Origin of the sequence: Hallella multisaccharivorax DSM 17128, assembly GCF_000218235.1 — a bacterium.
GTDB classification, from domain to species: Bacteria; Bacteroidota; Bacteroidia; order Bacteroidales; family Bacteroidaceae; genus Prevotella; species Prevotella multisaccharivorax.
Genome location: NZ_GL945017.1, coordinates 1,198,040 through 1,300,981, shown reverse-complemented (window position 1 = coordinate 1,300,981; position 102,942 = coordinate 1,198,040). Strand labels below are relative to the sequence as shown.

General features: G+C 49.5%; 89 protein-coding genes, 1 tRNA gene and 2 pseudogenes (1 of these 92 running past the window's edge). 50 read left to right on the top strand and 42 right to left on the bottom strand.

What is annotated here, in order from left to right:
* Positions 1–192: pseudogene (locus PREMU_RS15375) on the top strand (hypothetical protein); the annotation flags it as partial.
* Positions 193–563: 371 nt separating this feature from the next.
* On the opposite strand, the gene spt reads toward PREMU_RS15375, so the two are convergent.
* Entirely contained in the window at positions 564–1,751 is a 1,188-nt protein-coding gene (gene spt / locus PREMU_RS05645) for a serine palmitoyltransferase (RefSeq protein ID WP_007573794.1), read from the bottom strand.
* A 177-nt stretch (positions 1,752–1,928) separates the two neighbouring features.
* Between spt and PREMU_RS05640 the strand changes: the two genes are divergently transcribed.
* The 3 genes from PREMU_RS05640 to PREMU_RS05630 all read left to right on the top strand — a co-directional run bounded on the left by PREMU_RS05640 (position 1,929) and on the right by PREMU_RS05630 (position 5,194).
* Positions 1,929–2,969 (top strand): diacylglycerol/lipid kinase family protein, encoded by a 1,041-nt coding sequence (locus tag PREMU_RS05640; protein WP_007573792.1) that lies wholly within the window; start codon positions 1,929–1,931, stop codon positions 2,967–2,969.
* Between the two features lie 123 nt (positions 2,970–3,092).
* Positions 3,093–3,380 carry an HU family DNA-binding protein gene (locus PREMU_RS05635; RefSeq protein ID WP_007573790.1) on the top strand — a complete coding sequence of 96 codons (288 nt, stop codon included), beginning with the start codon at positions 3,093–3,095 and terminating at the stop codon, positions 3,378–3,380.
* A 239-nt stretch (positions 3,381–3,619) separates the two neighbouring features.
* The gene (locus tag PREMU_RS05630; protein ID WP_007573789.1) at positions 3,620–5,194 is read left to right on the top strand and encodes an Rne/Rng family ribonuclease; all 1,575 of its coding nucleotides are present in this window, start codon (positions 3,620–3,622) and stop codon (positions 5,192–5,194) included.
* Between the two features lie 66 nt (positions 5,195–5,260).
* On the opposite strand, the gene PREMU_RS05625 is transcribed toward PREMU_RS05630, so the two are convergent.
* Genes PREMU_RS05625 through PREMU_RS05605 form a run of 5 tightly spaced genes read right to left on the bottom strand, consistent with a single transcriptional unit; the run spans position 5,261 to position 11,133 of the window.
* Positions 5,261–6,376, bottom strand: coding sequence for an ABC transporter permease (locus tag PREMU_RS05625; RefSeq protein WP_007573788.1), 1,116 nt, complete (start codon positions 6,374–6,376; stop codon positions 5,261–5,263).
* A gap of 19 nt (positions 6,377–6,395) precedes the next feature.
* A complete protein-coding gene (locus PREMU_RS05620) occupies positions 6,396–7,490 on the bottom strand; it encodes an ABC transporter permease (RefSeq protein ID WP_007573787.1) in 1,095 nt (364 codons plus the stop codon).
* Positions 7,491–7,502: 12 nt separating this feature from the next.
* The gene (locus PREMU_RS05615) at positions 7,503–8,972 is read right to left on the bottom strand and encodes an ATP-binding cassette domain-containing protein (RefSeq protein WP_007573786.1); all 1,470 of its coding nucleotides are present in this window, start codon (positions 8,970–8,972) and stop codon (positions 7,503–7,505) included.
* Complete coding sequence (locus PREMU_RS05610; protein ID WP_007573785.1) at positions 8,969–9,859, bottom strand: HlyD family secretion protein; 891 nt, start codon at positions 9,857–9,859, stop codon at positions 8,969–8,971. Before PREMU_RS05610 ends, PREMU_RS05615 begins: the two co-directional genes overlap by 4 nt.
* Positions 9,860–9,870: 11 nt before the next feature.
* Entirely contained in the window at positions 9,871–11,133 is a 1,263-nt protein-coding gene (locus PREMU_RS05605) for a TolC family protein (RefSeq protein WP_007573784.1), read from the bottom strand.
* 173 nt (positions 11,134–11,306) lie between these two features.
* Between PREMU_RS05605 and PREMU_RS05600 the strand changes: the two genes are divergently transcribed.
* A complete protein-coding gene (locus PREMU_RS05600) occupies positions 11,307–12,206 on the top strand; it encodes a helix-turn-helix domain-containing protein (protein ID WP_007573782.1) in 900 nt (299 codons plus the stop codon).
* 41 nt (positions 12,207–12,247) lie between these two features.
* On the opposite strand, the gene PREMU_RS05595 is transcribed toward PREMU_RS05600, so the two are convergent.
* The 5 genes from PREMU_RS05595 to rpsF form a co-directional block, all read right to left on the bottom strand.
* Positions 12,248–14,398 (bottom strand): alpha-amylase family glycosyl hydrolase, encoded by a 2,151-nt coding sequence (locus PREMU_RS05595; protein WP_007573780.1) that lies wholly within the window; start codon positions 14,396–14,398, stop codon positions 12,248–12,250.
* 51 nt (positions 14,399–14,449) lie between these two features.
* A complete protein-coding gene (gene fabD, locus PREMU_RS05590; protein WP_007573778.1) occupies positions 14,450–15,337 on the bottom strand; it encodes an ACP S-malonyltransferase in 888 nt (295 codons plus the stop codon).
* Between the two features lie 169 nt (positions 15,338–15,506).
* Positions 15,507–16,055: a 50S ribosomal protein L9 gene (gene rplI / locus PREMU_RS05585; protein ID WP_007573776.1), complete on the bottom strand. Its 549-nt coding sequence runs from the start codon at positions 16,053–16,055 to the stop codon at positions 15,507–15,509.
* Between the two features lie 18 nt (positions 16,056–16,073).
* Positions 16,074–16,361, bottom strand: a complete 288-nt coding sequence (rpsR, locus tag PREMU_RS05580; RefSeq protein ID WP_007573775.1) for a 30S ribosomal protein S18 — start codon at positions 16,359–16,361, stop codon at positions 16,074–16,076.
* Positions 16,362–16,363: 2 nt separating this feature from the next.
* Positions 16,364–16,708 (bottom strand): 30S ribosomal protein S6, encoded by a 345-nt coding sequence (gene rpsF / locus PREMU_RS05575; protein WP_007573773.1) that lies wholly within the window; start codon positions 16,706–16,708, stop codon positions 16,364–16,366.
* Positions 16,709–16,951: 243 nt separating this feature from the next.
* Here rpsF and PREMU_RS05570 point away from each other — a divergent pair, with 243 nt between their 5' ends.
* From PREMU_RS05570 to PREMU_RS05545, 6 genes are all read left to right on the top strand, one after another.
* On the top strand, positions 16,952–17,185 hold the full coding sequence (locus PREMU_RS05570) for a hypothetical protein (protein WP_007573771.1): 234 nt from the start codon (positions 16,952–16,954) through the stop codon (positions 17,183–17,185).
* A gap of 730 nt (positions 17,186–17,915) precedes the next feature.
* Positions 17,916–18,644, top strand: coding sequence for an ATP-binding protein (locus PREMU_RS15590; protein WP_007573770.1), 729 nt, complete (start codon positions 17,916–17,918; stop codon positions 18,642–18,644).
* A gap of 484 nt (positions 18,645–19,128) precedes the next feature.
* The gene (locus PREMU_RS05560; protein WP_040558033.1) at positions 19,129–19,491 is read left to right on the top strand and encodes a hypothetical protein; all 363 of its coding nucleotides are present in this window, start codon (positions 19,129–19,131) and stop codon (positions 19,489–19,491) included.
* A 13-nt stretch (positions 19,492–19,504) separates the two neighbouring features.
* Complete coding sequence (locus PREMU_RS05555; RefSeq protein WP_007573768.1) at positions 19,505–19,888, top strand: hypothetical protein; 384 nt, start codon at positions 19,505–19,507, stop codon at positions 19,886–19,888.
* 445 nt (positions 19,889–20,333) lie between these two features.
* A complete protein-coding gene (locus PREMU_RS05550) occupies positions 20,334–20,651 on the top strand; it encodes a type II toxin-antitoxin system RelE/ParE family toxin (RefSeq protein ID WP_007573767.1) in 318 nt (105 codons plus the stop codon).
* Between the two features lie 7 nt (positions 20,652–20,658).
* Entirely contained in the window at positions 20,659–21,000 is a 342-nt protein-coding gene (locus PREMU_RS05545; RefSeq protein ID WP_007573766.1) for a HigA family addiction module antitoxin, read from the top strand.
* A gap of 143 nt (positions 21,001–21,143) precedes the next feature.
* Here the strand turns inward: PREMU_RS05545 and PREMU_RS05540 are convergent, their stop codons facing one another.
* The 4 genes and pseudogenes from PREMU_RS05540 to PREMU_RS05535 all read right to left on the bottom strand — a co-directional run.
* Positions 21,144–21,461 (bottom strand): DUF1810 family protein, encoded by a 318-nt coding sequence (locus PREMU_RS05540; protein ID WP_306420860.1) that lies wholly within the window; start codon positions 21,459–21,461, stop codon positions 21,144–21,146.
* Positions 21,350–21,592 (bottom strand): DUF1810 family protein, encoded by a 243-nt coding sequence (locus PREMU_RS15835; protein WP_306420856.1) that lies wholly within the window; start codon positions 21,590–21,592, stop codon positions 21,350–21,352. Before PREMU_RS15835 ends, PREMU_RS05540 begins: the two co-directional genes overlap by 112 nt.
* 22 nt (positions 21,593–21,614) lie before the next feature.
* Positions 21,615–21,890 carry an ADP-ribosylglycohydrolase family protein gene (locus PREMU_RS14475; protein WP_083819217.1) on the bottom strand — a complete coding sequence of 92 codons (276 nt, stop codon included), beginning with the start codon at positions 21,888–21,890 and terminating at the stop codon, positions 21,615–21,617.
* A 76-nt stretch (positions 21,891–21,966) separates the two neighbouring features.
* Positions 21,967–22,497: pseudogene (locus PREMU_RS05535) on the bottom strand (tyrosine-type recombinase/integrase); the annotation flags it as partial.
* Between the two features lie 169 nt (positions 22,498–22,666).
* Here PREMU_RS05535 and PREMU_RS05530 point away from each other — a divergent pair.
* A complete protein-coding gene (locus PREMU_RS05530; protein WP_007573764.1) occupies positions 22,667–22,951 on the top strand; it encodes a hypothetical protein in 285 nt (94 codons plus the stop codon).
* 45 nt (positions 22,952–22,996) lie between these two features.
* Here PREMU_RS05530 and PREMU_RS05525 read toward each other — a convergent pair.
* A tRNA-Pro gene (locus PREMU_RS05525) sits at positions 22,997–23,069 on the bottom strand.
* A 658-nt stretch (positions 23,070–23,727) separates the two neighbouring features.
* On the opposite strand from PREMU_RS05525, the gene PREMU_RS05515 reads away from it, so the two are divergent.
* From PREMU_RS05515 to porX, 5 genes are all read left to right on the top strand, one after another.
* Complete coding sequence (locus tag PREMU_RS05515; protein ID WP_040558028.1) at positions 23,728–24,879, top strand: zinc-dependent metalloproteinase lipoprotein; 1,152 nt, start codon at positions 23,728–23,730, stop codon at positions 24,877–24,879.
* Between the two features lie 24 nt (positions 24,880–24,903).
* Complete coding sequence (locus PREMU_RS05510; protein WP_007573759.1) at positions 24,904–26,151, top strand: 3-phosphoshikimate 1-carboxyvinyltransferase; 1,248 nt, start codon at positions 24,904–24,906, stop codon at positions 26,149–26,151.
* Positions 26,152–26,260: 109 nt separating this feature from the next.
* Positions 26,261–26,647, top strand: a complete 387-nt coding sequence (locus PREMU_RS05505) for a hypothetical protein (protein ID WP_007573758.1) — start codon at positions 26,261–26,263, stop codon at positions 26,645–26,647.
* Positions 26,625–29,690, top strand: coding sequence for a type IX secretion system periplasmic lipoprotein PorW/SprE (gene porW / locus PREMU_RS05500; RefSeq protein ID WP_007573757.1), 3,066 nt, complete (start codon positions 26,625–26,627; stop codon positions 29,688–29,690). The genes PREMU_RS05505 and porW overlap by 23 nt, the downstream gene beginning before the upstream one ends.
* A gap of 51 nt (positions 29,691–29,741) precedes the next feature.
* Positions 29,742–31,319: a T9SS response regulator signal transducer PorX gene (gene porX, locus PREMU_RS05495; protein ID WP_007573756.1), complete on the top strand. Its 1,578-nt coding sequence runs from the start codon at positions 29,742–29,744 to the stop codon at positions 31,317–31,319.
* A 16-nt stretch (positions 31,320–31,335) separates the two neighbouring features.
* Here porX and PREMU_RS05490 read toward each other — a convergent pair whose 3' ends face one another.
* From PREMU_RS05490 to holA, 9 genes are all read right to left on the bottom strand, one after another.
* Positions 31,336–32,376 carry a DHH family phosphoesterase gene (locus PREMU_RS05490; RefSeq protein WP_007573755.1) on the bottom strand — a complete coding sequence of 347 codons (1,041 nt, stop codon included), beginning with the start codon at positions 32,374–32,376 and terminating at the stop codon, positions 31,336–31,338.
* 46 nt (positions 32,377–32,422) lie between these two features.
* Positions 32,423–32,959: a 5-formyltetrahydrofolate cyclo-ligase gene (locus tag PREMU_RS05485; protein ID WP_007573753.1), complete on the bottom strand. Its 537-nt coding sequence runs from the start codon at positions 32,957–32,959 to the stop codon at positions 32,423–32,425.
* A 4-nt stretch (positions 32,960–32,963) separates the two neighbouring features.
* Positions 32,964–34,610 (bottom strand): S41 family peptidase, encoded by a 1,647-nt coding sequence (locus PREMU_RS05480; protein ID WP_007573751.1) that lies wholly within the window; start codon positions 34,608–34,610, stop codon positions 32,964–32,966.
* Complete coding sequence (locus tag PREMU_RS05475; protein WP_007573749.1) at positions 34,607–35,089, bottom strand: deoxycytidylate deaminase; 483 nt, start codon at positions 35,087–35,089, stop codon at positions 34,607–34,609. The genes PREMU_RS05480 and PREMU_RS05475 overlap by 4 nt, the downstream gene beginning before the upstream one ends.
* Before the next feature lie 25 nt (positions 35,090–35,114).
* Positions 35,115–37,208 (bottom strand): M3 family metallopeptidase, encoded by a 2,094-nt coding sequence (locus PREMU_RS05470; protein WP_050796370.1) that lies wholly within the window; start codon positions 37,206–37,208, stop codon positions 35,115–35,117.
* Positions 37,209–38,168: 960 nt separating this feature from the next.
* A complete protein-coding gene (locus PREMU_RS05465; protein ID WP_007573744.1) occupies positions 38,169–39,077 on the bottom strand; it encodes a dihydroorotate dehydrogenase in 909 nt (302 codons plus the stop codon).
* 204 nt (positions 39,078–39,281) lie between these two features.
* Positions 39,282–40,058, bottom strand: a complete 777-nt coding sequence (locus PREMU_RS05460; RefSeq protein WP_007573742.1) for a dihydroorotate dehydrogenase electron transfer subunit — start codon at positions 40,056–40,058, stop codon at positions 39,282–39,284.
* 123 nt (positions 40,059–40,181) lie between these two features.
* Positions 40,182–40,643: a helix-turn-helix domain-containing protein gene (locus tag PREMU_RS05455; RefSeq protein WP_007573740.1), complete on the bottom strand. Its 462-nt coding sequence runs from the start codon at positions 40,641–40,643 to the stop codon at positions 40,182–40,184.
* A 793-nt stretch (positions 40,644–41,436) separates the two neighbouring features.
* Entirely contained in the window at positions 41,437–42,465 is a 1,029-nt protein-coding gene (gene holA / locus PREMU_RS05450) for a DNA polymerase III subunit delta (RefSeq protein WP_007573737.1), read from the bottom strand.
* A gap of 46 nt (positions 42,466–42,511) precedes the next feature.
* On the opposite strand from holA, the gene PREMU_RS05445 reads away from it, so the two are divergent.
* The 3 genes from PREMU_RS05445 (at position 42,512) to PREMU_RS05435 (ending at position 44,705) form a co-directional block, all read left to right on the top strand.
* On the top strand, positions 42,512–42,961 hold the full coding sequence (locus PREMU_RS05445; protein WP_007573735.1) for a type I restriction enzyme HsdR N-terminal domain-containing protein: 450 nt from the start codon (positions 42,512–42,514) through the stop codon (positions 42,959–42,961).
* Positions 42,962–43,266: 305 nt separating this feature from the next.
* On the top strand, positions 43,267–44,121 hold the full coding sequence (locus PREMU_RS14110; RefSeq protein ID WP_007573733.1) for a ParA family protein: 855 nt from the start codon (positions 43,267–43,269) through the stop codon (positions 44,119–44,121).
* A gap of 38 nt (positions 44,122–44,159) precedes the next feature.
* Complete coding sequence (locus tag PREMU_RS05435; RefSeq protein WP_156803968.1) at positions 44,160–44,705, top strand: hypothetical protein; 546 nt, start codon at positions 44,160–44,162, stop codon at positions 44,703–44,705.
* Here the strand turns inward: PREMU_RS05435 and PREMU_RS05430 are convergent.
* The 7 genes from PREMU_RS05430 to PREMU_RS05400 all read right to left on the bottom strand — a co-directional run bounded on the left by PREMU_RS05430 (position 44,689) and on the right by PREMU_RS05400 (position 54,070).
* The gene (locus PREMU_RS05430) at positions 44,689–45,678 is read right to left on the bottom strand and encodes an AMP-binding protein (protein WP_007573729.1); all 990 of its coding nucleotides are present in this window, start codon (positions 45,676–45,678) and stop codon (positions 44,689–44,691) included. The two genes, PREMU_RS05435 and PREMU_RS05430, sit on opposite strands and share 17 nt — an antisense overlap.
* Entirely contained in the window at positions 45,657–46,688 is a 1,032-nt protein-coding gene (locus tag PREMU_RS05425) for an o-succinylbenzoate synthase (protein WP_007573727.1), read from the bottom strand. The genes PREMU_RS05430 and PREMU_RS05425 overlap by 22 nt, the downstream gene beginning before the upstream one ends.
* A 186-nt stretch (positions 46,689–46,874) precedes the next feature.
* On the bottom strand, positions 46,875–47,702 hold the full coding sequence (gene menB / locus PREMU_RS05420; protein ID WP_007573725.1) for a 1,4-dihydroxy-2-naphthoyl-CoA synthase: 828 nt from the start codon (positions 47,700–47,702) through the stop codon (positions 46,875–46,877).
* Between the two features lie 17 nt (positions 47,703–47,719).
* Positions 47,720–49,372 carry a 2-succinyl-5-enolpyruvyl-6-hydroxy-3-cyclohexene-1-carboxylic-acid synthase gene (gene menD, locus PREMU_RS05415; protein WP_007573724.1) on the bottom strand — a complete coding sequence of 551 codons (1,653 nt, stop codon included), beginning with the start codon at positions 49,370–49,372 and terminating at the stop codon, positions 47,720–47,722.
* A 39-nt stretch (positions 49,373–49,411) separates the two neighbouring features.
* The gene (locus tag PREMU_RS05410) at positions 49,412–50,458 is read right to left on the bottom strand and encodes a chorismate-binding protein (RefSeq protein ID WP_007573723.1); all 1,047 of its coding nucleotides are present in this window, start codon (positions 50,456–50,458) and stop codon (positions 49,412–49,414) included.
* Positions 50,451–50,870 carry a PaaI family thioesterase gene (locus PREMU_RS05405; RefSeq protein WP_007573722.1) on the bottom strand — a complete coding sequence of 140 codons (420 nt, stop codon included), beginning with the start codon at positions 50,868–50,870 and terminating at the stop codon, positions 50,451–50,453. Before PREMU_RS05405 ends, PREMU_RS05410 begins: the two co-directional genes overlap by 8 nt.
* Before the next feature lie 242 nt (positions 50,871–51,112).
* Positions 51,113–54,070 carry a TonB-dependent receptor gene (locus PREMU_RS05400; RefSeq protein ID WP_040558025.1) on the bottom strand — a complete coding sequence of 986 codons (2,958 nt, stop codon included), beginning with the start codon at positions 54,068–54,070 and terminating at the stop codon, positions 51,113–51,115.
* Between the two features lie 231 nt (positions 54,071–54,301).
* Here PREMU_RS05400 and aroB point away from each other — a divergent pair, with 231 nt between their 5' ends.
* The 4 genes from aroB to rsgA all read left to right on the top strand — a co-directional run bounded on the left by aroB (position 54,302) and on the right by rsgA (position 57,995).
* Positions 54,302–55,366, top strand: coding sequence for a 3-dehydroquinate synthase (aroB, locus tag PREMU_RS05395; RefSeq protein ID WP_007573720.1), 1,065 nt, complete (start codon positions 54,302–54,304; stop codon positions 55,364–55,366).
* A 64-nt stretch (positions 55,367–55,430) separates the two neighbouring features.
* The gene (rsmA, locus tag PREMU_RS05390) at positions 55,431–56,225 is read left to right on the top strand and encodes a 16S rRNA (adenine(1518)-N(6)/adenine(1519)-N(6))-dimethyltransferase RsmA (protein WP_007573719.1); all 795 of its coding nucleotides are present in this window, start codon (positions 55,431–55,433) and stop codon (positions 56,223–56,225) included.
* 122 nt (positions 56,226–56,347) lie between these two features.
* A complete protein-coding gene (frr, locus tag PREMU_RS05385; protein WP_007573718.1) occupies positions 56,348–56,908 on the top strand; it encodes a ribosome recycling factor in 561 nt (186 codons plus the stop codon).
* A 154-nt stretch (positions 56,909–57,062) separates the two neighbouring features.
* Complete coding sequence (gene rsgA, locus PREMU_RS05380; RefSeq protein WP_007573717.1) at positions 57,063–57,995, top strand: ribosome small subunit-dependent GTPase A; 933 nt, start codon at positions 57,063–57,065, stop codon at positions 57,993–57,995.
* A gap of 17 nt (positions 57,996–58,012) precedes the next feature.
* Here the strand turns inward: rsgA and PREMU_RS05375 are convergent, their stop codons facing one another.
* A complete protein-coding gene (locus PREMU_RS05375; protein ID WP_007573716.1) occupies positions 58,013–58,726 on the bottom strand; it encodes a hypothetical protein in 714 nt (237 codons plus the stop codon).
* 166 nt (positions 58,727–58,892) lie between these two features.
* On the opposite strand from PREMU_RS05375, the gene PREMU_RS05370 reads away from it, so the two are divergent.
* Positions 58,893–60,584 (top strand): putative transporter, encoded by a 1,692-nt coding sequence (locus PREMU_RS05370; RefSeq protein WP_007573713.1) that lies wholly within the window; start codon positions 58,893–58,895, stop codon positions 60,582–60,584.
* 92 nt (positions 60,585–60,676) lie between these two features.
* On the top strand, positions 60,677–62,203 hold the full coding sequence (locus PREMU_RS05365) for a threonine/serine exporter family protein (protein WP_007573711.1): 1,527 nt from the start codon (positions 60,677–60,679) through the stop codon (positions 62,201–62,203).
* Positions 62,204–63,006: 803 nt separating this feature from the next.
* On the opposite strand, the gene PREMU_RS05360 is transcribed toward PREMU_RS05365, so the two are convergent.
* The 4 genes from PREMU_RS05360 to PREMU_RS05345 form a co-directional block, all read right to left on the bottom strand.
* A complete protein-coding gene (locus PREMU_RS05360; protein WP_007573710.1) occupies positions 63,007–65,148 on the bottom strand; it encodes a SurA N-terminal domain-containing protein in 2,142 nt (713 codons plus the stop codon).
* Positions 65,149–65,253: 105 nt separating this feature from the next.
* A complete protein-coding gene (locus tag PREMU_RS05355; RefSeq protein WP_050796368.1) occupies positions 65,254–66,489 on the bottom strand; it encodes a hemolysin family protein in 1,236 nt (411 codons plus the stop codon).
* 70 nt (positions 66,490–66,559) lie between these two features.
* Positions 66,560–67,201 (bottom strand): LPS export ABC transporter periplasmic protein LptC, encoded by a 642-nt coding sequence (locus PREMU_RS05350; protein WP_083819265.1) that lies wholly within the window; start codon positions 67,199–67,201, stop codon positions 66,560–66,562.
* A gap of 51 nt (positions 67,202–67,252) precedes the next feature.
* Positions 67,253–68,560: a BamG family beta-barrel-assembly machinery protein gene (locus PREMU_RS05345; protein WP_007573703.1), complete on the bottom strand. Its 1,308-nt coding sequence runs from the start codon at positions 68,558–68,560 to the stop codon at positions 67,253–67,255.
* A 134-nt stretch (positions 68,561–68,694) separates the two neighbouring features.
* Here PREMU_RS05345 and PREMU_RS05340 point away from each other — a divergent pair, with 134 nt between their 5' ends.
* The 16 genes from PREMU_RS05340 (at position 68,695) to PREMU_RS05265 (ending at position 87,283) form a co-directional block, all read left to right on the top strand.
* Complete coding sequence (locus PREMU_RS05340) at positions 68,695–69,924, top strand: Lnb N-terminal periplasmic domain-containing protein (protein ID WP_007573702.1); 1,230 nt, start codon at positions 68,695–68,697, stop codon at positions 69,922–69,924.
* The gene (locus PREMU_RS05335; RefSeq protein ID WP_007573701.1) at positions 69,912–71,321 is read left to right on the top strand and encodes an alkaline phosphatase family protein; all 1,410 of its coding nucleotides are present in this window, start codon (positions 69,912–69,914) and stop codon (positions 71,319–71,321) included. Before PREMU_RS05340 ends, PREMU_RS05335 begins: the two co-directional genes overlap by 13 nt.
* Before the next feature lie 238 nt (positions 71,322–71,559).
* Positions 71,560–75,075, top strand: coding sequence for a preprotein translocase subunit SecA (locus PREMU_RS05330; protein ID WP_007573700.1), 3,516 nt, complete (start codon positions 71,560–71,562; stop codon positions 75,073–75,075).
* 150 nt (positions 75,076–75,225) lie between these two features.
* Positions 75,226–76,215, top strand: coding sequence for a PhoH family protein (locus PREMU_RS05325; protein ID WP_007573698.1), 990 nt, complete (start codon positions 75,226–75,228; stop codon positions 76,213–76,215).
* The gene (locus PREMU_RS05320; RefSeq protein WP_007573696.1) at positions 76,193–77,143 is read left to right on the top strand and encodes a phosphoribosylaminoimidazolesuccinocarboxamide synthase; all 951 of its coding nucleotides are present in this window, start codon (positions 76,193–76,195) and stop codon (positions 77,141–77,143) included. The genes PREMU_RS05325 and PREMU_RS05320 overlap by 23 nt, the downstream gene beginning before the upstream one ends.
* On the top strand, positions 77,143–77,877 hold the full coding sequence (gene ubiE / locus PREMU_RS05315; protein WP_007573695.1) for a bifunctional demethylmenaquinone methyltransferase/2-methoxy-6-polyprenyl-1,4-benzoquinol methylase UbiE: 735 nt from the start codon (positions 77,143–77,145) through the stop codon (positions 77,875–77,877). The genes PREMU_RS05320 and ubiE overlap by 1 nt, the downstream gene beginning before the upstream one ends.
* A 34-nt stretch (positions 77,878–77,911) precedes the next feature.
* A complete protein-coding gene (locus PREMU_RS05310; protein WP_007573693.1) occupies positions 77,912–78,652 on the top strand; it encodes a shikimate dehydrogenase family protein in 741 nt (246 codons plus the stop codon).
* Between the two features lie 8 nt (positions 78,653–78,660).
* The gene (locus PREMU_RS05305; protein ID WP_007573692.1) at positions 78,661–79,824 is read left to right on the top strand and encodes an AIR synthase-related protein; all 1,164 of its coding nucleotides are present in this window, start codon (positions 78,661–78,663) and stop codon (positions 79,822–79,824) included.
* A 21-nt stretch (positions 79,825–79,845) separates the two neighbouring features.
* Positions 79,846–80,961: a peptide chain release factor 1 gene (prfA, locus tag PREMU_RS05300; protein ID WP_007573691.1), complete on the top strand. Its 1,116-nt coding sequence runs from the start codon at positions 79,846–79,848 to the stop codon at positions 80,959–80,961.
* Between the two features lie 147 nt (positions 80,962–81,108).
* The gene (gene pyrF / locus PREMU_RS05295; RefSeq protein ID WP_007573689.1) at positions 81,109–81,930 is read left to right on the top strand and encodes an orotidine-5'-phosphate decarboxylase; all 822 of its coding nucleotides are present in this window, start codon (positions 81,109–81,111) and stop codon (positions 81,928–81,930) included.
* A gap of 134 nt (positions 81,931–82,064) precedes the next feature.
* A complete protein-coding gene (gene lpxD, locus PREMU_RS05290; protein ID WP_007573688.1) occupies positions 82,065–83,108 on the top strand; it encodes a UDP-3-O-(3-hydroxymyristoyl)glucosamine N-acyltransferase in 1,044 nt (347 codons plus the stop codon).
* A 7-nt stretch (positions 83,109–83,115) separates the two neighbouring features.
* On the top strand, positions 83,116–84,510 hold the full coding sequence (locus tag PREMU_RS05285) for a bifunctional UDP-3-O-[3-hydroxymyristoyl] N-acetylglucosamine deacetylase/3-hydroxyacyl-ACP dehydratase (RefSeq protein ID WP_007573687.1): 1,395 nt from the start codon (positions 83,116–83,118) through the stop codon (positions 84,508–84,510).
* 55 nt (positions 84,511–84,565) lie between these two features.
* Complete coding sequence (gene lpxA, locus PREMU_RS05280) at positions 84,566–85,336, top strand: acyl-ACP--UDP-N-acetylglucosamine O-acyltransferase (protein ID WP_007573685.1); 771 nt, start codon at positions 84,566–84,568, stop codon at positions 85,334–85,336.
* Between the two features lie 2 nt (positions 85,337–85,338).
* Complete coding sequence (miaA, locus tag PREMU_RS05275) at positions 85,339–86,265, top strand: tRNA (adenosine(37)-N6)-dimethylallyltransferase MiaA (RefSeq protein ID WP_040558017.1); 927 nt, start codon at positions 85,339–85,341, stop codon at positions 86,263–86,265.
* The gene (locus PREMU_RS05270; protein ID WP_007573681.1) at positions 86,262–86,756 is read left to right on the top strand and encodes a thioredoxin family protein; all 495 of its coding nucleotides are present in this window, start codon (positions 86,262–86,264) and stop codon (positions 86,754–86,756) included. Before miaA ends, PREMU_RS05270 begins: the two co-directional genes overlap by 4 nt.
* Before the next feature lie 17 nt (positions 86,757–86,773).
* Entirely contained in the window at positions 86,774–87,283 is a 510-nt protein-coding gene (locus PREMU_RS05265) for a nitroreductase family protein (RefSeq protein ID WP_040558654.1), read from the top strand.
* Positions 87,284–87,304: 21 nt separating this feature from the next.
* On the opposite strand, the gene PREMU_RS05260 is transcribed toward PREMU_RS05265, so the two are convergent.
* Together PREMU_RS05260 and aroC are read right to left on the bottom strand one after the other, a co-directional pair.
* Positions 87,305–87,880 (bottom strand): GNAT family N-acetyltransferase, encoded by a 576-nt coding sequence (locus PREMU_RS05260; protein ID WP_007573677.1) that lies wholly within the window; start codon positions 87,878–87,880, stop codon positions 87,305–87,307.
* 5 nt (positions 87,881–87,885) lie between these two features.
* Positions 87,886–88,953 (bottom strand): chorismate synthase, encoded by a 1,068-nt coding sequence (gene aroC, locus PREMU_RS05255; protein WP_007573675.1) that lies wholly within the window; start codon positions 88,951–88,953, stop codon positions 87,886–87,888.
* A gap of 168 nt (positions 88,954–89,121) precedes the next feature.
* On the opposite strand from aroC, the gene fldA reads away from it, so the two are divergent.
* A complete protein-coding gene (gene fldA, locus PREMU_RS05250) occupies positions 89,122–89,613 on the top strand; it encodes a flavodoxin FldA (protein WP_007573673.1) in 492 nt (163 codons plus the stop codon).
* Between the two features lie 108 nt (positions 89,614–89,721).
* Here the strand turns inward: fldA and PREMU_RS05245 are convergent, their stop codons facing one another.
* The 3 genes from PREMU_RS05245 to PREMU_RS05235 form a co-directional block, all read right to left on the bottom strand.
* The gene (locus tag PREMU_RS05245; RefSeq protein WP_007573672.1) at positions 89,722–91,620 is read right to left on the bottom strand and encodes a RecQ family ATP-dependent DNA helicase; all 1,899 of its coding nucleotides are present in this window, start codon (positions 91,618–91,620) and stop codon (positions 89,722–89,724) included.
* Between the two features lie 21 nt (positions 91,621–91,641).
* Positions 91,642–93,372: a single-stranded-DNA-specific exonuclease RecJ gene (gene recJ, locus PREMU_RS05240; RefSeq protein ID WP_007573671.1), complete on the bottom strand. Its 1,731-nt coding sequence runs from the start codon at positions 93,370–93,372 to the stop codon at positions 91,642–91,644.
* Positions 93,373–93,531: 159 nt separating this feature from the next.
* Positions 93,532–94,743, bottom strand: coding sequence for a C1 family peptidase (locus PREMU_RS05235; RefSeq protein ID WP_007573670.1), 1,212 nt, complete (start codon positions 94,741–94,743; stop codon positions 93,532–93,534).
* A gap of 397 nt (positions 94,744–95,140) precedes the next feature.
* Here PREMU_RS05235 and PREMU_RS05230 point away from each other — a divergent pair, with 397 nt between their 5' ends.
* The 7 genes from PREMU_RS05230 to guaA all read left to right on the top strand — a co-directional run.
* Positions 95,141–95,413: a co-chaperone GroES gene (locus PREMU_RS05230; protein WP_007573669.1), complete on the top strand. Its 273-nt coding sequence runs from the start codon at positions 95,141–95,143 to the stop codon at positions 95,411–95,413.
* 101 nt (positions 95,414–95,514) lie between these two features.
* A complete protein-coding gene (gene groL / locus PREMU_RS05225; RefSeq protein ID WP_007573668.1) occupies positions 95,515–97,134 on the top strand; it encodes a chaperonin GroEL in 1,620 nt (539 codons plus the stop codon).
* A 139-nt stretch (positions 97,135–97,273) separates the two neighbouring features.
* Positions 97,274–99,145 carry a bifunctional lipoate--protein ligase/lipoyl synthase gene (gene lipA / locus PREMU_RS14470; protein ID WP_007573667.1) on the top strand — a complete coding sequence of 624 codons (1,872 nt, stop codon included), beginning with the start codon at positions 97,274–97,276 and terminating at the stop codon, positions 99,143–99,145.
* Between the two features lie 27 nt (positions 99,146–99,172).
* Positions 99,173–99,394 (top strand): hypothetical protein, encoded by a 222-nt coding sequence (locus tag PREMU_RS05215; protein ID WP_007573666.1) that lies wholly within the window; start codon positions 99,173–99,175, stop codon positions 99,392–99,394.
* Positions 99,378–100,925 (top strand): RapZ C-terminal domain-containing protein, encoded by a 1,548-nt coding sequence (locus PREMU_RS05210; protein WP_007573665.1) that lies wholly within the window; start codon positions 99,378–99,380, stop codon positions 100,923–100,925. Before PREMU_RS05215 ends, PREMU_RS05210 begins: the two co-directional genes overlap by 17 nt.
* 18 nt (positions 100,926–100,943) lie before the next feature.
* Positions 100,944–101,777, top strand: coding sequence for a sugar phosphate nucleotidyltransferase (locus tag PREMU_RS05205; protein ID WP_040558013.1), 834 nt, complete (start codon positions 100,944–100,946; stop codon positions 101,775–101,777).
* Between the two features lie 40 nt (positions 101,778–101,817).
* Positions 101,818–102,942, top strand: the 5' portion of a protein-coding gene (guaA, locus tag PREMU_RS05200) for a glutamine-hydrolyzing GMP synthase (protein ID WP_007573660.1). The gene runs 420 nt beyond the window's last position; only the first 1,125 of its 1,545 coding nucleotides appear in the window; its start codon is at positions 101,818–101,820; the stop codon falls past the right edge of the window.

The following is a 102,942-nucleotide window of genomic DNA, read 5'->3' as shown; positions in this document are numbered from 1 at the left end:
CATAGAGAAGATGGCAACTATTTTATGGCTATAGCCACAATGTGTACACAAGGACCAAATACCTTTGTGTTGCAAAAGTACATGAAAACCGATGTCAGAATCATCGTCAGCGACAAACGTTATGGCAGCAGGTATTCGGATAAGCTATATCTAAATACAGCTGTTTATTTTTGGATGCATATATTGTGTTAGTAAGTATCAGATTTTACGCAAAAAGTTCTAAATTCCATAAGTTTCTCCTAGCTAATTATGGGATATTTAGAAAAATATCGTATTTTTGTCCCCGAATTGAGGCGTTCTTTGTATATTGCAAAATACAGAAACGAGCAGAAGTCCGCTCGTTTCCATATTGTTACTTTATATTATTTAGGCAAACGCCCAACTTCCTGATATTCAATTAAAGTCCAATTTTGAGTGAGTTAACACCGTAAACGCATCGCCTTTACAGTGTAGAGGGAGACCAACAAAAAAGGATTTAAAAGGTTGCCCCTGCAAAGCCTTTTCATAAGAACAATAGTTTGATCCGTTTGATAAACGGATGTCTGCCACTCTCAAAATAATCTTTATTTGATGATTCCCTGATCCACGAAGATCTTCTTCAGAGCCACCACACCGCGCTCAACCTGCTCTTTGGTATGGGTAGCCATCAAAGCGAAACGCACAAGTGTGTCTTGAGGCGCACATGCAGGCGGAATGACAGGGTTGATGAACACTCCTGCATCAAAAGCTAACTTGGTGACGAGGAAGGTCTTCTTGTCATCGCGTACATAAAGCGGAATGATAGGGCTCTCCGTCTCGCCTATCTCGAAGCCCTCTTCACGGAAGCGCTTCAAGGCATAATTGGTCACATCCCACAGGCGCTGACGACGCTCAGGCTCGTTCTGAATGATGTGCAAGGCCTCCAGAGCGCATGCCGTGGCGGCAGGAGTGTCGCTGGCAGAGAAGATATAGGTACGCGAAGTATGGCGTAGATAGTTAATAGTGTCCCAGTCGGAAGCAATGAAGCCACCAATGGAAGCCAGACTCTTAGAGAAGGTTCCCATGATGAGGTCGATGTCGTCCTGCAGGCCAAAATGATGGCAAACGCCACGTCCCTGATCGCCGAAGACGCCTAAACCATGAGCCTCGTCGACCATGATAGAGCAGTTATATTTATGCTTCAGCTCCACGATCTCGGGGAGCTTCGCGAGATCGCCCTCCATAGAGAACACGCCGTCTACCACAATCAGCTTGATGGCATCGTGCGGAAGCTTCTCCAGAATGCGCTCCAGGTCGGCCATGTCGTTATGCTTATAATGCAACTGTGTGGCAAAACTCAGCCGGCGTCCGTCCACGATAGAAGCGTGGTCACGGTCATCACAGATGAGGTAGTCGCCGCGCCCGACGACAGAAGGTATCACACCGGAATTGACCGAAAATCCTGTAGAGAAGCACAGAGCGGCATCCTTATGCTCATATTCAGCTAACTCTTTTTCAAGCTGCACATGAATATCAAGGGTACCATTGAGAAAACGGCTACCTGCACAGCCAGAGCCGTACTTGTCGAGAGCTGCCTTACCGGCGTCAATAATTCTCTGGTCTCCTGTGAGACCTGTATAAGCGTTGCTCCCGAACATCAGGATCTTGCGGCCGGCCATAATGACCTCCGGGCCCTGCTTGCTCGTAATCTCCCTGAAATAAGGGTAAACCCCCTCTTCCATGTACTGCTGTGGCACACGATAATGTTTGTATCTTTCTGTTAACTGTCCCATTTTATAATAGGTGAAGAAATTGCTTTGTATTTGTAATGAACAGGTTGCAAAGTTACAAAAAAGTCCTATTAAACCATAAGAAAAGACCAATAAAACACTAAATTAACAAAAAAAATCGGATGAGAAGTCCCCATTGAATGAAGAAAATAGTATATTTGCTCCTCAAACGACAAAGCAATGATTAGCATCAAATTTATCATTAATCCTATCTCTGGCACTGTTGGGAAATCCGGCATTCCTGATTATATCAACAAATACCTCGATAAGTCGAAATTCAGCTACGAGATTATTGAGACTCAATATGCTGGACATGCCGCCGAGCTCTCCCATGAAGCCGCACAGCATGGCATTGATGTCGTGGTGGCCGTCGGCGGTGATGGCACGGTCAACGAAGTGGCAAGAGGCATCACAAACACAAATACTGCCCTGGCCATCATTCCTTGCGGATCGGGTAACGGATTGGCCCGCCACCTCCTGATACCTATCAACATCAGGAAAAGCATCGAGATCATCAACCAATGCAAGATCCACGACCTTGACTACTGTATCATCAACGGCCACAAATTCTTTTGTACTTGCGGCATGGGCTTTGACGCATTCATCAGTTTCAAGTTTGCTGAAGCCGGAAAGCGTGGTCCCATCACATACGTGCAACAAGTACTGGAGACTGGGCTCAAGTACAAGCCGCAGACCTATGAAATATCGACCGACGAGGACACCGTCAAGTACAAAGCCCTCCTCGTCACCTGCGCCAATGCCTCGCAATATGGCAACAACGCGTACATTGCGCCTCAAGCCAGCATGAGCGACGGACTGATGGATGTGGTGATCATGGAGCCGTTTGACATTCTTGAGGCACCACAAATCGCCATCGACATGTTCAGCAAGACACTCGACAAGAGCTCACGCATCAAGACCTTCCGCACGCGGCACCTGCACATCCACCGGTCGTCAGAAGGGCCCATCCATTTCGACGGCGAACCAGTAATGACGGGTCCCGACATTGACATCAGCGTCGTGCCAAAAGGCATCAAAGTAGTGGTCAACCCTTCCGGAGACAAAAGCCAACGCAAGCCCAACACCTTCCAGACCGTCGCCTGCGAAATGTTCAATGACCTCAATGCAATCCATGACGATATAATCCAACACACCAGGAGAGGAATCATTCTCTCTAAGTTCTTACAAAGAAAGATAGGTAAGAACCTGCCAAACATATAAAAAAAGAAAAAACAGCCCGCAACTTTTCGTTATCACCAAGATAATTAGTAATTTTGCAAACTCGAAAATACGTGTTGACAGCAGATTGAATATAAACAAGATATAAATCAGATATTTACCAAGATGACAAAAGCAGATATCATCAACGAGATTACTGAACAGACAGGCTTGCAACGGAAGGAAGTTTCCGTAGTGGTGGAAGCTTTCATGGAGACCGTTAAGCACTCCATGCTCGAGAAGAAAGAAAACGTTTATCTCCGCGGGTTCGGCAGTTTCATCATCAAGCATCGCGCTTCAAAGACTGCACGCGATATTGGCAAGGATATGACCATCACCATTGCCGCCCACGACATCCCCGCCTTCAAGCCGGCTAAAATATTCGTGGATGAGATGAAAGGTGAGCAATCATAAAAAGAGCATTTTTTATCACAACATTATTTTAATTTTATAATTATGCCAAACGGTAAAAAGAAAAAGGGCCACAAGATGGCTACTCATAAGCGCAAAAAGAGATTGCGCAAGAACCGTCATAAGAGCAAGTAAGCCCAAGCGACAGTTCCAGGAAGGGGCATGCCCTAAGGGGGTTGCCCTTTTTTAATTGAAAGAGAACGTTGTCGGAGAGACAACAAAGAGAAAAAACACCATCAGAAATGACAAGTGAAGTAATTATCGATGTCAAGCCCAAAGAGATCTCCATCGCTCTGTTGGAGGACAAACGGCTGGTGGAATACCAGAATGAATCTCGCTCAGCCAATTACTCGGTAGGCAACATCTACGTAGCCAAAGTGAAGAAACTCATGCCGGGGCTCAACGCATGCTTTGTGGATGTGGGGTATGAACGAGATGCTTTCTTGCATTATCTTGATCTGGGTAGTCAATTTAACTCCTACGCAAAGTATATCAAGCAAGTAGAAAGCGACAGAAAACACCCCGTACCCTTCGCGAAGGCAACACGCCTGCCAGAACTGCAAAAAGACGGAAGCGTGCAGCAAACGCTGAAAGTAGGACAGGAAGTGCTTGTGCAAATTGTGAAAGAACCCATCTCGACAAAAGGTCCAAGACTGACTTCAGAGTTGAGCTTTGCCGGACGCTTCCTTGTGCTTATTCCCTTTGGAGATAAGGTGTCGGTTTCGTCAAAGATTAAGAGCGGAGAGGAGAAATCAAGACTGAAACAGCTCATCCAGAGCATCAAGCCAAAGAATTGCGGCGTTATTGTCCGCACAGTGGCGGAAGGAAAAAGAGTGGCAGAGCTCGACGCCGAACTGAAAGTACTCACCAGCAGATGGCAGAGCGCCATTGAGAAAGTGCAGAAGACGCAGCAACGGCCACAGTTGATCTACGAAGAGACAGGCAGAGCAGTGGCTATGCTTCGTGATCTTTTCAATCCGACTTACGAGAATATCTACGTCAACAACGAAGAGATATGTAAAGAGGTCAAGGATTATGTGACGCTGATTGCCCCTGAAAAGGCAAACATCGTTAAGACTTACACTGGAAAGGTGCCTATCTTCGATAATTTTAATGTTACCAAGCAGATTAAGTCCAGCTTTGGCAAGACCGTCAACTATGCCCATGGCGCCTACCTCATCATTGAGCACACCGAAGCCATGCATGTGGTAGATGTCAACAGTGGCAACAGGTCGAAGAATCAAAACGGACAGGAAGGCACGGCTCTTGACACCAACCTCGGTGCAGCCGATGAGCTCGCCCGACAGTTAAGACTACGTGATATGGGAGGTATCATCGTAGTGGACTTTATCGACATGAACCTTGCCGAGGACCGTCAGATGCTCTATGAGCGTATGTGCAAGGATATGCAGAAAGATCGTGCACGCCACAACATCTTGCCACTGAGTAAGTTTGGACTGATGCAGATCACCCGACAACGCGTAAGACCGGCGATGGATGTCAATGTGGAGGAGGAATGTCCTACATGTGGTGGCACAGGAAAGATCCGCTCAAGTTTTCTGTTCACGGATCAATTAGAGAGAAAAATTGACCAGCTCGTCAACAAGATAGGCATCAAGAAGTTCTATCTCTATGTTCACCCCTACGTTGCGGCTTATATCAATCAAGGTATTGTGAGTCTCAAGCGCAAGTGGCAGATGAAGTATGGATTTGGAGTACATGTCTACTCTTCTCAGAAACTCGCTTTCCTTCAATACGAGTTCTATGACGACCAAGGTGAGTTCATAGACATGAAGGAAGAGAACGAAGCAAAATAAAAGAAAAGCCGTAGTGCACTTAGCATTTTACGGCTTTTCTTTTTCTATTATTCCAGCTAATACCTATTATTTCCCGTTCTTCTTATAGCTTAATACTGCCCACGTATCCATGCCAATAGCAAAGACAGAAAGAATGAGCACTTGTTGACGGATGGATGAGAAGTCTCCTCCTCTCACATAAACTGTACGGATGGCATCCATGAAGCATCGCATAGGATTGATAATCGTGATGTGCTGAGCCCAGTCGGGCATACTACGTACCGGTGTAAACAAGCCGCTCAGTAGGTTGAAACAGACCACGATGAACCACATGATGAAGATGGCCTGCTGCATCGTATCGTTGTAATTGGACACTATCAAGCCTATACCACTGAAGATAAAAGCAAGCAGAACAGCTAACAGATAGACCCATCCGACAGAACCAGCAGACATGAAGCCATACGTCGCCCAGGCAACAAACAGACAGACTGTCATCACCAACAGTCCAATGACCCAGTAAGGAATGAGTTTGGCAAGGATGAAGTCCATCTTACTCACAGGTGTGACATTTATCTGCTCTATCGTCCCTGCTTCCTTCTCTCCCACAATATTCAATGCCGGGAGAAAGCCGCAAAGCATCATCATCACCATGCCTATCAATGCAGGAACCATAAAGAGTTTATAGTCCAGTCGTTTGTTGTAAAGATAGAGTTCGGATACCTGTCGGGAAGAGGCCTTGAACGCATTGATGACAGATTCGCTAGTGGAAGCATCCGAAAGATTTGCCGCTACAATATTGGAGAGATAGGAAGAACCGAGCCCCCCCTTCTGTCCATTGACAGCATTGGCTGCAATCAGCACGCTCGCTTTCTGTCCCAATACAAGATTCTTCGCATAATGGGGCGGTATCACAGTTATTACATCAGCGTCACTACACTCAATATCTTTCAGTGCTTCATCATAACTCGCCTTCTGACCACCAAAATGAAAATAAGGCGAGTGTTCGATATGATGGACAAGACGCTGCGACTCTACCGAACGGTCATTGTCAACGACATCCACCTTGATATTCTTCACCTCCATGTTCATCACCCAAGGCATCACGCACGTGATGATTATAGGGTATACCACGATTAATCGCGGCAAAAACGAATTGCGCCTGATCTGTGTGAACTCTTTACGCAAAAGATATTTCAGTATCATAATTCTTTCGTTTTAACGACTATTCCAGTCTTGTCTTGAAATTGGTGAGCGCAACACCTAAAAGTACGACGGTCATCACTGTGAGAATGACAAGTTCATGCATCACTTGCTGCAGTCCCACACCCATGATCATTAGCTTCCGCATAGCACTGACATAGTAGCGCGGTGGCATCACAGCACAGATCCACTGCAGGATCTCCGGCATACTCTCTATAGGGAATATCATTCCCGAGAGCATCAGACAAGGCATGAGCAACATCATTGCAGACATGAGCAATGCTACCAACTGTGTCTTGGCAACCGTAGAGATAAGTAATCCGAGGCTCAAGGCAAGGAAAATATACATCAGGGATACAAGATAAATCCACACGATACTTCCCGACAACGGCACCATCAGCACATAACGCGACAAGAGAAGGATTGATGTCAGGATAACAAGGGATAATACGATATAAGGCACAGCCTTGGCAATGATAATCATCAACGGGCGCACCGGACTGACAAGCAGAACCTCCATAGTCCCCCGTTCCTTCTCTCGCACAATGCTGATCGATGTCATCATGGCACCAATGAGGAACAGCAACATACCCATGATGCCCGGCACAAAGTTGTAAGCGCTCTTCATCTGCGGGTTATAGAGCAGCTTGATGGAGACCAATGAGGGCGTGCTGACTCCGAGATCACTCATCAGATGCTGCGTGATAATCTGTCGGGCATAGCTCACATACTGCTGCGCCATATTCGGGTCACTGCCGTCGGTGATAAGCTGAACAGAAGCGCTTCGGTCCGGGATATGACTGGCAAAGTCGGGTGAGAAAGCCACGATGAGGTCAGCTTTCTGATCACGCATAAGTCGCTCTGCAGCAACTGTAGATGGTGCAGTAGCCTCAATCTCAAAATATTGTGAAGCCTCAATGGCATGGACCAATGGGCGCGTGGCATTGTCCATAGACGCAGTCACCACTACCGTCCGCACATTGCGCACATCATTACTGATGGCAAAGCCGAAAAGCAAAATCATCACTATCGGCATGCCGAAGAGAATGAGCAACGTACGGCGGTCGCGGAGAATATGCCGTGTCTCCTTTATTATAAAAGCGATAAATGTCTTCATGTCTTTAATTCGTTAACCGTTTCTCTTTCCCTGACGGGCGAGATACGTAAACACCTGGTCCATATCGGACATATGGAACTGCTCTTTGAGACGGGCGGGCGTACCGATAGCTTTAATCTTACCATCCACCATGATAGAGATACGGTCACAGTATTCAGCCTCGTCCATATAATGAGTCGTGACGAAAACAGTAATCCCCTCATTTGCCGCCTCATAGATAAGATCCCAGAACTGCCGTCGTGTTGCAGGGTCCACACCGCCTGTAGGCTCATCAAGAAAGACGAGTTTCGGATGATGGAAGATACTCACCGAGAAGGCAAGTTTCTGCTTCCAACCCAGCGGCAGAGAGCCCACGAGATCATTGGCATGCTCTTCAAAGTGCAGCCGCGACAAGAGTTTTGTAGTCTCTTCTTTTATCTGCTTATCGCTCATGCCATAGATACCTCCGAAAAGCTGCAGGTTTTCCTTGACGGTCAGGTCATTGTATAACGAGAACTTCTGACACATATAGCCAATATTTCGTTTTATCTGCTCATACTGCGTTGAGATATCGAAGCCCGCGACCTTTCCATGACCGCTCGTAGGCTGGTTCAATCCTGTCAGTATGTGCATGGCTGTCGTCTTTCCGGCACCATTGGCTCCGAGGAAGCCAAAGATCTCACCGGGCATCACCTCGAAAGAGATGTCATCGACGGCATGGAAACTACCGAAGGCTTTCACTAAATGGCTCACTTCGATAACGGGCTCTGCCCTACTCTCCTGTGTTTTCCTATTGTGTGGCAGTCCTTGTGGACAGAAGATATCCTTGAACTCATCGAGGATCGCATCCGCACTTCCTATACCTTTTACCTCACTTTGCGAAAGGAAAGCCACACGGTCACACCGCCGTATCTCATCGAGATAGGGGGTAGCTGCTATGACCGTTATTCCTTTCTCACGAAGTGAAGAGAGCATCGTCCACAACTCTTTGCGCGACACAGGGTCGACACCTGTCGTCGGCTCATCGAGCAGCAACAGCTTAGGACGGTGAACTAAAGCACAGGAGAGTGCAAGTTTCTGTTTCATGCCACCTGACAGTGCTCCCGCCTTACGGGTTTTGAAAGGCTCTATCTGACTGTATATGTCTTTGATATTGTCGTACTCTGCTTCCACTGTCGTACCGAAGAGTGTAGCAAAGAAGTTCAGGTTCTCCTCCACTGTAAGGTCTTGATACAACGAGAACTTTCCCGGCATATAACCGGTCATATTACGGATCGCCGTCATCTCATGTACCGTGTCGTAGCCACTAACAGTCACCGTACCTTTATTAGGCTTGAGTAATGTAGCGATGATACGAAATAGTGAGGTCTTGCCGGCACCATCCGGACCTATGAGACCGAAGATCTCTCCCTCTCCTATCTGCAACGACACATGGCTCAAAGCCTGCACCTTACCATAGCGCTTGGAGACATCATTGATATCTACAAGAATGTTCTTGCTCATAACTTCACTTCGCCATACATGCCCAACCTGATATAACCATCATTCTTCACGGCAATCTTCACAGCATAGACCAGATCGGCACGCTCATCATCGGTAAGTATCGTCTTAGGCGTAAACTCTGACGACTCAGAGATCCACACGATCTGTCCTTTATATTTACGTCGCTGACCATTGCCATAATCAGTATAGACAATGACTTGTTGACCAAGTTTGACATCCTTCAACTGAAATGAAGTGAGATAAGCACGGAGAAAGACACGATCCATGTCAGCCATCTTGAACAGAGGCCTGCCCACCGTAGCATATTCGCCTGACTCCACATAGTTCTCCAACACGGTTCCACTAATGGGAGACATGACATGACATTTGCGCAGCTGATCGGCTACAATATATTTCTCAGCATCCGCCGTACCAACTTGTGCATCAATGGTACGGCTACTGTTGCCTAAGGTCGACTGCTGAGCAGCCAACTGCCGTTTGAGCACCAACACTTGTGAACGGGCATCATCCAGTAACTTCCGGTTTGCAGCCCCATCGCGCACAAGCGCAGCATATCGAGCTTCGTCCTGCTCTGCCTTACGCAGCTGTTGCTGAATGACAGCCACCTGCGCGGAGATATCCGGGCGCTGAGCCGTATAGACGAGCCTTGTAGCTCCTATCTGGCGAGCCTTCAATGCCAACTGGACAGTATCGATCAATCCCACCTGAGTACCAGCTGTCAACCGGGATCCGTCTTCTACATTCCATTGTAACAACCGGCCATTCTGCTCTGCCGACACTGTTACCTCCGTAGCCTCGAAAGTACCCGTTGCATCCTCTGTTGATTGATCACTGCCGCACGCGCAGAGCGTGAGAACAACAGTCATAATTGTAATGATATCTTTCATATTCCTCTATGCTATTTTCCTAAATTGTTTTCCTTCTCATATATCACTTGAAGCAACTGAAGCTCATGCAAGGCTTTCTGTTGACGTGCCGTGCTCACGGCATTGACATCACGGAGCATCTCATTGATGCTCTCTGTACCGAGTTGTACCTTCTTCTCGCTCTTGCTCCGAATGCTCTCACGTAGTCTGACGATCTCATCGTCCTGTGTGATCTGTTTTCGCAGACTGCTGACAGAGCCATCTGCCTGTTGGTCCTGCAAATGAAGATTATACAGGAAGGTGGCACGCTCAGCCTCTATCTGCTGTCGCTGGTTATCAAGTTGTGCCAGGTCATTTTTGCGGGTATAGAGTGCTCCGATATTCCATGACACCGTAAGACCGCCCAAAAGCATGCCATTATGTATCAGGTCACTCATCCTCGTATGATATATCCCCATGCCAAAAGCACTCACCTGTGGTTTCAGCCGGGCATCGAGTTGCTTACGCTGAGCATCCAGTACGTTTCTACGAGCTTCATAAAGGGAGAGCTCAGGCCGCTGCACATTCTGTTCATTCCATGTTTCGGTTGTCAATGAGGCAGGACGCACAAAAGTCGTGCTACTGTTTAATGTACGGCCAACAAATGTTGAGAGCATGTTCAGATAGGCCATACGGGAAGAATTCATAGCCTCCTGCTGTTGCCGGGCCTTCACTTCCTCCACAAGCACAGCATCGAGATCCGTGGGATTAGCTGTTCCCGTACGAAGCATGCTTCTCACCGTTTTCTCACTAATAGAAAGATCCTGCTGTAGCAGACTGTTCTGGCGCAACTGTTCTTCCATGGTGAGGACGCCGAAGTAGAGTTGTTCTACACGCTGATTGATATCATACATGGTGACATCCAACTGACGCGCTTGTACGTCTGCCTGAGCTTGGGTAAGACACTGCTGCGCTTTCGTGCTGCCTCCGTCATAGACACGTTGTTGAACATTGACAACACCCGCAGCCGTCGCGTTTTTCAGATTGGCATCCATACCCGCAGCCTTCAGCTGAGAAGGCAAAGACAGGATATCCGTCATTGCTATACCTGAAGCAGTAGCACTGACCTGTGGCAACCAATTTTTCCGGGCATTATCCACCGTATAGTCACGGCCCGCCTCGATCAGACGATATTGTTTAATAGCCGGATAGTTATCGTGGGCCCATTGCTTGCAACTGTCGAGGGTCACGCTTTGTGCTGAAACCTCAGTGCTGATGCCAATCAAAACGAAAAATAATAGTTTTTTGAACAGCATATTATCGATATGTATTTAATGTTCTAAATTTCACGTGCAAAATTACGAGGAAAACTGCTTTTACTTATTATGCTTCTATCCGATGATATATTCGATTCTTCATATTTTTGAGGATAATAGCATATTTCACAGCCAAATCCATTACTTTTGCATTCAATTATAGAATATAAGTGATGGAAAAGAAGCACAAAAGACCCCAGCAATTGACCTTCTTGGTCATGATGGATCTTATCAAGAATGGAAAGATCAATGAGAGATCAACCGTCTCTGATAATTTTGCCATGGTATATGCCATCCCTGATTTGTTTGACGTCTTAGGTAAGCGACAACAGCCCTACCTTATCGGAGATTATCGTTTTGGATGGATTATAGAAGGTCAACTGACAGGAAACGTAAATCTGATAGAGCATTGCATCACAAAGAATCAAATAACTTTCATCACACCGGGTACAATTGTCCGACCGAAGTCAAACAATCAACAAACGGTTATTACGGGAATGGCAGTCTCACGAGAGATGATGTATGAGATATTCGGGAAGCATCTTCCCGAATTCCTCGATGGAACACAGATGGACGGTATAACGGATTTAACGGATGACAAAATAGAACTGCTTCGACAACTCTTCGACTTGCTTTGGCAAACATCCAAGGAGAAAGAGTTAATAGGTGTTTGCAACTGTCTGATAAAGGCTGTGATAAAAGTGTATGAACAGCAGTTCAAATCGACGACAACGCAAAGGCCTACTCATCTCAGCCACAAACAGATTATCTACAACAACTTTATCCAGTTAGTCAATAAGCATTGCAGGCAGGAGCACATGCTTGACTTCTATGCTTCAAAACTCTGCATTACAGACCGCTATCTTTGTTCAGTAGTGAAGGAAGTGAGTGGGATAACGGCTAAACAATGGATAGACAAGGCGTTAGTGATTACGGCTAAGATCATGCTGCGGCATGAAGACAAGACGGTAGCCCAGATAGCTGATGCTCTACATTTCCCCAATGTCAGTTTCTTTTGCCAATATTTCAAAAGAAACACGGGGATGACGCCTAACAGTTACAGAGAAGAATAAAGTGCAGTGGCCGGTCTTGTACCGGCCACCCACACTGTATATTATGGTATAACTTTGAACCGTATACGGAACGTATGCGTAGGCTCATCCCAGTTGGTACCAAGGAGCACGAACTTACCAATCTGCGAGGTGGAGCGCACATGCTTGCCGATACACGGACAGACATCGTAGTCTCCAATCCGCACAATGCGGATAGACTCGGATGCATCCTTAGGCAAGCGGTCAAGCGAGATTCCCTCCGGCAAATGCTGACGATCTACCGTTTCATAAGTCACAGGCATGTCCGCACTGATCAAGCGATTCATCTCATCCTCAATGGCCTTCTCTTCCTGACGTGACGGTTTATGGTCAAGCACATAGCTTATCTTGCTCTTCTTTCGCTCAATATGGGCATTGCGTGAACGCTCACAGCCAAACATACGGATCATCAACTGATTAAGCAGGTGTTCAGCGGTATGGGCAGGCGGGAACTCATTCTTCGCATGCTCGTTGAGGGCATAAGCGTCATCTTTCATCTTTATGTTGAATTTAAGAATCTTTGCTCCATAAGGCAACAATGTCATGGCTACAGCCCCGTCTCTCTTTAAAGACAGCTCCACTTTCTCGCCAGTGAGCAGGTCGGAAGCCACAACATCACGTTCAGGCAGGCCAAGGAAATCAAAGGCGTGAGTGGGGATCACTACAGATATATGCACCTCCGGACGGGAGAAATTGACGACTATCAGGAGTACTTCATCGTCTTTCTTACGGATGAAAGCATACTGCGATCGGGGATTAAACTGCCACGTATGCGTGTTGACGTACATCAGATCGAAGCAATCGCCCTCCCTTACGGCCTTCTCATGGTTGGCTATTCGCAGCACTTCGCGGTAAGTTTTCTGCAGACTCCTTTCTTTATCAGTAAGACCATTAGGCGTAAAGAAAGCGCGCCTCACCGAATCGACCGTCCAATAATCGAAGATAGTGGTACGGCCGTCGACACCTGAGAATCCTTCAGCATCCATACCGCGCTCGCCCAACTCCTGTCCAAAATAGACCATGAAGGGGTTCTTCTGCAGCAATGCTGCTACGACAAGGGCAGGGACTGCCTTTGCTCCGTCTCCACAATAGAAATCGCTGGCAATGCGTTGTTCATCATGGTTCTCAAGGAAATAAAGCATATGGTCCTTGATGCCGTCTGTGCTTTGCCAACACCATGTAATGCTGTTGGCCGGACGACGCTCACAAACCACATCATGGAGGCAATCGTACATACCCACCTTGTCATATAGATAGTCGAAGCCTGATTCCACGTAAGTACGGTACTGACAAGTGTCATACACCTCACCGATAAAGATGATATGTGGGAAACGCTCTTTGACGATGGCCGTCGCATAAGCCCAGAAAGCGGAAGGCACCATCTCTGCCATGTCGCAACGGAAACCGTCGATACCCTTCGAAGCCCAAAAGAGCAGGATATCGGTCATTTTCTTCCATGTATTAGGAATGGGATTGAAGTGGTAACTCCGTCCTCCGGCATCGCAATAGTCGACACCGTAGTTCAGTTTCACGGTCTCGTACCAGTCATAAACCCCCGGCTCAGCATTGAACTTGTCATTGCCCGTGCACTTTGCCGGATTCTCTATATAGGGCTCCTCCCCTTGCTGTGCCTCCACCGGACTCACAAATGGATGCCCAGGACAGTAATAGAAATTGTTTTGGGAATCGAAATGTTTGTTCGTATCATCGTCGGCTCCCAAATCACGTATGCCTTCCGGCAGATGGATGCTGTGGTATTCGCGCGCCACATGGTTAGGCACAAAGTCGATTATAACTTTCATGCCGGCCAAATGTGTGCGGTCCACCAGCTCGTCAAACTCCAGCATGCGGTCGGGTACATTGACCGCGATGTCCGGGTCAATATCATAATAGTCAGTTATCGCATAGGGAGAGCCCGCCTTTCCCTTGACCACACACGGATGCTGACGGGGAATGCCGTATTGGGAATAGTCCGTCGTCGTGGCATGGCGAATCACGCCCGTAAACCACACGTGCGTAAAACCCATGTCATGAATCTTTCTTAGGCGGACAATATCAAAGTCGTTCATCTTCCCCACTCCGTTTTCAGCCAGCGTACCATTTTTCTTACAAATAGAATTACGATTGCCAAAAAGGCGTGTGAAGACTTGGTAAATGACGATTTTCTTATTCATGTTCTTTTTCAGAAGATCAGAACTATTACCTCCTGAATTTCTCAAAAAGAATTATTCTATTCCGTGAGCGGCGACAGCCTTGTCGATGCGACGGATCATACCCTGCAGTGCCTTGCCAGGTCCGCACTCTGTGAAGTCGTCAGCGCCGTCAGCAATCATGTTCTGCACGCTCTTTGTCCAGCGTACGGGACTTGTGAGCTGCGCAATGAGGTTGGCCTTAATTTCCTCGGCATCAGTATGCGGCTTGGCATCGACATTCTGATAGACAGGGCACTTAGGCGCTGCAAACTGCGTTTTCTCGATGGCTTCCTGCAGCTCTTCCTTGGCAGGCTGCATGAGCGGAGAGTGGAATGCACCGCCTACAGCCAGCGGCAGCGCACGCTTGGCACCAGCAGCTTTCAGCCTCTCACAGGCCTCAGCAATGGCCTCCTTGTCGCCAGAAATGACGAGCTGACCAGGACAGTTATAGTTTGCTGCCACCACGGTCTTACCTTCCTTGCTCACCTCAGCGCAGATCTCCTCAACGGTCTCGTCGGGCAACGCGATAATGGCAGCCATCGTACCGGGGTTCTTCTCGCAGGCCTTCTGCATGGCATTGGCACGCGCTGCGACAAGCCGCAGACCATCCTTAAAGCTCAATGCGCCGCTGGCCACAAGAGCAGAAAACTCGCCAAGCGAGTGACCTGCCACCATAGAGGGCTGAAAACCATCGCCCAGGCAAAGGGCAGAGATGACACTGTGAAGGAAGACGGCAGGCTGAGTTACCTTCGTTTCCTTGAGCTGCTCATCGGTACCGGCGAACATGATATCCGTAATCTTAAAACCGAGTATCTCATTGGCCTTGTCAAAGAGCTCCTTTGCCAAAGCGTTGTTCTCATACAAATCTTTGCCCATACCCACAAACTGTGAGCCTTGTCCGGGGAATACAAATGCTTTCATGTTAATAATTGTCTTCTTAAAAATTGTTTTTTATATCTTGCAAAGTTAACAAAAAATATCGAGACATCTGCCCCTTTTCATGCAAAACAAACATAAAAAATCCCATCCACCTTGCAGCGAATGGGACCTCGTATTGTTGATGCTTTACAGTGCAAGAATAATATGCTTCTTACTCAGCAGTAGGAGCCACTTCCTCAGCCTTTGCCTCCTCTACGGGAGCCTTAGCCTCAGCAGCCTCTTCAACCTTGGGAGCCTCAGCCGTCTTAGGAGCAGGCTGGTTCTCAGCCACGACCTTTACGGGCACCTTCACTTCCACGTCCTTGTAGAAGTGAACTGTAGCCTCAAACTCTCCCACCTTGCGTACCTCACGCATGGTGATGATCTTACGGTCAATCTCAATACCGAGTTTGGCCAACTCTTCAGCCACCTTAGCAGGACCTACAGAGCCATAGAGATGACCAGTAACAGCCACCTTGGCAGTGACAGTCACGGCGACATCCTTCAGCTGCTCGGCGCGCTTCTCAGCCTCGGCCTTCTGTGTGGCGAGCTTGCTGGCCTGCTGCCTCAGGTCTTCAGCCAGCATCTTCTTGGCACTCTCAGAAGCAATGACGCCCTTGCCGGTGGGGATGAGATAGTTGCGGCCATAGCCGCTCTTGACGTTCACAATCTCGTTCTTGTATCCAAGACCAATGATATCTTCTTTCAGTATAATTTCCATGTCTTAGCCTCCTTCTAATTACTTCAACAGATCGGTTACGAATGGAAGCAGTGCAATCTGACGGGCACGCTTCACAGCCTGTGCCACGCGACGCTGATACTTCAGTGAAGTGCCTGTGATGCGGCGGGGAAGAATCTTACCCTGCTCGTTGAGGAACTTCTTGAGGAACTCAGGATCCTTGTAGTCAATGTACTTGATGCCGCTCTTCTTGAAACGGCAATACTTCTTCTTCCTTGTATCAATGGAAGGTGCGGTGAGATAACGAATCTCACTGTTGTTTGCACGTGTATTCTTCTGCTCTGCCATGATTATGCCTCCAACTTTTTAGCCCATTTAGCGCGACGCTTCTCTGCATAAGCAGCAGCATACTTGTCGAGCTTAACGGTCATGAAACGGATTACCTTCTCGTCGCGGCGGAAGCCGGTCTCAAGGGTGTCGATTACTGTGGGCTCTACCTTGTACTCAAGCAGGCAGTAGAAGCCTGTCGATTTCTTCTCAATGGCATAAGCCATCTTCTTCAGTCCCCAGGCCTCTTCATTCAGAATCTCAGCACCATTGTCGGTGAGCAGTTTCTTGAACTTAGCGGCCGTTTCCTTCATCTGTTCATCAGACAAAACGGGAGTCAAAATGAAAACGGTCTCGTATTGATTCATACTACTTTGAAATGAATAAATAAATGTTATTTTGCAAAAATGCGGGTGCAAAGGTACGCTTTTTTATCTGTAAACCAATGCCCTACTCTTTCTTTTCCTCTATTTTTAACATTCATTGTTGCCTCAGACACGCTTTTCTTTGTACTTTTCCTCTAAAGAAAAAACCATTTTCTTTATCCAACCGGTGTATAATTGGAAAATTTTATGTAAGTTTGCACCCGCAACACCGAAAGTATCATCATCATGCGCAAGCTATACAACTATTTGAGAATGTCATGGGCAACCATCCGGCGCCTTACTGACAAAGCAAGTCAGCACATGGGCCTGCCCCTCGTCTATGGCGGCGTATTGCTGCTTGCGATCTTCTATTTTACGAATCTGACACGATACAACTGGCTCACCCTACTGTCTGTCATTGCTATCCTTCTCGGCATCGTGGGCTACGTGAGAGGTGAAAAGCGGAAGAGCTTATACTAATCCTGACACCCTCAGTTTACATGGCATAGGCAAGACCTCATATTGCGAACTGTCAAAAAATATTTCCAGAATTTAACATTTCTGCACCCTCTCTTTTAGGGTTTAAGAATGGCACATTGACACCTCTCCGAACCACTACTACTCCCTCTTCACATCGTTTTTCTCCTCTTTCCGCCGTCAACACAACGCGACAAAAATGTTATCGAATCGCCTCCACGACGCAATCGCGCTGCCATTAAAGCGTTATCGCAGTGCCATTAAAGCGTTATCGCGCTGCAAGAACGAGTCGACCGAGCAAGCTATCTATGCCAACAACCTGATAATGAGGCAACAACACATAAGCCTAAAAACCGCTTAATTACGACCATCACACACACCTGACAAAAAGAAGCACTCTTTATCAAGCCTTTTGTAAAATATAATTTCAGTTCTTTATGCTGGATATTTGGTAATGCGGATAACTGATAGTGAAGCAAATCGTCTGAGGAATCAACATGTTCCTTTTATTAGAAACGGATGTATGGGATTGTGCTTATTTCTATTTAACATGTACAAATTGACAGCAAATATAAATTATTACGAGAAAATACCCTAAAAAACGAAGTATTGCCGTTCACTCCGTCCATTAACAAGGTGATGGAGGACATGGCCAACCACTACGGCACGGTGGTAATCCCGACGCGGCCGGTACATCCAAAGGACAAGCCGAACGCCGAGGGGCTGGTCAAGATTGCCTGCAGTTCCTTGCCATAGAGAAGTCCAACCTGCTGCCACTGCCCCCCCTACGGACTTCGAGACAAAGTATTACACGAATCTGAAAGTCGCCCAGAACTGCTGCATCTATCTCGGTCGTGACAAGCAATATTACTCCGTACCATACCAATGTATCGGGCTGGAGGCACATGTCATATACACACGCACACTCGTAAAGGTTTTTGTTGACGGAAAGTCAGTCTGCACACACAAACGTGACCGCCGTCCGGGACAATACACCCTTGTCAAGGAGCATCTTGCCAGCAACTCACAGGCATACCGTGACCGGTCGCCGCAGTACTACATGGACGGCAAGAGCTGGCTTGGGACAGCTCTCGGCTACCAGGCGTGCCTGAACGGTTACAAAGTACTCTACTTCAACGTAATGAAGCTCTTCGAGGAGACAGCGCTGGCGAGAATATCAAGCTCACTGCACAAGTTTTTTGCCAGACTGGCCCAGGCAGACCTGCTTATCATCGATGACTTTGGCGTGAAGGTCCTTGACGGACAACAGCTACTTGATCTCATGGAGATCATAGAGGACCGTCACGGCCGCAAGGCTATATACATCATCTCACAGTTACCTGTTGCCGACTGGTACGGTGTCCTGACCGGGAACACAACAGCTGCGGACGCAATCTTGGACAGAATCGTCCACTCGGGAGTAAGATTTGAGCTGAAAGGCTCCTCATTACGAAATAAATGACTATTTTTGCACCGCCATTAGGCTAACGAGACAAAAAGTGAACGGATATCCCCGTTTTTAGTGGGTGGATATCAACAGTTTTTTCCAGATGAGGTAAATTAACAGTTTTTTTTTGACGGTTCAAAATAAATTTGCTATATTTGCAGCACATCCGAAAACGCAAGTTCTATGGACCACACCATTGCTATGCTACCGCAAACCTAACCATCAAACAAAAGAGGTCTTCGTGTTGGTCTGGAGGAATGGAAGGCTAATATTGGGATCGGGTTGTACGGTAGGAAGACTAATCTATGGGGATTAACCCTATCGGGGGCTACTCATCTATGCCGTCAATTCAGCATATTATGTGTAAAAAGGGGATTACGGCATGACAAACGTGCCATGCCGGCTTCGATCTGCACTAATATACACAGAAAGAACAAAATAACAAATAATAGACAATCACTATTGGCGGAAGGCCTTAGCGGAAATTAATACAACGAATATGAAACCAAAACTTCTAACTATGTTTTTCGCGCTCTTGACCCTGACTCTGGCAACAGGCTGTAGCGACGAAAAGGAAAACCTTGACGTATATACGGCAAAGATTGCCCAAGTTGATCAATCTGACGGAGTAGTTGCGGTATTGCTCACAATTCCCAGCAATGCGCCTAAAGAAATTGTTGAAGGCTTGGAAACAAGAGCAGGATTGGCAATGCTGTTTAGCAAAAAGGCACTGAAGGGGGCAGAAATAAACCGAGGTGATGTCATTACCTTTAAGATTCTGGCTGCATATCCCAGAACAGGCATTCAGATTGGAGTATGGGCATTCGATGCAGACATTTTCCTAATATCCATCAATAGATAAGTATTGATAAGCTATGAAGAGATTCATGATTACGTTGTTGAGCCTGCTGCCTTTATTTGCGGCGGCTCAACGAGGCTTCAAATTTGCGTCCGAGATGGTGATATTCAGCATGGACAGCACAAGTGATGTGCTCATTCAGATAAATGCCAAACAAGCACCAGACACGAGAAGCAGAGCCGTGGCAAGAATTGCCAGCTTGAATCCCAAAGTACTGTCGGGCAACCGCTACTTAGTACCGTCCTCCAAACTTGCCAAGAATGAGATAGAATATACATCCCAGCTGTATACCGACAATCATGGAGGGAAAACCTATGTGCTGCCCAGAATCATTGCATCAGTAAAGCCGGATACAGACGTTATAGCGCTGCTCAGGTCATTACCAATGGGGAATACGTAACTGTGGCGGTAATAGACCAGGGAGTAGACCGAGACCACGAGGACATGGGCGGAAGGGTGCTCGAAGGGTATACCGTGGGGGATCCTGCTGGTAAGGGCACACCGCAAAATCCGAACAAATATAAACTTTAGTTATTATTAAAAGTCTGCAAGACAAATCAATTGCCTAACTATGAGCTTTTTATGATGTGAGAGGAATAGCTGAAGTAACGAAATAGTAACAAAAAGTCGATTTTCCTATATCTTCCTTTGGCTTGGCTTTCGCCTTCCTCACTCGCGACTCGACCATTCAAGTAGACTTGATGGCGCTCGCTGCTCATTCGGTTCCTGTCTTTGACTACAAAGGTACGATAAAGATTCAACATAAGCAAAAAATTAGGAAGAAATTTATTCGCAAATTTGTGAATATTGAAAAATAACCTTATCTTTGCAACAAAGATCTTGATATGCAAGTAACATTTAGGCAAGAGTACCTTAGGGAATTCTATGAAAGAGGTCAATCGAGCGACAAGAAACATCGACTCCAACCTGCTATAATAAAAAAGTACGGTCGAATCGTAAATTTGATGATTTCAGAGGATAATGTGCTTGGCCTTATGAAATATGGTTCACTTCATTATGAGCACCTTCATGGAAACAAGGAAGGGCTCTCCTCTGTCAGAGTCAATGACCAATATAGAATTGAATTTGAGGAGTTCGTTAAAGATGGGGAGACTATTGCCTCTATATGTGAAATAACTGAGTTAAGTAACCATTATAAATAAAATAGATATGATTCACATTGACGGAATAAAAGACAATATGATAGCCAATAATCTTGAGCCGTTTGAGCCAACGCATCCAGGGGAGGTCATTAAGGATGAGATCGAATATCGTGGCATTCCACAACGGAAACTTGCCACTGAGATAGGTGTATCATATAGTCAACTTAACGAGGTGCTTAATGGCAAGCGACCTTTAAATACGGAGATGGCTCTTCTTATTTCAAAGGCACTTGATATTGATGCAGAGCCTCTTCTGAGGCTTCAGGCGCAATACGATATGTTAGTGGCTAAACGAAATAAGTCTTTCATTAAACGCTTAGAGGGGATAAGAAAAATAGCAGCTGTATGATAGCTATATTTGTGCAAGATGTGTAAATGTCAGACAAAACGCGTTGTCTTGTCTTACATTTACACCTTTTCATGGGGATATCCCAATACCCAAGAATACCATCCCATCGGAACTCTTTCTTTAATATAAGTTCCGATTGTCCCTTACTTATACTTGATTGTTGTGGATATAGAGTTTGATGTTCTAACATCCCGTTTTCCACCAAAGAAAGTAGCGAGGACCTGAGCAAAGATATCATTCGGAGAGACAGCATCGAAGAGGGTCATAGATGAGCAAAGTTTTATGCCATCAATTCCACTTCCCATGATCTGATAGATATCCTCTCCGTGATGAGACAATACCGCAATCGTTATCTCGCGTAACCGTTTACCGAGAACTGGATGATCCAGATAAGCCTTTGCTTCTTCAGCATCAGCGATACCGTAGATCCAGGAATTGCTACTGTGACCGAGACCACGCAACTGGGGGAAGATATACACCAAATCCAATGGCTTTCTTTATGCCCGCGTTTCATTTCTTCCAGTGCAGTTGCATAGTCATATTCCTGCATCTTTACAAATCGCTCAAGATTGAAAGGATCTTTTGTTTCCATATTTATCAATTTTTCATAGTCATCAAGAATATGCTGAAGCTCTGGTGTCAGTAATCCATAGCAATAAGCCTGATAGAGCTTTCGGGAGTCCATAAGTAGCTTGCGCAATTCCTCCTGCCATAGCAGCAATCGTATCGCTGTCACCACCGATAGAGACAGCATTTCGGATACAACTCTCGAAATCATGGCTATTAAAGTTATAATCAACCGTAAATCTTTGGCTCAGGAGATATTGCTTTCTCTCAGTCAGTGGCTGCAAAGCTAACCATTTCTGGTATAACTGGTCTAGTTTCCTCATTTTCTATCAGCTTTTTTGTTTTCAAAGGTGGCCAATAGCCATCTTTAGATATATTTTAAACGTAGAATTGTTGTTTTTATTTTGCTTTAGCAAGTAATTTCTGCAATTCTTCTGCCGACATTGATGACAGTTGCTCCATCAGTAGTTCCTTCCGTGATCTCTTCTTGTCGCCGACATTCAGTAGCAAGGAGTTATATTCCATCTGCTTCTCTAAGGGATAGTACTCTATATAGAGTTCAGTCACAGAGTTGTTATTCGAGGCATGCCCCATGCTCTCAGAAATGTAGTTGATGTCTACACCAGCATTGTGGAGATTGGTGGCAAAAGAGTGACGGCACCATGTTCCAGAAGGACGCACTTCCCATTTCAGTACATCTTCGCAGATACGAATCACACGGTCTTGGATGTTGGAGTTCTCTGCCGAAGTCCGTACACGCTTCTCAACCTTCGTTGTCACTCCATCCAAGATCTTGGGGAAAACGAGAGTATCCCGTTTGGGCTCTGCCACTATCTCATCCAATATCTGTTGTAAAGGAGGAATGATAGGAATGATTACCTCCGATCCGCCCTCGCTCCGATCAGTGGTTTTGATGCGACGAAACTTGAAAGTAGGGTGTCAAGTTTGTTCATAACTTCATAACCGTTTTAAGGGGCTTATTTATGGTGTGTTGCGCATTATGATATATTATCAATAAGTAAATATATATTATATTGTTGCTTATCTCACTGATATTCAGTATCTTTATAGTATTAATTCAATATATAACTGTAAGGGAATGACTGCAAGGAAAAGCGAAAAAGATAGGGAAATTGCCAAACTGGAACGTGAGCTTAACAAGGCTAATAACGACTTAGCTGAAGCGAATGAGAAATTGAAATCAACCAGATCGGAGCTTAGAAGTCCCAAATCGGAGAAGAATAAAAAAAGAGCAAACTGTAAGACTGACAGAGGAACAAAACAAATTGCTTTCCGAACTACTTGGGGATGCAAGTATAACGAACTTGTGATTAAGCTTGCAGTTCTGCTGAGATCTCGTTTGCCACCGACAGATCGTATCTAAAACACAAGTAAGCGATTGGAACCCAACCGCTTACTTCACTAAAAGTCGGGATTACTGGACTCGAACCAGCGACCTCGCGCCCCCCAGACGTGTGCGCTACCAACTGCGCTAAATCCCGCTCTTTAAATGTAACTGCAAAGGTACAACGATTATTTGAAACCGCCAAATTTCTCCGATACTTTTTTTGTTTGCTTACTCTAAGTATAATAATCGTACTTCAGAACGCATTTCTATCATCCTACACTTCCCTGCCAAAGTATTCATATCACATTTGCAGACAAGCCGTGCCGTAACGCATATGGGGCCGTGTTGAATTTGTACTTCACTGTCAACTCTACTGAACAGGGGGAAAACCTCCGGCATACCTGTCGCATCCCTGTCTTTAGACATAAGTCCGATCAGAATCCCATGAATTATAAACAAGTCATTGCCTTTTATCTCCGCCGACATCTTTGCCTTCCAAAAAAGAACTTTTGTATAATGCGTTAAAAAATACACTCCAAATAAAAAATATCAAGTCCCATTAAAATGGTTAGAGAATGTTGGTGTACACTTCAACTTTTGGATTAGTGTCTGCCCCCCCCCTAAAAAAGTTGGCACTTCGTGGACAGAACTTGGAAAATAACGCAAAGAGGAAAACATCTTTGTACACGTTGAAATCACGTCCTTTTCCCATAGTTGAAGCGGAAAGTTGCGAGGTGCCCACATTTTTTTTATCTAACTGATGTAAAATCCACAAATTTTATGTAAGTTTGCAAGTCCAAGAAGACATGATAATGAGTAAATACACCATACTACTTCTCTTTACGGTCCTTCTGTGGGCCGCATGCTCCAGCTCGGAAGAGATAGCCAATGGTTCCAAGGCGACAAACACCACAAAGGAAGTTGACACCACGGAGCTGAATGACAGCTACATCTATGAGCTGCCTGTCATCTTCCACGTGCTCTACAACAACGAAAACGACCCCAGCCAGTATATTCCCTATCAGCGGCTGAGCAATCTACTGCAATATATCAATGAAGTCTACCAGGGCGGCATCTACGGACAAAGCGAGAACGTGAACATCAAGTTTGTGCTTGCTACCACAGATGAGAGCGGCAGGCGCCTTGCCCATCCCGGGGTGGACTATGTAAAATACACCGACGAATATCCGATCGACGTGCAGAAATTCATGACCGACAATACAGGTACCAACGTAAAATACATATGGGAGCCCAACAACTACATCAATATAATGATGTTTAATTTCAAGGCCACCCACAACGGTCAAACCACCTTAGGCATCTCTCACATGCCCCAGTCGGTCAAGGGAGACCATGAGCTGGAAGGCCTGGAGACCTTGTCCACGTCCAACGTGAAGAAAACAAACCTGCGGTTTGCCTACTGCTCGGCTATCAACAGCCTCTATGCCAACACCGCGCCTGGGGGCGGCTACTACCAGAGCGACCGCTATACCAGCCCTACACACACAATGCAGACCTATACGAGTACCGACATCGTGATAACTTTGGCTCATGAGTTGGGACATTACCTCGGACTCTTTCACGTGTTCACCGAGAGACGGGGCGGAAACGGCAACGACAGTGTGGAGCCCGTTGACTCGTGTGCCGACACTGACTACTGCGCCGACACTCACTCCTACAACCGATATGAATATGAGGAGTATTTAAAATACGAAATACAAAATCAGCAAAAATATCTTGAGCCCCTGCTCAAGCGCAATGCATGCGACAGCGCCCAGTATCAGGCAGAAGACATCATGGACTACAGCGTCAGCCTGGGTTTCAAAATCACACCCCAGCAAAAGCAGCGCATCCGCCACGTACTCTACTACTCACCCCTTATCCCAGGGCCGAAGAAGTACCGCACGACAAGAGCCGGCACGATCAACGGACCGGTAGACATCAAGATAACGACTATCAAATAACCACAAATCAAAGACAGACAGGTCATGACTACATACGAAATTACCCCTCCCGCGAACCTTGAGGCACACATCAACCTGCCAGCCTCGAAAAGTATCAGCAACCGCGCACTCATCATCCATGCTCTTGGCGGCGGAGAGTTGCCCGTCAACCTCTCCGACTGTGACGACACGCGTGCCGTCATCAATGCTCTGAGCGATATGCCTGATACCATCGACGTGGGAGCTGCAGGCACCGCCATGCGCTTCCTGACCGCTTATCTTTCTGTCATTCAGGGAGAGCACACCATTACTGGCTCTGAACGAATGCTCCGCCGCCCCATCGGCGCCTTGGTGGACGCTCTTCGCATGCTGGGAGCCACAATAGACTATGTCGGAGAAGAGGGCTTCCCGCCACTCCGCATCAGTGGGCACCCGTTACTCGGAGGAAGACTGGAGATACCCGGAAATGTAAGCTCACAGTTCATCTCCGCCCTACTACTCATCGCCCCCGTGACCCTACAAGGACTGACCCTGCACCTGACAGGTGAAATCGTCTCACGACCTTATATCGACCTCACCATCCACGTGATGCACGGCTTCGGAGCCGATGTGGATTGGGCCAGTCCCAACATCATCGAGGTGAAACCCAAACCATACAGCGGACCCGCTTACCTCATCGAAAACGACTGGAGTGCAAGCTCTTACTGGTATGAAATGGCCTCGTTCTACCCAATCGGTAAAGTTCACGTGAGCATGGATGGGCTGGAGGACAGCTCACGGCAGGGCGACTCCGTGGTGAAATACATTTTCTCGCTGCTCGGTGTAAGGACAACATTTGCAAAGACACACTCGGGTAAACTTACCACCGTGAATCTTTCGCGACATTTTGAACCCGTTTTGCAATTGACTTACGACTTCATCAACTGCCCTGATCTGGCCCAAACCGTCATCGCCACCTGCTGCGGCCTCGGCGTACCCTTCCACTTCACGGGGCTTGCCAGTCTACGTATCAAGGAGACCGACCGGCTGGCTGCCATGCGCAGAGAACTACACAAATTGGGATTCAATATCCAGATCATCAATGACACCGAGATGCAGTGGGACGGCAAACAGCATGAGGCCACCATGGAGCCTATCGACACCTATGAAGACCACCGCATGGCCATGGCCATGGCACCTTTGGCCATCAATATTCCCGGACTAAGAATTAATCATCCCGAAGTAGTTTCCAAGTCGTATCCCACCTTTTGGAAAGATCTAAGAGAAGTGGGATTCAAGATTAAGGAAGTGTGAAGTGCATAATGGGACAAATAGTCATTCTCCGTGAGCAACAGACATGGAGAAATGTATTTCACACAAGCTAATAAGAATAATCAATAACTCTATATTTAGAAATACAATAATGTGGTATCTGCTTCTATCCCTCATAGTGCTGGGACTTTTCTGCGCCCTGCTAGGTTATCGCTCTTACCGACGGGGTGAGAGCCAGGAGATCGTTATCGGCGAGAGCGACTGCAGCCGCTGTACACCCGATAACATGATGTGTGAGCAGGAATGCATGATGAAGGCAGCCACTGAGCCCGTGGAATACTTCGACGACGACGAGCTCGACACCTTCAAGGGAAGAGCCTCCGACAGCTTCAATGAGGAAGAAACCACACTGTTTGCCGAAGTGCTGGAGACACTACGCCCCGAGGAAGTGAAAGCGTGGAACCGAAGTCTTATTCTCAGGGGCATCAATATGCCCGACAGTATCAAAGATGAATATGTTTCGCTCGCCTCTTCATAAGATAACCCTCCTTCTCATAGCGGCAACCGGCATCATCGTGATGGCGGGTTGCTCCTCGGCGAAAAACACCGCCTCTACCCGATGGTGGAAGGCCTTCAACGCACGCTACAATACCTATTATAATGGCGCCATGGCCTACGTCGACGGATCGATGGAGAAAGAAAACGGAAACAAAGACAACTATACAGCCATGATCCCGCTCTATACTGTGGGAAACAAAGGTAGCCGTGAGCTGGGTAAGGCCAACTTTGACCGTGCCATCCTCAAGGCAGAGAAAGCTATTGACCGCTTCAGTATCAAACAGCGGCCCCAATGGAATAGCAACCGGCAAAAGACAGACCGCGACCGTGAGTGGCTCGCAAGGCGTGAGTATAATCCCTTTCTTTGGAAAGCCTGGATGCTCATGGGCCGTTCACAGTTTCATGAGGGGAGCTTTGACAACGCCATCTCCACCTTTGCCTATATGAGCATGCTCTACCGCACACAGCCCGCCATCTTTTCAAAAGCACAGGCCTGGCTGGCTAAGAGCTATATAGAAAATGGTCAAGCTTACGATGCGGAGGACGTCATCCGCAACAGCCGTAGAGACTCCATTCCCTGGCAGGCAAGCAAGGACTGGAACTATACACTGGCCGACTACTGTCTGCTCACCGGCGACTATCAAGGAGCCATCCCTCATCTGAGAAATGTCATCCGGTATGAAATGAGGCGAAAACAGAAGGCACGCGAAGAGTTTCTCATGGGACAGGTATGTCAGGCCGTAGGAAGAGACAAAGAAGCCTATAGAGCCTACACAAAGGTAATAGGCATGAATCCTCCTTATGAGCTGGAGTTTAACGCACGCATCGCACGTACAGAGGTGATGGGTATTACGAAATCGGACCGAATGATAGCCAAGCTCAAGAGAATGACAAAGTCAGACAAGAATAAGGACTTTCTTGACCAGGTATATTTTGCCATTGGCAACATCTGTTTGACAAGGAAAGACACTCTCAAAGCCATTGTCGCCTACGAGAAGGGCAATGAGAAGGCAACCCGATCGGGCGCTGAGCGCAGCACTCTGCTCCTGAAACTCGGAAACCTCTATTGGGAGAAAGAGCACTATGCAGATGCCCGACGGTGCTACAACGCAGCCTTGGGCATGACTGATCAAGACAATAAAGCCTACCGTCAGCTCTCCGAACGCTCCACCGTGCTCGATGAGCTGGTACCCTACACTGATGCCATCCATCTACAAGATTCTTTGCAAAGCCTCGCAAGAATGGACGAGAGACAACGCGATATGGCCATCGACCGCATCATTGAAGCCTTGAAAAAGAAAGAGAGAGAGGAGAAAAGAGCCCTGCAGGAGCAAACCGCAGCCCAAGCACAGCAAAACGGCGAAAACGACCCCGACATGGAGACATCAGGTCAAAACCGCTCCACTGTGCAAAGACCAGCCAGCAACAGCCAGCAATCTGCTGAGTGGTACTTCTACAACTCTGCGGCAGTAACTCAAGGTAAACTGCAATTCCAAAGACTGTGGGGTAAGCGTGAAAACGTGGACAACTGGCAACGAATTAACAAGTCGATCGTCAAACAGGCCTCCAACGACATGACTGAGATGATCGACACGCAGCGTGACTCGCTGTTCAATGCACAAGTACAGAGCGACTCGGTAAAACGCATCTCCGGCAAAGCCATCGACGACCCACACCAACGCGCCTATTATCTGGCACAGATCCCTCTCACCCCAGAGCAACTTAAGTCCAGCAACGATGCCCTGGCCGATGCACTCTTCAACAGCGGCGTCATTTTCAAGGACAAGCTCGACAACCTGTCGTTGAGCGAAAAAGCTCTGAGACGCCTCGTTAGGCAATTTCCGAACTATGAGCATAAGGACAACGCTTTCTACCACCTCTTCCTGCTTTATTCGAGAAAAGGACAAAGTACACGGGCCGAGACCTATGTGGACAGTCTGAAAGCCGAATATCCCAACAGTGAGTGGACCGCGCTGCTCTCCGATCCCAACTATGCGTCCAACGCACGCTATGGCGCTCATATTGAAGACTCCATCTATGCGGCGACCTACGACGCTTTCAAGGCTGACCGATATCGCGAAGTGGATGCCAACGTGACACTCTCGGAGAAACGCTTCCCAGAAGGTGCCAATCGAGATAAATTTCTTTTTGTTGGTGCCCTCGGACGACTCAACGAAGGAGACGAAGAGAGCTGCATGAGAGGCCTTAACACACTCGTGGAGAAATATCCTGGGAGCGAAGTCTCAAAGATCGCAGGCATGATTATCAATGGAGTGAAGAGCGGCAAGCGGCTGCGCGGCGCACGTTTCGATATCGGCAACATATGGGCCATACGCAATAAGACACTCAGCGACAGTGCTCAGCTCAAGGCCAAACCTCTTAGCCCTGAGCGAAATACGCAGTTCGTATTCATGCTCGCCTATCAGCCGGGCTCCGTCAACGAAAACAAGCTACTCTACCAAGTAGCAAAATACAACTTCACCAGCTATCTGGTGCGAGACTTCGACATCGCTATCGATGACGACAACTACTTGCATCGCCTGCGTGTCTCCGGTTTCAGAAACTATGACGAGGCACTGCTATACTCACGCGGGCTCCTCGCACAAACACCGATACTGAAACTTATGGGCAAAGCACGGCCATTCATTATCAGCACGGAAAACTTACCGCTCATCGGAGTGGCATACAGCTATGAGGACTACAAAAAATTCTACGACGTACACTTTGCACCCATCAAGCCCTCAACTCTTCAATTGCTCAACGAACCCGAAAGCTTGATGACAGAGCCACAAGAGCCCGATAGCTTGCAAGACGACGGCCTACGAAACCTCCAACAGTCCGAAGAATATGAAATGCCGATCCATACAGAAGCACAGCCACAGGGTATGAACCCATCCATACCACAGCAGAAGACAACGACTCCACAAACCAAGAAACCTGCTCAGCAGGAAAAGAAGACCCAGCCGGAGAAAAAGAAGACGTTCAATATCGAAAGCGAGGATTATGAGCTTGAGGGCTTTTAAAAACAGCTTGAGAACTTATAAGGAATGAGTTCTTTATAGATAAACAAGACCATGAATAACGGAAAAATACTTTGGGCAGACGATGAGATTGACCTTCTCAGAGGCCATATCATCTTCATGCAGCGAAAAGGCTATGAAGTGATCACAGTGACCAATGGCACCGACGCTATTGAGGAATGCCGCCGACAATCGTTCGACCTCATCATGCTCGACGAGATGATGCCAGGACTCACCGGCCTGGAGACCTTGCAGCAAATCAAAGAGATACAGCCTCAGACGCCTGTAGTGATAGTCACCAAGAGTGAGGAGGAGAATATCATGGACCAGGCCATCGGCTCGAAAATAGCCGATTACCTTATCAAACCCGTCAATCCTCATCAAATACTGCTGTCGCTCAAGAAAAACATCCATCGAAAGGAGATCGAAAGTGAAGTAACGCAAAACTCCTATCGAAACGACTATCAGAAGATAGCCACGCAGATTGACAGTTGCCGAGATTGGGAGGACTGGATGAAAATCTACCGGACGCTTACGCGGTGGGAAGTAGAACTGGGGCAGACCGACAAAGGCATGGAGGAGATGCTCACCATGCAGAAGGAGGAGGCCGACAACGCCTTTGCCAAGTATGTCAAAGCGAACTACATGGAATGGATGGCGTCGCTTATGGCAAGAATCTCCGGTAAAAACGCCAACAACAACTATCCGCTCATGAGCCCTGACGTTTTTAAAACGAAAGTCTTCCCGCTTCTTGATAAGGGTGAAAAAGTCTTCCTTATCGTCATTGATAACTTCAGGTGGGATCAGTGGCTTATGCTGGCCAAGGAGATTGGAAACCTGTACACTATCCAGGAAGACATGTACATGAGTATTCTGCCCACAGCCACGCAATACTCACGAAATGCGATTTTCTCCGGACTCATGCCCGAGAAGATCGCGCAAATGTTTCCCGACCTGTGGGTTGATGAGGATGAGGAAGAGGGAAAGAACCTCAACGAAGAGCCGCTCATCCGCACGCAGATAGAGCGATACCGTCGACACGACAAGTTCAGCTATAACAAACTCAACGACTCCGAGGCCGCCACGAAACTGCTACAGCAATACAACACTCTAAGAAACAATGATTTGAATGTAGTGGTGGTCAACTTCATCGACATGCTCTCTCACGCACGTACAGAGTCGAAAATGGTGCGAGAACTGGCCAACGACGAGAGCGCCTATCGCTCGATCACGCTCTCATGGCTACGCCACTCGGCAATCGCTGACCTTTTCCGACTCCTGACAGAGAGCGACTACACCGTCGTGCTAACTACCGACCACGGTTCCATCCGCTGTACAAAGCCAGTGAAGATCATCGGTGACCGAGACACTAACACCAACTTGCGCTACAAACTCGGTCGAAACCTGGCCTACAGCGCAAAAGACGTGTTCACCATCAAGGAGCCCCACAGAGCTTTTCTCCCCACGCCAAACATCAGCACGACTTATGCCTTTGCTACGGGCAACAGTTTCTTCGCCTACCCCAACAACTACAACTATTATGTGTCGTACTATAAGGATACCTTCCAACACGGCGGCATATCCATGGAAGAGATGCTGGTGCCACTTATCACGATGAAGGCAAAAAAATAGAGAAGAAGCCCCTCTCCTACTTCCTCAGCTCATCAGCATAGTACTCGAAGGCCTTCCTGGCGATCTGTACAGCCTCCTCAATGCTACAGTCGAGCTTTCCGCCACTGGCATTGAGATGGCCACCGCCATTGAAAAAGCGCTTGGCCATGTCCTCCACTGAGAAGTCGTCGACAGAGCGCAGACTTACCCACACGCGGTTATCCTGACGGTCGTCCTCACGCAGAGAGACACTGCACTTCATGCCTTTGATCTGCAGCGGCACATTAACCAGGCCCTCGGCATCACCACGCACGAAATGATAATTCAACATATCTTCGCGAGTGATGGCATAGTAGCTCGCATGAAGATCATCGAAGACATTGAGCTTCTGCGCCATGATATAGCCACGCAGACGGATAGCCCACGAAGAGTAGTTATTGAAAACATTGCGATAGATCTTATCCTTGTCGATGCCCTTGGTGAGAAGTTGGCAAATGATGAAAAAAATCTCGGGGCGCGTAGAGTTGAAAGTGAATCCACCGGTATCAGTCATCATGCCACAGTAAATGGGCACGGCGAACTTCTGTGAAAGTTCCTCGAAACCACCCAGCTGCCACACCACGCGGAAGACAATCTCGCACGTGGAGCTCAAATCAGGGTAAGATACAGGCACCAGCGAATCGATGTCGAAGCCTAAATGATGATCAATCATGATCTTCTCAGCCTTGGCGTCTTTCAGTACATCAGTCATCTCATCAACCCGCGAATACATGTTGAAGTCGAGACAGAAAATAAGGTCGGCCTGTGCAAAAAGCGCTTTCACCTCCACGGGATGCTTATCAAAGCGAACGATCCGCTCTCGGCCGGGGAGCCAATGGAGAAAATCGGGGAAAGCATTGGGCACGACGACAGAGGCTGATTTTCCGTAACGCTCTGAGAGATAGGCCGTCCATCCAAGGCACGCCCCGACAGCATCGCCGTCGGGATGGGAGTGACCCACAAGGACTATGTGGTCGGCAGCCAATAGCTTAGAATGCAACAAAGCGGCATTGTCTGCCGACAATAAGTTTAAATTCATCTTTCAAAAAAAGTAGTTTTGATGGTAATTTGATGGTGATAAATAATTATACCATTACTTCATCCATGAGTATATCATTCTCATCTACAGGAACATCTTCCACCAATTGAAAAGGGAAGCAGAGCCCTATCTTGCATACCGAAGGCATCTCAGCCAACAGCCGGTCGTAATAGCCTTTCCCCCTTCCGAGACGTTTGCCGTCACAAGTGAACGCCATGCCAGGGATGATGGCCAAGTCGATGGACCGGTAATCGGTGAAAGGCTCACCCTGCGGCTCAAGGATATTGAATTTTTCCGCCGGACGCAAGTCCATCATGCCTCTGAACTCCACAAGTTCGAGACTCTGTTCGTCTTTCATTCTAGGAAGCAGCACTTTACGACCCTGCCGGTGAAGGGAAGCCACCAAACCATGTGTGTCCACCTCGTCGTCCATGCTGTAATAGAGCAGGACCGTGTGGGCGAACCGGTAAAGACGTTGAGCCTCGAGGCGCTCCGTGACATCGAGCGACATTCTGATGAGGTCGGCGACATCGTACATACCTTTTCGCTCTCGGATGATGTATCTGAGCATCTGTTTATCCATAGTATCAAGGTTTTTTATGTGTTTGTCTGACCGGCTTCTGCGGGAAGGCCGCGTGGCGGGCAAAGACCCGCAAGGCCGTTAGTATGACCGGATCATCCTGATTGAGGTATTGGTTGAGCGCTTGCTCATCGAGCATATTGTAAATGATTCTGCCGTCAATGTATTGCTCCAGGAGAGCATGGCTGCGTTTGATGAGGAGGTTGCGTCGCTGAAGGCCATGCTTGTCGGCATAGTTAGCGAACTGTGCTACGGTGTTTTGCTCCTTCAGGTATTTAGCGAGCTGGAGCATCTCCTTGAAATCCTTCATTTTCTGCCGGTTATTGTCAGTATAGGTGAAGGCAAACTGCAGAATGAGCCCGCTCATGGCCGCCTCTTTATAATAGGAAGTCACGCCGGTGGTGTCCTCGGGCACGAAGATGTCGGGCGTGATGCCTCCGCCGCCGTAGACCACACGCCCTATGCGTGTATGGTAGGTGGGGCCGGTGTGCTTGATGCTGTCGCGCGAGAAATACTCTCCGTGCTCATAACGCTCGATGAGGTCCTGAGCGTAGTCCTGGTCGTCACCGTCGACATAAGGTTTCTGTATGCAACGGCCCGAAGGCGTATAGTAGCGTGCGATGGTAAGGCGGATGAGTGAGCCATCGGAGAAGGGTATCTGCTGCTGCACGAGCCCCTTTCCGAAAGAGCGTCGCCCGATAACGGTGGCACGGTCATTGTCCTGCATGGCCCCTGTGAAGATCTCTGATGCCGACGCCGACCCCTCATTGATGAGCACTACCAGTGGGATGCTCTGATAAGCGCCGTGGCCGTCGGAGGTATAGTCCTGCCTCGGTGACTTGCGACCCTGTGTATAGACGATGAGGCGTTTGGCAGGAAGGAACTCGTTAGCCATCTGCACGGCGCTCTGCAAGTAGCCGCCGGGGTTGTCGCGCAGGTCGATGACAAGATTCTTGAATCCGTGCTGCTGCAGGGACGCCAAGGCTACGAGAAGTTCGGGATAAGTCTTCTCGCCGAAATTCTTCACCTTGATGTAGCCCGTATTGTTGTCGAGCATATAGGCGGCAGTGATGGTCTTGGTGGGTATCTCAGCGCGGGTAACGGTATAGGTGAGCACGCCTCTATGGCCATACCTCAGTACACCTACGCGCACCTTAGAGCCTGAAGGGCCCTTGAGGCGATGCATGGCCTCTTGATCGGTGACCTGCTTGCCTACGAATGTCTTGCCGTCTACGGTCACGATCTTGTCTCCAGCGATGATGCCGGCCCTTTCAGCAGGTCCATTCTTGATGACATTCTGCACGCGGATGGTATCCTGGCGGATGGTGAACTCTACGCCTACGCCCGAGAAACTGCCATTGAGATCATCGGCTGCTTTCTGCGCATCTTTTGCCGAGATATAGACTGAGTGGGGGTCAAGCTCGGCAAGAATGGCAGGGATAGCTTTTTCGACAAGGGAGTCGATGTCCACCTTGTCGACATATTGGTCGTCGATGATACGTAGCAGGTTATTGAGTCTGCTCGAGCCATTGTTGACAATAGTCAGCCTGTTGCCGGAGAAATGATTGGCATAGAAGGAGCCAATCATAATGCCCAGCACTACACAGAGCGCCATGAGCAGGGGCATGAAACGGTATTTATTTTCTTTCTTCATTGTTTTTCCTCACAATTGTTATCTGCGTGGGTTGGCTCCGACTGCAGCGCTTCGAGGAGCTCGGTCTCAACGCCAGCCCGTCTCAGGAGCCGGATACCATCGTCGAGGCGGTATTTCTCACCGTAGACTACACGGCAGATGCCTGCCTGGATGATGAGCTTGGCGCACTCGATGCAGGGCGATGCGGTGACATAGAGGGTAGCTCCCTCGCCGCTGTTGGTGCTACGCGCAAGCTTGGTGATAGCATTAGCCTCGGCGTGGAGCACGTAGGACTTAGTGAGGCCATCGGCGTCCTCACACACGTTTTCGAAGCCGCTAGGAGTACCGTTGTAGCCATCGCTGATGATGGTCTTTTCCTTCACTACGAGAGCTCCCACTTTGCGGCGGCGGCAATAGGAGTTTTCCGCCCAAATGTGGGCCATACGCAGATAGCGCTGATCGAGCTGGCATTTCTTGTCTTTGTCTTTCTCTTCCTTCATTGTAAATATATGGGTTAATGGCCGTTCATTTTCTGATGCCGTTGCGTTGAAGCAAGGCTTCAATGGTGGGTTCCTGCCCGCGAAAACGCTTGAAAAGTGTCATGGGGTGTTCGGTGCCGCCCCGCGAGAGGATGCAGTCACGGAAGCGCTGGGCAGTGGCGCGGTTGAAGATACCCTCCCGCTTGAACACGGAGAAAGCATCGGCGTCAAGCACCTCGGCCCACTTATAGCTGTAATAGCCGGCAGCGTACCCTCCAGCCATGATGTGCGAGAACTGCGCCGTCATGCACGTGTCCGGGAGCTGCGGGGTAACCATGGCTTCCTTCCAAGCCTGTTTCTCAAAAGGGATGATGTCCTGCGTGAACGGCTCACGCTGGGTGTAGTAGGCCATATCGAGCAGGCAGAAGCTCACCTGACGCATGCAAGCGTAGGCCACATTGAAGTTACGGCTTCTAACAATGCGACTGATGAGCTCGTCGGGAATGGGTTCGCCTGTCTGATAGTGGAAGGCGAAGGTGTGAAGAAAGTCGGGCTCCACAGCGTAGTTCTCCATGAACTGCGAAGGCATCTCCACAAAGTCCCACCAAACATTAGTACCGGAGAGGCTCTCGAAGCGTGTGTTGGCAAACATGCCGTGAAGTGAGTGGCCGAACTCATGGAGAAAGGTTTCCACCTCACCTAAGGAGAGTAGCGCGGGTTTGGTGGCCGTGGGCTTGGTGAAATTGGTCACCACACTGACATGCGGCCTGACATTCTTGCCCTTCTTCGTGATCCACTGCCCCTGGAACTCAGTCATCCACGCGCCGCCCTGCTTGCCTTCACGCGGATAGAAGTCGGCGTAGAAGACGGCGAGATAGCTGCCATCCTTGTCGAAGACCTCGTAGGCCTTCACGTCGGGATGATAGACGGGAATCTGCTTGTTTTCCTTGAAGGTAATACCATAGAGACGGTTGGCGAGTCCGAAGACGCCTTTTACCACATTGTCGAGCTGGAAGTAGGGGCGCAGCATCTCCGCGTCAAGGTTATATTTCTCCATCTGCAGCTTATGCGAGTAGAAGGAGAAGTCCCACGGCTCCAACTTGAAATCAGGGCCTTCGGCGCGGCGCGCTCCTTCCTCAACGGCCTTTACCTCCTCGATAGCGGCGGGCTTGTAGGCGTTGATGAGATCGTGGATGAGCTTGTAGACATTCTCCACATTGCTGGCCATGCGGTGCTTGAGCACGTAGTCGGCAAAAGTGTCGTAGCCGAGCATCTGGGCAATTTCGCGGCGCACATTGACCAGACGGCGGCAGATGTCGAGGTTATTGGCGTCATTGTCGTGGGTGCATTCCGTGCTTCGAGCCATGTAGATCTGCTTCCTAAGGTCGCGCTGCGTGGAATAGGTCATAAACGGCGAGTAGCTGGGGAAGTCAAGCGTAAACACCCAGCCTTCGAGCCCCTTCTCTTTGGCGGCCATCGCCGCAGCGTCAACGGCGGTATCGGGCAGCCCGTCAAGCTGCCGGCGATCAGTGAGGTGAAGAATGTAGGCCTTGTTTTCCTTGAGCAGGTTTTGCGAAAACTGCAACGCGAGCATGGAGGCTTCCTCGGTAAGCTTTCGTAGGCGGTCCTTGCCGGCCTCGTCGAGCAGGGCACCGCTGCGCACAAAAGCATCATACTCTTTGTCAAGTAGCATTTGCTCCTCTGCCGTGAGTTTCCGGTGATGCTCATACACTTGCTTAATGCGCGCAAAGAGTCTGGGATTGAGGGTTACATCGTTCTCGTGCTTCGTCAGCACGGGGCTGAGCTTCTGCGCCAATGCCTCCATCTGTGGATTGGTCTCAGCATTCATGAGGCAGGAAAAAGTGTTGGACACGCGGTCAAGCAGGTCGTAATAATGTTCACCCTTACTATCATCGGTCCAAGCAATGGTGTTGTCGAAGGTGGGTGCCTCAAAGTTATCGACGATCCGTAAAATGGCCTCATTGTCACGGCGGATACCCTCTAAAAAGGCGGGCTCAAAATCCTCGAACTGTATCTTGTCAAACGGCACCGTATCGTGGAGCGTGCCGTAGGACTCCATAAACGGGTTAGTTCTGGTGGGGATACTGGTGCGATTATCGCTATTATTCTTGCTTTCCATATCAACGACAAAGGTATATTTTTTTTTTGAAACGACCAAATATCTGATATTTTTTAATGTATCGACAAGCAATATTCCACTATACCTATATGGCGGTGTTGCACACAATCGATAAGCCAGTGGGCAGGTGGGGTTAGGCGATGAGGAGAGAGTGACGGGCATTTTATTGATGACTACCGCAAAGTTACGAATTATCCGTTTACGGTATGTCAATTTTTTGGAAGACCTAATGTTCGGTTACGGGCGCCCCCTAACCATCCCTATCGTGAAACAATACTATTGGTGTGTATTGGGTGTTGGTGCGTTTATGGTGTGCAGTGGACATTGGTGTTACGGTGCAGGGGCCGGTCTTGTACCGGTCCTCAAATAACGTCCGACCGATTTAAACCGAAGATCCCAAGGCGCATATGCAAAGTTCAAGACCCTGTTTCGTCTTGTGTCGGACATGGCACCCAAGGATGATTTTATCGGAAAGCTCATATCTGAAAACGACTAACATTTGGCCGTTCCGAAACATCATGTCAAAAAGACTGAGTTGTCACGGAAGCGCAGAGAGACTACTCCCCTGCCAGCTGAATAGTTACTCGCGATATTCCTTGAGAGCACGCTCGCAGGCCTCCTCGTCCAGATAAGTCTTGTAGAAATCAGTCAAATTCATAGTAATTCCTTTCTGTTAGTCAATCATACAGCTACAGAGTTTGCGCCAAGCACAATGATGGCAGTATAAACTCTGTTAATTTGGATGATTGCGGATATTCATTTTTTGTTCTTTCTGTCTTTCTGTCTTAAAGTCAGCCGGCTTTGTATCCTCCGTGTCTTTCATGGACAGAAGAGTATGTCTGCAACCACCTTAATGAGACTTGAGATTCTAAGATTTTCCCAGTTGGAGTATAGTTTTGTGTATTTTTGCTGTTGTAAAGATACAAAAAATGCCCGATAGACCGATCTGGAGATTAATTCTCACTTGACACATCCAATGATCTCATTCACACTCCGGCAACCATGCCGCTCAAGCCAATCTGTCATACCACGCTTGACTTTCATCGTCACCTGTGGATCAATGAAGTTAGCCGTACCAATCTCTATTGCTGTGGCTCCAGCCATGAGAAACTCGATGGCGTCTTCGGCTGTCATGATGCCGCCCAGCCCCACCACGGGGATGTGTACAGCCTTTGCCACCTCATGCACCATGTACACGGCAACAGGTTTCACCGCGGGACCACTAAGCCCACCCGTACCAATAGAGAGACGAGGCCGGCGGCCCTCAATGTCAATGGACATACCCATGAGAGTATTGATAAGCGAGACGGCATCAGCACCCTCAGCCTCGCACGCACAGGCTATTTCTGCGATATCGGTGACGTTGGGCGAAAGCTTCACGATGAGTGTCCGGTGATAACACGTGCGCACCGCCCTAACCACGCTGGCGGCTCCCGCACAGGACACGCCGAAGGCCATACCTCCATGTTTCACATTGGGGCAGGAGATATTCAGCTCGATGGCAGGTATCTTCTCCAAGGCATCAATTCGCGCAGCGCATTCAGCATAAGTTTCGGGCGAATTGCCGCTCACATTGACAATGAAATGTGTGTCAACATCCTTGATTTGAGGATAGATATTTTGGCAGAAATAGTCCACCCCTTTATTCTGAAGGCCCACACAATTGAGCATGCCCGAGGGCGTCTCGGCCATACGCGGGTAGTCGTTTCCCTCGCGTCTCTCAAGCGTAGTGCCTTTGACGATGACGCCGCCCAACTCTTCCAAAGGCACAAGGTCTTGAAATTCCAATCCATAGCCGAAAGTGCCACTGGCAGTCAGAATAGGATTACGAAGCGAAAAATTATTTATCTTTACATTTAAGTCAATCATAATAGGTATTTTATTTTTACATTTATAAGTTTTAGAAGCGAGAGAAGTCAGAGACATTCTTCGTCATATTGAGAGAAGATTGTGTGTTTGATGTCCTTATCTTCTATTATTTATTCCTAAGGTTCAGAACCCCAAAAGAGACTTTATCATATGACCGAACTCCTTGGATCTTCTGATTCCCTGGACTCACGGAGTCTTCTCCCACTACCACAGCAGCCGGCGCGTGTTGAAGACAGGACCATCCTCGCACACTCTAAGATTACCCTCCGTGGTTTTCTCCACGCAGCACAGACAGGCGCCCAGTCCACACGCCATCAGGTTCTCCAGAGAAGCCTCGCAATCAATACCGCGCTCACGCGCATAACTCGCCACAGCCATCATCATCGGTTTTGGCCCGCAGGTCTGGATCAAGTCGAAACGCTGACGCCGGAGTATGGAGTGATTAGTCACGAAACCCTTCTCACCCACTGTATCATCCTCGGTAGTGAGATAGACAGCTCCTACCTGCTGAAAATGATTCAACTCCAGCAAATCGCCTGCGGACCGTGCGCCCAAAAGGAAAGAAGGCTCATGACCGCCTTCACGCAGCTTAATGCCTTGCCAGAGCAACGGAGCCACACCTACGCCGCCTCCTACCAAGAGCACTTTGCTGCCGTCAGGAAGAGATGAGGATTGGCTGAAGCCATGGCCAAGAGGCAGTAGACAGTTGACAGAGTCACCCTCGCAGAGAAGACACAGGCGACGGGTACCAGCGCCTATACCCGCTATGAGAAGCCACAGCTCATTACGCTTCACGTCTACATAATTGATAGAAATAGGCCGACGGAGAAAAGTGGAAGGTGAATGGTCGACACGTACCTCCACAAACTGCCCGGGAAGCATCGGAGGCAAGACATCATCGTGAGTCAGCTTCAGCAAGACGTGATGAGCGGTCAGGCGCTGGCTGGAAACTACACGGAGATCTAAACAATATTTTTTCATGATTGCAGTCTTAAAATGATAGCCGAATATACCATTTCATTGGTAATGTTGAACGTTTGCAACCACAAAGATAAGCGTTTAATCGCTACATGCCAAACAAGTTGGAGAAAAACTGGCTGACTTTTATTTCTTGGGCACAAACGACTCCCAGGTCTGATCGTCAAAAAAAACACGGATCTCAGTGATTCTCCGCTGTGGTTTGTCAACTATTTTAACTGCTATTTTTTCATTGTATCCAGCCTTGTCAATACTCTGCGAGCGGTTGGTATCAAAGAGCGAAGGAGTAGAGGAGGAAGGGAAGGAAGTCGCCTGAGACACTTCGGATAATGACTCGTGAACAGCGGCCGACTGTTCCTCTCCAGAAGGATACATAGAACCCTTGCCATCAAAAAGCCATTCCATCGTGATGTCAGGGAAGCGAGTATGAATGGCTTCGTAATGTTTCAAGGTGGGTTGAGTTTTGCCGCGGAGAAGCAAACTCAGCGTACCTTCATTGATGCCGGTCTCGGTAGCAAACACTTTATTATTCATGTGCTTGCTATCCATGATGGCTTTGATTCTGTCCTTTAAATGATCGTTTTCCATGTGTTCAGTCTCTAAGAGGGCACAAAATGGCCTCGAATGATTATATTTGCAAAGTTAAACTATTTCCCCGACATCCACAACTTTATAAAGGATAATTTCGAATATAAAACTTTGGTTTTGTAAACCAATAACTTTACAGTTCGATATTTAAAACTTAAAAGCACAATCCTTAAATTTACAAACATAAATAACTTACTATAAAACAATACAAACATTTAATTCATAGATATTTAGTAACTTACTGACTCTATTTTGAATGGCAAATTCAGTTCGTTCCGTTTTTCCTCCATATTTATCTTATCCAACTTTTAAACCGGATATGAATAGATATAATTTTTGAGATAAATCACTTAAATATATGATTATCATATAATTATATCCTTATTAAGTGTTTGAATATTTATAAGTTTATATTTATAATCTTAAATATTTAGATCTACACAGAGATGTGGCATAAAGTCTCGATAGTTTCATATATTCAAATTTATATTTTAATTTATAAACTTCTCCACCCTATGATTTATATTTAGACAAATAAAAATTCAGTCTATTCAACCTTAATGATTCTTAATCGTAAATTTCAAGCACTACAAGAAGGCAATTTAGAGCATGAAGACGCCCTTTCCGAACAACAGATACGGATGGCTGGAAATACACGATTCTCAAATGCATTTTTTGGTGTTAACTCCCCTATTATCACCTTTTTAAGCATAAAAAAAAGCATCCTCTCGGACGCTTATTTTAGAAGAGATTAGTCTCAAAATAGCTTGAAAAGGACTCAAAAAAGGCACTTTCAGTGCAAAATAAAGAAGATAAGTTCCTTCATCAGGTCGCCAGAGGAGGTGAAAGGATTGTCCAAACCCTTGCTCTTGGCATCAATCTCGCGCAGCTTCTGTAGAATCTGCATCGTCTTTCGGCCCGTATAGTTTCTCATGCCTGTGAGATAGTCCTTCACTCCCCACACGCTCCTCACGTCAAGGTAAGCAGCCAAGGCATTCTGGTCGGTGCGGTTGGGAGCATAGTAGGCCAGCATCATGTTTTGGAAGAATCCGAAAAGCAGAGGAAGAAAGCTGTAAAGAGATCCTACCTTAGGATTATTGTCAAAATATTTGATGATTCTATTAGCCTTCAAGACATCGCGATTGACGATGGCATCTCGGAGCTCGAAGGAGTTGAAATCCTTGTTCACGCCGATATGCTTCTCTACCATCTCAGGAGTAACTCTCCGGTCACTGTCGGGCAAGGCAATGATGAGCTTGTCAAGCTCAGAGTAGAGTCTGCTGAGGTCGGCACCCACATTGTCAGCGATCATGGCGGCGCTCTTGTCGTCAATACTCACCTTGCGAGTGGTGAGATAAGATCGAATATGGCCGGGCAACTGCCAGTTGCGCAACTTCTTGCTCTCAAATACCACGCCAATCTTTTCCGCTGCGGCCACAAGCTTGGACCGGCGGCTCATTGCACCATTTTTATAGCAGACCACAAGCAACGTCTTAGGCTGTGGCTTGAGGGCATAGCGCTCAAGCTTATCGAGCGAACGCATGGCCTGCGCCTCCTTCACAATAATGACACGGCGTGGCGCCATCATGGGGAACTGCATGGCAAGATCAGCTATCTGGGCACCACTGACGTCAGCGCCGAAAACCACTGTCTGGTCAAACGCCTGCTGATCGACGGAAAGTACATGATGCTGAATGTAGTTGCTGATCTGGTCAATGTAGTAACCCTCCTCGCCCATCAATATATATATAGGTGAGAAGATGTTGTTTTTCAGGTTATGCATGATGCCGTCAAAGGTTGGCACTGTTTTTTTGTCTGCCATGAGCTTTTCTCTTCAAAAAAATCGTTATCTTTGCAAAGTTAATAAAATGATTCGACTTAGCCTTCCATCCTACGACATAAAATTGCGCGGCATCGACAGGCGACCTCAAGTGCTCGATTCTTTGCGCCGACGTTGGGTAGCCCTGACGCCGGAAGAATGGGTGCGCCAGCATTTCATTCACTGGCTCACAGTCGATCTCGGCTACCCTGCAGCCCTACTGGCCAACGAGGTGCAGTTGCATATTGGACATAAAACGCTCAGGGCGGATAGCGTGCTTTATGATCGGCAGTTACAACCGAGAATGATCATTGAGTATAAGGCTCCCCATGTAGAAATCACCCAGCAGGTCTTCGATCAAGTTCTGACTTATAACCTTCAGTTGCAGGCTCCATACCTCGTGGTGTCAAACGGTATCCACCATTACTGTTGCCGATGGGATCTTAATGGTAAAAAATATTTATTCTTAGATCAAATCCCCTATTACGAAGATCTTTGACACAAAGGTCATTTTAGTTTCACTCTCCATCACTTTCTCTTCTTTATATTTTCCGAGTCCATCAGTTTTTTGTATCTTTGCAAGCAGATATACGATTGATAGGTTGCGCACAATTACGCAAGCTATATTACGCACAAACAAGCAAGAAACTATTGCGTTCAAATACGCAAGAATAATTGCGTGCAAATGCACAAGCAAACAAATGCAACTGTGCGCTATGGACTAAGAAGGGTTGCGCGCAATGAAACAAGAACGATTGCATGCAAAGAGACAATAAGACAATAATCCAAAAATACAATCATACCATGGAAGAAATAACAAGCCACCAGCTCACAGACGTGGTCTCGGTCACCAACTTCAAAGGAGGCGTAGGAAAGACGACGACCGTACAGACACTTGCCGCATGTCTGCACAAGATACACCCTGGAAAGAGAGTTGTCGTCATGGATCTCGACCCACAATGCAACCTCTCCTTTCTGCTTGGGTGGAATGATCTCAGGAAGACGCTCCCCGAATACGCGCGCATGACTATCTATGACGCTATGACTAAGGTGACTAAAATTCCCATCTACTCATCGCCGGAGGGCATTTTCTACGTGCCAGGATCAGCTGAGATGCAAAATATCGACGTCTCACTCTTCGGCCAGAATATTCCCCGCCTGGTGCTCGCCAAATGTGTCATGCAGGGCTATTTTAATATGACACAGGGCGATATTGATGAGAAGGAGGCTACCGGCAACGTCTTTGACGACTTCGACTACATGCTCATCGACTGCCCGCCATCGCTCTCGCAGAGCACCTGCAACGCCATGGCCATGGCGACTACCCTTCTCGTGCCCATACAGATGGAAGGACTCAGCGTCACCGGCGTAGGAAGCATCCTTGAGCAGGCACGGCAGATTCAGAAAGAGCTGAATCCTAATCTCGCCAACATGCTCCTGCTGCCAACAATGGTCAACAGCCAGCTCATCATCACCAATGAGTTGCAGGACTTCCTTGAAAACAATTTCGAAGACTCACTCATCCCCACGCCCATCCACCGCTCCGTAAAAGTGGCAGAAGCACAGACAAGAATGACCAATGTCATCAACTATGCCCCCAACTGTCGCGCCGCAGAGGACTACATGAAGGTGGCTAAGACCATCTTCGGAGAAGAATAATGGACTCTGACATTATCCACACTAATCAAATCACGAACATGAAGATCACAAGAAATAAGAGCAGCCTGCAGAATCAACTCGCAAAAATGCTGCAGGCAGGCAAGGAGAATATAGACAACTCGACTGATAATGAGAAAGTTAATCAGGATAAAACCGTTGAACAATTGTACGCAAACGCGCAAGAAGACAATGCGTCAGCACAAGAAAATGGACCAGTGAAAGAGGCCGAGCCAAAGATAAAAGCTACAGCGGAAACAGCAACCGAACTACAGGCAGAACCGGTGTCTGAGGCAAGACAGCAGCCTAAGAGCTACCGATCCAAGGCCGCCATATCGGCCCGAGCACGATCGAGAAAAGCCGAGGAAGAGGCTCCGCGCCTCAATGCTGCACAGCGGCATGAGGTGCCCGACCGCAATGCCAAATACGCCGGAGAACCCATCAAGAGCGTAGGATGCCGCATGCCGCAGTCACTCTACGCGCGAATGCTCCAATACAAAGCCCTCAACGATACACAACTCAACCGCATAACGCTCAACGACGTCATCATTGAGGCTGTCGACAAATTCCTCAGCAAGATGAAATAATTGCCATTCGCTCAGCCTCGCTCCTTGCTGGCTTGCCCGTCCCCGTCATCGGGAGACGGGCTATTTTTATATACCTTTTAGGTATCCAAAAAGCCGGTAGAGACTGTTTGCAGAGTGTCTTCATATAGACCTCTGAGTACTCTCCCTCATACAGTAACACCACCACTTCTCCAAACTTTCTGTCAGGTGCTTTCGTGATCATGAAGGGAGCACGAAGATAGGGTTGTAGCCTCTGCTCTACCTCCTCAATTTGTATTTTGATGCCACCTGAATCTATAACATTATCTTTACGTCCAAGGATTCTAAACTGTCGGATACCCGTCTGCTCATCCACGCGAATCTCCACACGGTCATTGGTCTTCAATATGCCTTTATGAACCAGTGGAGCATCAATCATCAAGCAACTATCATCATCGTGGTCAATCCTGACGCTGTCGAAAGGCGTATACCAATCGCTTGCTGCCTCACCGTTGAGCCGCCTCAAGGCAATGTGCGAGAGTGTTTCCGTCATGCCGTAAGTGCTCCACACGCAGTTGGGAAAAGTTCGAAGTGCCGCAGCCAGATCGTCGTCAATAGCACCTCCGCCAATGATAAGATGGCGGACAGCCTTCAATCTTACTTTCTCTTCTGGCACCTGTAGTGAATTGTACACCTGCAGGGGCACCATGGCAGCAAAGGTCGTGGGCTCAGCCAAAGCCATAGGATGCCCACACGGTTTCACGCTGATGAGCTTCAACTGCCGCTCTATGGCCCGAACCACCACCATCTTGCCGGCGATGAAATCAAGCGGCATGCAAAGCAATGCCGTGTCGCCAGGCTTTAGTCCAAGGAAATCGCAGGTAATGCGCGCAGAGTTCAACATCCGTGCCTTCTCCACCCATATCGGCCTTGGCTTGCCCGTGGAGCCGCTGGTATGCACCAGCATCGTAGGCTTATCGTTATTCCACTCGGCTAAGAATTCTTCAAGAACCATAATTGATCTCTTACTATCTTCAACGGCATTACCACATTATCTATATACAGCTGTCCTGTGCCCAGTCCCTGCGGCATAGTGATGTGTGGCCCATAGACCTCCGCACAGAGATGCGCGATGGCATTGAGCCCCACATTGCTCTCCAGAGCCGATGTGATCCACGAGCCAACGCCACGCTCCCTGGCCAGCCGGATCCATTCGCGGCAACCCCTCATACCGCCATGCAGACTTGGCTTGAGCACGATAAAGGCCGGATGGATAGCATCGAGCAACCGGGCTTTTTGTTCAGGCTGGTTCACACCGATGAGCTCTTCATCGAGTGCGATAGGTAAGGGCGATCGCAAGCATAGCTGTGCCATCTCACGCCATTGACGCTGCCGGATGGGTTGCTCAATGGAGTGAATGCCGTAGTCGGCAAGCGCTGTAAGCCGCTCCAAGGCGTTGTCGGGCGCGAAGCCGCCATTGGCATCCACGCGCAGCTCTACCTGTTCACAGGTAAAACGCTCACGGATATAGCGCACAAGGTCCAACTCATGTCCGAAATCGATGGCGCCAACCTTCAGTTTCACGCAGTGGAAGCCCTTCCGCAACTTCTCCTCGAGGCGCGCGGCCATTTCCTCGAAAGTGCCCATCCATACCAGTCCGTTGATGGTGATACCCTCTTCGCCCCGTGCAAACGGTGTTTGCGACAAAGCCTCGGAGCCGCCGGCATCGAGCTGAGCAAAGGCCGTCTCCAAGCCAAAGAGAATGGACGGGTAAGGCCGCAGCAACTCATAGGGTATACCACCCGTTCGCTCCACCCACGTGCAGGCTTTCCTCAACACCGCCTCATATCGCTCACGCGGCAGGGCATCACAGCTGAGGTCAGGCAACACCGAGCACTCCCCCACTCCCCTCACGCCATCTTTCTCGACGGTCACATAGTAAGACAGATGCGTGGTGTACATCCCGCGCGATGTCCCAGCCGGCTGCTTGAAGTGCAGAAGCCGAGAAGAAATTGTCGTCTTCATCACTTCCTTATTGTTTTATTAGGTCTGACGATTGCGCGGGTATACTCATAATCATCAATATAAATAGTGTTGTCGCACTTCATTAGTTCAACTTCTCTCCGGTATTTGCTTTTAGTTGATTTCATCTCTTCACAAATCTGAATGAAGAACCAAAGCGCCCACTTAACTCGGTATTTTTTCCCGTCTTTATGGAAACTGTGGGTATTTATCGAAGTCAGGCTTGCGCTTTTCTAAGAATGCGTGGCCGCCTTCCTGTGCCTCATCAAGCGTATAGTAGAGCATTGTGGCGTCGCCGGCAAGTTCCTGAATGCCAGCCTGTCCGTCGAGCTCCGCATTGAAGCCCGCCTTCATCATGCGCAGGGCCAATGGCGACCGCTCCATCATGGTCTCAGCCCACTCCACCGTGGTATCCTCTAACTCTTCAAGGGGCACCACCTTGTTGACAAGCCCCATCTGCAGGGCTTCCTCTGCCGAGTACTGCTTGCAGAGGAACCACATCTCCCTCGCTTTCTTCTGCCCGATGATACGTGCCAAGTACGAGGCGCCGAGACCGGCATCAAACGAGCCAACTTTCGGTCCCGTCTGCCCGAAGCGTGCGTTGTCAGAGGCGATGGTCAAGTCACACACCACATGCAGCACGTGCCCGCCGCCGATAGCATAACCATTGACCATGGCGATAACGGGCTTCGGCAAACGGCGGATCTGCATCTGCACGTCGAGCACATTGAGGCGCGGCACTCCGTCGTCGCCCACATAGCCGCCACGACCTTTCACGTGCATATCGCCGCCCGAACAAAAAGCCTTGTCGCCAGCACCCGTAAGGATGACTACGCGAATGTCAAGCCGGTCACGGCACCAGGTGAAGGCCTGGCTCATCTCCCACACCGTCAGTGGTGTGAAAGCGTTGCGATAGCGCGGGCGGTTAATTGTGATCTTCGCAATATGATTGTATTCTTCGAAAAGGATTTCTTTGAAGTTGAAACCCTCAATCGACTTCCATTCTCTATCCTCCATGATTATTAATAAGTTTATTATTGAAGATACCGTTGTAATTCTCTTGCGTCCGCTTCAGCGTCAGTGAAGACTTCCAACAGCATCGGTCCCACAGCTAAATCACAAGTCAGCCAACTGATGCCGTCAGCGAGTGTACGCGCATCTTTCACCAACCGGTAAGCTACACCTGTGGCCTCGCAGATGCCTTTGGCAGAAGCATGGTGGCCGGCGGAAACATAGTCGTCTCTGTAAGGACTCTTTTCAAGCCCCGCCAGCTGGTGGAATATACCGCCACAACTATTGTTGAGTAGCAGGATGCGCAGCTGTCGCTTGTCAACCCCATTCCACAGCGCATTCTGGTCGTAGAAAAAGCTCAAGTCCCCGATAACACAATACACTGGCCTACAGACAGATGAGGCGAAGCCCACGGCCGTGGACAGACTGCCTTCGATACCGTTGACCCCGCGGTTCACAAACAGATAATGACTGGCGTAGAGCTGTCCCAGGCGTATGACGGTGCTGTTGGCGAACTGCAGGCTGCATGACTGATTGTTCACAACCTTACACAGCCTTCTCACCGCCATCATCTGTGAATAAGCGGGTGAGAACTGCCGGCAGAAGGCCGTCTGCTTGTCGAGTACGGTTGCCCATCGCTCATAGAAAGCACGGGGCTCACCTACGCTAAACACATCTTCTTTTTTTATAGCATGGCAGAGGCTGTCAATGACTTCTTCCGCACGACCTACCACCACATCGGTGGCATGCATGGTCACGTCGGTCAGCTCACCCGAAGCGTTCACCACCACACATCGCCGGAGCCGACATCGCTGCAGGAAGTGCTTGGCACGCTTGCTGACGAGCGTTTGGCCGAGATAAATGACGAAATCGGGCTCATAAGTCTCCTGTCCGGCTATCTCTTTCAGCACCTCATCAAAATGGCAGGGAGCCCCTTGAGCGTTGGACAACTGTTCCTGCAGCACCACTATCTTCCCACGCAACTTGTCAAGTCCATCGACAACCCGCCGCGCCACGCTGAACGACAACTGCCCGATGACCAGCATCGGGCGTACACTTTGGCAAAAAGCCCTGGTCAGTGTCGCAGGCCACAGGCTCATATTCGTCAGACGTATCACGCGTTCACAGGGGAGCTCAGGCGTAGTAAAGTTGAAAAGTGGCTCACTGACAGGAACATTGATATGCACGGGGCGTTTATCGCATTGACTCATTGCACACAATGCTTCATTCACAAGGCGGTTACAATACCACCGTTCTACCTCATCGTGAGGCTCCGGCAGGCTCACTTCCTTCGCCCAGAAAGTTGTCAGCGTGGGCTGCTGCGGCAGGGTCTGGCCCTGAAGTTGTCCTATCATCGCCGCAGGCCTGTCAGCAGAAATGACAACGAGAGGCACATGCTGATACCAAGCCTCCGCCACCGCGGGAAGCGTGTTGAGTAATGCCGATCCCGAAGTGACGCACACTGCCACCGGCTCGTCCAGGGCCTGCGCCTTGCCCAAGGCAACGAATGCCGCCGACCGCTCGTCGGTCACCGACTCACAGCCACTGCCCAGTGCCTCACAAAGGTTATGGGTGAGGGGCGCATTGCGCGAGCCAGGGCACACCACAGCATGCCGGATGCCGTGGGCCAAGAGTAAAGACGTCAATATATTGATGTTTTCCTTATCGGAATACATGGTTGTTCAAACTTTGCCAGAATACATTGGAAGTCAAAATCAGAGCAGAGCCTTCATGGTCTGCAGCTTCTTCTCTGTTTCCTCCCATTCAGTGTCCTCATCGCTCACATCGAGCAGCCCGCCACCGGCATAAAGATGAAGCCGCATGCCGTCCATCTCCATACAACGCAAGGAAACATAAAGAGCCGTGGCCGTGTTGCAGGCATTGCCAGAGCCGTCGGAGTTGCCGGGCTCGCCGGCAGCAGTCTTGTCCACCGGCAGATTCCACAAGCCACAGAAACCACTGTAATATTTGCGGTCTAAACCCTCCTCGCTGAGGATGGCCTCTAAGGCGCGCTGCTTGGTCATGCCGCACACGGCAGGTGTCGGGAAAAGGTCGGCCAATACCTTCACAATGTCGGCATCATCGTTGAGATGGAACTCGAAGTCGGTCTGCAGATGATAGAGCCGTGCGGCCATGACTGTACGCGGCGGTATCTGCCTGACCATGTACGAGTGGCGCAGCAGGCGCTCGCGGATATACGTAGTGACGATATACTGCTCCCGAAGATTCTTGTCACTCCACGGGCCAGGTGTCGTCATGGTGCCTGCCAACGCCATGGTCGCCCAACAATTGTCTTTCCGCTCCAAGAGCAGTTCAGGTGTGGCCATGAGCCAGGTACCCGTCAGTTCCGTCGAGACCAACACGATCATCTGATGAGGATACAGCCGACAAGCCTTGAAGAAGACTTCGCAGGCATCCACCGGCGAGGCCACCTCAATGTCAGCGCGGCGCGAGAGCACCACTTTTCCCAAATCACGGTCATCTATTGCCCCATGCAACCGGGCAAAGGCCTCGTGGTAAGCCTCCCTATGGCTTTCCTCTGAGAAAGCCACCGCTGAGGAAACAGCGCTTGTTGGCACTTCTGCCGACTCTGGATGCACGGCACTGAGCAGCACGATGGAACTGTTGGCATCCGCATGAAACGGAGCGAAAACAAAACCACTACGGCCCTGCAAGTCGCCAATGCCGTCAAGTTTTACAGCCTTGCCACTCAAATAATGGTATGCCGTAGTCTCTGGAAGTCTGTAAAATACTTCATCCATTCTTCCTCGGCGAAATAAGGTAGTTGGTTACATGTACGGTAGAGATAAGGTTGCCCTCCGAGTTTTTGATATCTATCTGCCACTCGTGCAGGGTGTTTCCTTTCGATTGTAATCTGCCATAAGCAGTGACCGTGTCACCCTCCCTAACGGCGAGCACATGGTTGCCGCTAACGTTGATGCCCACGGGAATCTTCTTCGGACAGAGCGCCATGGAACCCACACCGGCGAGGTTCTCGGCCAAAGCCAGCGAGGCACCGCCTGAAAGGAATCCGAAAGGCTGGCGATTACGGCCGTCCACTTTCATTCGCGCCATACAGGTGTCTTCCTCAGGCGTGGAAAGAAACTCCATGCCCAAGGTGCGGCTCAACCCTTCTTGGCTTTCTATAATTTTCTTTTCTTCTTTGATGTCCATAGAGCTTTTATTATTGTTTTGCAAACTTACAATCTTTTCCCGACATTTCAAAGATAAAAAGCGTTAATTCATCTCATCGCCTTTACGCCGTTGACGCATTGCCTTTACACTGTAGACGCATTGCCTTTACACTGTAGACGCATCGCCTTTACACTGTAGACGCATTGCCTTTACACTGTAGACGCATTGCCTTTACGCCGTTGACGCAATGACACTGCACGATGAGCACAATGTGGCAGAGGTCAGAATCCGCCAAAACCGCTTCCACGCGGCGGACGACCACCACCCATAGGCGGGCGACCACCCATAGGCGGACGACCACCACGACGGAAACCTGGACCATCAGCTCCATGAGGACGGTTATTCTTTCCGCCAAAGAGGTTGAGTCGATAATTGACGTGGAGCATTACATAGCTGTTGATAGCGTTGTACTCAGTATCCGAACGTATGGAGGCAGTGATGGCGCGGCTGAGGTTGCTCTGCTGGTGCAGAATATCGTAGAACTGCAGCATAACTGTGAGCGGCTTGCCTTTGAGGAAGCTCTGTGAAAGCTGCGCGTTCCATACCAGTTCGTTGGTATTTAATGAGTTGTCAGTGTATCCGCGGCGTGAATTCATGTCGATGTCGGTGGAAAGAGTGGTACCCCAAGGTGCTGTGGCACTGATACTTCCACCATAACTGTACCGCCACACGTTGGAGTTGGAGGCTGGTTGCAGCTTGTTGTTGGAATGGCGATAGCTGAACGCTCCATTGAGCTCTACCTCCAGCCACTCGTTGCGGTAACTTCCCGCAAGGCGGTCGCCAACAGTCATGTCGCGCGTGGTGTTCTTGATAGAATTGGCATTGCGTTGGAGGGCGATATAGCCCACGTTGTTGGCATAACTGATATTGGCGAAGGTATTGATATTCCAGAATCCGGCGGAATCAAGGGGTGTGTTGAACATCAGCGCCCCGTTGACATTCCAGTTGCCGTTGATATTCTCTGGGCGTGTAAGCCTTCCACCAGTCTTCTCGTTATAGGTCACCTTATTGCTGATGCTGTTATGCGCGTTGTTGTAATCAACGAAAGTCATGACAGACTGCTTCGTCTTCTCGAAATAACTGTTGTAGAAGAGCCTGAAGTTCTGATTGAACGATGGTTTCAATCCAGGATTACCGGTTGAGATGTTAAGCGGGTCGGAATCGTCGTAGATGTCGAGAAGCTGTGTGATGCTGGGCTGCGAGGTAGAGGCCCTGTAGTTGACGCGCAGATTGCTGAGTTTGTTGAATCGATAGCGGAAATCTAAGGTCGGGGTGAAGTTGGTCACGGTGCGTGTGGTGTCAACCGATACCCCCTGGTAGTTCTGAATATAATGCGACTTCTGCGGCTGTACCATCACTCCGGCATTGAGCTGCCATTTGGTACGGATCATGCGAAACGTCAGCTCAATGTTATGAGTGTAGTTTTTATACTCTGAATAACGGCTGAGGTTCTTGTCAAGATAGTCGGTGTAGGGATGTTCAAGCCTGTCGAGATAGCCTCCCCAGCTGCGGTAGGCAGGGGTGAGCCCGCTGAAAAAGTCCTCGCCGAGGTTGGAGAAGTCATAGGTGGAGCGGTCGCTCTTGCTATAGCTGTACTTGAACTGATAGCGCATCTGCAGGAAAGTAGCCTTCCACAGCGGTTCACTGTAGGTGGTTTGCAGAGTATAGCTCCAGTTTTTAGAAGGCGATAGGTTGTAACGGTTGGTCTGATAGGTAGAGTCCTGCCCTAAGGCAGTCTGGATTTGATAGAGATGAACATTGTTGGTAGAAAGTGAATTTGATTTGGAGTCGGTGTAGCTCACGTCCGCACGCAGGGTGATATTTCTGCCACGGTTGTTAAGCTTACGGTTGAGCTGCAGCATCGCCCCGATGCTGTTGCTCTTGGAATAGGAAATACTGTTGGAGGCATTGGAGTTGACGGCAATGCTGTCTGCACCTAAAGTCTTCATTGCCTCAGCAATGAGCGGGTCCTCCACATATTTATAAGGATCTTCGTTGAACGATGCCGACCTACCTGATGACAGTCCGTCGCTGGTGCTCAGCGAGATGTTAGGACGAAACATGATGTTAGTCATGGAGTCAGGAGTCCATTCCACACGTGCCTGTGCGTTGAAACTGTTTCCACGTGAAAACGACTGGTTGAGACTGTTGGAAAAAGAGCCAACCGTGCTGACATAGTTCTCTGAGCTCGACTTGCTCCACGTATCGCCGTCGCTATGGTTCCAGCGCACGCTTCCGTCCACTCTGAGCGTATCCTTTTTCTCATAGTTGACATTCATACCCGCCATCTTCGTGGCATTGAGCCCGTTGCGTCCGCCGCCGAAAAAGCCACCGCGCCCGCCGAAGCCCATGTCATTGACATTGTTGGCATTGCCCATACCGAAGATCTTAAGGTTATCTTTCATATATCCTCCGAAAGCGCGGGCGCTATAGCGGTCCTTGGTGCCTACGGCGGCATCGGCATTGACCATCATGCCTTTGTTCATTCCAGGCTTCACGCCGAAGTCGAGTACCGTCTGCTCATTGCCATCGTCGATGCCTGTGACTCTGGAGAGATCGCTTCTCTGATCGTATGCCTTCACTTTATTGATGATGGAGGTAGGGATGTTTTTCATCGCCGTCTTAGTGTCTCCAGTCATAAACTCCTTACCGTCGATGAGGATTTTCTTCACTTCTTTGCCATTGATAGTGATCTTTCCATCGTCGCCGACCTGCGCGCCAGGCAACCGTTTAACGAGCTCCTCAATGGTGGAGCCCTCTGGCGTGCGATAAGCGTTGGCGTTATACTCAAAGGTGTCTTCCTTGACCACCACCTTCTGTGCCTGCGCCGTCACCGTGGCTTCTTTGAGCATAATGGCATCGGGCGCAAGGTTCAGTTGCCCCAACTTCACGTCGGCATTCTGTTGGATCGTAATGGGGCGAGTGAGCGTCTTGTAGCCTACACTCGAAAGCTTGAGGATGTACTGCCCATTGGAAGGAGCCTTGATGGAAAACCGGCCCTTATCGTCAGACAGCGAGCCGCCAACGAACGTGGAATCTCGTTTGAGCAGTTGAACCGTTACCATGGTCACAGCGTCCTTGCTCTGACGGTCAAGAATAGTACCGGAGATTTCCCGCTTCTGACCCATAGCACAGATGACTGCCACGGTCATAAAGGCGAGCATTAAAAATCTTTTCATGTCTGATTATTATTTGTCTCTTACGATGAATGTCAATATGTAGACGCATACAACATCAAAAACGTTTAATCAGAAGGAATACGAACAAGGCAGTTTATCCTGCACATAACAGGGATGAAATGCGCAATAGGCTGCGTACTTATATTAAAAAATGATAATTTATCAAGACAAAATGCTATGATGTAATCCATTTATACGTATATTTGCAATTGAACGTTAAGTATGCGTATGATGAAACAAAGAGTGTTAATTACACACCAACTTGCCACCAACTTGGCAATGGCGATCTCCGAATGTGAGCACGATAACCTCTTCGTGCTCACTGACGACACCACGCGGGAGCACTGCTGGCCGCTAATAGAAACATTTATCAGCATGCGCGAGGCGCATGTCATCACCATAGCTCCAGGCGACATTCACAAGAATGTTGAGTCGCTGGTATATGTATGGCGCGAACTGGAGCGCGGCAGAGCCACACGCCACTCCCTCTTAGTCAACCTCGGCGGCGGCATGGTGACCGATCTCGGCGGCTTTGCTGCTTCCACGTTCAAGCGAGGAATCGACTTTATCAACATTCCCACCACACTGCTGTCCATGGTCGATGCCTCCGTCGGAGGAAAGACAGGTATCAATCTTGACAGCTTCAAGAATGAGGTAGGCGTATTCAACGACGCACGCTTTGTGTTGCTTGATACCGAATTTCTGCGTACCCTCGACGACAAGAACTTGCGGTCAGGCTATGCTGAGATGCTCAAGCACGGGCTTATATCCAACAGCCGGACATGGGCTGAGCTGCTCAAATACGACCTTGCCACCCCCGATTTACGCCATCTGCTCACCATGCTCGGTACTTCGGTGAGCGTGAAAGAGCGCATTGTGGAAAAAGATCCCAAGGAGAAGGGCATACGCAAGGCGCTGAATTTCGGCCATACCTTTGGCCATGCTTTCGAGAGCCTATCGCTCCTGCGGTATAAAGACAACGGCACGGAGCCCATCTTACACGGCTATGCCGTGGCCTACGGACTCATTTGCGAACTGTGGCTCTCGGCTTTAAAGTTAGGCTTCCCCACAGAGAGAATGCACCAGACTGTACAGTATATCCGACAATATTACGGGCAAATGAACATTTCGTGCGACGACTACGACGCGCTCATCAACCTTATGCGCCACGACAAGAAAAACACTTCGGGCATTATCAACTTCACTCTTCTCTCCGATGTGGGTGAAATCCATATTGACCAGACGGCGTCCGACGAAGAGTTAAAGCAGTGTCTCGACTTCTTCCGTGAAGGATAATCAACCATACAGGGACAGTTCCAATGAACGTCCTCAACTTAAGACACTCTACCATCCGACGTTTATGAGACAGGTCAGACCAAAGAAAAACCTCGGTCAGCACTTCCTGACCGACCTCAATATCGCAAGACGCATCGCTGACACCGTAGACGCATGCCCTGACATTCCCGTGCTGGAGATAGGTCCAGGCATGGGCGTGCTGACACAATATCTTGTGGAGAAACCCCGCGAGGTGAAGGCGGTGGAGATAGATGATGAGAGCGTGAGATACCTCAATGATAAATTCCCGAAGCTGCACGACAAGATTCTCGGCGAAGACTTCTTGCGCATGGACCTGTGGCAGGTGTTCGACGGCAAGCCTTTCGTGCTTACAGGCAACTATCCCTACGACATCTCCTCACAGATCTTCTTCAAGATGCTCGACAACAAAGACCTGATCCCCTGCTGTACGGGAATGATCCAACGCGAGGTAGCCTTGCGCATCGCCTCTAACCCCGGCTCAAAGCAGTATGGCATCCTCAGCGTAATGATACAGGCATGGTATGACACAGAGTACCTTTTCACTGTCGACGAGGACGTGTTCAACCCGCCACCCAAAGTCAAGAGTGCCGTCATCCGCATGAAACGCAACAGTGTCACCAACTTGGGCTGCAACGAAGCACTTTTCAAACGCGTGGTAAAAACAGCGTTCAACCAACGCCGTAAAATGCTCCGCGTATCACTCAAGCCTCTCTTCAGCAAGGATAGCATGCCGCCTACTGATTTCTTTGCCGGTGAGATGATGACCCAGCGCCCTGAGCAACTATCTGTTGCTGACTTCGTGGCACTGACTAATCGCATAGAAGAAGTAATTCAATAGCCTTGCACAACAACCAAGTATCTCTTTTTGCCAAATCTCTAAAAATTCCCAATAAAAAGCCTTTTCTTTTGAGAAAAAGTCGGTAAATTTGTAATCGATATTGAATTTTAAACCTTTATCTTATGATAGACGTAAAAGAAACTTTGAAGAGCGCCGAGGATAAAATGAAGAAAAGCGCCACTTTCCTTGAGGAAGAACTGTCCCGCATCCGCGCGGGTCGTGCTAACATCGCTATACTTGACTCCGTACGCGTCATGTCGTATGGCCAGGCTGTACCTCTGAACCAAGTGGCTGCTCTACAGGTGCCCGATGCCCGCACCATTACCATTCGCCCTTGGGAGCGTAAGGCTATCAAGGACATTGAGAAGGGCATCATGGACTCTGATGTCGGCATTACGCCTGAAAACAACGGCGAGATGGTTATTATCCGCATTCCTCAGCCCACCGAACAACGCCGTAAGGAGCTCGTAAAACAGTGCAATAAGATCGGAGAACAGACAAAGGTGCAGGTACGCAACGTGCGTGCTGACTATAAGGAAAAGCTTAAGAAAGCCATTAAGGACGGTCTCTCAGAAGATATAGAGAAGGACGCAGAGGACAGTTTGCAGAAACTTCACGACAAATTCATCAAGCAGATTGACGCCACACTGGCGGCCAAGCAGAAAGAGATCATGACGATTTAATTCAGAAGCTGAGAAGTTCAGGAGTTTCCGCCATTATCATGTCAATGAATGCAAGATAAGTAATCATTGAGGCCCGACAAAGCTCAATCATTCAACAGTCTCCTGAACTTTTGGTTTTCTGAACTTCTTATTATCTGATCTCTCAAATCAAATTATGCATGGTTTAGTCATCAAAAATACCGGATTTTGGTACACGGTGTTGACCGATGAAAAGCAAACGGTTGAAAGCAAAGTGAAGGGCAACTTCCGGCTCAAAGGCATCCGTTCAACCAATCCTGTGGCCGTGGGCGACGGCGTAGACATCGTTATCAATGATGAAGGACAAGGCCTTATCACTGCCATCGATGACCGAAAGAACTACATTATCCGCCGAGCTACCAACCTCTCAAAGCAGAGTAGCATCATCGCCTGCAATCTGGACCAAGTGCTTCTCGTTGTCACCGTGGCTCATCCTGAGACCTCAACGACATTCATTGATCGTTTTCTCGCTTCAGCTGAAGCCTACTCAGTTCCTGTGACACTTATATTCAACAAGACCGACCTCCTCAACGAGGATGAACGGCACTACCAGCAGATGGCTGTTGACCTCTATCGCACCATCGGCTATACTTGCCATGAGGTCTCCGCACATACAGGAGAAGGCACCGAACCTCTAAAAGTATCATTGAAAGACAAAGTAACATTGCTCAGCGGCAACAGCGGCGTAGGCAAGTCAACACTGCTCAACCTCCTTGTGCCGGGGGCTGAAGCTCGAGTAGCCGACATCAGCGATGCACACGACACAGGCATGCACACCACCACTTTCTCCGAAATGGTACCCGTCGAGGGTGGCGGATGGCTCGTCGACACGCCGGGCATCAAAGGCTTCGGTACTTTCGACATGGAGCCCGAAGAAATAGGAAGCTATTTCAAGGAGATATTTAAGTTCTCTAAAGACTGCCGTTTCTCCAACTGCACACATACTCACGAACCGGGCTGCGCTGTGCGTAAGGCCGTAGAAGAGCATTATATTGCAGAGAGCCGATACAATAGCTACCTCTCCATGCTGCAGGACAAGGACGAGAACAAGTACCGCGAAGCATATTGAGGGAATGTGCAGACCATTCAGAAGCACACACCTATTGAGATAAAGAGCGTGGAGGTATCGTCTTGGCCACGGTTAAAAATCTTCTTGCCGCGATAGACCATATTGTTACGGCACGAATAGAGATTGTAGTTGGAGAAGCTGTAGCCAATGGAGATCATACCGAACTCATTGTAAAACGACAAAGCCGAGCGCACACGCCATGAGAGCCATTTGCCTCCGTGGTTGCTCACCTTTACATTACCTTCCCTGTAATTGTCTGTCCCCGGAAAAGGCTCAGGAGTGATCCACATATGATCGTTGGTGGGTACCGACAGCATGATCATCGGGTCACAGCGGAGCATCATTCCCCATGAACGGTCGTAACTGAACCACACGGACGGCGTGCGAAAGGAGAGCATCGGCAGAAAGTTGAGGCGCACCACGGCGTCCTTGTCGTAGGAATAGCCCCAACCGTTTTTCTCATCTCTTGACTGCTGGTCAACGACATCATTCTTGTCATACTCTACGCCTATTCCGATACCCATGTATTTCAGTGGGTACCATTGATAGTCAAGCTCGTGCGAAAACGTGACATCGTAGCCTGTGTTGATGTTGAAGCAGTAAGTGACCATCTGACGTGGAAGCTGGTGCGTTTCCTTGCGCTGGGCATTCATCAAGGAGTCAACATTGATGGACGCGGCATGAAGGGCGAGCGATCCAACGAGCAGTAGCAGGAGAAACAGTTTTCTCATTTTGTCTCTTATCGTGAAATATAGGGTTCATCCACATTTTCATACCCTTTGTGAGTTTTATGGATAATTCCACATATTTTTATATCTGCAAAATTACCAATAATCTTTAAAATAGTCGTAACTTTGCAGTGTCTTTCTATATATCAGCATTTTTCAAATCTTAGCAATGGATTTTATCAGGACATTGTTTGAGGGCTCGCAAGCCTATTGGGCAGGTGGCGTCTCCCATTCCATCTTTATCCTTGCCTTGGTCATCACCCTTGGCCTGCTGTTGGGCAGGATAAAAGTAAAAAACGTTTCTCTTGGGCTCACGTGGGTTCTTATTGTGGGCATTGTTTTCGGTTATTTCAACCTCAATCTCAACGTAGAACTGCTTCACTTCCTTCGTGAGTTCGGACTGGTGCTCTTTGTCTATGCATTAGGCTTACAGGTGGGACCGGGCTTCTTCGCATCATTCAAGAAAGGTGGGCTTCAGCTCAACATGCTGGTGCTGATCACCATCTTTATCAGCATCTTCACTGCCGTGGGAATCTACTATACCACAGGCACTCCCATCACCGCACTGGCCGGCATTCTTTCAGGTGCCGTTACGAACACGCCTGGACTGGGCGCGGCACAGCAGGCTTATTTTAGTCTGAAAGGTGTGGAGAGCCCCGACATCGCCACGGGATATGCCTTAGCTTACCCCATGGGTGTCATCGGCGTCATTCTGGCCTTCATCATCCTACGTTATGTCTTGCGCATCAAGCCTGGCGAGGAAGAGAAGCAAGCCGAGACAGGCGAGGGCCAGCCCGAGCTGTTAGCCGTGCGGTCAATTACCTTAGAAGTGACCAACGAGCGCATCGACAATATCAGCGTGGCAGAGGTGAAGCACATCATCGGCCGGCATTTCATGATCTCGCGTATTGTGGACCACGCCAATACGGCTCATAACGCCATTGTCAACGGCCAAACACGGCTGCGGCTCCACGACAAGCTCCTTCTTGTTGTCGCCCCGCAGGACATCGATGCCGTTACCGCCCTCATCGGTCAGCCAGCTGAGATGGACTGGAGCCAGTTTGAAAAGGAACTCATCTCGCGGCGCATTATCGTCACACGGCCCGAGCTGCAGGGCAAGACCCTCGTTTCGCTCAACATCAACGGCAACTTCCAGGCTACGGTGACGCGCGTCAACCGAAATGGCGTAGACCTCGTGGCACACCCGCACCTGCGTCTCCAGCTCGGCGACCGGCTCACCGTTGTGGGCTCAGAGCTCGCCCTAAGCAAGGTCGACAAAGTGCTTGGCAATCAAATGAAGCGACTCAACTATCCCAACCTTATCCCCATCTTCCTCGGCATCGCCTTAGGCTGTCTGCTTGCCACCCTGCCCATACCACTCCCAGGCTTCCCCACGCCAATACGACTCGGCCTGGCCGGTGGCCCGTTCATCATTGCCATCCTGATGGGATACTTTGGTCCACGATACCACCTCGTAACCTACAACACTATCTCCGCCAACATGATGCTGCGCGAGATGGGCATCAATATCTTCCTGGCCTGTGTAGGCCTGGGTGCAGGCCAGAACTTCTTCCACACGCTAATCAATGAGCAAGGCCTGCAGTGGATTGGTTATGGCGCCATCCTCACCATGCTGCCTGTGCTCATCGGCGGCATCATCGGCAGGTTCGCTTTCCACATCAATTACTACACGCTCATCGGTGTGCTCTCGGGTGGCAATACTAATCCGCCGGCCTTGGCCTATGCCAACGACCGCACTTCTTCAGATACGCCTTCTGTGGGCTATGCTACGGTCTATCCTTTCGCCATGCTGCTGCGAATCATCTCCATACAGATACTAATGATGATTTTCCTCTCATAAGCATGATTCCTCGTGCAACAGAGACAGGGCGACGCAGTACCGTCCCCGCCCCATTCCAGTACGAAAACCTATTCAACAAAAGATTGTCATTTATGGATACAAAAGAAGATATTATAGGATTCTTGAAAGGTGATCGACATCGTCATGAGGAGCATGAAGAGCGCATTGCTAACCTTGAGGAGCGGGTCCTCGACCACGAGACCAGGCGTGACGAGGACTCCAACTCGGTGCAGCTTCTCCGCCGCAAGCTCGACCTGCTTGTGCGTACCGGTGCCATGCTCATGGCCAGCAACGCCGACTGCTCCCGCATCATGCGTAACATGAAGCGATGCGAAGCCTATCTCGGACTGCCCGAAGAGTACATTCATATCCACCTTGGATACAACATCATCATGGTGAACCTCTCCGACAAGACCCATTCCTTCTCTAAATACCAGCGGGTCGACAGTCACAGTGTGGAGTTTACTGTCATCTCTAAGATCAGCAAACTGCTCTGGGCGGCCATTCGTGAGGACATGAGCCTCAATCGCTACGAGGAAGAGCTGGAGGCCCTAAAACACGTTCACAAGCAGTATTCGCCATGGATGATCGCCCTGTGTGCGGGCTTTGCCTGTGGCGGCTTCTGTGTGCAGTTCGGTTGCGACTGGCCCGCGTTCTTCTATGCCTCCATTCCTGCCATCCTCGGCTTCCGCCTAAAGATGTATCTAAGCCATCTCCACTGGAACGGCTATGTGGGTATTGCCATCAGTGCTTTCGTGGCCACCCTCCTCTGCTGGCTCACCACCTTTATCAGTCTCAATCCTACGGTCAGCGCTGCCTTGCCCGCATTCCTCCACTCTGATACGCCCTACCATCCGCTCATGGCCTGCACACTGTTCATCGTGCCCGGCGTACCGCTTATCAACTTCGTCACCGACATGGTATCCGACTATGTACAAGTGGGCATTACAAGAGCTATCATCACCCTGATGATTATCGCAGCCATGTCCTTTGGCATCGTCTTCGCCATTCAGGTCTGCGGCATCGACAACTTCGTTAAGGACTTATCGATGACACCCCACAACACTTTCCTTGACTATGCCATCGCGGCCGCGATCTCAGCCATGGGCTTCGCCACCATCTACAACACGCCCCGACGCATCATGCCTGTGCTTGCTTTGACCGGCATTATCGCCGTCTGCACACGCAACTTTGTCAATCTCGGACCTTCCAATGGCAACATAGGCCTTGACCAGGGCATCATCATCGGGTCGTTCGTAGGTTCGGCAGTGGCCAGCCTCATCGCTACTAAGTCACAGCATATCCATCACATCCCGCATCAGATCATTGCCATCCCCTCTGTCATCCCCATGATCCCCGGCGTGATGATGTATCGCTCACTCTTCGGTTTCATTCAGATGGACGGAGTCATCGGTGAGCTCACCTTTGCCTTCAACTGGGCTATCAAGGCCTCGCTCACCATTCTCTTCATCGCTCTCGGCGTGGCCATCCCCAACATCTTCGTGAGGAGACTCATCCAGCCCAAGCGTAAAGAGAAGTTACTGCGGCTTGTCAAGGAGCGCCACGAAAAGCATCACGACATGGTGGATCTCTCTGAAATCGATGACCGACACCTGTAAAATGTCACCTAAATGAGTATTTTAAATTGACGGTTGAACCCTGGGCAGATGTCTCTGCCCAGGGTTCACTGTACTTGCTACCACCACCTACCCGACGGCCGAACGATTGATGACAAGACTCAATAACTGTATAAAAAATTGTCTGTTTTTTAACATTCCCAAACCGTTAAAAGAGAAAATCCCCATAGGTATAATCCTGATAGAAAGACCTTCCCGCAAGGATCCGTACCCTCCATTACTGGCCGAAAGGCGCAATCACATTCTCTTGTAGCGTCTTTCCTATTAGTTCTCATAAGCCTTTACGCCGTTATCGCATTGCCTCTACGCCGTTATCGCATTGCCTTTACGCCGTTATCGCATTGCCTTTACGCCGTTATCGCATTGCCTTTACGCTTGCCATTGAGGAAAACTCTAATGAGACCGGTCCTATTTTTCTATTAAACTACTGGTTATCAGAGTAGTGCATACAAAGACCGAAAATCACCTTTCCTTTACCTAAAGTGTGGTTAGCTAAGAAAACTGCCACTTTATTGAGATAAGTGTAAATATTTCTTTCGCTCTTAACGAATTGCCCTGCCTGACAGAGATACCCGGTGCTTCTAATACATTAATTATTTTGAACGAAATAGTTTATGCTTATACTCGTTACCTATGATGTATTCACAGCACATCGCAGCAAACTGATATACATAAGGCCTCCTAATGATACCTATCCTTATTTAAACACACAAGAAAGATGGACAACATAAAGGGCGACTTTGATGGCCGCCCTCACTATTAAATCTTAATATACTCTCATTGCCTTAGAAGAACAGATAGCGGTTATCCACCACCTTAGCTTTGATATAAAGCTCGTTCATGAAATTGCTGGCATTGCGCATGGCATTCTGACGAAGAGTTGCCTCTTCCTGCTTCTCATTGAACTTCGTCCCATTCTTTGATCGGTTGATAACCTGGAATTGAAAGACACCACCCAAGCCCTTAACAGGACGGGTGAAGAACTGACCCACCTTAGCTGCATACACTGCACCACAAAGAGCCGGCTCACTGGTCCCCGTAGAGGCAACAAACACCGGTGCTGAGAAGGTGACCTGATTGACAGGTGTCACCATGGCTCCCTTGGCCTTAGCAGCTGCAATACTGCTCACTCCCTTGATCTTGGCCATAAGCATCTCGGCTTTCTTGTCACGCAGTACTTCGGCCTTCACCATCTCTTTGACCTGCGGATCATTGAGGTCACGATAACCTATAGGATGTACAGCAGTACATACTACCAACAGCAGATTGTCACCGTTCTCACCACATTCATACATTGGAGAGACATCACCCGGCTTGGCCTCAAAGAGCCATTTCATTGCGTCGCGAGTGGAATGTATTCCGGCAAGGTAATGCTGAGACGTGGTCACGTCGTGGGCCTCCTGCACTCTATAACCACTCTTGGCTGAGTTTTTCTCAAGGGCGTCAAGCGTCGTGTTAGCACTGACAAAGGAGCTGAACTTATTGAAAATAGCACTACGTGTGTCCTTCGAATAATCGATAGGCTTCTTGATGACTGCGGCCGTAAACTTTTCAATCATATTCTTGCGGTCGAGCACCTCTACAATGACATTGCCCTGAGTGGTGACAATATTCTTCAACTCCTTGGGAGCCGCTGTTAGCAAGGTGTTCAGATAGTTCTTCGTATCATTGTCCATAGAGTTGGTGTACTCATACTGACGGGTTGTGAGCCACTGCTCCGTGCCTTCCTGACCATATTTCTTGGCTAATGTAGCGAAGTCAGCTCCTGCTGAGAGTGTCTTGTAAACAGAATCGGCACGCTGGTGAGCCTCATCAGGCGTGGTTCCACCAATCTGAATAGCACGGAACTGTACTGAGTCAGGTAACTCCTGCTTAGCCACGAGTTTCACGATATTAAACGTATTGTCAGCCTTCGACTCCACGGGACCGAGTGTCTGTCCTACGCTCATTGAGTCGAGCTTGGCAGCGATGTCAGTGGGGAAAGCCTCTTTGCCTACAGGAATACCAAGATAAGGCACCGTGGATGTGCTCTTACGCACCACGTCTGTAGGATCAGCCATCTCGGCCAAGCTCTTTGCATAGCCATTGAACTGCTTCTTCAGAGCAGCGCGGTCGGCTGCAGAAGCTGTTATTTTAACATCAATATACTTGATGTCACGGCTCTCGACAAACTGCTGGAAACGGGGCTTCAGCTCATCATACTTAGCCTTGAGATCGCTGTCGGCAATCTTCACCTTTGCGTCCTGAATGCTACTATAAGGGTAAGCGGCAAGCTGAATATTGCTCTCCTCACTCGACTCCTTATAAGCCATCTTTGCCTCGATGGGGTTGGACAAGAAACAGTGGGAAAGCAGTCCATTATATTTCTGGATAAGAAGCTGCTGGCGTAGACTCTTTTCTACGTAGTTCCAGTATTTGTAAATAGCGTCGTACTGCTCGGCAGCCTGCGGATTGGAGCTTTTCACCTGATTGTACTGTGCCAGGAACTGCTTAAGCTGGTTGGCGTCAAAACGACCCGTCTGGCGATTGACAAAAGGTGTAGAGAGCAGCATCTGATTGGTACCCTCGTTCAGTACATTCTGCATTTCGTCATCGGTCACTGTGAGTCCGAGCTTATCACATTCTTTCTCTATGATCTTGTATTGTACAAGACTCTGCCATACTTGATCCCGAAGCTGGTTGAGCTGGTCGTCGTTGAGGTTTTCCTGCCCCATGACCTTCATAGCATCTTGAGCCTCATCCACCAACTTGGCAAACTCTTCATAGCTGATTTTTTCTCCTAAGATCTCGCCAATCTGCTGCCGCGCGTTGTTGCGCGAAGATTCGCAGGAGCGAAACGCCTCCTCGGCAATGAAGGCAAAGAGACCGATACCGATGATCACGATCAGTGTCACACCTCTACTTCTGATTTTTCCTAATGCTGCCATTCTTGTTTTTACGTTTTATTTTTATTTTATTCTTCTTATCCAATTAGACTGCAAATTTACTAATTATTGCACAATTACAACCACTTTACTGACAGAAAATTTCATTCAGTCTTCGTTTTGTACCGTCAGTTTGACAAGCTCAATCTTTGTAGCGGTCGATTTGAGTATTTTAAACGAATATCGGCCTACCTTTATCACCTCATTGAGCTTAGGAAAACTCTGGTATTCGTGCAGGATAAGTCCGCTGATGGTCATATATTCGTCGCTTTCAGGCAAATCGAGACCAAATCTATCATTTGCCGTGTCTATTTCAATGCGTCCGGAAAAGACATACTCGTTGTCGCCTACCTTTTTAGCCACAAGATTGTCGCTATCGTGCTCATCCTGGATATCCCCGAAAATCTCTTCCACAATGTCTTCAAGCGAAACCAGTCCGCTGGTACCACCAAACTCATCGACGACCACACCGAGGCTTTTCTTCTGCTGCAGAAAGATACGCATGAGCTTCTGCGCAGCCATTGTCTCGGGCACGAATGGCATCTTGCGAATAGAATTCTGCCAACGGGATGGTTCCCTGAACATTTCTGAACTATGGATATAACCTACAACATGATCAATATCACCTTTATAAACGACGATCTTGGAATTACCGCTCTCAATGAACGTCTGCATGAGCTTCTCCATATTACAGTCGTCCATATCGACGGCATTGATTTCCGTCCGGGGAATCATGCAGTCGCGCACCTTGATATCAGGGAAGTCGAGGGCATTCTGGAAAATCTTCACTTCATCATCCACCTCACTGCCTTTCGGCGCGTTGACTATTGATGATTGCAGCAGATAGTCGAGGTCGACCTTCGTAAAGCTCTTTTCCGACTCTTCCTTGTCGATTCTTATGCCCACAGCTCTGAGCATGACACGCGACAGAAATGTAGCGAACTTACTGATTGGCCATAAGATCACATAAAATACCGCAGCTATAGGCGCAAAGAAAGACAAGAGCCGGTTAGGGCTGCTCTTAAAGAAAGCTTTGGGTAAGAACTCTCCCGTGAAGAGCATGACCAAAGTAGAGAGAATCGTATCCAGCATGACCCGCACACCAGCGTCCATACCAGAAAAAAGCGTGGTATCAAAGATACGGGCGAAGAGAATGCCATAAATCACCAGCACAATATTGTTGCCCACCAACATCGTCGATACGAAGCCATTGGGATGGCGATAAAAAAAGGCAATGAATCTTTGAGAAAAGCCATGCTTCTTCTCTTTATCCATCTCTGCCAGCATACGGTTGCTGGACACAAAGGCTATCTCCATCCCTGAAAAAAAAGCGGAGAGCACCATCGTGGTGAGAATCTCTATAATCGATGACAATTCAACTTCCAATGTCTTATGTCTTAACCTGTATTATGAACTAATTGTTTTCCGACCGCACGGGCGTTGCCTTCGACCGTTGGTTCATGAGCATACTGTCTTGTACAGCTTTTGCCGAATCAGAGCCGCTCGTCGACATGCCGAAATCAGCACTTTGGAAAGAGCCACGAGAGTTGGTAACGATATACTTTGTCATCCGCTCATCTGACCGGAAATAGGTGCCCTGCAATGTGCGCTCAGGCGTAACCAAACGCGAAAAAGTATAGGAATACAGCTCATGCTTCTGCTCATCCCAGAAAAGCTGCTGAGAAGAGAAACGCAGGCCGTCCTTTGTGAGCACCCTGACACGTGAGCGCAGCTCCCACAAGTGTAGCTGGTCGAAATAGTAAGCTGTATCGCACTGGATATAGGCCTGTATATGAAACTTCTCATCAAACTGTTCAAGGAAAAGTCCCTTGTCGAACGTCCAGCGTGAGGGATGGCGCACAGTGTTGACATCCCACCGCTCGGTCACGATGCGGTACTTGATGACGCCCGAGTCAGATATGAGCGTATTCACACCCAACGATGTCATCACCGAGACCGAATCGCGGTCGTGGATGGCAGGTGCCGTGTGCTCCACCGCTTCCTGACAAGCAGAAACAACAAAAGCGAGCACTACACATATTATTATAATATGCATACTGTCGCTCTTCTGTCTTTTACTATAACCCGCTGCGCAGTCTTTCATGCTTTACTGTACTTTCCACTTGGCGAACCAGCGCTCGTTGAATGTCAGTCCGATGTTGATACGGAAGCTATTCTCCGTAATGAAGTCAGCCGCCTTGCGCTGCACCCATTGCCCGCTGATATTAAGGATGGAGCGATTATTCCAACTGTTCATGATAGGGATGCCGAAACCAATGCTTGCACTTATCTCCTTTGGGCCATCCTTCCCATTGATATAATAATAAGGAGTGGCATAAGAAACCCCTGCACGATAGCGTACGCGGTTGAAGAAATGCCTGTTGTACTCGCCCGGACAATACTCCAAGCCGACTGTAGCCTTGTGGCGATCCTGGTACATACCTGACCGCAAGGCATAAGACACCTCCCCGTTCCGCGAGCTATAGACAGGCTCCTCCACCTTAGCCCACTTCTGAAGAGAGTAGTCAGCACCTATCTTCAACACATTATTATGATTGTACAATAGTCCCATGCCGATGGTTGAAGGCATCTCCAAACGCAGTTTCCCATTTCCCGTGCCCGGATAGGTCGTGGTGTCGGCTACGCTGGTCTGTGAGTTGCTGGAAATAACGCTAAGCTGCGGATTCCCGCCAATCTTGTGTCCCAATGTGTAGGTAGCGCCCAGCGTCACCTCGTCTTTCTTTGTGATGCGGGCGGTATACTGCGCACCAAAGTCAAGTCTATAGCTTTCCACATCAGCCGAAGCGATCTTCCGGATCGTATTGACATAGCTATTGCTGAAACTGTTGGTCAATGCCTTCGTGTAGCTGCCATAGAGATAGCTGCCGTTAACACCAAGGGCAAAGCCCTTGAAAGGCGAGACTCCCACACCGAGGTACACCTGCCTCAGGCCACCGGTGCCGGTGTAGGTGTCCGTTGATGTCGTGGCAGAGCCATCATTCAGTGTACGGGCCGACGTATAGGAATAGCCCACATTGGTATAGGGCAGCAAACCGAAGCTCAAACCCACATGGCGAAAAACGCGGAAGCCTGCCACCAGATATTCAAAGTCAGCGTTGTTGGCATTCTTCTTCACGCCCTTTTCCTTGAAATTGGTGATTTGCCCCGACAGGCCGACATCGAAGATAAACGTCAGGCTGTCAAGCGATGCATAGGATGCAGGATTCAAATAGTTGACCTGATTATGATCGTGGAAGCCCAATGCCAACCCATCTGTGCCTCTGTTAAAACCCGACGCCTGATCGGAAAGCATACCCAGACCAAACTGGCTGTATGGGGAATTGGTACCGCTCTGAGCCATAACCGACTGAGCCGAAGCAATGAGCAGGATACCCGCCATGATATGTAATCTCATCTTCTCCAATGTATTTCGTTGATACTAAACTTACGCTTGAAAATTAAAAACCAAGTGCAAAAGTATTGAAAAAAAACAAGATAAATGCATGATAAGTTGAAATAATAAGGTATTTTTGCACTGTGAAAATGATTATGAGATATTTTAAGCAAGTCTATTTGATACTTGTGCTGCTTCTTTTCCCTGCCGTAAGCGCGACGACCCAAGCGCAGGAGTCAGTGCTCGCCCAGATGGACAGCGTCGATATAAGCCTGCTTACCTGCTCACCCGGAAACGAGGCGTGGAGTCTTTACGGCCACAGTGCCATCCGCCTTGAAGACCACTTACGGCATACTGACTATGCCATTAACTATGGTCTGTTCGACCTCAGCCAGCATTTCTTTATTCTCCGATTTATCTTTGGTCTGACAGACTACCAGATGGGTCTTGAGGACTTTGACTCTTTTTTGGCCGAATATTCAGAGGAAGGACGCGGTGTCGTACAGCAAAAACTCAATCTCTCACGCCAGGAGAAACTTGCCATCGTGAAAGCCATTAAGGCCAATTATGAGCCCACAGAGCGCACTTACCGATACAATTTCTTCTACGACAACTGCACCACGCGGGCCCGCGACATCATTGTCAAGCACATCAACGGCAAAGTGAGATACCATGCTAACCCCACCATTCAATCCTCTTACCGGCAAATGGTTCACCAATGGAATCACCATCACCGTTGGATGTCCTTCGGATGTGACCTGCTTTTAGGTGTGGGCGCTGACCGCAAGACCAACTTTGAACAACAGCAGTTTCTCCCCGATTCTTTGAGGAAAGACTTTGCCAATGCTACTGTCATTGAATCCTCCGGCCAGTATCCGTTGGTGAAAGAGACCTCGACCGTGCTCATGCAAGGCTCGCAAATTGAGAGCAGCGATATATGGGACACCCTGTCTCCCACCGTTGTCTTCGCGCTGCTGTTGGTACTGACACTCGTTATTGCCGTATTCGAATACAAGCGTCACCGCGTGCTATGGCTCTACGACAGCCTGCTGCTAACACTCTCCGGTCTCGCGGGAATCATCCTGTTCGCCATGGTTTTCTCACAGCACCCCACAGTCAGGGTCAACCTCCAGATACTGTTGCTCAACCCGTTATCACTCGTTTTCGTCTGGGGTGTGAGTAAGCGCGCACGAAGAGGCAACTTCCATTATTATTGGAAAATACTTTTCACCTGTCTCATACTATTCTTCCTCGGGGGACTGTTTTTGCAAAAATATGCAGCGGGAATGTGGCTTTTGGCATGCACTTTGCTTGTAAGGACCATTATCAACCGATGGCTTTGCTCATCTCGAACAACAGGGAACAGACACTCATGCGGTATTTAGCACTTTTAGTAGCGGCACTGACTTCAACCGAGATGCAGGCTTTCGAGCTTGCACCACGCCTCGTAGTCAATGTCACCATTGACCAGTTACGCTCCGACTATGTCGATGCGTTCAGTGATTTCTATTCCCGTTACGGTATTAAGCGGCTTTTGGGCGAGGGCCTCGTCTACGACGGTGCCACCTATCCCTTCTTTCCCGTTGACCAGTCATCGGCTACAGCCGCTATTTCCACTGGCACATCTCCGTTTTTCAATGGCATCATCGGCGACACGTGGCTTGACCGCAAGTCTCTCCAACCCGAGGGCAGCGTCGACGACGGCCGAGGCTATTACTCTGCCGAAAAGGTGCGCACAAGCACCATCGGCGACGAACTGAAGGTAAGCTCCAACGGCAAAGCCCTTGTCTACTCATTCGCAGCCGACAGCAAATCGGCCATTCTCCTGGCCGGACACGCCGCCGACGGGTGCTACTGGCTTGACAAAAACGGGATATGGACCTCCTCTTCTTACTATGAGAAAGCGCTGCCGCGTTGGGTCAAAAGCTACAACGAGAGCTTCGGCGAGCAATACCGGAAGCAGAATGGCCGACAAGATAACGACAACGTCGTAGACCTCGCACTGGCGGCTATGTCATCGACCGACATCGGTAAAGACGACATCTCCGACATCCTTAATATCACACTCTCAGCCACCAAGACTGACGGCAAGCCCGTACACAACTGGCGGGAAGAAATGCAAAGCATCTATCAGCAGCTTGACTACACGCTTGGACGATTGGTCAACGCCATCGAGAAACGGTTCAGTCTGCAGCAGGTCCTCTTCGTCGTCACATCCACAGGCTACAACGAAGAAAGGCCTTCCGACCTTTCGCAATACCGCATCCCCACAGGCACTTTCTATATCAACCGCACAGCAAGCCTGCTCAATATGTATCTCGGAGCCATCTATGGATCAGGCAGATACGTTGAACAGGAATACGGCAACGAGATTTATCTTAACCACCGGCTCATCGAACAGAAACGCATCTCCATGCCGGAGCTGCTCGCCCGTTCGCAAGCTTTCCTCATGCAAAGCGCCGGTGTGGCCGATGTCTACACCAGCGAGCGGTTGCTGATGGGCAACGACGACATCCAGAAAATCCGCGCAGGATACAATCCTATCCTCAGCGGAGACATCATCATCAACGTGGCACCAGGATGGCGACTACTCAACGAGAACACCCAGCAAACCTCGATGAGCCGTGCCGGTGTAACACCCTTCCCCATCATATTCTTTGGATACGGCATCCGCCACGAACGGATATCCGACCCTGTCACCGTCGACCGCATTGCGCCGACCATTGCCAAGACCATCCGTATCCGCGCACCTAATGCATGCAGAGTGGCCCCATTGTTCTAACAGGCTTTTAGACACCATTCGCCTCTACGCCGTAATGGCAACGCCTTTACGCTGTAATGGCATCGTCTCTACAGTGTAATGGCATTGCCTTTACGGTGTAAAGGCAATGCCTCCGCAGCGTAGAGGCAATCCAATGATGAAACAATGGAGCCCCGTCCGTATTTTTAGCTTTCAAAAAAGCTGATTACCAAATAGTTTTATTAACTTTGCATCCAAATAGGAAAAAGAATAACAAGATATGAGCTTCAACAAGTTTTTGAAATCCCTTTTCGGCGACAAGTCAAAGCGTGACATGCGCCTCATCCAGCCCCTCGTGGAGAAAGTCAAGGAGGCCTATCCTGAAATCGAGAAGCTGTCCAACGACGAGCTCCGCGCCAAGAGCAAGGAAATCCAGGCCTACGTGCAAGATGCTGCCAAGCCCTATAAGGAGAAGATCGCAGAGCTCCGCGCCAAGATTGAGGACACCCCCATCGACGAGCGCGAGCCCATCTTCAATGAGATTGACAAGCAAGACAAGGAAATGCTCGAAGCACTGGAGAAAGCTCTCAACGACGTTATGCCCGTAGCCTTCAGCATTGTCAAGGACACCGCCCGCCGCTTCACGCAGAATGCCGACACCGTGGTGACTGCTACCGACTTCGACCGTGAGCTGGCTGCCAACCCGAAAAACGACTTCATCACTATCGATGGCGACAAGGCCATCTACCATAACGAGTGGACTGCCGGAGGAAACAAGATCCACTGGGACATGATACACTACGATGTGCAGCTCTTCGGAGGTATTGCTCTGCACCAGGGAAAGATTGCAGAGATGGCCACCGGTGAGGGAAAGACCCTCGTCGCCACCCTCCCCGTCTTCCTCAACGCCCTCACAGGCAACGGTGTGCACATGGTGACCGTCAACGACTATCTCGCCAAACGTGACTCTGAGTGGATGGGGCCCCTCTATGAGTTCCACGGACTCTCCGTCGACTGTATCGACAAGCACCAGCCAAACTCACAGGAGCGCCGCAAAGCCTACCAGGCTGACATCACCTTCGGTACCAACAACGAGTTCGGTTTCGACTATTTGCGTGACAATATGGCTCTCTCACCCGACGACCTCGTGCAGCGCCGCCACAACTTTGCCATTGTCGACGAGGTCGACTCCGTGCTCATCGACGATGCACGTACACCTCTTATCATTTCAGGTCCCGTGCCCAAAGGCGAGAACCAGATGTACGAGGAGTATCAGCCCCTCGTGGAGAAGCTCTACGAAGTGCAGCGCAAGCAGGCTACCGAACTGCTGGCCGATGCCCGCCAGAAAATCAATGCCGGACGGCAGGAAACCGACAAGAACAAAGCGCAGCAGCTACTTGAAGAGGGCTTTCTCAGCCTCTACCGTTCCTTCAAGGCACTGCCTAAGAACAAGGCTCTCATCAAATACCTCTCCGAGGAAGGCATCAAAAGCGGCATGCAGAAGACCGAGGAGATCTACATGGAAAACAACAACCGCCGCATGCCCGAAGCTGTGGCACCCCTCTACTTCGTCGTCGACGAGAAGCTCAACTCCGCTGACCTCACCGACAAGGGCGTGGACTGGCTCGCCAACGAGGTACACGATAAGGATCTCTTCGTGCTGCCCGACATCGCCTCGCAGCTCTCTTCTCTGGAAAATGAGAAAAGCCTCAGTGATCAGGAACGCCTTGACAAGAAGGACGACCTGCTCAGCCACTATGCCGTACAGAGCGACCGCGTGCACACCCTGCAGCAACTGCTTAAGGCCTACACCATGTTCAACAAGGATGACGAGTATGTCGTCATCGACGGTGAAGTGAAAATCGTAGACGAGCAGACAGGCCGTATCATGGAAGGCCGACGCTGGAGCGACGGACTGCACCAAGCCATCGAGGCCAAGGAGCACGTCAAGGTCGAGGCTGCCACTCAGACTTTCGCCACCATCACTCTGCAGAACTATTTCCGCATGTACCATAAGTTAGCCGGTATGACAGGTACCGCATCGACTGAGGCCGGTGAGTTCTGGGACATCTACAAGCTTGACGTGGTCGAGATACCCACCAATCGTCCCATCGCCCGTAAGGACTTGGAGGACCGTGTCTACAAGACTCAACGCGAGAAATACGCCGCCGTCATTGAAGAGGTGGAAGAGATGCGCGTGGCAGGCCGCCCGTGCCTCGTGGGTACGACATCGGTGGAAATCTCCGAGCTGCTCTCACGTATGCTCACCATGCGCAAGATTCCACACCACGTGCTCAATGCCAAGCTGCACCAGAAAGAAGCCATGATCGTGGCCGAGGCCGGCAAAAGCACCATGGGACAGGTTTACATCACCTCCGACGGCAAAGCCTTTACCGACAAGCCTTCCGCCGTGCGCTATCAGGACGCACTCATCAAGGCCGCCGACGAGAACAAGAAGGGATCTGACCACGCGCTGGCCGGAAAGAGTGCCGAGAGCCTCATCCATAACGAGGAAAGGCTGCTCGGTGCCGTTACCATCGCCACCAACATGGCCGGACGTGGTACCGATATCAAGCTCACTCCCGACGTGAAGACTGCCGGCGGACTTGCCATCATCGGTACTACCCGCCATGAGAGCCGTCGCGTGGACCGCCAGCTTCGCGGACGTGCCGGACGTCAAGGCGACCCAGGATCGTCTGTCTTCTATGTTTCACTGGAAGACGAGCTCATGCGTAAATTCGGATCCGAACGCATCGCAAGAGTAATGGACCGCCTCGGCTTCGAGGACGGTGAACGCATTGAGAGCCCTATGATCTCAAAGAGCATTGAGCGCGCGCAGAAGAAGGTAGAAGAGAACAACTTCGGTATCCGTAAGAATCTTCTCGAATACGACGACGTGATGAATAAGCAGCGTACCGTTATCTACGAGAAACGGCGCCACGCCCTCATGGGTGAGCGTATCGGTATGGATATCGCCAACATCATCTGGGACCGCGTATTGAGCATCATCGAGAAGAACGATTTTGAGGGCTGTAAGGAATCCTTCCTGCAGGTGCTCTCCATGGAAGTTCCCTTCACCGAAGAGGAGTTTGAGAACTCTGATCGCGGCGAGCTTGAGGAACGCGCCTTTCAGGATGCCATGGCTGCCTTCAAGCGCAAGACCGATCGTATTCAGAGCGAAGCCTTCCCTGTCATTAAGGATGTCTATGAAAACCAGGGCAGCATCTATCAGTTCATCCTCATTCCCATCACTGATGGGCGCCACGTCGTGCAGCTCCGAGTGAACCTTAAAGAGGCTTACGAGACCGAGGCAAAGAACATCGTCAAGGAGTTTGAGAAGTTTGTCGTGCTGCATATCATCGACGACGACTGGAAAGAGAATCTCCGCCAGCTCGACGAGTTGCGCCACTCTGTGCAGAATGCTTCCTACGAGCAGAAAGACCCACTGTTGGTCTTCAAGCTGGAGAGTGCCAAGCTGTGGGATTCAATGATTGACGACATGAACGATCGCATCGCATCCTTCCTCATGCGCGGACAGATCCCCGTACAGCAGCAACAGGCTCCTGTACAGGAAGCTGCGCCGGTGGAGCACCAGCAACGCTACAACGAGCAGAAGGTCAACTTTGACGAGATGGAAAAGACACAGCGGCGCGCCGCCATGCAGGACACCCGCGAAGGCGCACAGCAGCAAAAGCACATGCCCATCATCAGGGAGAAAATGCCACGCCCCAACGATCCATGCCCCTGCGGAAGCGGCAAGAAATTCAAAAACTGCCATGGAAGAGGACTGAGATAATCCTTTCCGGCCTGTAATCATTACACGGGCCTTGTCAGAAAAACTGGCAAGGTCCGTATTTTTTTGTATTTGTTACGCTGAAAAACACAAATATATCAAGGAAAAACAGTAAATTTGCACCAAATAACAAACGCATAATCAATCACACATTTGATAGAGAAACACATCGTACTTGAAGACATCGATCCCGTAACATTCTACGGTGTCAACAACGGGCATCTACAGATGATTAAGTCGCTATACCCCAAGACACGCATCGTGGCAAGAGGCAACGTGCTGCGCGTACTTGGTGACGAAGAGGAGATGTCCAAAGTGGAGGAAGAAATAGAGACTATGCGCAAGCATATCCTCAAATACAACACACTCACCGAAGAAGACATCCTCGACATTGTCAAAGGCCACAAGACCAAGGCAGACGCTGCAAAGGACGTATTGGTCTACAGCATTTCAGGCAGACCCATCAAAGGCCGATCAGAGAACCAGCAGAAACTCATTGACGCCTTCGCCATAAACGACATGGTATTCGCCGTAGGGCCTGCAGGCACCGGAAAGACATATCTCAGTATCGCACTCGCCGTCAAAGCTCTGAAAGAGAAAGATATCAAGAAAATCATCCTCAGCCGTCCTGCTGTGGAAGCGGGTGAGAAACTCGGATTCCTGCCAGGCGACATGAAAGACAAGATCGACCCCTACCTGCAACCGCTGTACGACGCCCTTGAAGACATGATACCGGCCGTGAAACTGCAGGACATGATGGAGAAACACGTCATACAGATTGCCCCACTGGCCTTCATGCGTGGACGCACGCTCTCCGATGCTGTCGTCATCCTCGATGAAGCACAGAACACTACACCCGCGCAAATCAGAATGTTCCTCACCAGAATGGGATGGAATACAAAAATGATCATCACAGGCGACATGACACAGATAGACCTGCCGCGACAGCAGAAGAGCGGCCTGCGGGAAGCCTTAGAGATACTTGGTGGCATTGAGGGAATCGCTGTCGTCAACCTTACACAGAAAGACATCGTTCGGCACAAGCTTGTCACGAGAATCGTGAACGCCTACGATGCCTATGACAGAAAGATAGCTTCGCTAAAATCAAATAATACGCAAAATGAAAGCATTGACAAGGACTGAGTTCCATTTCGATGGACAAAAGAGTGTTTACCACGGTAAAGTACGTGACGTTTACGACATCAATGATGATCTCATCGTAATGGTGGCTACTGACCGCATCTCCGCCTTTGATGTGGTATTGCCCAAGGGCATTCCCTTCAAGGGCCAGGTGCTCAACCAGATAGCCTCTAAGTTTCTTGACCTCACCAGCGACATTTGCCCTAACTGGAAACTCGCCACGCCAGACCCGATGGTAACCGTAGGCCTGAAGTGCGAGGGGTTCCGTGTGGAGATGATTATCCGCGGCATCCTCACTGGCTCAGCTTGGCGCGAGTACAAGAACGGCTGCCGTGAGCTCTGCGGCGCGAAGCTGCCTGAAGGCATGCGCGAGAACGAGCGATTCCCCGAGCCTATCATTACTCCTACGACGAAAGCCGACGAGGGGCACGACATGAATATCTCCAAAGAAGAGATCATCAAGCAAGACATCGTGTCGGCCGAGGACTATGCTGTCATTGAGGACTGGACGCGCAAGCTCTTCGCTCGCGGACAGGAAATCGCCGCCAAGCACGGCCTTATTCTTGTCGATACGAAATACGAGTTTGGCAAGCGCGACGGCAAACTCTATCTTATCGACGAAATCCATACGCCCGATTCCAGCCGCTATTTCTATGCTGACGGCTATGAGGAGCGCTTTGCAAAGGGCGAGCCGCAGAAGCAACTCTCGAAAGAGTTTGTACGCCAGTGGCTCATTGAGCACAACTTCATGAACCAGCCCGGACAGACTATGCCGGAGATTACCGACACTTATGCCGAGAGCGTCTCAGACAGATATATTGAGCTTTACGAGCATATCACTGGTGAGAAATTTGACAAAGCCGCTGAAGAAGGCGATATTGCCGGAAGAATCGAGAAGAACGTCAAGGCTTGGCTTGCCAAAAGAAAGTAATGTACGAGCAAGAAAAGATCAATCCATACGGCAAGCAGGGGGAAAAAGGGCAGTTGGTGGAGACGATGTTTGATAACATCGCTCCCACCTATGACACCCTGAACCACCGGCTGTCGTGGGATATTGACAAAGGATGGCGAAAGAAAGCCATTAAGTTGCTGGAGCCCTACCACCCCAAGTCCATTCTCGACATTGCCACGGGTACGGGCGACTTCGCTATCCTCGCAGCACAGAAGCTGACCCCTGACAAGCTCATCGGGGCTGACATCTCAGAAGGGATGATGGAGATCGGATGGCAGAAGGTGAAACGGCTTGGGCTGGACGACGTGGTGTCGTTTCAGAAAGAGGACTGTATGGCCATGTCGTTTTCCGACGAGACCTTTGACGCGGTGACCGCAGCGTTCGGTATTCGCAACTTCCAGAATTTGGACCAAGGACTCCGAGAGATGTGCAGAGTACTTAAGAGGGGGGGACATTTAAGCATCGCAGAGCTCACCACACCCGTTTCTTTCCCCATGAGGCAGCTGTTTCGCGTTTATTCTCACACATTTCTACCTCTCTACGGAAGGCTCATCAGCAAGGACCAAAGCGCTTACAGTTATCTCACAGCAACCATCGAGGCCTTCCCGCAAGGTGAGAAGATGATGGAAATACTCAGAGAAGCGGGATTCTCAAAAGTGAGTTTCAAGCGACTAACATTTGGTATCTGCACTATCTATTTTGCAGAGAAATAAGAAAATATTCTTCACGATAAATACACTTCACGAAATGGACAAATACGGACTGATAGGCTACCCGCTGGAGCACTCGTTCTCCATCAGCTTTTTCAATGAGAAATTCCGAAACGAAGGAATTAACGCCGTGTATGAGAACTATGAGTTACCGACCATTGATCAACTGCCCGAAGTGCTTGACACCAATCCCGAGCTGCGCGGACTTAACGTCACCATTCCCTATAAGGAAAAAGTCATCAGTTTTCTTGATGGACTCAGTCCGGAAGCCAGCGAGATCGGCGCGGTCAATGTCATCAAAATAGAGCACAAAGGAAAAAAGACAGTACTCAAAGGCTACAATAGCGATGTGATAGGGTTTACCCGAAGCATAGAGCCCTTGATTGAGCCTTTCCACAAAAAAGCGCTCATCTTAGGAACCGGTGGCGCTTCGAAAGCCATTGAGTTTGGTTTACATTCATTGAAATTAGAAACCCTCAAAGTTAGTCGGTCGGGCAAAGACGGAGCCATCAAATATGAGGATGTGTCTCCGGAGACGATCAAAGAATACAATGTCATCGTCAACTGTACCCCTTGTGGCATGTTCCCACACGCTGACGAGTGTCCGAAACTTCCCTATGAGGCCATGGACAACCACACTCTGCTCTACGATCTTATCTATAATCCCGATGAGACTCTGTTCCTAAGCAAAGGCAAAAAATATGGAGCAAATGTCAAGAACGGCCTTGAGATGTTATTGCTACAGGCTTTCGCAAGTTGGGAATATTGGAATAAATAACAAAACATATGAACAACAGATACATGATGCGCGGTGTCTCAGCCGCAAAAGAGGATGTGCACAATGCTATCAAGAACATCGACAAAGGCATTTTCCCACAGGCTTTCTGCAAGATTATTCCCGATATACTGGGCGGTGACCCTGACTATTGCAATATCATGCATGCTGACGGAGCAGGAACAAAGTCGTCGCTGGCCTATATGTACTGGAAAGAAACCGGTGATCTGAGCGTGTGGAAGGGTATTGCACAGGATGCCATAGTAATGAATACTGACGACCTGCTCTGCGTGGGAGCCGTAGATAACATCTTAGTATCCTCAACGATAGGAAGAAACAAGATGCTCATACCCGGAGAGGTCATCTCCACTATCATCAACGGTACCGACGAGTTCCTTGCCCAACTACGTGAGATGGATATTGGAATTTGGCCTACCGGCGGCGAAACGGCTGATGTGGGCGACCTTGTCAGAACCATAATTGTAGACTCCACAGTTACCTGCCGCATGAGGCGTAGCGATGTTATCAACAACGCCAACATCCGTCCGGGTGATGTCATTGTAGGCCTGAGCTCTACAGGCAAGGCTACTTATGAAGACCACTACAATGGAGGAATGGGCAGCAATGGGTTAACGAGTGCCCGCCACGATGTGTTTGCCAAATATCTTGCAGAGAAATTCCCGGAAAGCTACGACCACGCTGTGCCCAATGGACTGGTATACAGCGGCAAATACCATCTCACCGACAAGATTGAAGACCTTGACGTAGACGCCGGCCAACTCGTACTCTCCCCCACTCGCACCTACGCACCAGTCATCAGACGGCTCATCGATGAGTTGCACCAGGAAATCCATGGCATGGTGCACTGCACAGGTGGAGCGCAGACCAAGGTGCTGCACTTCGTGAGTGACAATTGCCGCGTAGTGAAAGACAATATGTTCCCCATCCCACCACTGTTCAAAATCATTCACGACTGCTCGGGCACCGATTGGAAAGAAATGTACCAGGTGTTCAACATGGGTCACAGAATGGAGATCTATGTGCGTCCGGAGGTTGCCGATAAAGTCATTGACGTGAGCAGGAGCTTCAACATCGACGCTCAGATCATCGGACATATTGAGGAGGGCAAACGTTCTCTGACGATCCACTCGAAGTACGGGGAATTCAACTATTGATAGAAGAAAGAACGCACAGGAATGGCTGAAGAAAAGAATACTATTTTACAGAAACTTGACGGCCTTGAGGCACGTTATGAGGAAGTATCGACACTGATTACCGACCCAGAGGTTATTGCCGACCAAGGCCGTTATGTCAAACTGGCAAGGGAATATAAAGAGCTCGGAGACATCATGGATGCCCGTAAACGCTATACTGCCTGTCTCAATGCTATCAAAGAGTCCAAGGACATCATTGTGAATGAAAGCGATCCTGATATGAAGGCTATGGCCCGGGAAGAACTGCAAGATAATGAGGCTTTGCAACCTAAGCTCGAAGAAGAAATCAAACTGTTGCTGGTACCCAAAGACCCTGAAGATGCAAAGAACGTGCAGATGGAGATACGCGCGGGGACGGGTGGCGATGAAGCCGCGCTCTTTGCCGGTGATCTCTTCAATATGTATAAGCGTTATTGCGATATCAAAGGTTGGAATGTCAGCGTGACATCGTTCAACGAAGGCGCTGTCGGTGGTTACAAGGAAATTGACTTTGCCGTGAGCGGAGACAATGTATATGGTACATTAAAATATGAGTCTGGTGTTCACCGCGTGCAGCGTGTACCGGCCACTGAAACGCAAGGGCGCATGCACACAAGTGCCGCCACCGTAGCTGTTCTGCCAGAAGCCGATAAGTTTGAAGTGCACATCGATGAAAGCAAAATCAAATGGGACACCTTCCGATCCAGTGGTGCCGGTGGCCAGAATGTCAACAAGGTGAGCTCAGGCGTGCGCTTGCGATATCCCTGGAAGAACCCAGAAACTGGCGAAGAGGAGGAAATTCTCATTGAGTGTACCGAGACGCGTGACCAGCCGAAGAACAAGGAGCGTGCCTTGAGCCGCCTCTATACTTTTGTCTATGACCGTGAGCACGCTAAATACGTGGGAGACATCCAAAGCAGACGCAAGTCGCTCGTCTCTACCGGAGACCGCTCGGCAAAGATCCGCACCTACAACTATCCCCAAGGTAGGGTGACCGATCATCGTATCGGATATACCATTCACGACCTGCAGGGCTTCATGAATGGAAATATCCAAGACATGATTGATCATCTCACCGTGGCCGAGAACGCAGAGAAACTCAAAGATAACGAGTTGTAAGGTTATGGCAAGATTCTGGACACGAAAAAACGAGGATCACAGTAAGGAAGAGGAAACTATGCAATCCGATGATTTCCTTGTTAGACTCTACAAAAAGAAAAACGATAAAGCCTTAGAAAAGCCAAAAATAGAAAATACCAAATAATCATGAACAGACAACAACTTGTCAAGGAGATTTTTACGAAGAAGTCATTTCTCTGTGTTGGCCTGGATACAGACATTAACAAAATACCGACCTTCCTTAAAGATGACAAGGATGCTATCTTCGAGTTCAACAAGGCTATTGTTGATGTCACAGCTCCCTATTGCGTAGCCTATAAGCCCAACCTGGCTTTCTATGAGTGCTATGGCATCGAAGGAATACGGGCACTCGAGAAAACCGTCAACTATATACGCGGAGCCTATCCCAGTCACCTCATCATTGCGGATGCCAAGCGCGGGGATATTGGTAACACCTCGGCGATGTATGCCAAGTCTTTCTTCGAGGAGCTCAACGTTGATGCACTCACCGTGGCTCCCTACATGGGCGAAGACAGCCTGACGCCATTCCTCGAATACAAGGACAAGTGGATTATCGTACTCGCGCTGACCAGCAATAGGGGTAGTCACGACTTTCAGTTGACGACAGACAACGACGGCGAGCGCCTCTTTGAAAAAGTGATTCGCAAGACACAACAATGGAGTACTGAGGAGAATATGATGTATGTCGTCGGCGCCACACAAGGCAAGATGTTTAAGGACATCCGTCGTGTGGCCCCACACCACTTTCTCCTTGTCCCAGGTGTGGGAGCGCAAGGCGGTAGCCTGCAGGAGGTCTGTAAATACGGTATGACTAAAGACTGCGGACTGCTTGTCAACTCCAGTCGAGGTATCATCTATGCAGGACATGACGAACATTTTGCCGAGGCTGCCAAGGAAAAGGCAAAAGAGCTACAACAGCAGATGCAAACAGAGTTGGAAGCGCTCTGAATATTTCACAAATGACGCATAAGTGTGCAACTACACGCCGTTTGCCTGATAAAATTCCCAAATAATCCGAACAGAATCCCATTGTTCGGAAATAATTCATTATTTTTGCAGAAATATTTCAAAACAGAGACATCATGGAATTTTCTGCCAAACAGATAGCCCAGTTTATTCAGGGAAGAGTGGAAGGAGACGAAAACACCACGGTACACACTTTCGCCAAGATAGAAGAAGGCGTGCCTGGCTCCATCTCTTTCCTTGCCAACCCAAAATACATCCACTATATCTACGACACGATGTCGAGTATTGTCCTTGTGGATGATAGTTTGGATTTCGAACACCCTGTTAAGACTACGCTCATTCGTGTGAAGAATGCCCGCGACTGCGTGGCTAAGCTCTTGCAGCTCTATGCGGCAAGCACACCGAAGAAGAAGGGCATTGACCCATTGGCATTTATTTCACCCAACGCCAAAATCGGTACAGACTGCTATGTCGGTGCATTCTCGTACATAGGTGACGGCGTGGAGATTGACAACGGTTGTCAAATCTATCCCAACGTGACCATCATGGAGAATGTCAAGATGGGAGCGGGGTGTATCATCTATCCTCATGTAAGCATCTACCAAGGATGCCGTATTGGCAATTCCGTTGTGCTGCATTCAGGTTCCGTTATCGGTGCAGACGGCTTTGGATTTGCGCCAAATCCGGAGACCAACCAATACGACAAGATACCTCAGATTGGAATCGTAACGATCGAAGACAATGTTGAGATTGGTGCTAACACATGTGTAGATCGCTCTACGATGGGTTCCACCATCGTGCGCAAAGGCGTGAAGCTTGACAACCTCGTACAGATAGCTCACAACACTGATATCGGCGAGAATACGGTGATGTCGGCCCAAGTGGGTGTTGCCGGCTCGACAAAAGTGGGACAGTGGTGTATGTTCGGTGGCCAAGCAGGCGTCTCTGGGCACATCACCATCGGTGACCGTGTGTTGCTCGGTGCACAATCAGGTGCTCCATCGTCACTTAAGAGCAACCAAACATTAATTGGTACGCCTCCCGTCGGAAAAATGACATTCTTCAGAAGTCATGCCTTGGTCAACAAGCTACCAGATCTTTACAAACAACTCAACGAACTACAGAGAGAGGTTGCTGAACTCAAAAAGAATAAAGAATAACACAGATATGAACGCTGAAAAACAAAAGACGCTGGGTGGCAGTTTCTCCCTCTCGGGGAAGGGCCTGCATACAGGGCTTAACCTCACTGTTACCTTTAATCCTGCACCCGAGAACACTGGCTATAAGATACAACGCATCGACCTGGAAGGGCAACCCGTCATTGAGGCCATCGCCGAAAATGTCGTCGACACGCATCGTGGAACTGTACTTCAAAAGGGAGAGGCACGCGTTTCCACTGTTGAGCATGGCATGTCCGCCCTCTACGCCTCGGGCATCGACAACTGCCTCATTCAGGTTAATGGACCAGAATTCCCTATTCTTGATGGAGCCGCTGACATATATGTAGAGCAAATCAAGAAGGTGGGCATCGTGGATCAAAATGCGCCAAAAGACTATTATATCATCCGAAAGAAAATTGAAGTGAGAGACGACGAGAGTAAATCTGTGATTACGATTCTTCCCGACAAAGATTTCTCCATTACGGCCATGTGCTCGTTCAATTCTAAGTTTATCAGCTCACAGTTCGCCACCCTTGATAGCATAGACAAATACTCCACTGATATAGCGCCAGCACGCACATTCGTTTTTGTGCGGGATATTGTGCCCCTACTTGAGGCTAATCTTATAAAAGGTGGTGATCTCGATAATGCCATTGTGATCTATGAGCAACAGGTTGAGCAAGAAAAACTCGATAAACTGGCAGACCTACTTCATGTGCCGCATATCGACGCCACCAAGATTGGTTATATCCAACACCACCCGTTGCGGTGGGACAACGAGTGCACCCGACATAAGCTCCTTGACATCATCGGCGACATGGCCTTGATCGGCAAGCCTATTAAAGGCCGCATCATTGCCACACGCCCCGGACACACAATTAATAACAAATTTGCACGCCTTATGCGTAAGGAGATTCGCAAGCATGAGGTACAGGCTCCAATCTATGATCCCAATGATGAGCCACTAATGGACAACATCCGCATCCGCCAGCTGCTTCCTCACCGCTATCCTATGCAGCTCGTGGACAAGATAGTCGCCATGGGTGCCACTACCATCGTTGGCGTAAAAAATGTCACAGCCAATGAGCCCTTCTTCCAGGGGCACTTCCCACAGGAGCCCGTTATGCCAGGCGTACTGCAGATTGAGGCCATGGCACAATGCGGCGGACTACTTGTACTCAGCCAGCTGCATGAACCCGAGAAATGGTCCACCTATTTTCTGAAGATTGACAATGTAAAGTTCCGACATAAGGTCGTACCAGGCGATACTCTGCTCTTCCGCGTCGAGTTAATCAGCCCCGTACGCCATGGCATCAGCTCTATGAAAGGCTATATGTTCGTCGGCGACCACGTCGTCTCTGAAGCTACCTTCACTGCACAAATTGTCAAGAACGAAGAGTGAAAAGAAAAAATGATAGCAAAGAAGAAGTTCACAAAATAATCAGTAATAATCATTTATGAATCAGATAAGCCCACTGGCATTCGTTGACCCCGACGCAAAACTCGGCGACAACAACATCATCGGCCCCTTCTGCTTTATTGATAAGAATACTATCATTGGCAACAATAATGTGCTGCACAACAGCGTTACCCTGAACTATGGCACACGTATGGGTAGTAATAACGAGGTGTTCCCGGGGGCAAGCCTCTCCACAAAGCCACAGGACCTAAAGTTCAAAGGCGAAGACACTCAATGTCTTATCGGTGACGGCAACAGCATCCGTGAAAATGTCACCATTTCGCGTGGTACTGCGTCGAAAGGCGAAACCATTGTCGGTAACAATAACCTACTCATGGAGAATATGCATGTGGCACACGACTGTGTATTAGGCAACAACTGCATCATCGGCAATTCTACGAAATTCGGCGGTGAGGTCACCATTGACGACAATGCCGTTATTTCTGCCACCGTCCTTACTCACCAATTCTGCAAGATTGGCGGTTATGTAATGATTCAAGGTGGTTGTCGCTTCAGTCAAGATATACCCCCATACATTATTGCCGGCAAGGAGCCTACCCGCTATTGTGGCATCAACCTTGTAGGGTTGCGTCGCCACGGCTTTAGCAACGATCTCATCGAACTCATCCACAATGCTTACCGTCTCATCTATAGCGAGGGCATCATCGCCGACGGCCTGAAGAAGATCCAGAGCGAGTTACAGGTGACACCGGAAATTCAATATATCATCGACTTCATCTCAACCTCCAAACGGGGTATTATCCGTTAGACTTGAATACGCTCTTCATGCTTCTTGGTCCCACGGGTGTTGGTAAGAGCGAGGCGGCTCTGACCATTGCCAGGTATCTCGGCTCACCTATCATCAATGCTGATTCACGGCAAATCTACGCGGAGATACCTATTGGCACTGCTGCCCCTACCCCTCTGCAGCAAGAGAAAGTGCGTCATTACTTCGTCGGTAATCATTCCATTGACGATTACTACAGTGCGTCGCTCTATGAGGAAGACTGTCTCTCCCTCATAGAGCGGCTTTTCCATGGTACCGAAGACGGCACCCTACATCAGAGTTTGCTGCTCACCGGCGGTAGTATGATGTATATAGATGCCGTATGTAAAGGCATCGATGACATCCCTACTATAAACGAAGAGACACGCCAATGGATGAAGCAAAGGCTCGAAAGCGAAGGTTTGGAAAAACTTGTCGAAGAACTTCATCGAATGGATCCCGACTATTGGGCAATTGTCGACAAAAACAATCCACGCCGTGTAATCCACGCTTTAGAGATCTGTCATCAGTCGAGGCATACATATTCTTATTATAGAAAGGGATCTGTCAAGCGGCGTCCTTTCCACATTGTCAAGATAGGGTTGAACCGTCCCCGTGGAGAGATGTACGAACGCATCAACAACCGCGTAGTCAAAATGGTTGACGACGGACTTGTTAACGAGGCTCTTTCCGTTTATGACAGGCGGGAACTCAATGCGCTCAACACGGTCGGCTACAAAGAAATGTTCGACTACCTCGATGGCCTCATCTCTCTTCATGAAGCTATTCGGCAAATACAGTCAAACACCCGCCGCTATATGCGCAAGCAGCTCACATGGTTCAAAAAAGATGTTGACATACAATGGTTCAATCCTGATCATCTCAAAGACATCATACAGTTAATAACAAACCATAACCAAAACGCATTATGAAGAAATCAATCTTAACGCTCCTGCTGGCTCTCGTCACTATAATGGTGGGCGCACAGTCAACATTAAAAAAAGTGTACGACGAGTCCATCAATCCGATGGAGCAAATAGACCAGGCTCTCGTCCAAATAAAGTCCGCAAGTCCAAGTAAGTTTATCATCTGCCAAGTTGGCGGAAATTGGTGTCCATGGTGCCTAAGGTTTGCCGATTTCATCAGTAAGGATTCCGACATTACGAAGGTGATTACCGACAATTATCTGTACCTCCACGTCAACTACAATCCTCGCAAAGCCAACAATACAGCAGCCGAGACCTTGATGAAGCGGTTAGATAACCCGCAGCGTTTTGGTTTTCCTGTCTTTGTCGTCCTCAATGCCAATGGAAAGGTACTGCATATTCAGGATTCCAGTTTCCTTGAGGAAGGGAAAGGCTATAATAAGGAAAAGGTGCTCCGTTTCCTGAACGCATGGACGCCTAAGGCCGTGAAGCAATGACCCAAAAAGAGAACAGTATGGAATTCAAGGAGCTCTCTACTCTGCGTTTCTCAACACGTAAATTTACTGAGGAACGGGTCAGCAAGGCTGACATTGACTATATCATGGAATGTGTGCGTCTGGCTCCATCGGCCTGCAACAAGCAGCCCTGGAAGTTCTTGCTCTTGACCTCTGATGAGGCTAAGGCCAGCATCCGAAAATGCTACGACCGCCCTTGGTTCACCACCGCACCGATGTACGTGCTATGTTTAAAGAATACCAAAGGCTGCTGGGTGCGCCAAGGAGATGGCAAAGCCCACGGTGACATCGATCTCGGCATAGCTGTAGAGCATCTCTGCCTGGCGGCAGCTGACAGAGGATTAGGCACATGTTGGGTGTGCAACTACGATGTCTCGGCCGTCAACCAGCTTTTTCACATAGAGGGCTTTGAGGCTGTTGCCATTATCCCCGTAGGACACATTGCTGAAGATTGTCCCCATACAGAGAAAAAGCGCAAAGAGCTCGCAGAGATTGTGGAAGTGAGATGAAATGCGATCCCATGTTGCATTTTATCCTTTGAAATATTGTAGATGGTTCATTGCGTGCCCACCCCACATCGTCGCATTGACAAACTCGAAACCAATGGCACGGTAGAGCCGTTCAGCCCATGGGTGTGTATGGTCCACCAACAAGCCCACGGGCTGACTACCGTACCGCCTGATAGCTTCTCCGATCAACCGCGTAGCGATACCGTGTTTACGGAAAGCTGACTTCACACACAACGAGTCAAGATAATACTCGCCCTCAGTCGTTTCATCTTTCATTCCAGAGAAGTCCCGCCCAAAATATTCCTGCATTTTTTCCACAAAGCGCACGCGCAACTTCCTCAGTTCTTTACCGTCGTATCCCACCAATATTCCCGCTATCTCCCCTCCCGTCATAGCAACCAAAGTGTTACGATAAGAATACTGACTGTCGTCCATTCTGACAAGATCTGTCATCATGCGATGGAAATCGTCCAGCGAATGCTCAGGGCCGGCAAAATGTAGACAGCAGTCATAGTCCATCGCTTCCATGATCAATGAGGCTATTTCTGCAGCCTGATCCTTCGTACCGCCGACAATACGAACCTCCTCGTCACACATACCGTTTACAATTTCACCGTCTTATTCAACAAATAGCTATCAAGAATCACCATTGAAGCCATGCTCTCAACGATGGGCACCGCTCTCGGCACCACGCAAGGGTCATGACGTCCACGCACGTTCACGGTCGTGGCATTGCCATCGATGTCTATCGTCGGCTGGGACATGAGGAGCGTGGCCACTGGCTTAAACGCCACACGAAAGAATATGTCAGCACCATTGGAGATCCCACCTTGAATCCCACCGGAGTGGTTGGAACGCAGGCCGTCGGTCGTAAGAATATCGTTCACCTCAGAGCCATAGTGCGGTACGATATCGAATCCATCGCCGATTTCAAAGCCCTTTACCGCATTGATCGAGAGCATTGCCGCACCTAACTGTGCATGGAGCTTGCCAAACTCTGGCTCACCCAGTCCCGCAGGGCATCCCCGAATGACACATGTCACCACTCCACCGACAGTATCACCCTTCCCTTTGACCTCAAGAATGAGGCGTTCCATCTCCTTCGCCTTCATCTCATCAGGACAACGCACCACATTCTCCTCGGCCTTTGAAAGGTCATAACGATGATAGTCACGGTCGAGCGCAACAGCACCCACCTGAGAGACATAGGCCTGAACGCTTACGCCGAGTTGACGTAGAGCCAATTTCGCTAACGCGCCACCCACACATCGGGCAATCGTAATGCGTGCCGATGAGCGGCCACCACCTCTGTAGTCGCGGATACCATACTTAGAATAATACGTAAAGTCAGCATGTGAGGGACGGAACAGCCGACGGATGTTATCGTAGTCCTTGGAATGCTGGTTGGTATTGCGTACCATAAAGCCTATCGGTGCACCCGTCGATTTTCCCTCAAATACCCCACTGAGCAGCTCCACCTGATCCAGTTCACTGCGTGAGGTGGTCACCTTGCTTTGCCCCGGCCGGCGCCGTGAAAGCTCGTACTGAATGAAGTCAAGGTCTATATCTATTCCTGCCGGCATGCCGTCGACGACACCACCCACAGCCACACCGTGGCTCTCACCATAAGAGGTAAGGGTGAACACATTGCCAAAAATATTTCGCGTCATTGTCTTTTTCTAATGGTTTGTGTCACAAAGGTACGCTTTTTGCTTTTATTTCTGTACCAAAGTATGAGGTTTTTATCAGAATCATCATTTTTAGGTATTGTGGCAATAATAGAAATAAAGTAATTTTGCCATCAGAATAATAAAATCAAATAAAAAAACAACATCACTATGAGCAAGACAATTGTAGTTTACGGATCATCGACCGGTACCTGCGAAGCCATCGCCAAGACCCTCGGCCAAAAACTGGGCGCAAATGTTATCGAAGTGTCATCTCTCACTGACACGGATGTCAAGAATGCCGATAACCTCGTTCTCGGTACTTCTACATGGGGCGCTGGCGAGATGCAAGACGACTGGTATGACGGTGTGAAAGTATTGAAATCCGTTGGACTCAGCGGAAAGAAGGTCGCCATTTTCGGCTGTGGCGACAGCGAGTCGTATAGCGACACTTTCTGTGGCGGCATGAAAGAGCTGTATGATGCTGCCAAGGCAGCGGGAGCCACAATGGTTGGCGACAATGTCTCTACCGACGGTTACACCTACGACGACAGCGACTCCGTGGTTAACGGCCACTTCATCGGCCTTGCCCTCGACGATGTCAACGAGGATAACAAGACTGAGGAGCGCATTGATGCCTGGCTCCCCACATTGGGATTTTAAAGCTGTTCCAAAGGCTTAGCGCACAATCCATCATAATGTTTTTGTATATTACGTAGAGGGCTCGCCGTGAGGCGGGCCTTTTATAATAGAATGAAACGGGCCCTTCCCCTATATCCTTATTTTATCTCCATCCACTGTCACCTTCTCTTCGCTCACCAGAAAACGCAAGGCACTGTCAATCTCCTCACTGGGCGCATCCAGCGCTGTCACCTCCGCCAATTCGTGCGGTAGCTTGTCGGCAAGCAGAGCAAGTATCTTCTTCACAGTAGTATCACTCATGGTCACCGGCCTCCGCTTTTCAGAGAGACATACATCGCAATGACTGCAAGGAGCTACGTCAGTTTCTCCAAAATAGCGCAACAACTGCTGGCTTCGGCAAATATTGTCATTCTCAGCATAGGCAATGATAGCCTCTATTCGCTTAGTGTACTGCTCTTTCCGATTCTCATAGACCGTCTCCGGAAGGAACACCTCTTCCTCACGGTCGCGAAGATAAGAGATGTAAGGCATCTTACGCTGGGGTATGAAACTGATGATATTGCGCTTGCTCAGTCCTTTAAGCACTTGATAACACTGGTCACGGGTGAGCTGCGCCTGCATGGCGATGAGTGCGCCGTCAATATACTGATAGTCAGTGAACAACCCCCCATAACACCGCAAGAGAGCCGTTATCACAGCATCCTCATGTGCCGAGAGTGTGTCAAGCTGATAAAGGTCATTGCGCCTCAAGAGGATATGCACGCGAGCCGCCGAGTCAGGATCCGTCTCATAGTGCAGATAGCCGGCATTCTCCAACAGATGGAGCGAGGCGTCTACTTGAACGGGAAATAGATGATAAGTGAAACTAAACTTTCCTATATCAAAAGTGAAAACATGCCCCATGCCACTTCCTACACCCACTCCATAAAAATAGGCGAGGTGTGCATACACATTATTTATATAGTCCTTGGGCGGATAATTTTCTTCAATGCGCCGATTCAGTTTTCTCTCATCTCCTTCATTCCACAGCAACACGGCATAGGCCCGCTTACCGTCGCGCCCTGCCCTGCCTGCCTCCTGAAAATAAGCCTCGATAGAGTCAGGACAGTCAAAATGTATGACCGTCCGCACATCAGGCTTGTCGATGCCCATACCAAAGGCATTGGTTGCAACCATGACACGTTTCTCGTCACTTTGCCACTGGTGTTGCCGCTCATCGCGTGTCGCATGCTCTAATCCGGCATGATAGAAAGTCGCGCTGATGCCAGCTCCTCCCAAAAACTCTGCGATGTCCTTGCAATGCCGGCGACTCCTGACGTAAACAATGGCCGAGCCTTCGACACGCCGCAGAATATGAACCAGTTCCGAAGGCTTATCCTCTGCGCGACGCACGACATAAAAGAGATTCTTACGTTCAAAACTCATGCGGAAGACATTCTTCTTCCTAAAGCCGAGCCGATCCTGAATGTCGTCAATTACTTGTGGTGTGGCGGTGGCGGTGAGTGCCAGCACCGGAGCATCTGGTTTCAGCTTCCGAAGCTTGCCAATCTCCAAATAAGCCGGACGGAAATCATAGCCCCACTGAGAGATGCAATGGGCCTCATCCACGGTGATGAAGCTCACCGGCATATGACGGAGCTTCACTTGAAAAATGTCGGAAGAGAGACGCTCTGGTGAGACATAGAGCAGTTTGACACCACCGAAGATACAATTCTCCAGTGTTTTTACGATCTCGCTCCGTTTCATACCTGAGAAGATGGCAGCTGCCTTGATGCCTTTCGCCCTAAGATGCTGCACCTGATCCTTCATCAAGGCGATGAGCGGAGTGATGACAATACATGTACCCTCCTTGCAGAGTGCAGGCACCTGAAAGGTGATGCTCTTGCCACCACCCGTGGGCATCAGGCCGAGGGTGTCGTTGTCTGCTCCAATGCTCTCGATGATTTCCCGCTGAACGCCACGGAAATCGTCGTAGCCCCAGTATTCCTTGAGAATCTCACGATAGATATCTTGCTTTCCTGATTCCATCGCTCCATCGTTGTTTTTCAGTTAATCGCCCACCTCCTTGGTTGGTCGAATATCTTCAATCTGCAACTGCACCTGATTGCGCTTAAACACGTTGGCCTCGAGAGTATAAGCGATGTCAAACGAACGCTTCGACTTGATATACCTCGCTGAGGCGCTCTGCCCGAAGGCGATGCCGTTGACGACGGTTCCCGATTTTGAGTCGACAAGCTCCAACTTGATATGCTCCTGCGACCGACCCACGACCTTACTTGTGCCATAGTCGTAGACCCCTTTGGTACAAAACATCGGCTTTTCGTTGCCCGGGCCAAAGGGTGCAAAGCGCTTGAGGTCATTGTAAAGCCGCTTGGTGATGTCCTTGAAGTCAAGTACAATATCGATACGCAGCATGGCCTCTGTCTGTTCAGGGTGGATATGCTCATCGACATAATGCTGAAAGCGCCGGCGAAATTCGGGCACATCGTTCCACCTGAGTGTCAGGCCCGCTGCGTAGGTGTGTCCGCCAAAGTTGAGCAACAGGTCGCGACAGCTCTTGATGGCAGAATAGATGTCGAAGCCCATCACCGAGCGGGCCGACCCTGTGGCCAAATTTCCGTCGCGCGTCAATACCACTGTGGGGCGAAAATAGAGTTCCGTGATACGTGAGGCCACAATGCCAATGACACCTTTCTTCCAATGCTCATCGTAAAGAACAATAGAGGTGTTATGGCGCTGTGCATCAATACGCGACACTATCTGGTTAGCCTCCTCTGTCATCTGCTTGTCAATATCCTTGCGCTGCTCGTTGTATTCGTCTATGTGACGCGCCTCGCTCACGGCAGTATTGAAGTCCTTCTCCACCAAAAGATCCACGCTTTCCTTACCATTCTCCATTCTTCCCGACGCGTTGATGCGGGGACCGATCTTGAAGATGATGTCGCTCATGGAGATCTCGCGGCCACTGAGACCACAGATGTCGATGATGGCCTTCAGTCCAACCGACGGGTTCTGGTTGAGTTGTTTCAGGCCGTGATAGGCCAGAATACGGTTCTCGTCGATAACGGGCACAAGATCTGCTGCGATGCTCACAGCACAGAAGTCGAGCAGAGGGATGAGCCGTGAGAAAGGGATGCCGTTGTTCTTGGAGAAAGCCTGCATGAATTTGAAACCCACACCGCAACCGCAGAGGTGCTTGAAGGGGTAACTGTCGTCAGGCCGTTTGGGGTTGAGGATGGCCACGGCCTCAGGCAGTGTGTCATCGGGCATATGATGATCGCAGATGATGAAGTCGATGCCAAGGCTCTTGGCATAGGCAATCATGTCGTTGGCTTTGATGCCACAGTCGAGAATGATGATGAGCTTGACGCCGGTGTCATGGGCATAGTCGATGCCTTTCTTGCTTACGCCATAGCCCTCGTCGTAGCGGTCAGGAATGTAATAGTCAATATTTGAATAGAACTGTTGCAAAAACTTATACACCAGCGCCACGGCCGTGCAGCCGTCCACGTCGTAGTCGCCATAGACAAGCACACGCTCTTTTCTCCCCATGGCATCGTTGAGCCTATCCACGGCCACGTCCATGTCTTTCATCAGAAACGGATTGATGAGGTCAGACAACTGCGGACGGAAGAAACGCTTGGCCGCGCTCTCTGTAGTGATGCCGCGACGGATGAGCAGGCCCGTGAGGATGGTGCTCATGCCGAGCTTCTCACTCAACTCCTGAGCCTGGTGTACTTCCTCAGGTGTGGGTGGGTCATACTTCCATTTGAAATGCATTTTATGTCTTTTTTATTTCTGCAACAAAGATACAAAGAATTAGACACAAATGGAAGTATTATAAGTACAAAAAGCATAAAAAAAAGGAAAAGCCCGCCATAAAGGCGAGCTTTTGTATTTCTTTTATTGTGGTGGGAGACTATGTCTCCGTGTACACGACTAAAAGCCACACTTCTTACGGATGTCCTTGGGCACGGCATTCTTGTTGACCATGAAGTCCATGGTGTTGGCAATGATAAAGTTCTTAGTCATGTACCAAATACCCTTGTAGTCACCGGTCTCACCCCAGGAGTTCTTCACCATGTAGTACTCCTTGCCGTTCTGATCCTTGGCAATGCCGTAGATGAGCATGCCGTGGTCGTCGGTAAGCTCCCAGTTGTCGAAACGCTCCTGACGCATTTTCTGCGTGGGCACTTCCTCGGGGACGTTCACTCCAAGCGAGTCGATGACATTCTTTTTCTTCGAAGACGTGAGCTTGAGCCAGCGAGCCATATCAGAGCCTTCCAAATTGGCAATCTTTTTAGCGTCATACATATAAGCCAATCCCGAGCGAGTGAAGCCATCTTCAGACACATCACCGCCCCACGCAACAGTGTAACCGTTCATGATGGCATTGTCGATGATCTTGCCCAAATCGTTGATGGGCACATTCCATGAGAGCGGATTGCGCCAGTTGTCCTGCACCTCCACGGCAAAAGCCGTCCAGAAAGGATGATGGGTATAGCTGGTAAAGCTCACATAGTTGTTACATGCGGCGCTGTCAAGGCCGATGCTGGCGGCAAAGCTCCTCGGAGTATAGCTCTTACCCTGATAAGTGAACTGTGTGGGGCACTTGCCGAGATATGAGTCGAGAATGCCTTGCAGGCCATTCTTCCACGCGGGCGACAACTTCTTGACATCGCTCTTAGCTACCGCCTCCACATAGGGAGTCATCACCTTGAAGAACTCGTTGAAGTTGAACAGCGAGTCACCATACTGACTTCCGGTCTTCGCCATGGCAGTCTCTGGGACAATGCCGTAATGCTGGATGCAATACAAAGGATCGTAGCAGCTGCCGCCTTCGGCGAACTGGCAGTCACCATGCAGGCGGACCACCTGAGTGGCACGGTCAAGATAGGTCTTGTTGGCTACGAAGGCCTCGGCAAGGTCGAAAGTCTTGCCGGTGTTCTTCAAAATCTCGGCCTCAAAGAATGAGAGCGTGGAGTAATCCCAACACGTGCCTGAACGGTTCTGGTTCTTAATGCTTGTAATGGGGTTTGCCTTGACTACGGTAAAGACCGGTTTATTGGGATTGACACTGTCTTTTTTTTCAGCTGCCCCTGCACTAAGAGTCAGCATCACGACCATAGCGGCCAAAATGGTTTTCTTCATCAGTCTGTATAGTTTTCTTACAATTTGATTGCAAAATTACACATTTTTATTCAGACTGCGAAATATATCCATTCCTTTTTTAGGTTTTTGTGTGGCTCTGTACCTTAATTCAAGGCAAACCACATCCTATGGACCCTTGATGCGTCTACAGTGTAAAGGCGATGCCATTACGGCGTAGAGGTGATGCCATTACAGTGTAGAGGCGATGCCATTACAGTGTAGAGGCGATGCGACTACGACGTGAATGCAAGAGAGGGAGGGCGCTGCAAAATTGTCATACCACCGACTGACACTTCTGTCACCTATTTCGCGTCATGACGGTTTGGCACAGTTTTCGCAGGAAAGGGCATGAACGAATAAAATCAACGATATATTTATTGCTTAAAATAAAATGACTATGAAGATTAAACCATTAGCAGACAGAGTGCTGGTACTTCCCGCACCAGCTGAGGAAAAAGTAGGTGGAATCATCATTCCTGACACAGCAAAGGAGAAACCACAGCGCGGCAAGGTCGTGGCTGTAGGGGGTGGCACCAAGGACGACCCCATGGTGCTCAAGGAGAATGACAACGTACTCTATGGCAAATACAGTGGCACAGAGCTGGAATGCGAGGGAGAGAAATTTCTCATGATGCGCCAGAGCGACGTGTTGGCTGTCGTGGAGGATTAATCCACGCCGCGAGAAAAAAAGGAAGTTCAAGAGATCAAAGATAACAATTCCGTATAAATCGGTATAACGTATACATTATATACACTATACAACATACAACAATGGCAAAGATTATCAAATATGATACAGAAGCCCGTAAGCTTCTGAAAGACGGTGTAGACCAGTTGGCCAATGCCGTGAAGGTGACACTTGGTCCTAAGGGCCGTAACGTGGTGATTGAAAAAAAGTTCGGTACTCCACAGATCACAAAGGACGGCGTAACGGTTGCTAAAGAGGTAGAACTCGAGGACCGCTTCGAGAACACAGGCGCACAGCTCGTCAAGAGCGTGGCTTCAAAGACTGGTGATGATGCCGGTGACGGTACGACAACGGCTACCATCCTGACACAGGCCATCGTCAACGAGGGCTTGAAAAATGTCACTGCAGGTGCCAACCCCATGGATCTGAAGCGTGGTATCGACAAGGCTGTAGCAAAGGTCGTAGAGTATATCAAGGCCAATGCGGAAATCGTGGGCGATAACTACGACAAGATCGAACAGGTGGCTACCGTATCAGCCAACAACGATCCCGAGATCGGTAAGCTCCTGGCGGATGCCATGCGCAAGGTGTCAAAGGACGGCGTCATCACCGTAGAAGACAGCAAGACGCGCGACACATCCATCGGCGTGACTGAAGGCATGCAGTTCGACCGCGGCTATCTCTCCGGCTACTTCGTGACTGACACCGACAAGATGGAGTGTGTAATGGACGATCCTTACATCCTCATCTACGACAAGAAGATCAGTAATCTCAAGGAGTTCCTGCCTATCCTGCAGCCTGCTGCAGAGAGCGGCCGTCCTTTGCTCGTTATCGCTGAGGATGTCGATTCTGAAGCACTCACCACGCTTGTGGTCAACCGTCTGCGTGGCAGCTTGAAGATTTGCGCCGTGAAAGCTCCCGGCTTCGGCGATCGCCGTAAAGCTATGCTCGAGGATATCGCCGTACTGACCGGTGGCGTCGTCATCAGCGAAGAAAAGGGTCTGAAGCTTGAACAGGCTACCTTAGAGATGCTTGGTTCTGCCAAAAAGGTAACTGTGACCAAGGACAACACAACGATTGTCGGTGGCAAAGGTACCAAGGAGAATATCAACGATCGCGTCAACCAAATCAAGAACGAGATTGCCAACACCAAGAGTAGCTACGACAAGGAGAAACTTCAGGAACGTTTAGCCAAGCTCGCAGGCGGCGTAGCCGTACTCTATGTCGGCGCCAACTCCGAGGTGGAGATGAAAGAAAAGAAAGACCGTGTGGACGACGCTCTCTGCGCTACGCGTGCAGCAACGGAGGAGGGTGTTGTCGTCGGTGGAGGCACAACTTACATCCGTGCTCAAGAGGCTCTTGAAGGCCTGAAGGGCGACAATGCCGATGAGCAGACGGGTATTAACATCGTCTGCCGCGCCATCGAGGAGCCTCTGCGCCAGATCGTCATGAATGCCGGCGGTGAGGGTGCCGTGGTTGTCGACAAAGTGCGTCAGGGCAAGGGAGACTTCGGCTACAACGCCCGCGAGGATAAGTATGAAGACCTGCGCAAAGCCGGCGTCATCGATCCTGCCAAAGTGGAGCGTGTGGCTCTGGAGAATGCAGCTTCCATCGCTGGCATGTTCCTCACCACTGAATGCCTCATTGTGGACAAACCCGAGGAGAAGGCTCCCATGGCCGCTCCACAGCCCGGCATGATGTAATCAGCAATTAAGATTGAACCACATAAATTGAAAGAGGTGCAGGTCGAAGAAAGGCCCGCACCTCTTTTTTGCATGCCTTTGCTTGGCGTTTCCATCCGTTTTTTATAACTTTGTTTTCTGTAATCAATAACCGAAAACTATGAAATACCTATTGATCCCCGATATAGAGCCAAGCAGAAAGACACCGGCTTTCTACTTTGCCGTAGAGGAATATGTCACCACTCATTTCGATGACGACGAATATTTCTTCATCTGGAGCGTGCAGCCTTGTCTGATGGTGGGGCGTAATCAGCTCATCGAGAACGAGATAAATGAGGTCTACTGCCGCGAGCACAGCGTGGGCATCTTCAGGCGCAAGAGCGGCGGCGGATGCGTTTATGCCGACATGGGCTGCTTGCAGTTCTCGTATGTCGTGAACCGGCAGAATGTAGAAGAGACTTTCAAGAAATGTATAGGACTCACCGCATCGGCACTTCGGGCCGCCGGCATCCCAGCAGAGACAACCGGACGCAACGACATCCTCGTGGACGGAAAGAAAGTAGCTGGTGCCGCCTTCTATACCTCGCCGGTAAGAAACGTCATGCACAACACCTTATTATATAACGGCGACCTCAATATTCTACAACACTGCATCACCACCGATAAGAAGAAATTCACCTCGAAAGGTGTACCCTCCCTCGGCGCAAAAGTCACCAATGTGAAAGGCTATACCCCGCTGCCGATAGACGAGGTGGCAGAAGTGGCTCGGCGTGAGGTGTGCGGCAACGCCTGCCGCAGGCTCACAGTCACAGACATGGCCCATATCTCAGAGTTGGAAAAGAATTGGCTGTCGGAGGCTTTCATCCGTGGCAAGAACCCACCCTACACACTGGCATGCAAGCACCGTTTCCCCGATGTAGGTGTCGTGGAAGCGTATGTAAGCATTCGAAACTTCAAGATTGAGGACATCCGTTTCGGCGGCGACTTCTTCCCTCTAAGCAGTCTGGAGCCGCTCTGCGAGGCCCTGCATGAGGTGGAGTTCAGCCGTGAGGCCGTGGAAAAAACGCTGGCCGCCACGGATGTGAGCACGCTCATACGCGGCTTGGACAACGCCCAACTCGTGCGCCTACTCTTCGGACGTGAGCCGCATGTGGCTAAACCCGAATGGCTGCGCACCAGTATGCTCACTAACCGGCATTTTGGCGACACGCAGGCAATCATTCACGAGCATCGCCTCCACACCATCTGCGAAAGCGGACTGTGCCCTAACCGTAACGAGTGTTGGCGCAACGGAACGGCAACCTTCATGATTGGGGGTGACGTGTGCACGCGTTGCTGCCGCTTCTGCAACACAAAGTCGGGACATCCCCTGCCCCTTGATAAGGAAGAACCATTAAAAGTAGCCCAATCTATTCAGAAGATGTACTTGCGCTACGCCGTCATCACCTCCGTAGACCGTGACGATCTACCCGACTACGGTGCACGCCACTGGGCTGAGACCGTGAGAGAGTGCCGCCGCCTCAATCCCGAAACAGGGTTGGAGCTGCTCATTCCCGACTTCCGCGGCCACATGGATCTCATAGAGCAGATACTTGACACAAAGCCCGATGTGGTGGGCCACAACATGGAAACCGTGCGAAGACTTACGCCCTCCGTGCGCTCGGTGGCCACCTATGACGGCAGCCTCGACGTGCTGCGCATTATAGCTAAAGCTGGAATAAAGTGCAAGACCGGCATGATGTTGGGACTGGGTGAGACCCGCAAGGAAGTGTTAGAAGCCATGGACGACATTCTTGCCACAGGCTGTAGCATCCTTACACTGGGCCAGTATCTGCAACCCACGGCAAGGCATCTGCCTGTAAAAGCATACATCACACCACAGGAGTTTGAAGAACTGCGAAGCATCGCGCGCAGTAAAGGATTTGCCTTCGTGGAGAGTGCTCCCTTAGTACGTTCCTCCTATCACGCTGAACAGGTAATAAAAGGAAATGACCAACTATCGGCTAAAAAACTCAGCAACTTCTCCTCTTAAAACTTCAAAAATGCTTATCTTTGCCACATGAAAATGAAATTGCACCTCAACTGGCAGAAGATAGCACTCTTTCTGCTCATATGCGCAGGACTCATCTTCCTGACACATTCGTTTTGGATGTCGTTGGGTATTATGATGCTGCTCTTTGTCACCGATGCCCTGATCGCCAATTATGAATACCGCCGTAAGACTAAGAAATTCTTCGATGAACTGAGGCAAGAACACGAACAGGATGCAACAACTCACTGAGCTTTACAAACAATGGTCAGGTCATGAGCCCACCAGCATTGAGCGGTTGGCGGGAGCCGGCAGCAACCGCCAGTACTTCCGTCTGACGGGAGCTGACGGGAGCACCGTCATAGGCGTGATTGGCACAAGCCGCGAGGAGGATCACGCTTTCATCACCATCGATCGACAGTTTGTGGAGCAGAAGCTCCCAGTACCGGAAGTGCTTGCCGTGAGCGATAACGAGATGCGGTATTTGCAGACAGACCTGGGCTTCACCTCGCTTTTCGACGCTATCCGCGGTGGGCGCGAGGCCGAAGGGCGCTACAATCTGGCCGAGCAAGAACTGCTGAAGAAGACCATCCGCGCCCTGCCCAACCTACAGATTCGGGGAGCAAGAGGCATGGATTGGAATGCATGCTATCCCCAACCAGAGTTCAATGAGGAAGGTGTGCTGTTCGATCTCAATTATTTCAAATACTGTTTTCTCAAGCCTACAGAGCTCGATTTCAACGAGGTACACCTTGAGGCGAACTTCCGTCGTATGGCGAAAGATCTGACCTCAGAGCCCGCAGAAAGCTTCCTCTACCGCGACTTCCAAGCTCGGAACGTCATGCTTGACAAAGACGGCAATCCCTATTTCATTGACTTTCAAGGCGGGAGGAAAGGACCCTATTATTATGATTTGGCCTCGTTCTTATGGCAAGCCTCAGCCAAATACCCTTTTAAGCTGCGCCGTAACCTGATTGCCGAGTACTATGAAGCACTCAAGCAGTACACCGAAGTGCCCAGCGTACGCCATTTTGCCGAGCGACTCACGCTCTTTGTACTCTTCCGCACGATGCAAGTCTTAGGTGCTTACGGCTTCCGTGGCTATTTCGAGCACAAGCAACACTTTATTGACAGCATTCCCCCCGCCATGGACAACTTGCGTGATCTGCTTGCCTTACGTGAAGAAGTACTGCCCTACCCCTATCTGCGCGACGTACTGACCAGACTGACCCAGCTCCCACAATTTGCCCACAAGAAGCCGGAGGTACAACCGCGTAAAGACGGTTTCAAAACCTCTGAGAGCAACATCTACCCGCAACATCCACAGGACGGGCTGCCCACTTTCTCCAAGTATGACGGCAAAGGGCCATTGGTGGTGGATGTCTACAGCTTCTCTTTTAAGAAAGGAATTCCAGAAGACAACACGGGCAACGGTGGTGGCTACGTCTTCGACTGCCGTTCCACCCACAACCCCGGGCGATATGAGCCGTACAAGAAACTCACCGGTCTCGACGAGCCCGTCATCCGCTTTCTTGAAGACGACGGAGAGATCTTGGAGTTTCTCGAGCACGTTTATGCCCTCGCCGACAAGCATGTGGCCCGCTACATCCAGCGCGGCTTCACTCATCTGATGTTCAGCTTCGGATGCACAGGAGGGCAGCATCGCTCCGTCTACAGTGCACAGCATCTGGCCGAGCACATCCACGAGAAGTTCAGCATCGAGGTGAGAGTGACGCACCGAGAGCAAAACATCCAACAGATCTTGCCGGCAAGGAAGAAATAAAACACATTGTGCATCACAATGAAACAAGCAATGATTTTCGCCGCAGGTCTTGGCACCCGCCTCAAGCCTCTTACTGATACCATGCCCAAGGCCATGGTGCCGGTAGGAGGCAAGCCGCTTATAGAAAGGGTCATCAACAAGCTCCAGGATGCAGGTTTTGATCATCTCGTTGTCAATGTACATCATTTCCCAGAGCAGATTATCGACTTTCTGAAAGCCAACGACAACTTCGGGCTTGACATTCAAGTCAGCAATGAGACCGACCGACTGCTTGACACCGGCGGCGGCCTGCGCAAAGCCGCGCACCTTTTCCACTCCAACATACCCATCCTCATCCACAACGTCGACATCCTGAGCAACGTCGACCTGCACCGTTTCTATACGCTCGACCCAAAAGTTATGTGCGCTGAATGCGGCATCCCTCATCAGATGGCCGGCGCGCAACTGTTGGTGAGCTGGCGCAAGACCAAGCGATACCTCGTCTTCAACGGCAACATGATGCTCGTAGGATGGGTCAATATCGAGACGGGCGAAGTGCGATCACCGTGGGAGGATGTCAAAGCCGCCTTGGAGAAAGAGCATTATCCACTCATAGCCACGGATGAGCCGTTGCAAATAGCAGGCTTGAGGCTTTATGCCTTCAGCGGTGTTCATCTGTTCTATCCACGTTTATTTACCTACATGGTCGGCGCTCCCGACAAGTTTCCCATCATGGATTTCTATCTCGCCATCTGCCGCCGCATGCCTATCAAAGGCTATTTCAAGCCTGACCTCAAGCTTATGGACGTGGGCAAACTCAACACGCTGCATGAGGCAGAGAACTTTCTTGAGGAGTTAGGAGATAATAAATAGAAGCCCAAGCCAATTAAAGTCCATCCAACATTATTCATATATGCAACAGAAAATCATTATCCTCGATTTCGGTTCGCAGACCACACAGCTCATCGGGCGGCGTGTACGCGAGTTGGACACCTTCTGTGAGATTCTGCCTTACAACAAGTTCCCAAAAGACGATTCCTCGGTCATCGGAGTCATCCTCAGCGGCAGCCCTTATTCTGTCCACGACAAGCAAGCCTTTAAGGTAGACCTCGCCGAGATCATCGGGCATTACCCTGTGCTTGGTATCTGTTACGGTGCCCAGTTCATCAGCTATACGCTCGGAGGCAGTGTCGAACAGACAGGCACCCGCGAATATGGCCGTGCCAACTTAGAGACCATCGACACACAGTCGCCCATCTTCCACGGTTTCGAGAAAGGCTCGCAGGTGTGGATGAGCCATGGCGACACCATCACTCACATCCCTGAGAGCTATCATGTCATCGGGTCAACGGCCGACGTGAAATACGCCGCTTTTGCCAACGATCGCGACCGCGTATGGTGCGTGCAGTTCCATCCCGAGGTCTATCACACGCTGCAAGGCAGGCAACTGCTCAAAAACTTTGTCGTCGATATTTGCGGCAGCCGTCAGGAGTGGAGCCCCGCCTCGTTTGTGAAAAGCACCGTCAGGGAGCTGCGCGAGCAGGTAGGCAACGGCCGCGTCATCCTTGGGCTCTCAGGCGGCGTCGATTCCTCCGTCTGCGCCACGCTGCTCCACCGTGCCATCGGTAAGAACCTCACGTGTATCTTCGTCGACCACGGTATGCTGCGCAAAAACGAGTTCAACAAGGTAATGGAAGCTTACAATGGGCTTGGACTTAACGTTATCGGCGTGGATGCCAGCGAGAAGTTCTTCAAAGACTTAGAGGGCGTCTCCGACCCCGAACAAAAGCGCAAGATCATCGGTCGCGACTTTGTAGAGGTGTTCAACGCGGAAGCCAAGAAGATCACCGATGCCAAATGGTTAGCCCAGGGCACCATCTATCCCGACCGCATCGAGAGCCTCAGCATCACGGGCATGACCATCAAGAGCCACCACAATGTCGGCGGACTGCCCAAAGAGATGAAGCTACAGCTCTGCGAGCCACTGAAATGGCTCTTCAAAGACGAAGTGCGCCGCGTAGGCTATGAGCTGAAAATG

What these genes read in the sequence shown, in the direction of transcription:
- menB (WP_007573725.1), bottom strand. Translation starts at nt 47,702, where the DNA reads ATGGAGGATAGAGAATGGAAGTCGATTGAGGGTTTCAACTTCAAAGAA.
- menD (WP_007573724.1), bottom strand. Translation starts at nt 49,372, where the DNA reads ATGTATTCCGATAAGGAAAACATCAATATATTGACGTCTTTACTCTTG.
- PREMU_RS05635 (WP_007573790.1), top strand. Translation starts at nt 3,093, where the DNA reads ATGACAAAAGCAGATATCATCAACGAGATTACTGAACAGACAGGCTTG.
- PREMU_RS05265 (WP_040558654.1), top strand. Translation starts at nt 86,774, where the DNA reads ATGGAATTCAAGGAGCTCTCTACTCTGCGTTTCTCAACACGTAAATTT.
- PREMU_RS05345 (WP_007573703.1), bottom strand. Translation starts at nt 68,560, where the DNA reads ATGAGATTACATATCATGGCGGGTATCCTGCTCATTGCTTCGGCTCAG.
- PREMU_RS05335 (WP_007573701.1), top strand. Translation starts at nt 69,912, where the DNA reads ATGCGGTATTTAGCACTTTTAGTAGCGGCACTGACTTCAACCGAGATG.
- rsmA (WP_007573719.1), top strand. Translation starts at nt 55,431, where the DNA reads ATGAGACAGGTCAGACCAAAGAAAAACCTCGGTCAGCACTTCCTGACC.
- PREMU_RS05435 (WP_156803968.1), top strand. Translation starts at nt 44,160, where the DNA reads ATGAAGATCACAAGAAATAAGAGCAGCCTGCAGAATCAACTCGCAAAA.
- PREMU_RS05480 (WP_007573751.1), bottom strand. Translation starts at nt 34,610, where the DNA reads ATGAAGAAAGAAAATAAATACCGTTTCATGCCCCTGCTCATGGCGCTC.
- PREMU_RS05230 (WP_007573669.1), top strand. Translation starts at nt 95,141, where the DNA reads ATGAAGATTAAACCATTAGCAGACAGAGTGCTGGTACTTCCCGCACCA.
- PREMU_RS05625 (WP_007573788.1), bottom strand. Translation starts at nt 6,376, where the DNA reads ATGATACTGAAATATCTTTTGCGTAAAGAGTTCACACAGATCAGGCGC.
- PREMU_RS15835 (WP_306420856.1), bottom strand. Translation starts at nt 21,592, where the DNA reads ATGGAAACAAAAGATCCTTTCAATCTTGAGCGATTTGTAAAGATGCAG.
- PREMU_RS05205 (WP_040558013.1), top strand. Translation starts at nt 100,944, where the DNA reads ATGAAACAAGCAATGATTTTCGCCGCAGGTCTTGGCACCCGCCTCAAG.
- PREMU_RS05310 (WP_007573693.1), top strand. Translation starts at nt 77,912, where the DNA reads ATGGACAAATACGGACTGATAGGCTACCCGCTGGAGCACTCGTTCTCC.
- PREMU_RS05270 (WP_007573681.1), top strand. Translation starts at nt 86,262, where the DNA reads ATGAAGAAATCAATCTTAACGCTCCTGCTGGCTCTCGTCACTATAATG.
- PREMU_RS05320 (WP_007573696.1), top strand. Translation starts at nt 76,193, where the DNA reads ATGAAAGCATTGACAAGGACTGAGTTCCATTTCGATGGACAAAAGAGT.
- PREMU_RS05605 (WP_007573784.1), bottom strand. Translation starts at nt 11,133, where the DNA reads ATGCTGTTCAAAAAACTATTATTTTTCGTTTTGATTGGCATCAGCACT.
- aroC (WP_007573675.1), bottom strand. Translation starts at nt 88,953, where the DNA reads ATGACGCGAAATATTTTTGGCAATGTGTTCACCCTTACCTCTTATGGT.
- PREMU_RS05530 (WP_007573764.1), top strand. Translation starts at nt 22,667, where the DNA reads ATGACTGCAAGGAAAAGCGAAAAAGATAGGGAAATTGCCAAACTGGAA.
- PREMU_RS05245 (WP_007573672.1), bottom strand. Translation starts at nt 91,620, where the DNA reads ATGGAATCAGGAAAGCAAGATATCTATCGTGAGATTCTCAAGGAATAC.
- fabD (WP_007573778.1), bottom strand. Translation starts at nt 15,337, where the DNA reads ATGAAAGCATTTGTATTCCCCGGACAAGGCTCACAGTTTGTGGGTATG.
- rplI (WP_007573776.1), bottom strand. Translation starts at nt 16,055, where the DNA reads ATGGAAATTATACTGAAAGAAGATATCATTGGTCTTGGATACAAGAAC.
- pyrF (WP_007573689.1), top strand. Translation starts at nt 81,109, where the DNA reads ATGAACAGACAACAACTTGTCAAGGAGATTTTTACGAAGAAGTCATTT.
- PREMU_RS05210 (WP_007573665.1), top strand. Translation starts at nt 99,378, where the DNA reads ATGCAACAACTCACTGAGCTTTACAAACAATGGTCAGGTCATGAGCCC.
- PREMU_RS05600 (WP_007573782.1), top strand. Translation starts at nt 11,307, where the DNA reads ATGGAAAAGAAGCACAAAAGACCCCAGCAATTGACCTTCTTGGTCATG.
- PREMU_RS05550 (WP_007573767.1), top strand. Translation starts at nt 20,334, where the DNA reads ATGCAAGTAACATTTAGGCAAGAGTACCTTAGGGAATTCTATGAAAGA.
- lpxA (WP_007573685.1), top strand. Translation starts at nt 84,566, where the DNA reads ATGAATCAGATAAGCCCACTGGCATTCGTTGACCCCGACGCAAAACTC.
- rsgA (WP_007573717.1), top strand. Translation starts at nt 57,063, where the DNA reads ATGCATGGTTTAGTCATCAAAAATACCGGATTTTGGTACACGGTGTTG.
- PREMU_RS05430 (WP_007573729.1), bottom strand. Translation starts at nt 45,678, where the DNA reads ATGGTTCTTGAAGAATTCTTAGCCGAGTGGAATAACGATAAGCCTACG.
- PREMU_RS05510 (WP_007573759.1), top strand. Translation starts at nt 24,904, where the DNA reads ATGACTACATACGAAATTACCCCTCCCGCGAACCTTGAGGCACACATC.
- PREMU_RS05340 (WP_007573702.1), top strand. Translation starts at nt 68,695, where the DNA reads ATGAGATATTTTAAGCAAGTCTATTTGATACTTGTGCTGCTTCTTTTC.
- PREMU_RS05460 (WP_007573742.1), bottom strand. Translation starts at nt 40,058, where the DNA reads ATGAAAAAATATTGTTTAGATCTCCGTGTAGTTTCCAGCCAGCGCCTG.
- frr (WP_007573718.1), top strand. Translation starts at nt 56,348, where the DNA reads ATGATAGACGTAAAAGAAACTTTGAAGAGCGCCGAGGATAAAATGAAG.
- fldA (WP_007573673.1), top strand. Translation starts at nt 89,122, where the DNA reads ATGAGCAAGACAATTGTAGTTTACGGATCATCGACCGGTACCTGCGAA.
- porW (WP_007573757.1), top strand. Translation starts at nt 26,625, where the DNA reads ATGTTTCGCTCGCCTCTTCATAAGATAACCCTCCTTCTCATAGCGGCA.
- PREMU_RS05305 (WP_007573692.1), top strand. Translation starts at nt 78,661, where the DNA reads ATGAACAACAGATACATGATGCGCGGTGTCTCAGCCGCAAAAGAGGAT.
- PREMU_RS05610 (WP_007573785.1), bottom strand. Translation starts at nt 9,859, where the DNA reads ATGAAAGATATCATTACAATTATGACTGTTGTTCTCACGCTCTGCGCG.
- PREMU_RS05620 (WP_007573787.1), bottom strand. Translation starts at nt 7,490, where the DNA reads ATGAAGACATTTATCGCTTTTATAATAAAGGAGACACGGCATATTCTC.
- holA (WP_007573737.1), bottom strand. Translation starts at nt 42,465, where the DNA reads ATGGCAGACAAAAAAACAGTGCCAACCTTTGACGGCATCATGCATAAC.
- PREMU_RS05485 (WP_007573753.1), bottom strand. Translation starts at nt 32,959, where the DNA reads ATGGATAAACAGATGCTCAGATACATCATCCGAGAGCGAAAAGGTATG.
- PREMU_RS05405 (WP_007573722.1), bottom strand. Translation starts at nt 50,870, where the DNA reads ATGGACATCAAAGAAGAAAAGAAAATTATAGAAAGCCAAGAAGGGTTG.
- PREMU_RS05505 (WP_007573758.1), top strand. Translation starts at nt 26,261, where the DNA reads ATGTGGTATCTGCTTCTATCCCTCATAGTGCTGGGACTTTTCTGCGCC.
- porX (WP_007573756.1), top strand. Translation starts at nt 29,742, where the DNA reads ATGAATAACGGAAAAATACTTTGGGCAGACGATGAGATTGACCTTCTC.
- PREMU_RS05630 (WP_007573789.1), top strand. Translation starts at nt 3,620, where the DNA reads ATGACAAGTGAAGTAATTATCGATGTCAAGCCCAAAGAGATCTCCATC.
- PREMU_RS05215 (WP_007573666.1), top strand. Translation starts at nt 99,173, where the DNA reads ATGAAAATGAAATTGCACCTCAACTGGCAGAAGATAGCACTCTTTCTG.
- PREMU_RS05455 (WP_007573740.1), bottom strand. Translation starts at nt 40,643, where the DNA reads ATGGAAAACGATCATTTAAAGGACAGAATCAAAGCCATCATGGATAGC.
- PREMU_RS05615 (WP_007573786.1), bottom strand. Translation starts at nt 8,972, where the DNA reads ATGAGCAAGAACATTCTTGTAGATATCAATGATGTCTCCAAGCGCTAT.
- PREMU_RS05375 (WP_007573716.1), bottom strand. Translation starts at nt 58,726, where the DNA reads ATGAGAAAACTGTTTCTCCTGCTACTGCTCGTTGGATCGCTCGCCCTT.
- PREMU_RS05260 (WP_007573677.1), bottom strand. Translation starts at nt 87,880, where the DNA reads ATGTGTGACGAGGAGGTTCGTATTGTCGGCGGTACGAAGGATCAGGCT.
- PREMU_RS05285 (WP_007573687.1), top strand. Translation starts at nt 83,116, where the DNA reads ATGAACGCTGAAAAACAAAAGACGCTGGGTGGCAGTTTCTCCCTCTCG.
- PREMU_RS05400 (WP_040558025.1), bottom strand. Translation starts at nt 54,070, where the DNA reads ATGAAAAGATTTTTAATGCTCGCCTTTATGACCGTGGCAGTCATCTGT.
- PREMU_RS05595 (WP_007573780.1), bottom strand. Translation starts at nt 14,398, where the DNA reads ATGAATAAGAAAATCGTCATTTACCAAGTCTTCACACGCCTTTTTGGC.
- PREMU_RS14475 (WP_083819217.1), bottom strand. Translation starts at nt 21,890, where the DNA reads ATGAGGAAACTAGACCAGTTATACCAGAAATGGTTAGCTTTGCAGCCA.
- aroB (WP_007573720.1), top strand. Translation starts at nt 54,302, where the DNA reads ATGAAACAAAGAGTGTTAATTACACACCAACTTGCCACCAACTTGGCA.
- PREMU_RS14110 (WP_007573733.1), top strand. Translation starts at nt 43,267, where the DNA reads ATGGAAGAAATAACAAGCCACCAGCTCACAGACGTGGTCTCGGTCACC.
- PREMU_RS05425 (WP_007573727.1), bottom strand. Translation starts at nt 46,688, where the DNA reads ATGAAGACGACAATTTCTTCTCGGCTTCTGCACTTCAAGCAGCCGGCT.
- PREMU_RS05235 (WP_007573670.1), bottom strand. Translation starts at nt 94,743, where the DNA reads ATGAAGAAAACCATTTTGGCCGCTATGGTCGTGATGCTGACTCTTAGT.
- recJ (WP_007573671.1), bottom strand. Translation starts at nt 93,372, where the DNA reads ATGCATTTCAAATGGAAGTATGACCCACCCACACCTGAGGAAGTACAC.
- PREMU_RS05640 (WP_007573792.1), top strand. Translation starts at nt 1,929, where the DNA reads ATGATTAGCATCAAATTTATCATTAATCCTATCTCTGGCACTGTTGGG.
- groL (WP_007573668.1), top strand. Translation starts at nt 95,515, where the DNA reads ATGGCAAAGATTATCAAATATGATACAGAAGCCCGTAAGCTTCTGAAA.
- PREMU_RS05475 (WP_007573749.1), bottom strand. Translation starts at nt 35,089, where the DNA reads ATGAAGGAAGAGAAAGACAAAGACAAGAAATGCCAGCTCGATCAGCGC.
- PREMU_RS05410 (WP_007573723.1), bottom strand. Translation starts at nt 50,458, where the DNA reads ATGGATGAAGTATTTTACAGACTTCCAGAGACTACGGCATACCATTAT.
- PREMU_RS05465 (WP_007573744.1), bottom strand. Translation starts at nt 39,077, where the DNA reads ATGATTGACTTAAATGTAAAGATAAATAATTTTTCGCTTCGTAATCCT.
- lipA (WP_007573667.1), top strand. Translation starts at nt 97,274, where the DNA reads ATGAAATACCTATTGATCCCCGATATAGAGCCAAGCAGAAAGACACCG.
- PREMU_RS05570 (WP_007573771.1), top strand. Translation starts at nt 16,952, where the DNA reads ATGCGCAAGCTATACAACTATTTGAGAATGTCATGGGCAACCATCCGG.
- spt (WP_007573794.1), bottom strand. Translation starts at nt 1,751, where the DNA reads ATGGGACAGTTAACAGAAAGATACAAACATTATCGTGTGCCACAGCAG.
- PREMU_RS05470 (WP_050796370.1), bottom strand. Translation starts at nt 37,208, where the DNA reads ATGGAAAGCAAGAATAATAGCGATAATCGCACCAGTATCCCCACCAGA.
- prfA (WP_007573691.1), top strand. Translation starts at nt 79,846, where the DNA reads ATGGCTGAAGAAAAGAATACTATTTTACAGAAACTTGACGGCCTTGAG.
- PREMU_RS05515 (WP_040558028.1), top strand. Translation starts at nt 23,728, where the DNA reads ATGAGTAAATACACCATACTACTTCTCTTTACGGTCCTTCTGTGGGCC.
- PREMU_RS05365 (WP_007573711.1), top strand. Translation starts at nt 60,677, where the DNA reads ATGGATACAAAAGAAGATATTATAGGATTCTTGAAAGGTGATCGACAT.
- PREMU_RS05355 (WP_050796368.1), bottom strand. Translation starts at nt 66,489, where the DNA reads ATGGTGCTCTCCGCTTTTTTTTCAGGGATGGAGATAGCCTTTGTGTCC.
- PREMU_RS05490 (WP_007573755.1), bottom strand. Translation starts at nt 32,376, where the DNA reads ATGAATTTAAACTTATTGTCGGCAGACAATGCCGCTTTGTTGCATTCT.
- rpsR (WP_007573775.1), bottom strand. Translation starts at nt 16,361, where the DNA reads ATGGCAGAGCAGAAGAATACACGTGCAAACAACAGTGAGATTCGTTAT.
- PREMU_RS05545 (WP_007573766.1), top strand. Translation starts at nt 20,659, where the DNA reads ATGATTCACATTGACGGAATAAAAGACAATATGATAGCCAATAATCTT.
- rpsF (WP_007573773.1), bottom strand. Translation starts at nt 16,708, where the DNA reads ATGAATCAATACGAGACCGTTTTCATTTTGACTCCCGTTTTGTCTGAT.
- PREMU_RS05560 (WP_040558033.1), top strand. Translation starts at nt 19,129, where the DNA reads ATGAAACCAAAACTTCTAACTATGTTTTTCGCGCTCTTGACCCTGACT.
- lpxD (WP_007573688.1), top strand. Translation starts at nt 82,065, where the DNA reads ATGGAATTTTCTGCCAAACAGATAGCCCAGTTTATTCAGGGAAGAGTG.
- ubiE (WP_007573695.1), top strand. Translation starts at nt 77,143, where the DNA reads ATGTACGAGCAAGAAAAGATCAATCCATACGGCAAGCAGGGGGAAAAA.
- PREMU_RS05555 (WP_007573768.1), top strand. Translation starts at nt 19,505, where the DNA reads ATGAAGAGATTCATGATTACGTTGTTGAGCCTGCTGCCTTTATTTGCG.
- PREMU_RS05330 (WP_007573700.1), top strand. Translation starts at nt 71,560, where the DNA reads ATGAGCTTCAACAAGTTTTTGAAATCCCTTTTCGGCGACAAGTCAAAG.
- PREMU_RS05445 (WP_007573735.1), top strand. Translation starts at nt 42,512, where the DNA reads ATGATTCGACTTAGCCTTCCATCCTACGACATAAAATTGCGCGGCATC.
- PREMU_RS05360 (WP_007573710.1), bottom strand. Translation starts at nt 65,148, where the DNA reads ATGGCAGCATTAGGAAAAATCAGAAGTAGAGGTGTGACACTGATCGTG.
- PREMU_RS05350 (WP_083819265.1), bottom strand. Translation starts at nt 67,201, where the DNA reads ATGCATATTATAATAATATGTGTAGTGCTCGCTTTTGTTGTTTCTGCT.
- PREMU_RS05370 (WP_007573713.1), top strand. Translation starts at nt 58,893, where the DNA reads ATGGATTTTATCAGGACATTGTTTGAGGGCTCGCAAGCCTATTGGGCA.